The 111,261-nt window shown below is 59.8% G+C and carries 114 protein-coding genes, 1 tRNA gene and 1 pseudogene (2 of these 116 running past the window's edge); 58 read left to right on the plus strand and 58 right to left on the minus strand.

Translation table 11 applies throughout. The annotated features are described in order from the left end of the window. Window positions 1–3,183 carry the 5' portion of a hypothetical protein gene (locus tag ACK3SC_RS03735; RefSeq protein ID WP_416838774.1) on the minus strand. 231 nt of this gene lie to the left of the window's left edge, so only the first 3,183 of its 3,414 coding nucleotides appear in the window; its start codon is at window positions 3,181–3,183; its stop codon lies beyond the left edge, outside the window. A gap of 750 nt (window positions 3,184–3,933) precedes the next feature. On the opposite strand from ACK3SC_RS03735, the gene ACK3SC_RS03740 reads away from it, so the two are divergent. The 3 genes from ACK3SC_RS03740 to ACK3SC_RS03750 all read left to right on the plus strand — a co-directional run bounded on the left by ACK3SC_RS03740 (window position 3,934) and on the right by ACK3SC_RS03750 (window position 6,165). Further along, window positions 3,934–4,866 carry a DUF955 domain-containing protein gene (locus tag ACK3SC_RS03740; RefSeq protein ID WP_416838775.1) on the plus strand — a complete coding sequence of 311 codons (933 nt, stop codon included), beginning with the start codon at window positions 3,934–3,936 and terminating at the stop codon, window positions 4,864–4,866. A gap of 98 nt (window positions 4,867–4,964) precedes the next feature. After that, on the plus strand, window positions 4,965–5,657 hold the full coding sequence (locus tag ACK3SC_RS03745) for a nucleotidyltransferase domain-containing protein (protein ID WP_416838776.1): 693 nt from the start codon (window positions 4,965–4,967) through the stop codon (window positions 5,655–5,657). Then, window positions 5,650–6,165 (plus strand): DNA-binding protein, encoded by a 516-nt coding sequence (locus ACK3SC_RS03750; protein ID WP_416838777.1) that lies wholly within the window; start codon window positions 5,650–5,652, stop codon window positions 6,163–6,165. Before ACK3SC_RS03745 ends, ACK3SC_RS03750 begins: the two co-directional genes overlap by 8 nt. A gap of 698 nt (window positions 6,166–6,863) precedes the next feature. Here the strand turns inward: ACK3SC_RS03750 and ACK3SC_RS03755 are convergent. Beyond that, window positions 6,864–7,451, minus strand: coding sequence for a hypothetical protein (locus ACK3SC_RS03755; RefSeq protein WP_416838778.1), 588 nt, complete (start codon window positions 7,449–7,451; stop codon window positions 6,864–6,866). Window positions 7,452–7,649: 198 nt separating this feature from the next. On the opposite strand from ACK3SC_RS03755, the gene ACK3SC_RS03760 reads away from it, so the two are divergent. Continuing rightward, window positions 7,650–7,883 carry a hypothetical protein gene (locus ACK3SC_RS03760; RefSeq protein WP_416838779.1) on the plus strand — a complete coding sequence of 78 codons (234 nt, stop codon included), beginning with the start codon at window positions 7,650–7,652 and terminating at the stop codon, window positions 7,881–7,883. Window positions 7,884–7,976: 93 nt separating this feature from the next. Then, window positions 7,977–8,906 (plus strand): transcription initiation factor IIB, encoded by a 930-nt coding sequence (locus ACK3SC_RS03765; RefSeq protein WP_416838780.1) that lies wholly within the window; start codon window positions 7,977–7,979, stop codon window positions 8,904–8,906. 18 nt (window positions 8,907–8,924) lie between these two features. Here ACK3SC_RS03765 and ACK3SC_RS03770 read toward each other — a convergent pair whose 3' ends face one another. Together ACK3SC_RS03770 and ACK3SC_RS03775 are read right to left on the minus strand one after the other, a co-directional pair. Then, window positions 8,925–9,209 carry a DUF3006 domain-containing protein gene (locus ACK3SC_RS03770; protein WP_416838781.1) on the minus strand — a complete coding sequence of 95 codons (285 nt, stop codon included), beginning with the start codon at window positions 9,207–9,209 and terminating at the stop codon, window positions 8,925–8,927. Further along, window positions 9,206–10,597 (minus strand): lamin tail domain-containing protein, encoded by a 1,392-nt coding sequence (locus tag ACK3SC_RS03775; protein WP_416838782.1) that lies wholly within the window; start codon window positions 10,595–10,597, stop codon window positions 9,206–9,208. Before ACK3SC_RS03775 ends, ACK3SC_RS03770 begins: the two co-directional genes overlap by 4 nt. Before the next feature lie 290 nt (window positions 10,598–10,887). On the opposite strand from ACK3SC_RS03775, the gene ACK3SC_RS03780 reads away from it, so the two are divergent. Beyond that, entirely contained in the window at window positions 10,888–11,421 is a 534-nt protein-coding gene (locus ACK3SC_RS03780) for a hypothetical protein (protein ID WP_416838783.1), read from the plus strand. A gap of 208 nt (window positions 11,422–11,629) precedes the next feature. Here ACK3SC_RS03780 and ACK3SC_RS03785 read toward each other — a convergent pair whose 3' ends face one another. From ACK3SC_RS03785 to ACK3SC_RS03820, 8 genes are all read right to left on the minus strand, one after another. Next, window positions 11,630–13,561 (minus strand): VirB4 family type IV secretion system protein, encoded by a 1,932-nt coding sequence (locus ACK3SC_RS03785; RefSeq protein WP_416839934.1) that lies wholly within the window; start codon window positions 13,559–13,561, stop codon window positions 11,630–11,632. A gap of 115 nt (window positions 13,562–13,676) precedes the next feature. Then, window positions 13,677–14,780 carry a hypothetical protein gene (locus ACK3SC_RS03790; protein ID WP_416838784.1) on the minus strand — a complete coding sequence of 368 codons (1,104 nt, stop codon included), beginning with the start codon at window positions 14,778–14,780 and terminating at the stop codon, window positions 13,677–13,679. Then, on the minus strand, window positions 14,780–15,898 hold the full coding sequence (locus ACK3SC_RS03795) for a hypothetical protein (RefSeq protein ID WP_416838785.1): 1,119 nt from the start codon (window positions 15,896–15,898) through the stop codon (window positions 14,780–14,782). The genes ACK3SC_RS03790 and ACK3SC_RS03795 overlap by 1 nt, the downstream gene beginning before the upstream one ends. 102 nt (window positions 15,899–16,000) lie before the next feature. Then, the gene (locus ACK3SC_RS03800) at window positions 16,001–17,512 is read right to left on the minus strand and encodes a hypothetical protein (protein ID WP_416838786.1); all 1,512 of its coding nucleotides are present in this window, start codon (window positions 17,510–17,512) and stop codon (window positions 16,001–16,003) included. A 165-nt stretch (window positions 17,513–17,677) separates the two neighbouring features. Further along, on the minus strand, window positions 17,678–18,118 hold the full coding sequence (locus ACK3SC_RS03805; protein ID WP_416838787.1) for a hypothetical protein: 441 nt from the start codon (window positions 18,116–18,118) through the stop codon (window positions 17,678–17,680). Between the two features lie 290 nt (window positions 18,119–18,408). Next, complete coding sequence (locus tag ACK3SC_RS03810; RefSeq protein ID WP_416838788.1) at window positions 18,409–19,233, minus strand: hypothetical protein; 825 nt, start codon at window positions 19,231–19,233, stop codon at window positions 18,409–18,411. Window positions 19,234–19,361: 128 nt separating this feature from the next. After that, window positions 19,362–19,790, minus strand: coding sequence for a hypothetical protein (locus tag ACK3SC_RS03815; protein WP_416838789.1), 429 nt, complete (start codon window positions 19,788–19,790; stop codon window positions 19,362–19,364). Between the two features lie 237 nt (window positions 19,791–20,027). Beyond that, window positions 20,028–20,804: a helix-turn-helix transcriptional regulator gene (locus ACK3SC_RS03820; protein WP_416838790.1), complete on the minus strand. Its 777-nt coding sequence runs from the start codon at window positions 20,802–20,804 to the stop codon at window positions 20,028–20,030. A 225-nt stretch (window positions 20,805–21,029) separates the two neighbouring features. On the opposite strand from ACK3SC_RS03820, the gene ACK3SC_RS03825 reads away from it, so the two are divergent. From ACK3SC_RS03825 to ACK3SC_RS03845, 5 genes are all read left to right on the plus strand, one after another. Beyond that, complete coding sequence (locus tag ACK3SC_RS03825) at window positions 21,030–21,770, plus strand: ABC transporter ATP-binding protein (RefSeq protein WP_416838791.1); 741 nt, start codon at window positions 21,030–21,032, stop codon at window positions 21,768–21,770. After that, a complete protein-coding gene (locus tag ACK3SC_RS03830) occupies window positions 21,767–23,203 on the plus strand; it encodes a hypothetical protein (protein ID WP_416838792.1) in 1,437 nt (478 codons plus the stop codon). The genes ACK3SC_RS03825 and ACK3SC_RS03830 overlap by 4 nt, the downstream gene beginning before the upstream one ends. Window positions 23,204–23,265: 62 nt before the next feature. Beyond that, window positions 23,266–24,117, plus strand: a complete 852-nt coding sequence (locus ACK3SC_RS03835; protein ID WP_416838793.1) for a universal stress protein — start codon at window positions 23,266–23,268, stop codon at window positions 24,115–24,117. An 86-nt stretch (window positions 24,118–24,203) separates the two neighbouring features. Continuing rightward, window positions 24,204–25,574 carry a flavin monoamine oxidase family protein gene (locus ACK3SC_RS03840; RefSeq protein WP_416838795.1) on the plus strand — a complete coding sequence of 457 codons (1,371 nt, stop codon included), beginning with the start codon at window positions 24,204–24,206 and terminating at the stop codon, window positions 25,572–25,574. Window positions 25,575–25,594: 20 nt separating this feature from the next. Next, window positions 25,595–26,071: a hypothetical protein gene (locus ACK3SC_RS03845; protein ID WP_416838797.1), complete on the plus strand. Its 477-nt coding sequence runs from the start codon at window positions 25,595–25,597 to the stop codon at window positions 26,069–26,071. Window positions 26,072–26,091: 20 nt separating this feature from the next. Here ACK3SC_RS03845 and ACK3SC_RS03850 read toward each other — a convergent pair whose 3' ends face one another. Further along, window positions 26,092–26,982 carry a halocarboxylic acid dehydrogenase DehI family protein gene (locus ACK3SC_RS03850; RefSeq protein ID WP_416838798.1) on the minus strand — a complete coding sequence of 297 codons (891 nt, stop codon included), beginning with the start codon at window positions 26,980–26,982 and terminating at the stop codon, window positions 26,092–26,094. Window positions 26,983–26,991: 9 nt separating this feature from the next. After that, a complete protein-coding gene (locus ACK3SC_RS03855; protein ID WP_416838800.1) occupies window positions 26,992–28,245 on the minus strand; it encodes an ATP-grasp domain-containing protein in 1,254 nt (417 codons plus the stop codon). A 340-nt stretch (window positions 28,246–28,585) separates the two neighbouring features. Between ACK3SC_RS03855 and ACK3SC_RS03860 the strand changes: the two genes are divergently transcribed. Continuing rightward, window positions 28,586–28,987 carry a MoaD/ThiS family protein gene (locus ACK3SC_RS03860; protein ID WP_416838802.1) on the plus strand — a complete coding sequence of 134 codons (402 nt, stop codon included), beginning with the start codon at window positions 28,586–28,588 and terminating at the stop codon, window positions 28,985–28,987. Window positions 28,988–29,131: 144 nt separating this feature from the next. On the opposite strand, the gene ACK3SC_RS03865 is transcribed toward ACK3SC_RS03860, so the two are convergent. The 3 genes from ACK3SC_RS03865 to ACK3SC_RS03875 form a co-directional block, all read right to left on the minus strand. Continuing rightward, window positions 29,132–29,302 carry a hypothetical protein gene (locus tag ACK3SC_RS03865; RefSeq protein ID WP_411967694.1) on the minus strand — a complete coding sequence of 57 codons (171 nt, stop codon included), beginning with the start codon at window positions 29,300–29,302 and terminating at the stop codon, window positions 29,132–29,134. Between the two features lie 153 nt (window positions 29,303–29,455). Further along, on the minus strand, window positions 29,456–29,707 hold the full coding sequence (locus tag ACK3SC_RS03870) for a type II toxin-antitoxin system HicA family toxin (protein ID WP_416838804.1): 252 nt from the start codon (window positions 29,705–29,707) through the stop codon (window positions 29,456–29,458). A gap of 3 nt (window positions 29,708–29,710) precedes the next feature. Continuing rightward, complete coding sequence (locus tag ACK3SC_RS03875; protein WP_416838805.1) at window positions 29,711–29,980, minus strand: type II toxin-antitoxin system HicB family antitoxin; 270 nt, start codon at window positions 29,978–29,980, stop codon at window positions 29,711–29,713. Between the two features lie 196 nt (window positions 29,981–30,176). On the opposite strand from ACK3SC_RS03875, the pseudogene ACK3SC_RS03880 reads away from it, so the two are divergent. Further along, a pseudogene (locus tag ACK3SC_RS03880) lies at window positions 30,177–30,710 on the plus strand (zinc ribbon domain-containing protein); the annotation flags it as partial. A gap of 244 nt (window positions 30,711–30,954) precedes the next feature. After that, window positions 30,955–31,149 (plus strand): hypothetical protein, encoded by a 195-nt coding sequence (locus ACK3SC_RS03885; RefSeq protein ID WP_416838806.1) that lies wholly within the window; start codon window positions 30,955–30,957, stop codon window positions 31,147–31,149. A gap of 33 nt (window positions 31,150–31,182) precedes the next feature. Here the strand turns inward: ACK3SC_RS03885 and ACK3SC_RS03890 are convergent, their stop codons facing one another. After that, window positions 31,183–32,409, minus strand: coding sequence for an orc1/cdc6 family replication initiation protein (locus ACK3SC_RS03890; protein WP_416839935.1), 1,227 nt, complete (start codon window positions 32,407–32,409; stop codon window positions 31,183–31,185). Window positions 32,410–33,127: 718 nt separating this feature from the next. On the opposite strand from ACK3SC_RS03890, the gene ACK3SC_RS03895 reads away from it, so the two are divergent. The 4 genes from ACK3SC_RS03895 (at window position 33,128) to ACK3SC_RS03910 (ending at window position 36,571) form a co-directional block, all read left to right on the plus strand. Next, window positions 33,128–34,159: a DUF4129 domain-containing protein gene (locus ACK3SC_RS03895; protein WP_416838807.1), complete on the plus strand. Its 1,032-nt coding sequence runs from the start codon at window positions 33,128–33,130 to the stop codon at window positions 34,157–34,159. After that, window positions 34,152–34,745, plus strand: a complete 594-nt coding sequence (locus tag ACK3SC_RS03900; protein ID WP_416838808.1) for a hypothetical protein — start codon at window positions 34,152–34,154, stop codon at window positions 34,743–34,745. Before ACK3SC_RS03895 ends, ACK3SC_RS03900 begins: the two co-directional genes overlap by 8 nt. Continuing rightward, window positions 34,742–36,010 carry a DUF58 domain-containing protein gene (locus ACK3SC_RS03905; RefSeq protein ID WP_416838810.1) on the plus strand — a complete coding sequence of 423 codons (1,269 nt, stop codon included), beginning with the start codon at window positions 34,742–34,744 and terminating at the stop codon, window positions 36,008–36,010. The genes ACK3SC_RS03900 and ACK3SC_RS03905 overlap by 4 nt, the downstream gene beginning before the upstream one ends. 63 nt (window positions 36,011–36,073) lie before the next feature. Continuing rightward, a complete protein-coding gene (locus ACK3SC_RS03910) occupies window positions 36,074–36,571 on the plus strand; it encodes a hypothetical protein (protein ID WP_416838811.1) in 498 nt (165 codons plus the stop codon). A gap of 8 nt (window positions 36,572–36,579) precedes the next feature. Here ACK3SC_RS03910 and ACK3SC_RS03915 read toward each other — a convergent pair whose 3' ends face one another. Continuing rightward, entirely contained in the window at window positions 36,580–37,530 is a 951-nt protein-coding gene (locus ACK3SC_RS03915; protein WP_416838812.1) for an AAA family ATPase, read from the minus strand. Between the two features lie 140 nt (window positions 37,531–37,670). Between ACK3SC_RS03915 and ACK3SC_RS03920 the strand changes: the two genes are divergently transcribed. Beyond that, window positions 37,671–37,755 (plus strand) — tRNA-Ser (locus ACK3SC_RS03920). Window positions 37,756–38,039: 284 nt separating this feature from the next. Next, window positions 38,040–38,921, plus strand: coding sequence for an FRG domain-containing protein (locus tag ACK3SC_RS03925; RefSeq protein WP_416838813.1), 882 nt, complete (start codon window positions 38,040–38,042; stop codon window positions 38,919–38,921). Window positions 38,922–39,003: 82 nt separating this feature from the next. Here ACK3SC_RS03925 and ACK3SC_RS03930 read toward each other — a convergent pair whose 3' ends face one another. The 5 genes from ACK3SC_RS03930 to ACK3SC_RS03950 form a co-directional block, all read right to left on the minus strand. Then, entirely contained in the window at window positions 39,004–40,047 is a 1,044-nt protein-coding gene (locus ACK3SC_RS03930; RefSeq protein ID WP_416838814.1) for a Gfo/Idh/MocA family protein, read from the minus strand. Then, entirely contained in the window at window positions 40,047–41,198 is a 1,152-nt protein-coding gene (locus ACK3SC_RS03935) for an ABC transporter ATP-binding protein (protein ID WP_416838815.1), read from the minus strand. Before ACK3SC_RS03935 ends, ACK3SC_RS03930 begins: the two co-directional genes overlap by 1 nt. Before the next feature lie 106 nt (window positions 41,199–41,304). Further along, complete coding sequence (locus ACK3SC_RS03940) at window positions 41,305–42,165, minus strand: carbohydrate ABC transporter permease (protein ID WP_416838816.1); 861 nt, start codon at window positions 42,163–42,165, stop codon at window positions 41,305–41,307. A gap of 1 nt (window position 42,166) precedes the next feature. Continuing rightward, complete coding sequence (locus ACK3SC_RS03945) at window positions 42,167–43,108, minus strand: carbohydrate ABC transporter permease (RefSeq protein WP_416838817.1); 942 nt, start codon at window positions 43,106–43,108, stop codon at window positions 42,167–42,169. 100 nt (window positions 43,109–43,208) lie between these two features. Continuing rightward, window positions 43,209–44,654, minus strand: a complete 1,446-nt coding sequence (locus tag ACK3SC_RS03950) for an extracellular solute-binding protein (protein ID WP_416838818.1) — start codon at window positions 44,652–44,654, stop codon at window positions 43,209–43,211. A 165-nt stretch (window positions 44,655–44,819) separates the two neighbouring features. Between ACK3SC_RS03950 and ACK3SC_RS03955 the strand changes: the two genes are divergently transcribed. Continuing rightward, window positions 44,820–45,914, plus strand: coding sequence for a TrmB family transcriptional regulator (locus ACK3SC_RS03955; protein ID WP_416838819.1), 1,095 nt, complete (start codon window positions 44,820–44,822; stop codon window positions 45,912–45,914). A 2-nt stretch (window positions 45,915–45,916) separates the two neighbouring features. On the opposite strand, the gene ACK3SC_RS03960 is transcribed toward ACK3SC_RS03955, so the two are convergent. Beyond that, complete coding sequence (locus tag ACK3SC_RS03960) at window positions 45,917–46,246, minus strand: hypothetical protein (protein WP_416838820.1); 330 nt, start codon at window positions 46,244–46,246, stop codon at window positions 45,917–45,919. Window positions 46,247–46,457: 211 nt separating this feature from the next. On the opposite strand from ACK3SC_RS03960, the gene ACK3SC_RS03965 reads away from it, so the two are divergent. Together ACK3SC_RS03965 and ACK3SC_RS03970 are read left to right on the plus strand one after the other, a co-directional pair. Next, entirely contained in the window at window positions 46,458–47,666 is a 1,209-nt protein-coding gene (locus ACK3SC_RS03965) for a CBS domain-containing protein (protein WP_416838821.1), read from the plus strand. Window positions 47,667–48,036: 370 nt separating this feature from the next. Further along, window positions 48,037–48,699: a hypothetical protein gene (locus ACK3SC_RS03970; protein ID WP_416838822.1), complete on the plus strand. Its 663-nt coding sequence runs from the start codon at window positions 48,037–48,039 to the stop codon at window positions 48,697–48,699. A gap of 403 nt (window positions 48,700–49,102) precedes the next feature. Here the strand turns inward: ACK3SC_RS03970 and ACK3SC_RS03975 are convergent, their stop codons facing one another. After that, window positions 49,103–49,315, minus strand: a complete 213-nt coding sequence (locus ACK3SC_RS03975; RefSeq protein WP_416838823.1) for a hypothetical protein — start codon at window positions 49,313–49,315, stop codon at window positions 49,103–49,105. A 136-nt stretch (window positions 49,316–49,451) separates the two neighbouring features. Here ACK3SC_RS03975 and ACK3SC_RS03980 point away from each other — a divergent pair, with 136 nt between their 5' ends. From ACK3SC_RS03980 to ACK3SC_RS03990, 3 genes are read left to right on the plus strand one after another with little or no spacing between them, the layout of a single operon-like run. Beyond that, window positions 49,452–49,637, plus strand: coding sequence for a hypothetical protein (locus ACK3SC_RS03980; RefSeq protein WP_416838824.1), 186 nt, complete (start codon window positions 49,452–49,454; stop codon window positions 49,635–49,637). 18 nt (window positions 49,638–49,655) lie between these two features. Beyond that, complete coding sequence (locus ACK3SC_RS03985) at window positions 49,656–50,450, plus strand: HpcH/HpaI aldolase family protein (RefSeq protein ID WP_416838825.1); 795 nt, start codon at window positions 49,656–49,658, stop codon at window positions 50,448–50,450. A gap of 15 nt (window positions 50,451–50,465) precedes the next feature. After that, entirely contained in the window at window positions 50,466–51,617 is a 1,152-nt protein-coding gene (locus ACK3SC_RS03990; RefSeq protein WP_416838826.1) for a sodium:calcium antiporter, read from the plus strand. A gap of 414 nt (window positions 51,618–52,031) precedes the next feature. On the opposite strand, the gene ACK3SC_RS03995 is transcribed toward ACK3SC_RS03990, so the two are convergent. After that, the gene (locus ACK3SC_RS03995; RefSeq protein ID WP_416838827.1) at window positions 52,032–52,529 is read right to left on the minus strand and encodes an amphi-Trp domain-containing protein; all 498 of its coding nucleotides are present in this window, start codon (window positions 52,527–52,529) and stop codon (window positions 52,032–52,034) included. A 172-nt stretch (window positions 52,530–52,701) separates the two neighbouring features. On the opposite strand from ACK3SC_RS03995, the gene ACK3SC_RS04000 reads away from it, so the two are divergent. From ACK3SC_RS04000 to ACK3SC_RS04020, 5 genes are all read left to right on the plus strand, one after another. Further along, window positions 52,702–52,920 carry a DUF1328 domain-containing protein gene (locus tag ACK3SC_RS04000; RefSeq protein ID WP_416838828.1) on the plus strand — a complete coding sequence of 73 codons (219 nt, stop codon included), beginning with the start codon at window positions 52,702–52,704 and terminating at the stop codon, window positions 52,918–52,920. Between the two features lie 173 nt (window positions 52,921–53,093). Further along, window positions 53,094–54,455 carry an NAD-dependent succinate-semialdehyde dehydrogenase gene (locus ACK3SC_RS04005; RefSeq protein ID WP_416838829.1) on the plus strand — a complete coding sequence of 454 codons (1,362 nt, stop codon included), beginning with the start codon at window positions 53,094–53,096 and terminating at the stop codon, window positions 54,453–54,455. Then, the gene (locus ACK3SC_RS04010; RefSeq protein ID WP_416838830.1) at window positions 54,455–56,032 is read left to right on the plus strand and encodes an acetolactate synthase large subunit; all 1,578 of its coding nucleotides are present in this window, start codon (window positions 54,455–54,457) and stop codon (window positions 56,030–56,032) included. Before ACK3SC_RS04005 ends, ACK3SC_RS04010 begins: the two co-directional genes overlap by 1 nt. Window positions 56,033–57,116: 1,084 nt before the next feature. Further along, on the plus strand, window positions 57,117–57,422 hold the full coding sequence (locus ACK3SC_RS04015) for a hypothetical protein (protein WP_416838831.1): 306 nt from the start codon (window positions 57,117–57,119) through the stop codon (window positions 57,420–57,422). Between the two features lie 1,002 nt (window positions 57,423–58,424). Then, on the plus strand, window positions 58,425–58,760 hold the full coding sequence (locus ACK3SC_RS04020; RefSeq protein ID WP_416838832.1) for an ArsR family transcriptional regulator: 336 nt from the start codon (window positions 58,425–58,427) through the stop codon (window positions 58,758–58,760). Between the two features lie 20 nt (window positions 58,761–58,780). On the opposite strand, the gene ACK3SC_RS04025 is transcribed toward ACK3SC_RS04020, so the two are convergent. After that, on the minus strand, window positions 58,781–59,092 hold the full coding sequence (locus ACK3SC_RS04025; RefSeq protein ID WP_416838833.1) for a HalOD1 output domain-containing protein: 312 nt from the start codon (window positions 59,090–59,092) through the stop codon (window positions 58,781–58,783). A gap of 100 nt (window positions 59,093–59,192) precedes the next feature. Next, on the minus strand, window positions 59,193–59,990 hold the full coding sequence (locus ACK3SC_RS04030) for a TrmB family transcriptional regulator (protein ID WP_416838834.1): 798 nt from the start codon (window positions 59,988–59,990) through the stop codon (window positions 59,193–59,195). A 391-nt stretch (window positions 59,991–60,381) separates the two neighbouring features. Here ACK3SC_RS04030 and ACK3SC_RS04035 point away from each other — a divergent pair, with 391 nt between their 5' ends. Next, complete coding sequence (locus ACK3SC_RS04035) at window positions 60,382–61,182, plus strand: TrmB family transcriptional regulator (protein ID WP_416838835.1); 801 nt, start codon at window positions 60,382–60,384, stop codon at window positions 61,180–61,182. Between the two features lie 33 nt (window positions 61,183–61,215). On the opposite strand, the gene ACK3SC_RS04040 is transcribed toward ACK3SC_RS04035, so the two are convergent. Beyond that, the gene (locus ACK3SC_RS04040; protein ID WP_416838836.1) at window positions 61,216–61,563 is read right to left on the minus strand and encodes a HalOD1 output domain-containing protein; all 348 of its coding nucleotides are present in this window, start codon (window positions 61,561–61,563) and stop codon (window positions 61,216–61,218) included. A gap of 66 nt (window positions 61,564–61,629) precedes the next feature. Continuing rightward, window positions 61,630–61,962 carry a hypothetical protein gene (locus tag ACK3SC_RS04045; RefSeq protein ID WP_416838837.1) on the minus strand — a complete coding sequence of 111 codons (333 nt, stop codon included), beginning with the start codon at window positions 61,960–61,962 and terminating at the stop codon, window positions 61,630–61,632. A gap of 254 nt (window positions 61,963–62,216) precedes the next feature. Here ACK3SC_RS04045 and ACK3SC_RS04050 point away from each other — a divergent pair, with 254 nt between their 5' ends. Then, a complete protein-coding gene (locus ACK3SC_RS04050; protein ID WP_416838838.1) occupies window positions 62,217–62,396 on the plus strand; it encodes a hypothetical protein in 180 nt (59 codons plus the stop codon). 42 nt (window positions 62,397–62,438) lie between these two features. Here the strand turns inward: ACK3SC_RS04050 and ACK3SC_RS04055 are convergent, their stop codons facing one another. Together ACK3SC_RS04055 and ACK3SC_RS04060 are read right to left on the minus strand one after the other, a co-directional pair. After that, window positions 62,439–63,977, minus strand: coding sequence for a (R)-citramalate synthase (locus tag ACK3SC_RS04055; protein ID WP_416838839.1), 1,539 nt, complete (start codon window positions 63,975–63,977; stop codon window positions 62,439–62,441). Between the two features lie 227 nt (window positions 63,978–64,204). Further along, window positions 64,205–64,552, minus strand: a complete 348-nt coding sequence (locus tag ACK3SC_RS04060) for a DUF192 domain-containing protein (protein ID WP_416838840.1) — start codon at window positions 64,550–64,552, stop codon at window positions 64,205–64,207. Window positions 64,553–64,678: 126 nt separating this feature from the next. On the opposite strand from ACK3SC_RS04060, the gene ACK3SC_RS04065 reads away from it, so the two are divergent. The 3 genes from ACK3SC_RS04065 to ACK3SC_RS04075 all read left to right on the plus strand — a co-directional run bounded on the left by ACK3SC_RS04065 (window position 64,679) and on the right by ACK3SC_RS04075 (window position 67,907). After that, the gene (locus ACK3SC_RS04065) at window positions 64,679–65,203 is read left to right on the plus strand and encodes a hypothetical protein (RefSeq protein ID WP_416838841.1); all 525 of its coding nucleotides are present in this window, start codon (window positions 64,679–64,681) and stop codon (window positions 65,201–65,203) included. Window positions 65,204–65,293: 90 nt separating this feature from the next. Then, window positions 65,294–65,845 (plus strand): GMP synthase subunit A, encoded by a 552-nt coding sequence (locus ACK3SC_RS04070; protein ID WP_416838842.1) that lies wholly within the window; start codon window positions 65,294–65,296, stop codon window positions 65,843–65,845. A 148-nt stretch (window positions 65,846–65,993) separates the two neighbouring features. Beyond that, window positions 65,994–67,907: a DUF2070 family protein gene (locus tag ACK3SC_RS04075; protein WP_416838843.1), complete on the plus strand. Its 1,914-nt coding sequence runs from the start codon at window positions 65,994–65,996 to the stop codon at window positions 67,905–67,907. A 77-nt stretch (window positions 67,908–67,984) separates the two neighbouring features. On the opposite strand, the gene ACK3SC_RS04080 is transcribed toward ACK3SC_RS04075, so the two are convergent. Then, window positions 67,985–68,191 (minus strand): HVO_0649 family zinc finger protein, encoded by a 207-nt coding sequence (locus ACK3SC_RS04080; protein ID WP_416838844.1) that lies wholly within the window; start codon window positions 68,189–68,191, stop codon window positions 67,985–67,987. Between the two features lie 174 nt (window positions 68,192–68,365). On the opposite strand from ACK3SC_RS04080, the gene ACK3SC_RS04085 reads away from it, so the two are divergent. Next, a complete protein-coding gene (locus ACK3SC_RS04085) occupies window positions 68,366–69,211 on the plus strand; it encodes a hypothetical protein (RefSeq protein ID WP_416838845.1) in 846 nt (281 codons plus the stop codon). 127 nt (window positions 69,212–69,338) lie between these two features. Here ACK3SC_RS04085 and ACK3SC_RS04090 read toward each other — a convergent pair whose 3' ends face one another. From ACK3SC_RS04090 to ACK3SC_RS04110, 5 genes are read right to left on the minus strand one after another with little or no spacing between them, the layout of a single operon-like run. Further along, window positions 69,339–69,593: a DUF3194 domain-containing protein gene (locus tag ACK3SC_RS04090; protein WP_416838846.1), complete on the minus strand. Its 255-nt coding sequence runs from the start codon at window positions 69,591–69,593 to the stop codon at window positions 69,339–69,341. After that, a complete protein-coding gene (locus tag ACK3SC_RS04095) occupies window positions 69,594–69,977 on the minus strand; it encodes a prefoldin subunit beta (RefSeq protein ID WP_416838847.1) in 384 nt (127 codons plus the stop codon). A 43-nt stretch (window positions 69,978–70,020) separates the two neighbouring features. Continuing rightward, entirely contained in the window at window positions 70,021–70,290 is a 270-nt protein-coding gene (locus ACK3SC_RS04100; RefSeq protein WP_416838848.1) for a KEOPS complex subunit Pcc1, read from the minus strand. A gap of 1 nt (window position 70,291) precedes the next feature. Continuing rightward, window positions 70,292–70,426 carry a DNA-directed RNA polymerase subunit P gene (locus ACK3SC_RS04105; protein WP_058572543.1) on the minus strand — a complete coding sequence of 45 codons (135 nt, stop codon included), beginning with the start codon at window positions 70,424–70,426 and terminating at the stop codon, window positions 70,292–70,294. Window positions 70,427–70,457: 31 nt separating this feature from the next. After that, window positions 70,458–70,727 carry a 50S ribosomal protein L37ae gene (locus ACK3SC_RS04110; protein WP_416838849.1) on the minus strand — a complete coding sequence of 90 codons (270 nt, stop codon included), beginning with the start codon at window positions 70,725–70,727 and terminating at the stop codon, window positions 70,458–70,460. Between the two features lie 114 nt (window positions 70,728–70,841). On the opposite strand from ACK3SC_RS04110, the gene ACK3SC_RS04115 reads away from it, so the two are divergent. Both ACK3SC_RS04115 and ACK3SC_RS04120 read left to right on the plus strand, forming a co-directional pair. Continuing rightward, window positions 70,842–71,879: an NAD-dependent epimerase/dehydratase family protein gene (locus ACK3SC_RS04115; RefSeq protein ID WP_416838850.1), complete on the plus strand. Its 1,038-nt coding sequence runs from the start codon at window positions 70,842–70,844 to the stop codon at window positions 71,877–71,879. Window positions 71,880–72,044: 165 nt separating this feature from the next. Further along, window positions 72,045–72,527 carry a DUF6326 family protein gene (locus tag ACK3SC_RS04120; protein ID WP_416838851.1) on the plus strand — a complete coding sequence of 161 codons (483 nt, stop codon included), beginning with the start codon at window positions 72,045–72,047 and terminating at the stop codon, window positions 72,525–72,527. A gap of 97 nt (window positions 72,528–72,624) precedes the next feature. On the opposite strand, the gene ACK3SC_RS04125 is transcribed toward ACK3SC_RS04120, so the two are convergent. Further along, the gene (locus ACK3SC_RS04125) at window positions 72,625–73,350 is read right to left on the minus strand and encodes a DUF2103 domain-containing protein (RefSeq protein WP_416838852.1); all 726 of its coding nucleotides are present in this window, start codon (window positions 73,348–73,350) and stop codon (window positions 72,625–72,627) included. A gap of 153 nt (window positions 73,351–73,503) precedes the next feature. Here ACK3SC_RS04125 and ACK3SC_RS04130 point away from each other — a divergent pair, with 153 nt between their 5' ends. Further along, on the plus strand, window positions 73,504–74,310 hold the full coding sequence (locus tag ACK3SC_RS04130; RefSeq protein WP_416838853.1) for a hypothetical protein: 807 nt from the start codon (window positions 73,504–73,506) through the stop codon (window positions 74,308–74,310). An 84-nt stretch (window positions 74,311–74,394) separates the two neighbouring features. On the opposite strand, the gene truD is transcribed toward ACK3SC_RS04130, so the two are convergent. Together truD and pth2 are read right to left on the minus strand one after the other, a co-directional pair. Continuing rightward, complete coding sequence (gene truD / locus ACK3SC_RS04135; protein WP_416838854.1) at window positions 74,395–75,747, minus strand: tRNA pseudouridine(13) synthase TruD; 1,353 nt, start codon at window positions 75,745–75,747, stop codon at window positions 74,395–74,397. Beyond that, window positions 75,747–76,085 (minus strand): peptidyl-tRNA hydrolase Pth2, encoded by a 339-nt coding sequence (gene pth2, locus ACK3SC_RS04140; protein ID WP_416838855.1) that lies wholly within the window; start codon window positions 76,083–76,085, stop codon window positions 75,747–75,749. Before pth2 ends, truD begins: the two co-directional genes overlap by 1 nt. A gap of 99 nt (window positions 76,086–76,184) precedes the next feature. Here pth2 and ACK3SC_RS04145 point away from each other — a divergent pair, with 99 nt between their 5' ends. The 5 genes from ACK3SC_RS04145 to ACK3SC_RS04165 all read left to right on the plus strand — a co-directional run bounded on the left by ACK3SC_RS04145 (window position 76,185) and on the right by ACK3SC_RS04165 (window position 80,765). Continuing rightward, a complete protein-coding gene (locus ACK3SC_RS04145) occupies window positions 76,185–76,925 on the plus strand; it encodes a YIP1 family protein (RefSeq protein ID WP_416838856.1) in 741 nt (246 codons plus the stop codon). 53 nt (window positions 76,926–76,978) lie between these two features. Beyond that, window positions 76,979–77,572, plus strand: coding sequence for a dCTP deaminase (gene dcd / locus ACK3SC_RS04150; RefSeq protein WP_416838857.1), 594 nt, complete (start codon window positions 76,979–76,981; stop codon window positions 77,570–77,572). Then, complete coding sequence (locus ACK3SC_RS04155) at window positions 77,569–78,468, plus strand: thiamine-phosphate synthase family protein (protein ID WP_416838858.1); 900 nt, start codon at window positions 77,569–77,571, stop codon at window positions 78,466–78,468. Before dcd ends, ACK3SC_RS04155 begins: the two co-directional genes overlap by 4 nt. Next, window positions 78,465–79,172 carry a class I SAM-dependent methyltransferase gene (locus tag ACK3SC_RS04160; RefSeq protein WP_416838859.1) on the plus strand — a complete coding sequence of 236 codons (708 nt, stop codon included), beginning with the start codon at window positions 78,465–78,467 and terminating at the stop codon, window positions 79,170–79,172. The genes ACK3SC_RS04155 and ACK3SC_RS04160 overlap by 4 nt, the downstream gene beginning before the upstream one ends. A 144-nt stretch (window positions 79,173–79,316) precedes the next feature. Continuing rightward, complete coding sequence (locus ACK3SC_RS04165) at window positions 79,317–80,765, plus strand: 2-oxo acid dehydrogenase subunit E2 (RefSeq protein ID WP_416838860.1); 1,449 nt, start codon at window positions 79,317–79,319, stop codon at window positions 80,763–80,765. Between the two features lie 34 nt (window positions 80,766–80,799). Here ACK3SC_RS04165 and ACK3SC_RS04170 read toward each other — a convergent pair whose 3' ends face one another. Genes ACK3SC_RS04170 through ACK3SC_RS04180 form a run of 3 tightly spaced genes read right to left on the minus strand, consistent with a single transcriptional unit; the run spans window position 80,800 to window position 83,858 of the window. Continuing rightward, on the minus strand, window positions 80,800–81,795 hold the full coding sequence (locus tag ACK3SC_RS04170; RefSeq protein WP_416838861.1) for an NAD(+)/NADH kinase: 996 nt from the start codon (window positions 81,793–81,795) through the stop codon (window positions 80,800–80,802). Continuing rightward, window positions 81,796–82,806, minus strand: a complete 1,011-nt coding sequence (locus ACK3SC_RS04175) for an alpha-ketoacid dehydrogenase subunit beta (protein WP_416838862.1) — start codon at window positions 82,804–82,806, stop codon at window positions 81,796–81,798. Beyond that, the gene (locus ACK3SC_RS04180; protein WP_416838863.1) at window positions 82,803–83,858 is read right to left on the minus strand and encodes a thiamine pyrophosphate-dependent dehydrogenase E1 component subunit alpha; all 1,056 of its coding nucleotides are present in this window, start codon (window positions 83,856–83,858) and stop codon (window positions 82,803–82,805) included. Before ACK3SC_RS04180 ends, ACK3SC_RS04175 begins: the two co-directional genes overlap by 4 nt. Window positions 83,859–84,187: 329 nt before the next feature. On the opposite strand from ACK3SC_RS04180, the gene ACK3SC_RS04185 reads away from it, so the two are divergent. Together ACK3SC_RS04185 and ACK3SC_RS04190 are read left to right on the plus strand one after the other, a co-directional pair. Further along, on the plus strand, window positions 84,188–85,168 hold the full coding sequence (locus ACK3SC_RS04185) for a glutathione S-transferase family protein (protein ID WP_416838864.1): 981 nt from the start codon (window positions 84,188–84,190) through the stop codon (window positions 85,166–85,168). 85 nt (window positions 85,169–85,253) lie between these two features. Then, window positions 85,254–86,327, plus strand: coding sequence for a molybdopterin-dependent oxidoreductase (locus tag ACK3SC_RS04190; RefSeq protein WP_416838865.1), 1,074 nt, complete (start codon window positions 85,254–85,256; stop codon window positions 86,325–86,327). Between the two features lie 85 nt (window positions 86,328–86,412). Here ACK3SC_RS04190 and ACK3SC_RS04195 read toward each other — a convergent pair whose 3' ends face one another. The 4 genes from ACK3SC_RS04195 to ACK3SC_RS04210 all read right to left on the minus strand — a co-directional run bounded on the left by ACK3SC_RS04195 (window position 86,413) and on the right by ACK3SC_RS04210 (window position 89,118). Beyond that, window positions 86,413–86,892, minus strand: coding sequence for a hypothetical protein (locus tag ACK3SC_RS04195; RefSeq protein ID WP_416838866.1), 480 nt, complete (start codon window positions 86,890–86,892; stop codon window positions 86,413–86,415). Window positions 86,893–86,954: 62 nt separating this feature from the next. Beyond that, window positions 86,955–87,710 carry a 4-phosphopantoate--beta-alanine ligase gene (locus tag ACK3SC_RS04200; protein WP_416838867.1) on the minus strand — a complete coding sequence of 252 codons (756 nt, stop codon included), beginning with the start codon at window positions 87,708–87,710 and terminating at the stop codon, window positions 86,955–86,957. Between the two features lie 54 nt (window positions 87,711–87,764). Beyond that, window positions 87,765–88,598 (minus strand): pantoate kinase, encoded by an 834-nt coding sequence (locus ACK3SC_RS04205; RefSeq protein ID WP_416838868.1) that lies wholly within the window; start codon window positions 88,596–88,598, stop codon window positions 87,765–87,767. A gap of 82 nt (window positions 88,599–88,680) precedes the next feature. Further along, the gene (locus ACK3SC_RS04210; protein WP_416838869.1) at window positions 88,681–89,118 is read right to left on the minus strand and encodes an SHOCT domain-containing protein; all 438 of its coding nucleotides are present in this window, start codon (window positions 89,116–89,118) and stop codon (window positions 88,681–88,683) included. Window positions 89,119–89,238: 120 nt separating this feature from the next. Between ACK3SC_RS04210 and ACK3SC_RS04215 the strand changes: the two genes are divergently transcribed. Next, window positions 89,239–89,541 carry a UPF0175 family protein gene (locus ACK3SC_RS04215; RefSeq protein WP_151134327.1) on the plus strand — a complete coding sequence of 101 codons (303 nt, stop codon included), beginning with the start codon at window positions 89,239–89,241 and terminating at the stop codon, window positions 89,539–89,541. Between the two features lie 141 nt (window positions 89,542–89,682). Further along, window positions 89,683–90,066 (plus strand): hypothetical protein, encoded by a 384-nt coding sequence (locus tag ACK3SC_RS04220; RefSeq protein ID WP_416838870.1) that lies wholly within the window; start codon window positions 89,683–89,685, stop codon window positions 90,064–90,066. A gap of 179 nt (window positions 90,067–90,245) precedes the next feature. On the opposite strand, the gene aspS is transcribed toward ACK3SC_RS04220, so the two are convergent. Beyond that, entirely contained in the window at window positions 90,246–91,550 is a 1,305-nt protein-coding gene (gene aspS, locus ACK3SC_RS04225) for an aspartate--tRNA(Asn) ligase (protein WP_416838871.1), read from the minus strand. Between the two features lie 98 nt (window positions 91,551–91,648). On the opposite strand from aspS, the gene ACK3SC_RS04230 reads away from it, so the two are divergent. Both ACK3SC_RS04230 and ACK3SC_RS04235 read left to right on the plus strand, forming a co-directional pair. After that, the gene (locus ACK3SC_RS04230) at window positions 91,649–92,197 is read left to right on the plus strand and encodes a cupin domain-containing protein (protein ID WP_416838872.1); all 549 of its coding nucleotides are present in this window, start codon (window positions 91,649–91,651) and stop codon (window positions 92,195–92,197) included. A 54-nt stretch (window positions 92,198–92,251) separates the two neighbouring features. Next, a complete protein-coding gene (locus tag ACK3SC_RS04235) occupies window positions 92,252–92,983 on the plus strand; it encodes a DUF4013 domain-containing protein (RefSeq protein WP_416838873.1) in 732 nt (243 codons plus the stop codon). 41 nt (window positions 92,984–93,024) lie between these two features. Here the strand turns inward: ACK3SC_RS04235 and ACK3SC_RS04240 are convergent, their stop codons facing one another. Together ACK3SC_RS04240 and ACK3SC_RS04245 are read right to left on the minus strand one after the other, a co-directional pair. After that, window positions 93,025–93,750, minus strand: coding sequence for a phosphoglycerol geranylgeranyltransferase (locus ACK3SC_RS04240; RefSeq protein ID WP_416838874.1), 726 nt, complete (start codon window positions 93,748–93,750; stop codon window positions 93,025–93,027). Window positions 93,751–93,802: 52 nt separating this feature from the next. Beyond that, on the minus strand, window positions 93,803–96,325 hold the full coding sequence (locus ACK3SC_RS04245) for a DNA topoisomerase I (protein WP_416838875.1): 2,523 nt from the start codon (window positions 96,323–96,325) through the stop codon (window positions 93,803–93,805). 256 nt (window positions 96,326–96,581) lie between these two features. On the opposite strand from ACK3SC_RS04245, the gene ACK3SC_RS04250 reads away from it, so the two are divergent. After that, complete coding sequence (locus ACK3SC_RS04250; protein WP_416838876.1) at window positions 96,582–98,036, plus strand: MATE family efflux transporter; 1,455 nt, start codon at window positions 96,582–96,584, stop codon at window positions 98,034–98,036. Between the two features lie 62 nt (window positions 98,037–98,098). Beyond that, window positions 98,099–98,782 (plus strand): hypothetical protein, encoded by a 684-nt coding sequence (locus tag ACK3SC_RS04255; protein WP_416838877.1) that lies wholly within the window; start codon window positions 98,099–98,101, stop codon window positions 98,780–98,782. Window positions 98,783–98,821: 39 nt separating this feature from the next. Here the strand turns inward: ACK3SC_RS04255 and gatB are convergent, their stop codons facing one another. Then, on the minus strand, window positions 98,822–100,312 hold the full coding sequence (gene gatB / locus ACK3SC_RS04260) for an Asp-tRNA(Asn)/Glu-tRNA(Gln) amidotransferase subunit GatB (protein ID WP_416838878.1): 1,491 nt from the start codon (window positions 100,310–100,312) through the stop codon (window positions 98,822–98,824). Then, window positions 100,312–100,464 carry a hypothetical protein gene (locus ACK3SC_RS04265; protein ID WP_416838879.1) on the minus strand — a complete coding sequence of 51 codons (153 nt, stop codon included), beginning with the start codon at window positions 100,462–100,464 and terminating at the stop codon, window positions 100,312–100,314. Before ACK3SC_RS04265 ends, gatB begins: the two co-directional genes overlap by 1 nt. Before the next feature lie 29 nt (window positions 100,465–100,493). Between ACK3SC_RS04265 and ACK3SC_RS04270 the strand changes: the two genes are divergently transcribed. The 4 genes from ACK3SC_RS04270 (at window position 100,494) to ACK3SC_RS04285 (ending at window position 107,073) form a co-directional block, all read left to right on the plus strand. Then, complete coding sequence (locus ACK3SC_RS04270) at window positions 100,494–101,816, plus strand: amidohydrolase (protein WP_416838880.1); 1,323 nt, start codon at window positions 100,494–100,496, stop codon at window positions 101,814–101,816. A 161-nt stretch (window positions 101,817–101,977) separates the two neighbouring features. Beyond that, window positions 101,978–102,280 carry a chromosome segregation protein SMC gene (locus tag ACK3SC_RS04275; protein WP_416838881.1) on the plus strand — a complete coding sequence of 101 codons (303 nt, stop codon included), beginning with the start codon at window positions 101,978–101,980 and terminating at the stop codon, window positions 102,278–102,280. An 85-nt stretch (window positions 102,281–102,365) separates the two neighbouring features. Next, complete coding sequence (gene smc / locus ACK3SC_RS04280) at window positions 102,366–106,082, plus strand: chromosome segregation protein SMC (protein WP_416838882.1); 3,717 nt, start codon at window positions 102,366–102,368, stop codon at window positions 106,080–106,082. Next, entirely contained in the window at window positions 106,075–107,073 is a 999-nt protein-coding gene (locus ACK3SC_RS04285; protein ID WP_416838883.1) for a segregation/condensation protein A, read from the plus strand. Before smc ends, ACK3SC_RS04285 begins: the two co-directional genes overlap by 8 nt. A 63-nt stretch (window positions 107,074–107,136) precedes the next feature. Here ACK3SC_RS04285 and ACK3SC_RS04290 read toward each other — a convergent pair whose 3' ends face one another. The 3 genes from ACK3SC_RS04290 to mtnP all read right to left on the minus strand — a co-directional run bounded on the left by ACK3SC_RS04290 (window position 107,137) and on the right by mtnP (window position 109,130). Further along, the gene (locus tag ACK3SC_RS04290; protein WP_416838884.1) at window positions 107,137–107,727 is read right to left on the minus strand and encodes a DUF5518 domain-containing protein; all 591 of its coding nucleotides are present in this window, start codon (window positions 107,725–107,727) and stop codon (window positions 107,137–107,139) included. 67 nt (window positions 107,728–107,794) lie between these two features. Then, a complete protein-coding gene (locus ACK3SC_RS04295) occupies window positions 107,795–108,169 on the minus strand; it encodes a CBS domain-containing protein (RefSeq protein ID WP_416838885.1) in 375 nt (124 codons plus the stop codon). A 100-nt stretch (window positions 108,170–108,269) separates the two neighbouring features. Next, complete coding sequence (mtnP, locus tag ACK3SC_RS04300; RefSeq protein WP_416838886.1) at window positions 108,270–109,130, minus strand: S-methyl-5'-thioadenosine phosphorylase; 861 nt, start codon at window positions 109,128–109,130, stop codon at window positions 108,270–108,272. A 262-nt stretch (window positions 109,131–109,392) separates the two neighbouring features. On the opposite strand from mtnP, the gene ACK3SC_RS04305 reads away from it, so the two are divergent. Then, window positions 109,393–110,997 (plus strand): Na+/H+ antiporter NhaC family protein, encoded by a 1,605-nt coding sequence (locus ACK3SC_RS04305; protein WP_416838887.1) that lies wholly within the window; start codon window positions 109,393–109,395, stop codon window positions 110,995–110,997. 85 nt (window positions 110,998–111,082) lie between these two features. Here ACK3SC_RS04305 and ACK3SC_RS04310 read toward each other — a convergent pair whose 3' ends face one another. Beyond that, window positions 111,083–111,261: the final stretch of an AEC family transporter gene (locus tag ACK3SC_RS04310; protein ID WP_416838888.1), read on the minus strand. 796 nt of this gene lie beyond the right edge of the window; the window shows 179 of its 975 coding nt (coding positions 797–975); its start codon lies beyond the right edge, outside the window; the stop codon is at window positions 111,083–111,085.

Consider the following 111,261-nt stretch of genomic DNA (forward strand, 5'->3'; position numbering starts at 1 on the left):
GGCGAGTTCGTCGAGGTCCTCGGTTAGGTCTTCGACTTGGGCTGTCCGAATCCGTGCGGCAGTATTGATCTCGGCTATCTTATCCATCGACTCGTCTTCGGGGTTGCCAACGGTGAGTCGCTGGCCGACGACAGACTGGAAGTCGAAGAGGTCTTCGACGAACGCATCGACGCCGGCACGTTTGTCGGTAGATAGGTCGATATCGTCGTCTTCGAGAGTCGCCTGCAACGCTCTGACTGTACTCGAGAGGTTCTTGACATGGTTCAAATCGCTGCTACTCGGCGTCGCCCGTTGGATTTCGTGGATGGCGTCGCGGACGACGTTTTCGTACCGTGCAGCGATGACCGCGAGAGCGTAGCCCGTCGGCTTGAAGTCTGTCGTCGTTGCATGACTTTTGGCGTCGCGGAGGTCGTCGCGGATGGCGACGATGTTCTCCCTGTATGTCTCGATGTGTGTGGTGTCGAGGGTGACTCCCAGAACCGGACGGGTTTCGACTGCGTCGACGTCGGTTTCCGTGTCGCTGTCTGCCGCAGTGCCAGATTGACGCTCGATTTCCTTGAAGAGGCTATCAAACTCGCTCTCGAAGGATGTCGCTACGGCACCGTTCGATTCATCACCTCCCCCATCTCCCCCACCGGTGGATAAGAGACGCTGAGCTCGGGTGATGTCGTTCAGATACCCGTCGAGTGTTTGGACGTGGTCGTCGAACCTCTCCTCGGTCCCCCCAAGCGTCTCCTTGACGTACGCGGTGTCCGTGCGCGCAAGGCTCGCCGTTACCAACGCCCAGAGGACGTCATCGGTGGTATCGTCCGCCTCGGTCGGAGAGAGTGACTTGACGAACTCTCGGGCGCGGTCTGCACTCGTGTTCCCCTTGGTCGACTCCTGGTCGAATAGCCCCGAAAGAAGTGTTTCACGGTCGTACGCACTAGCCTCGATGATTTCCTCGAAGGCGTTCATGACCCGTGTCACCGCCGGGATGAGCGTGTCGGTGTCGTCCCGGCACACTCGGCGAATGTCGCGGATTGCCTTTCGGTACTCGCCCGATGCCGTGAGGTAGTTCAGGAGTTCTTTGTAGTCGAACCCACTCGTTGTTGCGATGATGTCCTCGTTCATCCCATCTCTGATGGCACCGAGCAGCCGTCCGTGAGGGTCGTCCCAGTCGGGTTCGCGCCCGAGGGCGAGGAGTCCGAGGACGGAGTGTCGACCATTGGTCGACCCGCCTCGGGGATTGAGGAACGACGTGCTCGCGAGCCCCGGGTGTGCCCAAACGTAGTGCCCGCCAGTCGTGAACTGCTGTCTATGGTTCTCCACGGATGCTGTCGCCGCCTCTCCCGCCACACGGGTCGTGAGGTGTTTGTACAACGTCTCAATCGTCGTCCGCTGCTCGCGTCGGAGGGGCGTGTCTAGCAGGGCCTCTATCTGGTCTGTAGTCGCTGTGTGAGCGTCACCAAGCTTGCTTTCGAGAAGGGCCGATAGCTGGACGACGAACGTCCACACCCGTGCGGTCGGGACGGGCACGATTGACAGTGCGCTGTGTCTTTCGAGTGCCGCGGCCACAGGGACCGAGTCGAGAACGGAGTCCACATCGACTGCATCGTCAACCAGTACCACGACAGGGTGGGTTGGGTCTGGCGACTGCTGTTCGAGTTGGGTTCGGAATGATGCCTCGGTCGGACACGCGTACACCGTCGCCGCTGCGTCGACAGACAGTTCGAGACCACCACCCTCCCACGATTCGATCAGGTCATCGGTCTGCTTGCCTGTGAGGCGAGACGGTTCGGTCGCGAGCGGTGGGTACGCCTCTTCGATTACTGACGGGAGGAGAGTCCAAGCGTGGCCGTTTTCGGCAGCGACGGTTGCGACCTTCGTATCGTAGTTCTGTTTGAACCGCGCTTTCGCATCCTCCAGTGCGTCGAACGCGATGTTCCGCGCTGGGCGGTCGGCCTCGAACGAGAGCACAAAGTCCTGGACCAGCGACAGGAACGCACGACTTTCAGAGCGGTCGTCGTGGGTACCTGTCAGCCATCCACTCGGGACGGCCCTGAGGGTGTCCGAGGGACCATCCCTCGGACCGACAGCAATGCCATCAATGACGCGTTCAGTACTCTCACGGACGATCTGGCGAGCCTCGTGCGTGGCGTCGGCTTCCTCATCCTGGGATGTGAATCTGTCCGTTTCGCGAACGATGGCATCAACAACGTCGACGAGTTCGTCGGCAGGGTACCACGTCTCGCTTTCGACGAGCCAGTCGTCGTATCCGTCTACTCCGAAGGCGACCGACGTGGCCGCGGCTTCCGGGTCCTCGATCTCACGGTGTTCCCAGACCCGCCGCACCGTGCGGAACTCGGCGGAGCGTTCGTCAGCATGGGTAGCCATCCATCGAGTGAGTGACGCCGGGTCCTCGGTGGTAACATCAATCCGATGGGCGTCTGTCACGACCTGGTGCACGTGGGCGGCCCGACCACGGGTGAGCCAGAAGGCAACTCGGTCGAGTGCCGGGTCAGTGCCGCGTTTTTCCAGCAGTCCACGGATGTTACTGATGGTCACTGGCGGGATCGACACTGAGTCTGTCCGTTTGAGGTCTGCGAACCCAACGAACTCCATCGCCGAGATCTGCCCCATCGAGATGACTGGAAAGAGTCGTCCCTGGTCGAGAAGGTTTCTCAGCGGATTATTGTCGTCAACGCCGGTCGCACTCAAGAATTCGGTGTATTTCTGTTCGACTTCGTCAACGAGGAGGATCACGCGCTCGGTCACCGTTGACGCTGGGATGCTCTCGAACCAGTCTTCCAGATTGGTCGGGCTGTCGTTCGGCAACCAGTCGACAGCGTGGAGATCTCCCTGCAGCAGTGCAGCCACCTGTTCCTGTGCTCGCTCGTCGACCCAGTCGCCGAACGATTCCACGTCGGCCCGTTCGAACTCTCTCAAGAGTTCTTTCGCTTCGACGTAGAGGGCGGGCACTCCATGCTCCCATGCGTACCCAAACGTGTGATACTGCAGGGCAGTCTTCCCCGAGCGCAGCGGGCCTCGAATCGAGGGCGGTGTGGGGTCTTCGTTGCTCGACAGCTTCTCCACTGCTTGTTCGACGGTCTGTCGTGCGGTTCGGTGGGCATTCGAGATATCCTCGAACGACTTCGCTAGAGTCGGCTTCTGACCGAGTTCCACTGGTGTGGTATCAGTCATCGAAACCTCCGTTCGACCCGATGCTGAGCGGGCTTATCGCTGGTCGGTCCCCGTAGGGGGGCGTATGTTCGGACATGATTCTATTTGCCGGAGGTTGTCGACGGATAACGACACTCCAGCACCTCAACATGGACTACTGGATATATAAACACCAGTGTACAAGGTGTCATGTTGCATATTATGACATATCTAGAAATTCGCCGTTCCTAGAGTATTTTATTCGAGAGTCAGTGGTCGATTCGTTTTGGTGGGTTCGATTGCTCTGCAGATGTTGTCACATATTGTGTGACAAAATTATGGTTGGTGCTCACCAAACGCGTAAAAATTTCGTCGAGGCAATCGTCACATATTGTGTGACAACATTCCACTCTCGGCAAACATATGTATATCAAATATATTTTGTAATTATGGGGTAGGTGCCCAAAATTTGATTATATGGGTCATTTAGACCGATTCTGGGCGATTTAACTTGTACCAGATTTTGTATATAATGTGGTCGTCAACAACGACAAGCGTGGTCGAGAGCCCCTTGTGTTTATCACGAATGTTGATGGGTACGATCCAGCGTTCTATACAACAGAATTGATCCGTGCGGCGACGAGTGTGTTGTCGCCAAGTGGGTGGACAGAAGGTCGATGTGGACGAGTGTGAGCGGAGACGAGTGAGACGACACTTGCACGATGGTGAGAACCCGGATATTCTTTCGCCCCCTGACGGGTGCGGGGCGCTCTCATTCCCCGCTGAATTCAGATGGCAACGACAGAACCAACCCACAGAGAGGCATCGTTCAGTGACCGAACTACCCGTGGCGACGAGATGCACCTTGCCGTCGAGGAGTGGTTAGAAGACCTCCTCGAAGACACGAACCGTGCACGAGACAGCGAAGCGTTCAGAGAATGGCTCGACGTCCAGAGTCGCTTCCACGACTACTCCGCTCGAAACAGCCTGCTCATCGCGTTCCAATGTCCGAACGCGACACGTGTGGCCGGTTACAGAATGTGGCAAGATGAGTTCGACAGACAGGTTACAAAGGGCGAGTCAGCAATCTGGATCTGGGCACCCATCACGGCGAAGACGTGCCCAGTCTGCGGCGAAACGAAATCAAGACACGACGATGCCTGTGGGAGCGATGGCGTCCCGTACGAAGAGTGGACGACCCAGCTGCTCAGCTTTAAACCCGTTCCTGTGTTCGACATCTCGCAGACGGAGGGTGAGCCGCTTCCAGAACTGGAGACAGAAGCCCATGGCGATGCAGATGGTCTCGTCGAGGCATTGTGTTCGGCTGCAGAATCACTTGCTCTCGATGTCAGCCTTGTCTCACCTTCGGAGTGGCGCCACGGGTCTGCGCGTGGTGTCTGTGAGTTTCCCACGGATGGCCGACCGAACATCGAGGTTCTTCAGCGGTCGAACGATGCGGATGTTGCAACAACACTGGTTCATGAGCTCGCTCACGGGTTGCTCCATGCAGACCGATTGAATCTCCCAGAACAAGCAAAGCGAGAGGTCGAAGCGGAGGCAGTTGCGTACCTCGTTGGGCGGAACTTTGGTCTCGATGTGAGTAACTCAGCATTCTACCTGGCGGCATGGAATGGAGAGGATGCAAATGCAGTTCTGGAGCGACTCAATCGGATTCGGTCGGTTGCGCAGTCGATACTCACTTCGATTACTTCGGAGTCGCTATAAATTCAGCTGGGGGCAATGAAACTCCGTGCTCTACATATATAAATAGAATACCGTTTTAGATATAAACTATAAGTGGATGGAGAAAGAGTTACTTTGCTATGGAAAGTGACTCGAATACAGACGCTGGTGGGGGAGCGAAAATACTCCTCGATATCCCTGCGAGGGACGTCAATCTCTTCAAGAGTCAGGCGGTTCACGAGGTACTTTCTTTTTTGTGCAGATATCACACCGACGAGTTCTCTATCACAGAGCTAACCGTTGCTGTAGACTACTCTCAACCAAGCATCTCCAAGGCCATTGACGTCCTGACGGCAAACGATCTTGTAACCGAACGTCGGAAAGGCAATACTCGACTGGTGCAGATCAACTCGGACAGACTGTCCCGGGGTGACGATCCAGTTCTACAGATTCCGCAGGCAGAATACCATACACCCGTTCGGACAGCAGTCGACGAGTTGGTAGGACAACTCGAGGGAGTCCTCGGTGTTGTCCTCTACGGCAGTGTCGCAAGAGGTGACGCCGACCGGCGAAGTGACATCGACCTGTGGGTCCTCGTCGAAGCAGACCGGATGGCGAATCAACGAACTGCAAATCGCGTCAGGCAGGACCTTGAAGATCAACAATTCGCAACCGGCCGATACGCATACGATATTGACGTGGAGTCTCTCCCTGCTGTTCCGAACTACACCGACGAACTCCGAGAGATACTGAGTGGTGGACTCGTCGTCCACGACACAGAGAAGTTCGAAACGGTGCGGAAGATGGTATTCCATGGTGGTCTCGATGAGTAGGTCATCTGACCCGACAGCCATCACAGAGGCACTTTCAGCTGCCACTGATGCCTTCAACGAGGAAGGATTCGGTGTCCCCACACGTGAGGACGGAATCGACCACGAGGCAGATTGGAAAACGCAGTTGACGAAGGCCTGTAAGTTGCTCGCCGCCGTCGGGCAGATATCGGAGCAAGGATTCTACATGGCCACGATTGAGTTGTGCTTCGGTGCGACTGAGCGGTCAGTCGAAGCGTTTGCGTTAGCGGAAGGTGGCGATGGCCTGGATGATTTCTACGACCACACAACCTGTTACGATCGAGCAACTGAACTCGGACTTCTCTCTGAGACAACGACACGCGAACTGCGGGATCTGTACGATACTAACCGGACAGATAGTTACTACGGCGGTCGACGGCCAACGAAACGGCAAGCAGAGACGATGTATACTCTGGCTCAAAGCGTTCACGAGTTCGTCACAAACCAAATCAGAGAGGGTGGCGTTTGTATCTGTGAGTCTGTGGACTAACTGCAGTGCCACGCGTACATCGCACACCGGAGGCTGACAACCCACGCGTGAGAGAAATTCGTCCTTGACGGCGGATTATTCGTTGACTATCGCTCAGTTATTTTCTCACCCCCCACAGGGGTGCGGGGGCACGCACGTGTACCTCTCAGAAAGCCTCATGACTGCCTCAAACGACCACGAGCGACACGTATCAACGACCGCTTCAGACCACGGCCACGACCTCGTTCGCATCACCGAATGGATACCCGGAAGCGAACCGACTGAATACGATATCGAACTCTCTGACCTCGATGGCTACCGCACGCGTTTCTGGCGCTGCCGGAAGTGTGGCCAAGAGCGGACTCGCAGAACAGAGTTCCACGAATCGTGCCCAGTCGTCGACGGCCAGACGCTCCTCAGTGACGGTGGTTACTCTATCGATGACTCACCGAAGAGATGGACGTTCGGTTTGGTGAGATTGGTCCTGTTTACGAAGTTGATTCATCAAGTGGACAGACGTACGACATCGACATTGGAGCAGGAACGTGCTCGTGTCCAGACCACCGGAAACGCGGTGTCGAGTGCAAACACATTCGACGTGTGCTGTTTGAGATCCGAACGCGAATCCTTCCGATGCCGAGTGGCCGCTTCGCAACGTGTGAGCGAGAAACGAGACAAGTAGCTCGCTACGCTAATGGAAGGCTCTGGTGATTAGCTAATCACTCCTTTAAGTTCTCCAGAATCTGGAGGAATCGGAATGCTGGTGCCCCGTGATCACTGAGATCGCCCTTAGCTTCTTCTTGGAGTTCGCGGATTCGTGCCGTGTAGTCTTGATTGATTATAAGTTCCAGATCTTCTCCTGTTTCTTCCTCGAATTTCTCTTCGAGTGCTTCGAGTCCTCTGATCAAGTCTCCACCTTTCTCCCAGCCAGATACAACCGGTGCCCAGAGTTGGTATGAATGCCTATCAGCATTTGGAAACGTATCATTGGCGTACCGGTAGTCCTCGTGGAACTTCTTCCAGAGTTTCTGTAACGAGTACTGGTATGCCTTAGTGTTCGAGTATTCAGTCCACCAACCTTCGTCTGGCGATCCCGAATACATGTTCCCCTTCATGTGAGTGACGACTTCACAGACGAAGACGCTCTGCTCACCAGTCTCTCGGTTGTTGTCTATGGCAATGACATCGGCTTCCATCTGATTACCGGGCTCCTCTGACCGGTTGTTATAGCTGACAACCTCACAGCCATTGATTCGTTTGTGATACGCCCCGACTAGTAGTTCACCCCATCCCGCATTCACTGGCATTGACTCACAATGGAGTCATCGTAATAAATAATCTCGTGTGAATTTCCAGCTTGGTTTTATTTCCACATGTTTGTTGGATATGAACTCTCTACTCAGACGGTTCTTCGGTCTTGAATTCGGGGGGTCGAGAAGACCAGCCCCGAGAGAGTTTATCGCCCCCTGAACGGGTGCGGGGTGGCAGTGCCTCGCTGATTTCGAATGAGCACAGACACAACCCAACGAGTCGGGAGCATCGTCGAGCGGACAGAACAGGGGCATGAACTCGTCGTCATCACTGAATGGCGAGCATCGACAACTGATTCACTCACAGATCTCGCGGCGTTCGACAAAGACAGACGTCGATTCTGGCGGTGTACGGAGTGTGGAGCGGAACACACGTCCAAGGATGCGTTCGATACAGCGTGTCCAACGAACAGGCTGAGCGACGAGTAAGTTCGACTCAGAAAGAACCGACCGACTGCAGTTTTATTTCCCCCCACAGGGGTGCGGGGGTGCCGATGAAGCGCCCCACGTCACACAGAACGCATGTCCCTGAGAGAAATCTACGACCGAACGTTCGACGAATCGTGCGGGAACACAATTGATGCAACTGACTGCCCTGAATGCGACGGAAGCCTCGAAACAGATGGTGGCGAAACCAGCTGCGGAGTGTGCGGACTCATCGTCGACCAGTACTACTTCGACCACACCCACGGGCCGCGAGTGTTCGACGACAACCCAGCAACTACACGACGAACTGGGAGTCCACTCACACCCGCTCGACACGACCGGGGTATCTCTGCTGAAATTGGCTTTAATAGGGATGCGAACGGGAATCGTGTCTCCTCGAGAAAACAGTGGCAACTCCATCGGCTTCGGCGTGAACACCGTCGAGCCCGCTATGGGTCGAAAGCAGAGCGAAACCTTGCCCACGCACTCCAGGAGATTTCACGAATGGGATGCGCCATGGACCTTCCACGGAGTGTGGTCGAAGAAGCAAGCCAACTCTACAGACAGGCGCAACAGCACGACCTTATCAGAGGACGCTCGCTCGAGATGATGGCAGCTGGAAGCCTGTATGCGACGTGTCGAGCACGTGGCCTTCCACGTCGGCAACATGAAATCGCAGAGGTTGCCCGATGTACTGTGAGTCAGGTTCAAACAGGATACCGTGTGCTCAACAGCGAATTGGGTATCGAAACACAGACAGTGACGGCACGGACTCATATCCCACGGCTTGCATCGGATTGCGATGTCTCATCTGGTGTGCACGCACGAGCCTACGAACTTGCAGAACTCGCTGACGATGTGGGTATTACGAACGGTCGAAATCCTGCAGGGGTTGCAGCGGCGTGTGTGTATCTCGCCGGGAAAGAGCTCAACGCTGGTCGAACACAAGCAGAATGTGCGACGGTTGCAGACGTGACAATCCCAACACTCCGAGCGAGGTATTACGAGCTACGAGAGACGGTGTAAACGACGGCGAAGCTGCTGTCACGAATCATCGTCTGGTGGTGGCCGACGCGAAAGTCGGTCAAACCGTGACTGAGCGGCGTTCGTTCGCGCGTCCGTTTCTTCGGGCTCGTATGTCCCGTTCTCGTACTCACCCTCAGCGACCGTCACTGTCAGAACGGCGTTCTGCTTTCTCGCACGCCACGGCAATTCCGAGCGATCAACGACGAGTTGGTCGATATCCTGGCCGTTCTCCTCGATGAGTAAGACTGCAAGGTCGTCTTCGAAGCGGTCGACTGTCGCCGTGTACGTCCCGTCTGGAATCATGAATACTCCTCCTCAAGTACGACGTCACCCGTAGTATTCAGTACTGTGACAGTATCTCCGTCGTTGTTCCAGATCGCTGAGCCCGAGCCCCAGTAGAGGTCTGTTGTCGTGTCGGTGCCAGTACCACTGTGGAGGGTTACGGTCGCACCTGCATCGAGCATCGTCCCATCTGGGATGGTGTAGGTTCGCCCCGAGCCATCAGAGACTGTCCACCCAGAGAGGTCGAGCGAGTCGCTTCCTGTGTTTTGGAGGACGATGTATTCGTCATTCAGGTTCTCTGTATCAGACCCTACAGCGTCAGCGTGGACCTCTGCAAGTGCCAACGTCGCCCCACCATCTGTCGCAATCGGCGTGAGTTGCGTGACATCGCCGTTGGCCATAATCTCAGTACGGAGGGATACGTCAGGTCCGGTTCCTGGTTCGATTGCAGTTCCGTCACGGAGACTCAGTGGACCGGTTGGTGCGTCCTGTTGTGTACTAATCGTCACGCGCTCACCGTCACTCGTGAAGACAATCGTGCCGTGAGTTGCGGTCCAGTACGTCGGTATCGACTGTGCGGCCAACCGAGTGAGTGTCTCCTCGTTCGGATGGCCGTACTGTGAGTCGTAGGCGCTCGAAACAACTGCAACCTTCGGCTGGGTCGCCTGAAGGAACGCCTCACTCGTACTGCCTTTGGAGCCGTGGTGGCCCGTTTTCAGGACCGTTGTTCGAAGGGCTGAGCCATACGTCTCAACCAAATAATCTTCAGCCTCGTCTTCCGCATCACCTGTGAACAAGAACCGAGTCGCCCCGTACTGCGTCATGAGAACGATACTATTCTCGTTACGGTCTTCATTCGCGAGGTACCCCTCAGGGGGAGCCAAGACCGTTGACGTCACTTGTCCCATCGAAATCTGGTCACCCGCCTGTGTTCGGTACAGGGGGACGTCGTGTTCTTCGACTGCATCGAGATATGCTGCGTAGGTCTGGGAGGTTGATGCGATCCCGGGGTCGTAGATTGCTCCGATGCCATTCGCTTCTGTTTCGAAGTACTCGATAATCGCTGCGTTCCCACCGATGTGGTCAGCGTCAGCATGTGAGGTAATGAGATAATCGAGTCGTTGGATATCGTGCGCCTGCAGATATGCGAGGACGTGTTCACCATCGTCGCGAAAGTCACCGGAGTCGATGAGCATCGTCTCTCCATTTGGCGCGATGAGGAGCGTACTCACAGACTGGCCAACGTTGATGAAGTGGACTTCGAGCGTTCCGTTGACCGACGTGGTCGTAGTTGGTGTTGCAGCCGTTGATTGACCAGGGGACGCACCCGTATCGGGTGACCCACCACCTGTACACCCCGCGAAGACGACGAGGACGATGACAACAACCGTCCGGAGAGACGCAGACATACCAGATTAGTAGACTGCTCGTGATATACCTCTAGTTGCTCACTGTGATATGCAATCTCCGTTCTGCTGAACCCCTCTTGAGATAACGGGATACAGATGTCGTACTCTGAGTCACCTCCTGTGCAACAAAATTGAAACGAGATTACGAGGGTTCGCAGTGGGAATTCACACGCAGTACCAGCGATAGAGTTCAGGGCTCGTGTTAAAGTCTCACTACGGGTTGCAGGCCGACTCTTGACAGCGTACAATACGGTTATGCTGACAGACAACCAACTAGTTGTGGAGAAACTATGTCTGGAGAACCATATTCTTCGTCATACAGCGACTACATCAGTGAAATTGGGTGGGAAATCACAACCGCGGACACTGAGTGGTACAGGGGAACGGACTCGCGAGTGACCGTTGAGATCATCCGAGACGATGACCGGATTATCCTCCTGACCGTGGAACCAGGTCACACAACCCGGCTCGACCGGGGCGACTCCAGCTTTTATTACTGGACGTTCAGGGGACTATTCCCTATCGAAAGCGACTATGTAGTCTATGGGGCCGGAGTCGGATTTCCGACAGATGGTGTCGAGTTCCCAGATGATATCCAGGGACACCTCAAGTGCAAATTCCGCATCCACGGAGACGACTTGTGGACCAAGGATAACATCGAAGGCTACGTCCGGTACGTCCGAGCAAAACACATCCCAGGGACGATCGACTCACACGTTTGGGTCGACGATCTAAATTGGACGCACGCTGGAACGTTTTCGCAGGACGCCAATCTGAGCACTGACCGTTCGGAGGGATACTCGACCTGGACCTTGCTGTACTAATCTGTATCCGAACGATTCGCTGCAGAGGGGCCTCGAACGGGCATGAATGAACGTACTTGAGACGCCCTGTATTCAGCACGCTGCTTGTATCCTCTTCAGAGGGTTTCATAGTACACAAACGACTCCGCAGCCCCGCGTGCAGGATGAAATGATGAACGATGACCGAAGGGGCGGTAACGAGACTGTGCCCCTATCTTGAGATTGGTAGCTATTCTGTGCCGTGTGTATCAATTAATGGGCTTTTGTCCTTGACGCTCGGATCAAAGTCGATTACCTCCTTCTCGTAGGGCATCGCTCGGACTTCGATGCCGCGCCAGTCACCATCGAGGCCAACGAGCGCCTGTGAGTAGCCCAATCGATCTGACCCAGGAACGGCATCCTGCACGAACCGCATCTGAGCGTGATTCAATCCAAACTCGTTCGCCCAGTGTTCGTCCATGCCGTCGAGATGGTGGAACTGCTTGATGGCACACTGGTCGAGAATCGCTTCGGACTCCGCATGCTGGAAGAATTCGTCGACGGTCTGGGTGACGAGTCGAATCGAGAGGTCGTGGTGTCGGTGATGCCGGAAGACCGTCTCGAGGAACGACAGGCTCTCTGTGTCCTGCATGATGTAGCGAGCTTCGTCGATGACGAAGACGACCTCTTTGTCCGTCTCTTTGGCACGTTCGTAGACAACTGAGATGAGCAACTGCATGAGCAGACTCGTACTCCCACCGACGGTTCCTTCCTGCTGGCCGAGGTCGAGATAGATGACGTTCTCATCACGAATCGCGAACTCTGTCTGGCGGCCGAGATTCTCATACCGACCACCTTCAGCGAATGGTCGAAGTTGGTCGATGAGCCATGCAGCATCAGATTCGAGTTTCTCCGTTTCGACGACTGTTCGGACCACAAACTCAGCAGGTGACTCAGACATCGACGTCAAGATGTCGAGTACGTCTCGCATCGTTGGGCTGTCTTTACTGTGGGTGTCGACATCGTCAGTAATCCCCTTTCGACGGTAGGCTTCAGTAATCGCGAGTTCGAGAGTTGTCCGGCGATCACCGAGATGGATATCTCGAAGCGAGAAGAAGTTGGTGAGGAAGCTCAGGACGCTGTCAATCTTCTCGTTGAACGGGCTTGCGTCCTCACCAAGCGTCTGCTGGACGCGCTCTGGAATCGGCTTGATTTCGAGCGGGTTCAACCCCATATTCCCACCGACTGTAATCCGGTGACCGTTGAGTGCCTCCGCGACGCCAGTCCAGTTATTGAGCGGTTCGAGGATGATTCCAATCCGATCTTTCGAATTCGAAATCGAGCGGATGAAGTTCTGCTTTGCACCGAATGACTTGCCAGAGCCAGGGTCACCAACAGTGAACATCGCATAGCCGTTCTCACGAGCGAACGCATCGACTACCACTGGGCTATCGTTGTGTCGGTGAATCCCGACTTCGACACCATCCGGCTCGAGAATCGTCGGATTGTGCGGTGAGGCGAGTAACGCACCTACGGCCCCACCGAGTGCGACGACATCTTGGTCAAACGGGTTCGGACCAAGTGGTGATGCTGCTTGGAGTCCTCGGTCTTGAGCACAGATTGCTGTCTTGGGTGTGAGATTCGCCGGGTGGTCTCGGAGCCGTCGTTTGACCGTTCGAACGGCAGTGCGGAGGTCATCGCGTGTCTCTGCGCGGACCGTCAGAAACGTCGCCTGTGAGAAGACATGCTGGCCTTCTTCGACCGCAGTATAGGTCGCAGTCGCTTCGTCAGCACGTGTCTGCAGATACGACCCACGGACAGTCTGTTCGAGCTTTGCATCCACTTGGAGATTGTCTGCGAGCGTCTGGAGTTCGTCACGAGCGCGAGTCTGATTCTTTGGGTGGAGCCGAACCGTGCAGTCGAACTCGATATCGGTGAGGTTGAACAACTCGTTCAGATAGCCGTCTTTAGGATAATCTGGATAGGACGCGAGATACAGCGTCGTCGTCCATTGCTCACCGACGCGAGCGGTGCGTGTGTCCCACTCGATAGCTGCTGGTGCGACAGTCTCTGCATGGACCGAATCGATCGCTTCGAGGATTGGTGTCTCGGCAGGTGCAGCGTCTAGTGTCGAAGAATCGAACACGGCAGCAGGATCGAACGACTCGTCTGGGGTGGACATGCGCACCCAGAGGCTGACAAGGATTCCACCACCAAGGAACGCAAGTGCGACACCGAGAATCACCTGTTCGAGCGGGACAGCTGTGGACGCCGAGACTCCCTGCAACGCAGCCAGGTTATGCATCGATATCCTCCCGAGCGGTGCGTCGAAGCACTGGCTCAGACCGAATGCTCTCATCTGGAGTCCCGTACTCATGGACGGCTCCGTTCCAGAACTCGACTGACAGCAGGAACTGCTCAGTCGTTGGGAGTCGACGAGCTGCCCATCCCTGTTGCTTGCCGATAAATTCTGTTTCGAGCGTTCGACAGCGCGCTTCGACCGCATCGAACAATCGAGCGCGAACCTCGGCTTCAGTGAGTCGCTCACGTCGAGTGACGAAGGGCGTGATAACGAGCCCAAGAAGTGGAATCTGGGTGAGTCGCTCAAGCGGCGTTTGCTCTTCAGAGCTCTCGTGATACACTTCGAACGGGGAGACTTCGACACCCAGATAGTAGCGAATCTCTTGTGTCCCTGCCATCTCTTCGGGCCGCGTCTCGCGATATTCTGTCAGAAGGCGCTCAAACGCAGCATTTTGTTTGACGTCTTCGTCGGTCAGTCGGTCGTCGATACGCTCGACAAGACGGTCAACGGGAAACGGTCGCGTCGTCGCGTAGAGCGTCAACGGGAAGTCGAGTTCGTTGTTGGCAAAGGTTTCAGCGATGGCCTGTCGCTGTGCCCAATCGCCGGACATTGCGAAGTCCATATTCGATGGAAGAAGTTCCACCATCCCGATCATCGTGCCATCGGTGCGTTCGAGTGCACCAGCACCGGGCCACGCGTGTGCGACGTGTGTGAGGTCCTGCGTTTGTTCAGCGGGGGTGAACGGATTGTAATCTCCGACGTGTGATGCGGAACTCTCCCCTAGCGTGGTCGAACCAAAGACGAATGCACTCGTCGTCGATGGGCGGCTGAGATAATACCGTGAAAGGTCTGACAGCCACGCAGTCGTGGTTCGATGTGAGGGGGTTGCATAGACCGTCAACAAGCCAACAACGAGGCCACCGAGGCCGAGTGGCCACAATAGCGAGTCAATGCCGACCATTCCCGCAATGAAGATTCCCACAATGGGGAAGCCAATAATCGGGTAGAGGTCTCCTTCATCGATGTTGAGGACGGGAATGCGAGCCTCTTCACCGAGCGTTTTCATGAGTCGTCGTTCTGCAGGTGTTTCGCGTGACATCAGTAGTATCCAGGGTCGTTCTCAGTTCGACGGTACGAGGGAATGCCACGCTGACCGTGGGCATCCGAGGCGATGTTGTCGTGGCTCGTCGTAGATTGATTGGCGTTTGAATCAGCACCACCCAGCCGTGTTTCGACAGTGCGGATGGCTGCGCTTCGGGCCCCAACTTTTGCAACAGTCGTCGCACCCGCTGGGCCACCAACTGCACCAGCGCCAACGACAGTGCCAACGGTCGCTGCAACACCGGCACCCCGGCGGACAACGCGAGTCGTCTTTGGCGCGACATCGGTGAAGAGTCGCCAGACGATGAACACCGAGAGGACAGGCAGTGAAACAGCAACCAGGTAGCGTGCAAACGCAGCAGTCGGGAGTAGCCCCACATCGAGCGCTGACGTGAGGACGAGTTCATATGCACCAAAGAGGAGTGCGACTGGGAGCGGAAATACGAGCAGTGGGATAAAGCGACGACACAGCGACGACGCAAGTCCAGAGGCAATGGGAATGTTTGCATACGCGACAGCGAGCCCAAACGGCATGGCGTACACGTAGCCGTAGATGAGCAGGTCGCGAATGATGAACAGCGCGTGTAAGACCCACATGCCAAGTGCGCCGATGAATCCCAATCCGAAGGCGAGAATCGGATTTGCAATCGTGACGACGAGCAAGTCGTCGATGAGCGTGCCTACAGTATCGACTGGCGGGAGGAGTGCAATCGTGAGGCCATTGACGAGTGTGAGCGATGTCGCGGCGATCCAGTACCACAAGACGATGAACGCAGCGCCAATCCATGCGGAGCGTTTGGTTGCTCTGGCAGTCAACGGACTTCCGACGTTGAAGACGCGAATGGTGGTTCTCGCTTGGACAGCAATTACCAGCACCAACAGCGCGAGAAACGTTGTCTCCCCACCAACGAGTGTCTGATGCAGCGAAACCCAGGGCTCGTTTACGGGCGTCCCAACACCGAGGGCGCTGTCGGTCGTCGGCGTCGGCGTTCCGAATGTTGCTGCGGTTAGTTGGGTGTACCCTGTTTCGATGCCCTGTTGGAACCATCCAGTGACGACGGCTAGGATATCACTGAACCACTCACTCCCGAGGTCTGAAAGTGAGTTTTTAGCCATTGTAGCTCCAGAAGTGGGTGTTCGTGTCGAGGCATCGTTGGTGACACCTGTTCGTCGGCCGGTTCTTCTTCGTGTGGGATGGGTGGTGAGTGAGTTGTACAATCATGAGAGGTAGTTGCCAAGCTGACGGACAGCAAAGAGAACAACTCCAACAGGAATCAGAAACTGAACGGCGTCCCAACTTGCTGCTGTCAGTCCGGCCGCGGTAGTGAGTGGATGCCATGCAACCGTTGCGGTAGCCGAGGTGTACGCCTGTTGTCCAGGCACCCACGCTGCTGGTGTGAAAACGGCTTCATACACACCGGGCTTGGTGACGACGGTCGTCGCACTCCCGGACGAATTGAGTGTGAGAGGTGTGCCACCAACGGTGAGTTCACCCGCACTGTCGTTCGATGCGTTTGCCCCCATGTCGAGTGGCTTTCCAGTCGTGTTGCCCCGAAGGGTGACACGGAGTGTCGCTTCAGTCACCGACTGAGACACAATCGTGATCGATAGTGCTGGCCGGTGGGCAATAGGCGGCTGGTCGGGAAGCGTGAGCGTTCTTGAGGGCCCTGCAACGACACCAGTGAGAGTTACTGCGGAGCTATCAGGGTGCCGCAGTCGGAGACGTTCCGGTCGCCGGTAGTTCGTCGGCGAAACAGTGACGTTGGAATCGACTACTGGCGGTGCCGCAATCAACTGACCAGCAACGTCTTGAACCGAAAGTGGGCCCCATCGCTCATCGACGTATGGGCGGTTGGCCGTCGGAACGGCATGAACCACAAGTGGCCGGTGTCGTGTGCGCACGTATTCTGTTGATGTTGCCGACCGAACAGCGAGGGTTTCCCACATTGGATCGCCGGCCGTGTAGAACTGCCAGACGTTCTGGGCCTGCAGGCCCTGATGATCATCAACGGTGTAGGTACTCCACGGACTGAGACCAGTGAGGAGTACTTCGTGATTATCGTCTGGATATGCGACGACCGTGGCAGTCGCCGCGGGCGTTGTGATGTGGACTGGGAGTGACTCACTGACCGTGAGATTATCCGTAAATACGTCGCTGGTTGTGTGTGTTGTATTGTTCGTCGTGGTCGTGACGGTCTTTACGAGTCGTGCCCGAACCGTGGCCTGCAACTCAAACTGCGCCCGCCCAAGGGAGTGGTTGTGATAGGTGAATTGCGGCGTCTGCGTTCGGGTCGTCTGGTCAACAACCCCATCCCTGCTCGTGAGTGTAACTGATTCAACACCGTGCGAGATCACGTGCCACGTTATCGTCGTATTCTCGTGTTTGACGGTCGTCGTATCGAGACGATAGTCGACGAACCCATACACAGTCCCGTTTGGACGAGCATAGTGGACTGTGCTCGACTCAGATCGATGCACACGCGTCGATGGCGAGACTGCAACAATCGATGCATGCGCATCACGGATCCGGCCGCTTGATTTCGTTGTCGCTGTCTTTGGAGCCACAGACGTCGTCTCATCTCCGGGTTCGATGGCCTCGATGAGTATCGCATTTTCTTGCTCGGTCGAGGGGGGAACATCGGACGTGACATCCGTACAGGTTGCGAGCAGTTCAGCAGTCGATGGAACCGCAGTGACATCGTAGTGTTCGATGTATGCGCCTGCAGACATGCAGGTATCTGCGTCATCAGACCACAACGTCGCGTTCGACTGTGGTGACGGCGAAGTTGCATTTGCTGGTGCTGTTGCTCCTGTTGTACCGGCCATCAGACAGACAGCACAGAGTACAATGAGGCCGACACCAGTGCGGTACGGGTGATGGGTCACGCCCGCGACCTACACCGGAACGAGATCAACACAGCTCGCAAGGGGGAGCCCCATTGCACCGCCAGCCACTGTATAGAGTGGACCAAGCAAGAGTAACGTCACGGTCGACTTGAGTGCGGTTCGCTTGTGTCGCTTGATCTTCTCGCGCTGATCTGGACTCAGCGTAAACATTTCCGTCAGTGAATTCGCCTGCCAGACGACGACCAACCCAACAATTCCAATGCCGGTTGTCAGTTGGAAGAAGCCCGAAATCATCGACGGGAGTCGGTCTGCCTGGCAGACAATACTCTCTTGTGCCAGTGCAGGTTCGACTGCGATGAGACTGAGGAAAATGAGGGCAACAAGCCCATGTGTGGCGATTCGGCGTGAGATTGTATCGGCAGTAACTGGCTGGAGAGGACGATGAGTTTGTTCTGTGTCCCCGTCTGCTGTTGAGGTTGTGTGCGTCATGTAACTTGGATAGATGCTGAGGCAACCGGGCGCCTCGGTCGTGATGGACCGTCCACCACAACAGTATCAGTCAAGGGGTCGTCTTGACTGAACACGAATTCTTGTACCAGATTTCTTAAGATAAGTATAGCGGAGGAATATCAAAATTGATTTCTTTGTGTGTTTAGAAATGAGAAAAGCGCACCACATTAATCGCTTTCTTGACAGCAACTTTTGAATTATCAGGTCTGATTTCTTGATGTCAGTTCTCTCATCTGATTTGACATGAAAACAAGGGAACACCCACTATTTCAGTCACGGGCCGATGACCGAATCGCAGTTGCCTCCGAAGCCTCGGTTTTACCTTCGTGATAATACTGGTACAGCCACGCTGGTATCCCCACTATCAGACCCAAAAAGACACCATCAGAGTGGCCAGCCAACATGACCCCAACGGCTCCTCCGACGACCATCACGGCAATCGTCGCAACAGTCCACATGAGTATGCTCCTAGACCGGCGTCCAACCTGAGAATACGCCTTGCCCCGGGTTACTGACTGCCCATCTTCTCGCATATCCATGAAGCTCCCTTCCAGATAGAGATACAGCTGGAAAATCGTGCCTGTGACGAATATGAACGCAAGCGTGGGAACAGACAGATACGTGAGCGAGAGCGACCCAACCCCACCAGTTCCGACAACGTTCCAGACGGTGGAGCCAGACGCAACGAGGAACCCACCGAATGCGGCGGTACTCATCGCTAATACGAGGACGAACGCGCGCCACGAGATGAACGCACCAATCATCCCGAAGAAAATCTGGACACTCGGTTCGAGTCCGAGGAGGAGGCCGAGAGCGTGGCCGAGTGCGTACCCGATTGCTAACACGAGCACTGCTTGCAGAATCAAAAATAGGACGCCCCCAATGAAGCCAGCGAGAAGGAATCCCACAATGCCACTCAGGACCGACTCTGAACTCCCGTACCCGAGCACGAATCCAACGAATCCACCGGCTACGAACCCCGAAATGAAGAGAAAGAGATAGTGAACGACGACACCGAAATACGCATACAGAAGTCCGATTGCGATGATGATAAGCGGCGCCATCTCGATGAAAAGCGGTATCACTCCCGTCATCAGGTCTGCCCTCTGTGTTCGAAATCGTGTGTCAGTTCGCAAGTCACGGACTCACAGCTGTGCTCACCTCGGCCCTCCCAAAATAACTCGACGGTTGTCATGTTGACTCACTCCTTCTCCTGGGTCTCCTACGCTGACCGGTTTTCGAGCCAGGCATCGAGCGAGACGTTCTGCCCAGATGCTGCTAAGCCAACTGAGCCTGCAATCGGGAGGTCGATTGGGACTTCGTACGTCTGCGTTTCACCAGCGCGCACCATGATGCCTCTGTGGGCAGCGTAGCTGTTCCCATTCTGAATCGTCACCTCCACCCACAGGTCAGCAGACCCGTCTTTGTCTCCTTTATTCGCCACTCGAGCAGTGACGATAACGTTGCCAAATGAGGTCACTCGCCCCGTTGCGCTCGTGATTTCGAGTGCAGGTTTCGGTTCTTGTGCACTTCCAGTACACCCTGCTGTGACCACAATCGCGGATGCGATCGACGCTCCAGAGAGCTGTTTTAAGAGCGTTCGACGGCCGACTCTCTGCTCGGTACTGAACGCTCGTTCTTCGGTTTGCATGACCCCCTCACCAACTACAGATAGACGCGCATGGCAAATCACCTCACGGAACGGGAAAATCACCGGTATACGGTAGTCCTATTTACCGCTGCCGGTTACCTCAGCTAGACTCGATATTCCACATCGTCGAGTGGTTCGATGTTGGTGCCAGAAAAACAGGCAGACAGTGATTTCGTGGGACCTCGAAACCAAACCCCGCCCAGCTGTCAGTTGACTGTGGTGCCCGAGACGTGGAACCTAGAATACCGAGATATCCACTGCGTTGTCCTTGTACGAGCTAATTTTTCGTTCAGCCCACTCCACTACGTCTGGGTTCGTACTCTCTAAGAGCGCGTAGGGCAACCCGAAGTGGTCACAGCTTCCGACTTGCACCACGTCGTCGTCGAAGATACCCAGATAATAGGGAATCGATTCAGGGTACACGGATACGGTGACGCGTCCGGTTGCTAGCATCTCATCGAACACGTCGACGAGTGGCTCCGAGTACAGTAGTGCTGCGACATCCGGGCCCACGATAACCTCGTGTTCGGCGTCATTTTCCAGGATGCTTTGGTACTTGATTTCCATCGGCTCGCGCCCGACCGATGGAAGGAGCCCGCGATACGACCGGGTCGACCGGACCGATTCTGCGTGGCTATCCCATGGCCCAAATGAGTTGTCCGCGTCAGCAATAAAAATTCGAGCATCTCGTAACGAACAGAGGTCGACGTCGAACCACTCGGGGTCCATCCACGCTAAAAATGGTGCGACTCTCGTTGTGACGTCGACCACGTCGTAGAACTCGAGGAACGACCGACCGAGGAACTGACCAACTTGGGTAAGACGATAGTTCCCAGTCTCGTACTCGATCAAGCCAAGATTTTCTAACTCACGAACCCCCCGGTCGATGGTCGAACGAGAGATCCCAACTTCGTCGACAAGTTCTCGTTTCGTCTTTGGATCGTCGAGGAGCGATTGGAGAATAAGTGCACGACGATTGAGGGTTCTCGTTACTTCTTTTGCCGTCCCACGCATGAGCGTAACCTCCCAAGAGTAGAATATACGCTACAATATAGTATAAAATTTGATAAATTTTGTCTGAGAGTAGAATATCTCGAAGTTCGACATACCGCAGTTGTCCCGAGAAGTCTCGTGGACTGGGTGACTGGGTTGGTCGTGTCCGAATCCTCCTGACACAGTCGTGAATTTCGTTGTGAGAAGGCTGTCAATTTACACTACGGGCGTTCGTTCACCACCGTAATGCCTGCACTCGAAATCGAATCCCTCCAGAAATCCTATGGCGACGTAACTGCCCTGAGTGGGCTGTCGCTCACCGTTGCGGAGGGTGAGCTCTTCGGTCTCCTTGGCCCCAACGGGGCCGGGAAGACGACGACGATGGAGATACTCACTGGACAAATCGTTCCTGACAGTGGTCGCGTCTCAGTCCTTGGTATCGACCCCGTCGCGCACCCAACGGCGGTCCGCGAACGCGTGGGAATCCTCCCAGAAAAAGAGTCACCGCCGAGTTTCATGACCCCACGAGAGTACTTCGACTTCATCGGCGCGATTCGAAATCTCTCGTCCGAACGGGTGGACGACCAGACCCAGGAGTGGGCGGAGCGATTGAACTTCGTCGAGAAACTCGACACGCTGTCGACCGATCTCTCGCGCGGTCAACAGCAGAAGGTGATGATTGCCGGGACGTTTCTCCACAACCCGGATATCGTCGTTATCGACGAACCACTGGCGAATCTCGACCCAATCATGCAAGAACGAATCAAACGATTCCTCGTTGAGTATCGAGCTGCCGGCAACACGATTCTGATTTCGACGCACAACGTAGACGTAGCGGCCGAACTGTGTTCTCGCGTCGGAATCGTCTATGATGGGTCGCTCGTTGCAGACGTGGTTCCATCGGAGCTCGGCCCAGATGAACGGCTGTTGGACTTCTTCCTCGACCGACTCGACACCGATGTGGAGCCTGGGGCAGCGTCTCTATGACTGACGGCCGAACGCGTCGGGTGTTCGTCGAAATGCTCCGCGAAGAGTGGCGACTCCATAGCCACCTGTTCAGCGGTCGCCGTTTTTCCGTCTTTCCAGTCCTGATTGCACTACTCGTTGCGGGCACCGTTGAGTTGCTCGTGCGGACTGGGACAGAATTCAGCACTGTCTTCGCCGGACTCCATGCGCTTGCACTCGTCTTTGGGATTCAAACCGGTTCGATTGGTTTCATCGGCCGTGACGCGCTCCGGAATCTTCTGGGCGACCTGACGTTGTTGCTGTTCTCTGCTCGGACGCTCCCGCTCTCACAAACCCGGTTACTCGCGGTCTTCGTCGTCAAGGATGTCGTCTACTACGCGTGTCTCTTCTTGCTCCCAATTGCGCTCGGTGTCACGCCCGCGTTACTTGGAGGAAGTGCCGGCTCTGCTGGCTCACTCGTTGCGACCATCCCACTTCTCTGGGGGACCCTGACTGGGATGTTCGTGCTCGGCATCGGACTGACTATCGGGGGCGTCGGCCTCACCAACAGGGGTATGTCCGGATTCGTCGCTCTCGCCGTCCTAGTCGTGTTGAGTTGGGTTGCGTGGCTTGGGAACCTTCCAGTGATCGCGTTCACCCCGTATGGTGTGTTTCTCTCGCCAACTCCCGTCCGAGTCGGTGGTGCACTCGGTCTCATTGGCGTGGTCTTCGTGTTCGGTACGGTCACCTACGATGTGAACACCCGGCGAGACGCTCGAACGGCTCGTTCGACGTTCCGTCAGTGGCAGCGTCGGATTCGAGACCCACTGGCGACGAAGACACTGCTCGACATCCACCGGAGTTCCGGTGGGTTCGGGAAGGTACTCTTCTCGGCAGCGATTCTCCTCGGAGTCTCTGGCTCGCTCATCGACCTCGCCGGACAAATCACCGGCGTGTCGCCGTCGGTGGGCGTCTCGTTCGGTGCGATTCTCGGACTCACAGGGTTCACCACGTATAACTGGCTCACGCAGTTCGATGACGTCGATTCGTATCTCTCACAGCCACTTGACGTGCCTGCAATCTTCCACGCGAAATTCCGTGCGTTTCTGCTCCTCGGCCCCCTCGTGGGGACGTTCTTCTATGGGGTTGCACTCCTCTGGCGAGGCGCACCCGTCCGAGACGCACTCGTTGGAGCTGTCTTGCTCGTGGGCGTCTCCTGTTACATCTTCGGCGTTACCGTCTATCTCACCGGCCTTTCGCCGAACGAGTTCCTCTTCGATACCGCCCTGTTCGTGGTGTTTGGTGTCGCGATGAGTGTCGCCCTCGTCCCGATTCTCGTCGTTGGGTTCGCCCTTGCACCACTCTCGCTGTTGGCGGCCGGTGCGCTCGGCATCGGTGGGATTGCGCTCGGCGTGATTGGTGTCGGGCTCTACCGACGTGCGCTTCCCAAGTGGACAAACCATCACCGTCGGTGAGCCTCACGGGTGACGTTGACCCACGACGTGTCTATTTCTCGGCTCGTCGCGTATCTGTAGGGATGCTCGAATCGATTCTCTTCCCGACGGACCGCAGCAGTGACACCAACGTGGTCTTCGACCACGTCTGCCACCTCGCAAGCAGACACGATGCGACACTCCACATCGTCCACGTTGCCCCGTCCCAACCGAAACGCCGTCCCAGAGCCGACGATGTCGAGACACTCCTGCAGGATGCTGTGACGCGTGCAGAGAACGCGGGCGTTGACGCAGTTTCAGCAGTCGTCAACGGCGAACCGTATCTCGAGATTCTCGACTACGCCACCACCCACGATATCTCGCTTATCGCCATGCCGACACACGGGCGACGGGGGCTCCGACGGTTGCTCCTCGGCAGTACGACAGAACGTGTCGTTCGACTCTCCGACGCTCCCGTCCTTACCATCCGACCCTCCGCGGCCGACGAACTGGCTGGCCCCTACACCACGGTCCTCGTTCCAACAGACGGGAGTGAGAGTGCGACTGCTGCACTCACGCTGGGCGCGGACATCGCTGCAATCGACGCCGCCGCCCTCCGTGTGTTGTCCGTCGTCGACACCACGTTGCTCGGCGCGGATATCACCGCAGATATCGAAGTCAACCTCATCGAACAGAAGGCCCACGACGTGGTCGACGACGCCGTCGAACTCGCCCGCGAGGCCGGTGTCGACGCTGTGACGGGGTCCGTCGAACTCGACACCTCAGTCCACCGGGCCATCATGGCTGCAATCGACGAACACGACGCCGACCTGGTCGTCCTCGGAACGCAGGGCAGAACAGGGTTCGACCGCTATCTCCTCGGCAACGTCGCAGAGAAACTCCTTCGGACGTCGCCAGTTCCCATCTTGACGGTTCGGACGCCGCAGGCCGACTGAGTACCCCACTGCAATCACGTTTCGGTTCGCCTGCTGTGACACCGACTGACCACGAATTTTTGTACCCCCTTCGCAAACCGAGTTCCATGACAACGATTCACGATGTCGTCGTCGTCGGTGGGGGCCTCGCTGGCCTCTCCGCTGGGCGGTCACTTCGGAACGCCGGCATCGACGCCGTCGTCGTCGAAGCGCGTGACCGAGTCGGTGGAAAGAGTTACACGGCTCACACCGACTACGGCGACGTCGTCGAGTACGGCGGGCAGTGGGTCGGTGCCGACCAGGAGCACGTGCTGTCGCTCATCGACGCCTTCGACATCGACACGCGACCACAGTACGACGACGGCGCTGTCGTCAGTCGCGTCGCAGGTCAGCGGTACGTCGAACCGACGTACATGGACGCGCTTCGAGCGCTCCCCGGAGAGAGCGGTTCCGAACTGCTGGCGGCGTTCGAGGAGATAGCGCGGTGCATCAAGCAGATTCCCGGAGCGCGGCCACAGAACGCCCCGCATGCAGACGAATGGGACGCGATGACGCTCCAGACGTGGATCGACCAGCAGTTCGAAACACCCGAGGCACAGGCGGCATTCGAGCGCATGATTCCGGGCATCTACACGGCTGACCCATCGGACATCTCGTTTCTCTTCTTCTGCTATTACGCCCGAACCGCCGGCGGATTCCACATGGTCGCCGGACTCGACGAGGAGGAAGATTCGCACACGGATGTCGTCGTCGACGTTCAGTCAATCGCCCAGTCGGTCGCCGACGAACTCGGAGACGCCGTCCACTGTGGACACCCAGTCACCCGTATCGAACAGGACGACGACAGCGTGCGTGTTCAGACACCCGAGCGAACGTATACTGCCAGCTACGTCGTCGTCGCGGTGCCGCCGACGCTCGCCGGCAGAATCGACTACGAGCCCGCGCTCCCAGCCGCCCGTGACGAACTCATGCAGCGGATGCCGAACGGGACAGTCGTCAAATGTCACGTCCGCTACGTCGACCCGTTCTGGCGCGACAGCGGCTTTTCTGGATTGGTCGAAGATGACGTTGGACCAGTGAATTACTTCTTCGACGACGGGCATCCAGACGGTGAGACTGGTCGCTTGGTTGGGTTCATCTGTGGCAGTAACGCACGCGAGTGGGCAGACAAATCAACTGACGAGCGCCGTGTGGCGGTCATCGACCAGTTGGTCTCGCTGTTCGACGACGACCGATTCGACACACCCATCGACTATCTCGACCAGTCGTGGCCGTCTGACCCGTACTCACGGGGTGCGTACCACGGCTACCCCACACCTGGAACGATGACGGCCTGTTGGGACGCGATTCGAGAACCTGTTGGCCGAATCCACTGGGCTGGCGCAGAGACGGCGACACGCTGGTACGGTCACATGGACGGTGCGATTCGGTCGGGACGGCGCGCCGCCGACGAGATACAGTTCAAACGCAGTGCGTGACCGGTTCGGCTCTCGTTTCCATGAACATCGACATCGAACTCGACGCTCGGTTTGAAGAGATACTCGAACGCGGTGACGTGTACGCCGATACCGGCATCCGGTACGTCGTAGACGGTACGTACCTCGACGGGAGTCCGTCGGAGTACTACGTGAGCGATTTCGTCGTCCTCCATCTGCGGCGGCTCTGTGATGCCGTCGCCACCGTGATGGACGGGGACGAGGTCGACCTCCACTATCTCGACACGACCCACCACCTCTACATCGACCCGATAGCCGACGAGACTGTCTCCTTCCGAACCTCGGACGAAGAGGCTGTAGAGGTTGACCTCAAGGACCTCGTTCGTGGTGTCGTCTTCGCTGCAGAACGACTCGCTGACGACGTCGTAGACGTGAATCCAGCACTCGAAGACGACGCAGAGGTCGAACAGTTGCGGTCGTCCAGTAATCGCCTGAAAGTGAAGTACACGGACCGATACGGGGAGATTCCAGAGGCGTAGCTGTCACACGCGAACTGGTTCTACTGGATTCCGTTTCGAGGACCACTCGCCCCGAGCACGTTCGCATAGAGCGTCACCGCCGGCAACACCGTCTCGACGGGGCCGTGACGGAACTGGTCTGCAAGCCCTTGCAGTGCCGCCACGTCGTCGTCAGTCAGGTCAATCTCTCGTAGGTCGGCCGGTGCGAGTCGGGGTGTGTAGGGAAGCGACGACACGTGCGCTTCGGCGTGTGACCACGACGAAACACACGCCGCTTCGAACGCCGTCGATTCGAGCACTGATTCGAGGTCATCCCACATCGTGTCGAGCAGTGACGGCCACTGTGCGAGACTTCGGTAGATGGTCGGGAGGCCCGAGTCGAATCCGTGGTACTCCCGAATGGCAGTCACTGTGTCGGCCAGTGAGTCAGGCACGTCCTCGAACGGAATCATCGTAACCGACCGACTCTGTTGTCGGTCGAGCGTCGGGAACGGTGCAGTTGCCGCCCACTCCTCGCTCGGGGACGACCCGATTTGTTCCCCAGAAAGGGCGGTGTCGAGGAGTTCGAAGACGAAGGCGAGTCGGGGAGCCATCGTGTCGAGTGTGGCGAGTTGTCCGTGTGCTTCGCGGAACTCTGCCGGGGAGACGCCGACGGCAGATGGTGTGTACTGTGGGAGTGCGTGGTCGTCTTCGAGGATGGACAGAACCGTATCGCGGTAGGTTACCTCGTACTGGGCGAACGCTCGCGTCTCGAAGGCTGGTTTGAGTTGGCCCCACGCGTACCGAAAAAACGCCGGTTGGTTGGCCATCAGCGTCCGGAAGAACCAGTTGACGACTGGGGCATGAAACGTCGTCTTGAGGTCGTCGTAGAGTCCCCGTTGCCACCCCGTTGCCTCCGACTCGTACACCTGCTTGCTCACGTCTATCGACATGCTAGTATCTCACACATCGGGTGGCGTGATAGTCGTTCTGTCGTCCGAAGATGACTCCGGGTCACCGTGGTCCGGAATCGACATCGTCGGGGGCGGAGCCGTCTGTTTCGACGAGGACGAAGACGAGACGTAGGTGACTGCCTCTCGTGCCATCACGAGGAGTTGTGCGACTGCTGGAAGCGGGTCCGACCGGTCGAGGATGTCGAAGGAGACGCCCGGTTCGACGAGTGGGAAGAACTCGCGGAGTGCGTCCATATCGCGTCGACTGAACAGATTGATCAAATCTCCGGGTAGCAAGTACCGACAGCGGTCTCCGGCAGGATACGTCAGCACTGGGTCCGGAGCGTCTCCCAGTGCGCACTGCACCAAGAGCCACGGAAATTCGACGCCTGACCGATACGGGAGGTGGAGTGACCCCCAGAATCGGGGATTCACTTCGAGCAGTTGTGGTGTGTCTGTCCGCGGGTCGTTTTTGAACTCGACCATCGCGACACCTTGCCAGTCCACGTCTTCGAGGAGCGCCTTCCCCGCTTCGAACAGTCGGTCGTCGTGGATGCTCTCGCGGAGCGTCGAGGCACCACCACTGGGCGGGAACTCACGGAGGCGCTGGTACTCGAATCGGGCGATTATCTCGCCGTCCCACCGGAGGAACGCCGCACCCATTCCGCGGCCCTCCTGTGGAATCTGTTCCTGGACGATTGGGTTCGGCCCCCACTGACTCGCAGTGTGGTACGCCTGACGGAGCGACGACGGGTCGTCGACGTACTGGACACCTTTCGCCCCTGCCGACGTTCGTGGTTTGACGACCACCGGAAACGTCAGGACTGCGGCGAGTTCGACCGCTTCGTCGGCGCTTTTCGGATAGACAGTCCGTGGGTGTGGGATTCCGAGCCTCGCGGCCTGTTGCATCACGAGGTCCTTCTGCACGAGCCGGTCGAACTTGTCGGCCCCAGCGACTGGGACGAGTGTGTGTTCGGCCAGTAACCCACGGTGTTTGTTGATGAGGTACGTCGATTCGTGGTCGACCGGGAGGAGCACGTCGATGTCGTGGGTCTGGAGGTACCTGAGGAGCGTGCTGATGAACGCGTCGGGGGAGACCCGAGGGTCTGGATAGACGAATCGCTCGTCGACGTGTTTCGACGCAAACGTGGTCGCCAGTCGGGTCGACTCACCACAGACGACGCGCACACCGTGACGACCCAGCGACCGAGCGATTGCGAGGGCGCTTCGAGTCTGACCGTCGGTCACGAGGACTGTCGTCATGGCCGCGTTGGCCCTTCGAATCGCTGTCTCGCTTTATCCACGTCGAGGCGTGCGAATCGGTTCACGCTACCCTCGGTTGTAATCGAGAGACGTACCCAGCGATTCGTACCCTCCGAGGTGCTTTGTCGCGGAAATATTTCTCTGCCCGGTGGCGACACCACTCTAACATGCCAATTATAGACAGCCTGACGTAATCAACCTATGTCAATATTCTTACTTTATGTGTTATATACCAGACACGACATGCTCCCAAATTCAGAAGGTAACGTGTCTGAAACACAGGAATACGCGAATATGTTCGGGTTGTCGTTGATACCGTTTGCACGCGTATCTTTCGTCTATGGATACGAAGGCTATCGACACCACGGAGCGCGCGCCACAGACGACCACGACTGTCGAGGCACGATTCACCGGTCACGTTCGGACGGCAATCGGAACACACCGACTCGAGTACACGTTCGAGGGCGACACCCTCCGTGAGTTCCTCGACGCGTTCTTCGACGAGTACGACGTTCGCAACCTGGTGATGGCGGAGCGAGAAGAAGATGCGACGACTCGCGGATGGGTCAAAGCTGACAACCTCCCCGGGACGTGGCGGAAGAACCCGGAAGGCGAACAGACGCGAAGATACGCTCGGGTGATGGTGAACGGCCACTTCAACGAGAATCTCGATGGTCTAGATACCAAACTCGAAGACGACGACCGAGTGGCACTCGTCAACCCCTTCATGTACTGTGTGTGACCGCGGTTCTCTCGTGAGGTATCTTGAGGCGTCGCTGTTGAAACCCGCAGACCGTGATAGGATTGGCGTGACACAGACAGAGGGTTGAGTTCAGCAGAAAGCGAGTTCGATATAGAGACTAGATTCGCGTGATGAACGGTTGAGTTATTCACTCTCGCCTACGAACCCTGCAACCACCCCAACCGCGCCGACGACTATTCCTAGATTGACCACCAGCTGGAAACTGCTTCCGGGCTCGACAAGCCAGTAGAATCCTCCAAATGTAACTAGCACTAATGCGAACAACTCGACGAGAATCGCCTGTTTAACATCCATTATTGGTGGAATGTGTGGTTCCCGTCTAACGGTTCCGATACTGTCACCGTTCTTTCTTATTCGATGACCGACTCGCGCGTTGTAGTCAGCACGAACAAGAAAGCAGACTCACGATTCGACAATAGCGATTAGACCCGTCTCTTTGTTGCGGGATTAGGCGTTTTCGTCTATCCACTCACAGAAGGCATCGAAATCGTGTGCTCCGGCATTCTCAGCAATGCTCCGGAGCGTCCCGGTACGGAGTTCGCTATGCAGCGGGACGGTCACCTGCCAGCGGTCTGTTTCGTTCGTCGGGTGTTCGTAGTACAGTTGGGCGTGGTCCCCAGTCGTTCGTCGCCACTCGAATCCACCGACGTTGACTAGAACCTTCACTACCTCCATTCCGGAGAACGTTCGCCGACCCATCGATTAGTCGAGGACATCCGGCGGTTCTTGGTCGCCAGTGGTGTTGTTCTCAGGGTCGATTCCCAGCGCACGAAGTTCTTCGTCCGTCGGTTCACGACCACGTTTCCCGGTATGGACTGCGACAGCGTCGTCGAGGTTGTCCAGTGCCTCCTCTCTGGATTCTCCCTGCGTGGTCACGCCCGTATCGACGTCCTTCGCGATCCACCAGCCGTCCTCTTGCCAGAGACGAATCTCGCCATCGTTGGCGTCGCCGTTCCGAGTCGAACTGGCCATCTTATCCATAGTTGCCCGATAAACTGTATAAGCATTCGGCATACTGCTCTCGCCACGAAGACGAGAACGTAATTTCTCCACCCAGATGCTCATATCGAACGGACTCGCGCTTTCTATTCAGCACGCCCCCAACAAACTCTCAGAGAATGCAGATTTCAACAGAGCCTTTTAGGCTCGTTCGAGAACTATCTCTCCCATGTCGACATCCCCTTCTGAAACACCCGGTCGAGAGCGTGGACCACACGAACTGTTCTGCCGAAACTGTGGGGCCGTCATCGACAGGGAGGCAGAGATTTGCCCATCGTGCGGCGTCCGCCAGCGCCCGCCGCCGAAGTCGTCGGTCGATTCGGCGCTCGACGACCTCTTAGAAGGTGGCAACCCGTTCGTCGCGGCCGTCCTCTCGGCGCTCTTTCCGGGACTCGGTCAGATATACAATCGCGAACTCGAGCGTGGACTCGTGTTCGTCGTCGCGACCATCTTCGCAGCCTTCTCGACACTCGTGTTCGTCGGGTTCATTCTGTTTCCAGCAGTGTGGCTCTTCGCCATCTACGACGCCTACACGCGAGCGGAACTGCGTGCGGAAGAACTTCGTTCTGAAGAACACGCACGCGAACCGTCTGTGTCGGAGAGTGTGACTATCGAAACGGCAGCACAGGACGAAGCGGGCGAGGCTGTGGAAGCAGTTGACGAAGCGGGCGAGGCTGGCGAAACAGTAGACGAAGAGAACGAGGCTGGCGAAACAGTAGACGAAGAGAACGAGGCTGGCGAAACAGTAGACGAAGAGAACGAGACTGGCGAAACAGTAGACGAAGAGAACGAGACTGGCGAAACAGTAGACGAAGAGAACGAGACTGGCGAAACAGTAGACGAAGAGAACGAGACTGACGAGACGGACGAATCGTCGTCGTCGTAAGTCGTCTCGACCGAGTTGGTGGTCCCAGCACACTCATGTATGTACGAGTACATGATTGGGTATGGATGACTCGACTGGTCCGAGTCGAACTGGGTTAATTCTGCTCTTCGTCCTCACACTCGTGGGGGCAATAAGCCAGGCAGATACCGTCTTCAGCGGTGCCCCGAGTACGGCAGCGCTCATCTTGTTCGTCGCCTTCTCTATCGCGAGCGTGCTGCTGTTGTGGCGACTCTTCCAGCAGAACCGCCCAGCCTGAGAACAACACCGCAGTGGCCCGAGGTGCCAGTGTTCAGACTGCTTTGGTCTTCCGTGCAGTCGTTCGAATCTCGTCTAAGACCGAGTCGAGTGCGAGCACGTCCGAGAGCGCTTCCATCGCACTCGAAAATGGAACGTCGAGCGCGTAACTGTAGTAGTTTCCACGCGACCCGGTTCGGTTCTCTTCGGCCGAGAGGATGCCGAGCATGCGGAGGTCCGAGAGGTGGTTGTGGACCGACCGCTGGGCCAGTGGGTCGATGCCGGCGGAGTTGCACAGTCGAAGATACTCTTGATACAGGTCACGCATCCGGCATGGCGTCTCGTCGTGGGCCGCCTTCGAGACGACTGCAAGCAGTGCGAAGTGACCGTTTTCGGTGAGTTCGCGCATCCCTTCGACCACACGTTCCTGTTCGAGTTTCTGTCGAGCGATATCGACGTGGTTCAGGGTGATTCGGTCGTCGTCGTTGTTCTCGGCGTGTTCGCCTGCCAACCGGAGTAAGTCGAGTGCCTGTCGGGCGCTTCCACTGTCGCGGGCGGCGAGTGCAGCACACAGGTTGAGGACGCCCTCCTCACACGAGTCCGCTGCGATGGCGACGTCGGCCCGCGATTCGAGGATGTTCTGGAGTTCGGGGGCCTGATACGGCGGGAAGTGAAGTTCGCGCTCACAGAGTGTGTCCTGAACGCGCGGGTCGAGTTGATCGTGGAACTTGAAGTCGTTCGAGATACCGATGAGGCCGACTTTCGCGTCGTCGAGTTTGCCGTTCGAGCGTGCCCGGGGGAGTTCGTAGAGGAGTTCGTCACGGTCCCCAATCGAATCGACTTCGTCGAGGACGATGAGGATGGTCCCACCCACGTCGTCTAACTCTTCGAATAACTTCTTGAAGACTGTCTGTTGTGGATAGCCGGTCGAACTAATCTCCGCGCCGCCCGGTCGGAGTTCGTTGACGAGTTCGACGGCGACCTGATACGAGGAGTTGAGCGTCTTGCAGTTGATAGAGATGACGCTCAAGTCGACGTCGTCGTACTGTGAGACGTCTTCGAGGAGCATCTCGAGGAGGAACTCGGTCACCGCCGTCTTTCCTACGCCTGTGTTTCCGTAGAGGAAGACGTTGTTCGGTTCCCACCCGTCGACGACTGGTTGGAGTGCGTCCATGTACTCCGAGATCTCGTCGTCGCGCTCTTCGATGCGCTCGGGTTTGTAGGATTCACCAAGGGCGTCCTTGTTGACGAAGACGTTTTGTTTTCGCTCGAACCGGCGCATTACCATCGGGTCGTTGTCCCGTCCCCGTATTTAAAACCGCGATTTCATCTGATACATGTGAATTTCTGGACTGGCTACCGAAGTCGGGGTCTTCTCTTCGACAGTGGCCGGACCAGACACTCGTACTGAATCTGGTTGTGAGTGAACAAACTCCACTTCGGACAGACACACCCCACTGTTGCAAGTGAAGCCGAGAGACGAGAGTCGCTAGAAGAACAACAGAGCGGACGTTCAACTAAAGCGCTGACATGATGGGGCAGTCGGACCCGCCGTCACACGTGATTCGAATCGACGCAATTCAACCAAATAACGTCGTTTAATCCCCGATTCACCTGCAACCGTGGTGGGTAATCGTTCCGTCTACCCCGACGTAATTCACTTGTCACAGTGGTCTCTCCGGACTCACCCCCTCCCCACCCCCGTTGTACCTCACCTGCTCTTCGCCCTCGTTGCACCTTACCCCCTCCCCCTCCTCGTTGTGCTTCACTTGCAACAGTGGTGTCTGTGGGGTGACTCAGTTCACATTTGACGCTGGAAATTTACTTGTAAACGTGGTGTGGCAGGGCTGAGTCGTCACCCCTCCACTGTGTCGTCCCGGGTGTGTGTTCACGTGCAAGAGTGGTCTGTCTCGGCGCATGTTGCAGATGCTGTCTCTGGAAACGTGTTGCGGGCGCTGTCCCTCGAAATGTCTATACCTCGGATACTGCTATGTGTTGTCGTGGACCGCTCCACTCTCGGCGCTCTCGCGTTGGCCCTCCTCGCCGTGGTGGCCTTCGCCATCGCTGCGGCAACCATCGACTCGACTGTCGTGACAGACGGCGGTTCGACAGGGTTCGGTACTGGTGACGCCGGTGGCGATGGTGTTGGCCGCACGGACGACACCGGATTCCACCCGCTCTCCGGCGACGCCGAGGGTATCAGTCTTCCAACGCCGTGTCTTCCGTGGCTTCTTTCACCGAGCGTCCTCGCTCTCGTCGCCGCCGGATTTCTCCTCCTCGGTGGCTACGCCTACTGGGAGACTCGCTCACTTCTCCCGCCTATTGCCGTCGTCTTCGCACTCGGACCGCCTGTCGTGCTCATCTTCGGATTGCTGACCGCATGCAACAGAACATTCTCGTTTTCGACGCGTGCCGCAACGGCCGCAGGGAACATCTCACTGTTCTCCCCCGGTGGCGCTGGGAGCCTCGGTTCCGGTGCGGACGGAGTACAGAGCGTCTCTCCACCGATGATACTCTTCAGTATCTTCCTCGTCGGGGCACTGGCCATCGCACTCGTGATGCTCGTCACTGGAACGAGTGATTCGCCGGACGACAGTGACCAAGAACTCGCCCCCGAATCTCGTCCGAACGTCGCGGCCGTCGGCCACGTTGCCGGTGCTGCCGCCGAGCGCATCGAATCAGGTGAGACAGACGTCGAAAACGAAGTGTATCGCGCGTGGGCAGAGATGACGGAGCTCCTGGACGTGCCGAATCGTCAGTCAGCGACGCCTGCAGAGTTCGCGACTGCTGCCGTCGATGCCGGCATGGCCCGAGACGACGTGACCGAACTCACGACGCTCTTCGAAGCGGTTCGGTACGGCGGCATCGAAGCGACGGAGGCGCGTGAGCGTCGAGCGGTCGAAGCCCTCCGAAATATCGAATCGACGTACGCGCCGACCGATGCTCGGACAGACACGCACACAGACAGAACTCGCGAAGAACGGAACACGGAGAGCGAGGAACAGAACAAGGAGACGAACATCGATGAGTAGGGCTCGCTCGCTCGCGTACCTCGTCGGCATCGTCGCCACCGCTCTCGGGCTCGCACTCGTCGCGGGTGTCTCACTCGGCCTCGAGCTCTCCGACCTGATTCTCACACTCGTGGCGGTCCTCGGCGCGATACAGGGACTCAGATACGTCCAACGCCGTCGGCGCACGCCGTTTCGGACGACGACGACCAGCGACCCAGAAGTCCGCATCGACGTTCCTGTCCCCGGTGACGACTTCGACGACGACCTCGTCGTGGCCATGTCGAACCACGCCTGGAACACTCGTGAACGACTCGTCACACGCCTCGAACAGCGCGCGAAGCGAGCGCTCGTCCTTCGGGACGGGAGAACGCCAGCGGACGCCAGCACGCTCATCGAAACCGGGGCCTGGACAGATGATGTCGTTGCGGCCCGCTTCCTCGGCGCACCTGTTTCGGTCCCGCTTCGGTTCCGTCTTCGACTGCTCGTGTCCAGACAGGCCGTTCTGGTCGCCCGCGTCGAACGAACGCTCGCGGCGATAGAGAATATCGGGTCTTCCCCCGCAAATGGTGGCGATGGCGACACCACCCCATCCGGAGCAGACCGATGACCCGCGGATTCGACACGGACCGCTGGACCGGACTGGAGGGGCTCGTCCTCATCGCCGCCGCAGTTGGTGTGTTCGTCCGCGAACCAGCACCGCTCTTACTCGCTGGCATGGGCGTCGTCTTTCTGGGGTACGTCCGCATCGCGACGGGTCCCGACGTGACGCTCTCCATCGAACGAGACCTCTCGGATACGACACCGGACTCGGACGAGGATGTCGAGGTGACGATTTCGGTCACCAACGACGGCTCGCGGACGCTCTTCGACCTTCGAATCGTCGATGGCGTTCCACCGGCGCTGGCCGTCTCAGGCGGTCCTGCGCGTCTCGGGACGGCACTCCGACCTGGTGCGACGGCGACAGTGACGTACACCGTCACGGCAGTTCGTGGCGAGCACACGTGGGCCGAAACAGTCGTCGTCGCCCGTGACCCGAGTGGTGCAGTCGAACACCGGCAAACAGTTCTCACCGAGACCACGCTCCGGTGTGAACCCGAACTGGCGGCGACAGCCGACCTGCCGCTTCGTGGACTCACCTCGAAATACGCCGGGCGCGTCGAGACCGACGTTTCGGGGTCCGGACTCGAATTCACGTCCATCCGCGAGTACCGCCACGGCGACCCGATTCGACGTATCGACTGGAATCGTCGGGCGCGAACTGGCGAACTCGCGACGGTACAGTTCCGCGAAGAACGGGCCGCGACTGTCGTCCTCGTCGTCGATACTCGCTCGGAAGCACACGTCGCTCCGGATTCCGAGGCCGAGACGGCAGTCGAACGGTGTGTCGATGCCGCGAGTGTCGCGTTTTCGGCGCTCCTCGACAGTGGTGACAGCGTCGGCATGGCCGCACTCGGCCCGAACGAGTGCTGGCTCGAACCGTCTTCGGGTGACGAGCACCGTGCCCGTGCCAGACGACTCTTCGCGACCCACGCTGCGTTCGCCCCGACGCCGCCGAAAACCGCGTTTTTCCTGTCCATCGCAGAGAAACGGCTGCGGCGGCGACTCTCCAGTGACGCACAGGTCATCTTCTGCTCGCCGCTCACGGACGACCAGGCCGTCTCCGTCGCCCGTCGACTAGAGGCGTACGGACACGCTGTCACCGTCGTCTCACCCGACCCGACGGCGACAGGAACTATCGGTCGACGACTCGCTCGCCTCGAGCGTGACTTGCGTCTCCGTGAGTTGCGACGGTCCGGAATCCGCGTCGTCGATTGGCGAGACGAACCGCTCGCCGTCGCGCTCGCGCGGGCCGAGTCGGGGTGGTCACGATGAGTATGGTCACGATGAGTATGGTCACGATGAGCACCGAACGGCGCACCGGGAGGTGCCACGACGATGAGTAAAATCACTCGCCGGCCGACTCGTACGGGGACTGCGATGGCGGTGTCGGCGGCCGGACTCGCGACGCTCGCACTCGCATTCACGACAGCGACCGCGGCGCTCGGTGGCCTCGTCGGCACGCTCGTCTTGGCCGCCGGATTAGTACAGGGGTCCCGTCGGACACTCGATGCAGCGGGTGGCATCTTCTTCCTCGCTCTGCTCTTCGCCGGTGTCGGTGGGGGTGGCACAGAGGCACTGCTTCTCACGGCCGTGGCGTCGATTCTGGCGTGGGACGTCGCAGAGAATGCACTCTCAGTCGGCGAACATCTCGGCCGAGAGACGTCGACGATTCGCCTCGAAACCGTTCACGCGGCGACGACGCTGGTCGTTCTCGTCGTCGCTGCTGGTATCGTCTACGCGCTCTGGCTGGGTGCATCGGGTGGGCAACCACTCACTGCCGTCGTGTTGCTGTTGGTCGGTGCAATCGCCCTCGTCGCGGCGGTCAGACGCTGAACTATGACTTACTCGACCGTCGGGACTTCCACTCGGTCGAGCACGTCGCGTATCACGTCCGCTTTCTGAACGTCTTCGACGCGCGCGTCCGGCGTCAGAACGAGACGGTGCGCGAGAACCGACTGGGCGACGCGTTTGATATCGTCTGGAGTGACGAACGGCCGGCCTTCGATGACTGCACGAGCACGCGAGGCTTCGAACAGCCGTTGGGTACCTCGCGGTGAGACTCCCACGCGGACACGGCGGTCGGTTCGCGTCGTCTGCGTGAGTTCGGCCATGTAGCGCAACAGGTCGTCGTCGACGCGAACCTGCTCGGGCGCGCGTCGAATCGCGACGACTGAATCACGGTCGAGCACTCGGTCGATGGTCGGACTCTGGTCTTCTCGACTGGCGCGTCGTCGGAGCAGTTCGACTTCGCCGTCGAGGTCCGGATAGCCGATTGCAGACTTCACGACGAACCGGTCGACCTGCGCTTCAGGGAGTGTGAACGTTCCTTCTTGCTCGACGGGGTTCTGGGTGGCGATGACGAAGAACGGTTTCGGAAGTTGGTGTGTCTCGCCATCGACGGTCACCTGTCCTTCTTCCATCGCTTCGAGGAGGGCCGCCTGTGTCTTCGGCGGCGCGCGGTTGATTTCGTCCGCGAGGACGACGTTGGCGAAGATTGGGCCGGGCGAGAACTCAAACGACCGGTCGCGTTCGTCGTAGATGTTGGTTCCCGTCACGTCGGCGGGGAGCAAGTCAGGGGTGAACTGCACCCGAGAAAACGAGAGCCCAAGCGCAGTCGCAACGCTCCGTGCGGTGAGCGTCTTCCCGGTTCCGGGAACGTCTTCGAGGAGGACGTGTCCGCGGGCGAGGACGCCGGTGAGGACCGTCTCGAGAAACGACCGTTCGGCGATGACCGCCTCCGAGATGGCGTCGAGAACCTGTGTACACGTCTCGCTCGCCGTATCGATGTCCATGGGACAACCCCGTTTGCGTGTGACTTAGTAACAGTGGTCGGCGACGCCGACGCGCCCCGGTTTCGTCCCTCGGTCACACCACTCGCAGCCTCGGTAAATCGAAACGGATTAAACTATCCGCGAGAGAGATGACGATGGAAGCCGAGGTAGCCTAGCCCGGCCAAGGCGGTAGATTCGAAATCTACTGTCCATTCGGACACGTGAGTTCAAATCTCACCCTCGGCGCTCTTATTTCTCGAACACCACGCTTCGAGCGGCGCGTCTCGTCGCGCCGCGACAGCGTGTCCGTGTGTGCGACGACCTGAGATTTGAACTAGGGAGCGACCGAGAGGGAGCGACTGGAGTTCAAATCTCACCCTCGGCGCTCGATCCTCTCGAACGTCACTCCGCGAGAAACCTCCGTGTCTCTCGAACCGCGCGATGTTTGTGAAACGACGACGTTCTCGGCTAGTCGGATTTCTCGGCGGTCCTGACAGACTGCTTATCCTCTCTGACAGACTCTTCATAGCATGGGTAACTCCACGTCGAACGAAGTCGTCGCCGAGGACTGGTCGGCGCTGCAGGAGGTGCTCGGCCAGCACACGTGGAACGAGCAACTCGGTCGGTATCGGTCGCCGTTCGTCTTCCGCGGGATGTCCAACGCCGACTACGTGCTCGAATCGTCCATCACGCGGTACGTCAGTGAGACTGGTCGCTGGGAACTCGAGGGGCATCTTCTCCGCAACTTCCTGAAGTACGCCCAGCAGGATATCGACGTTCCGGACTCACCGTACTACCGGCTGGCTATCGCTCAACATCACGGGCTGCCGACACGACTGATAGACTGGACGTACTCGCCGGCTGTCGCCGCGTACTTTGCAACGGGCGGACGATCCGACGCCGACGGGGTGATCTGGGCCGTCGATTACGTTCGGACACACGAGCAACTCCCGGGATTCCTTCGGGAGTCGCTCGAACGCCTGAACACCGAGATGTTCGACGCGGACCTCCTCGACGACGTCACTCACCTCCTACTGGACCGGTACACCGACGGAGGTGGTAAATCTCGGAGAGCGGGTGTGCTGGAGATGTTCGATATGCTGGAGGCAATCGAAGCGTTCGTGGCCGAACAGGCAGACGACTACGTCCTGTTCTTCGAACCACCTGCTATCGACCAGCGCATCGTCAATCAGGCGGCGTTGTTCTCGAGTCAGTCGAACCCAACGGTCGGCATGGACACGTGGCTCGAGAATCGACCAGACCTGTATCGTCGTATCATCGTCCCAGCCGACCGGAAGGCCGAGTTCCGGGACCGACTGGACCAGTTGAACGTCAATCGACGCACGCTCTTCCCCGGCCTCGACGGCATCGCTAACTGGCTGACGGAGTACTACGCGCCTAAACCGGCCTGACGGGTAGTGCGCACGATGCTGACGAAGCGCCGAAGTCGAGACACCGCCCAAAAAATCGGGGGTTCGCTCGTCTGCGACCCAGTCAGTCCTGTGACCCGACCGCGGACTCTTCGATGGTCTCGTATCCGTCGACCTGCACGACAGATTGCGTCTCGGTGGCCTCGTAGGCTGCTTCGGTCAGGGCGACGACGGTGAGTCCGAACGACCCCGGAACGGTCGGCGGGTGGTCCCCGCGAACGGCCTCGACGAAGTCAGAGAGCTTTCGCCGGAGGAGTTCTTTGAAGTCGACCGAGTCGTCGACCGGAATCTTCGTCGGGTCTCCACCACGCTCGGTGATGGTGAGTCCGGTTTCGTTGTACGTCAGTCGGCCGTCGGTACCCCAGATAACGAGTCCCTCGTAGGTGTCCGGATCCTGAACGCCGTCGCCGGTGACGACGAGACTCGCGGTGATGGGTCGCCCATCGCGTTCGAGGGTGAGTGCGAGGGCGCTGTTCACATCTACGTCGTGGTCGCGGTTGTCCATGAGCGCCGCGACAGAGACGGGTGTCGAGCCGGTCGTCCACAGGAGGGTATCGAGGAGGTGCGACCCCGAGTCGTACAACTGGCCGCCACCGGAGAGGGCGGGGTTCGTCCGCCACGCATTCGTGAACTTCCGAATCCAGTCTTGACCCATGTAGCAGTTCGCCGCGTGAATCTCGCCGAGTCGGCCGCTCTCGACGATGTCTTTGATTTGCTGGTAGACCGGGTGGTAGTGTCGCTGATACCCGACGACGAGCGTCAACTCTCGGGACCGAGCCGTCTGTACGAGGTCCGACGCATCATCGACCGAAGTGACGAGGGGCTTCTCAAGAAAGACGTGGAGGTCCCGCTCCAGACACGCCATCGCCTGTTCGTAGTGTAGCGTGTGGGGCGTCACGATGTTGACCGCGTCGAGTTCGTCGGCGTGTTCGGCGAGCATCTCCTCGTAGTCTTCGTACACCGGGGCGTCGAAGCGGGACTCGAACGTCTCTCTGCCCGACTCCGCGATGTCCGCCCCTGCGACGATTTCGACGTCGTCCATCTCGTCGTAACAGTCCAGTTCGTGCATACACAGCTGGCCGAGGCCAATCGCAGCGAGTTTCATCATCACGCCACCTCCTCGCCTGGCGTCGGCTGAACGGTCGGAATCGTCTCGTTCGTTCGCTGGCAGTTGCTGAGTGTGTCACCCGATTCTGTGTCGAAGAGGTGAATCTTGGATTCTGGGAGGTGTATCATGATGGTTGCGCCGTCGTGAATTTCGTAGGAGCCATCGACGGCCGCGGTGATCGAGGAACCGCCGACGTCGAGGTGGAGGAAGTTCTGGTCGCCCATGGGTTCGACGACCTGCACTGTTCCGGTGAACGTGTTTCGCCCGTCGGCCTCCGCGACTTCGATATCTTCGGGGCGGATTCCAAGACTCACCCGGTCGACATCGTCGACTGTCGTACGACGGTCACTCGACAGTTCGTAGCGAAGGGTGTCGTTCTCCAGTCGTGAACCGACCGGCTGGAACTCGAAGAAGTTCATCGACGGTTCGCCGATGAAGTTCGCGACGAAGAGGTTCTCCGGTTCGTAATAGCATTCGAGTGGCGTTCCGACCTGCTGGAGCTCGCCGCCATCGAGGACGGCGATGCGGTCGCCCATCGTCATCGCCTCGGTCTGGTCGTGGGTGACGTACACCGTCGTGACACCGAGTTCAGATTGGAGTTCTTGAATCTCGGTGCGCATCGTTGTCCGGAGTTTCGCGTCCAAGTTCGACAGCGGCTCGTCCATCAAGAACACCTCAGGTTCGCGGACGATGGCCCGTCCGAGTGCGACGCGCTGTTGTTGCCCGCCGGAGAGTTCCTTCGGTTTGTCGTCGAGGAGTGGTTCGATTCCGAGCATCTGGGCGCTCGCTTCGACGCGGTCGGTCCGCTCGGACTTCGAGAGGTCGGTCGTCATCTTCAGCCCGAACTCCATGTTCTCGCGGACGGTCATGTGGGGATACAGCGCGTAGTTCTGGAACACCATGGCGATGTTGCGCTCTTCGGGCGTCAGGTCTGTTACGTCCCGTTCGCCGAATTGAATCGTCCCTTCGGTCACGTCCTCCAGACCGGCGATACAGCGAAGGGTGGTCGACTTCCCGCACCCCGACGGCCCGACGAGGACGAGAAACTCGCCATCGTTGAGGTCGATGGACAGGTCGTTGACTGCGACGATGGTGCTCTCTGACTCATCTCGATACCGTTTGACGAGGTTGCTTAGTTCGAGTGTAGACATTGGATTTGTGTGTCGGTGTTGTGCTGTGTGTGGTTCGTCTCGGCTGTGCGGTCCGTGCTGGAGTGCCGTCTGTCTCGGCGGTCAGGGGTCGAGAGAAACGCAAACCTCATCCTTTGACCGCCCCCTCGACGAGTCCTTTGATGAAGTATCGCTGGAGACCGACGAACATGATGAGAAGCGGGAGCATCGCGATGACGCTCGCCGCGGCGATGACTCGCCAGTCTGTCGAGTACTGCCCCTGGAACGAGAAGAGGCCGATAGAGACCGTATAGAGGTCAGACTCACCGAGAATCGTGAACGCCATGACGAACTCCGCCCACGCGAAGACGAAGTTGAAGATGGCGACGACGGCGATTCCGGGGGCCATCGACGGCAAGAGCACGTAGATGAGCGTCTGGAGTCGAGTACACCCGTCGACGCGTGCGGCCTCGTCGAGCCCCTTCGGTATCGTGTCGAAGTAGCTCTTCAACAGCCAGATGGAGAAGGGAACCTGCAAGCCGATGTACAGCAGGATGAGACCGAGGTGTGAGTCGAGGAGGTTCAACTGCGCCATCATGTTGTACATCGGGATGACGATGACGACCGGTGAGATCATCTGGAAGAGCAACACGCCGAAGAGGACGTACTTCTTCCCGCGGAAGTCGAACCGCGAGAAGGCGTAGGCCGCGGGAACCGTCACGAAGACGATTCCCACGACTTCCAGCACGGCAATCTTCAGCGAGTTGAAAATCCAGGTGAGCATCGCCGACCCGTTGATGACGCGCTCGTACGGTTGGAAGGTGAGTTGCTGCGGGAGGAACTGAACGGGGTACGAGAGAACCTCACCCGGTTGTCGGAGACTCATCGAGAGGACCCACAACACGGGAAAGAGGAAGAACGCCCCCGCGATGAGATACGTGGCGTACGTCGCGACCGTGTACCCAGAGAAGTCGTCGAGGTACGACCCCATCTTGGATTGGACGCTCATCTCACATCTCCTCCCCGTCGATGAACAGTCGCATGTAGACGGCCGTCATCACCACGTTGACGAGGAGCATCAACACGGCGACTGCCGCCGCTTCTCCGAGGTTGAACCGCTGGAACCCTTCGAAGTACATGAACAGCGCCAGCACCTCGGTGGCGTGACCGGGGCCACCTCCAGTGAGGCTCATTATCATGTCGAAGGTGTTCAGCGTGTAGATGGTGATGAGGACGAGGTTGATGAACACGACCGGCTTGATCTGCGGCAGCGTGACGTATCGGAAACGCTGGAGCGCTTTCGCGCCGTCGACTCTCGCGGCGTCGTAGAGGTGTGTCGGAACCTGCTGGAGCCCCGCGTAGAGCATAATCATCGAGAACGCCGTCCCTCGCCACGTGTTCGCCATGATGGTCGACAGAAGCGCCATCTGCGGGTCCGAGAGGAACGAGACCACGTCGAAGCCGACCTGCAAGAGCATGTAGTTGATGACGCCGTAGTTCGTCTCGATGAGCATTATCTTCCAGAGAATCCCGATGACGATTCCCGGGATGACCCACGCAGAGAGGACGGCCACTCGCGTCGATATCGTCCCGGAGAGTTTGTGCGAGACACCGTAGTCGATGGCGAGGGCGAGAATCATCCCGAAGACGAGTTGTAAGGTGACGCTCGCGGCGACGAAGATAATCGTCACTCGCCCCATCGTCCAGAACGACGGCGACGAGACGACGCTGACGAACGACTCGAAGCCGACGTACTCGTATCCCGGTTCGATGAGGCTCATGTCGGTAAAGCTCATCCGCACCGCTTCGACGAGCGGGTAGAGCCTGAACACGAGTAAGAAGAACGCCGCTGGAGCGACCCAGGTCACCGGCGTGTTCTGGAGTCGCTCGAACGACCCACTGACCGCGGTCAGCGAACTCCACAGTCGTTGGGAGACATCGCTCGTACTCACGGACACGCCGAGTCACCCCCGTCGAGTGGCCTGTCTGTAACTGTCTCGCACACCGCGGTGAGTGCGGGTGGGTCGGGAGGCAGTTCGGAAGCCACGCTCATCACTCCGCTTCCGCGTTGACGTTCTGAATCATCGTTTCGATGGCCGCTTCCGGTGACGCCTGACCGGTGATGACTTTCCCGGCGGCAGTCTGCCACTCAGAGGAGATGGTGAGGTAAATCGGGTACCCCGGACGAGCACGTCCGTTCTTGAGCAACTGCTTGAACGTCTGCATGTACGGGTCCTCGGAGAAGTACGAGACTTCCTCGAAGACGGACTTTCGCGTCGGGAGGTAGCCACCGACCTTACAGAACTCGCCCATGTTCTCTTTGTCCGTGAAGAGGCCGGCGTAATCCGTCGCTGCGCTGCGTTTCGCGTCGTCCTGTTCGAACACGCCGACGGTCCACCCACCGGTCCCCGTCGAGGCGGTGTCGGGATCCATCTGTGGAATCTTCGACACCTGCCAGTTCTCGGCTTCCTCTTCGCTGTCGACCTGCTGTTTGATGTTCGATATCTGCCAGTTCCCGCCGAGGAACATCGCTGTCTCGTCGTTGAGCGCGGCCTGTCGGAGGAGTGCGTAGTCGTTGATGTTGGCGACGCGTTTCGGCGTAATTCCGGAGTCGATGGTCCGTTTGAGGAACTCGAAGGTGTTGCGCAGTGCCTCCTTGTTTCCGCTCTCGTCGAGGACGGGGTTCCCCTGGTCGTCGACCAGGTCGCCGCCTTGCGCCCAGAACAGTGCGAGGTTGTCGAAGGTCGTCGCCTCCCACTTCCCACCGTTGTACATGTATCCCGCCATGTCTTCGTTTTCGGTGATGGATTTCCCGACAGAGATGAGTTCGTCCCACGTCTCCGGCGGGTTGCCGTCGTTGTACTTGTCCATCATGTCCTGCCGGTAGTAGAGCGCTCGGCAGTCGGTGTTCTTCCACACCGCTTGCCATTCGCCGTCTTTGACCATCACGTCCTTGACGAACGGATACCAGTCGTCCGGGTTTTCGATGGCGTCGGTGACTGGTTGGAGGTGGTCCGTGAAGTTCGGCACCCAGAACGAGTCCACCTGTGACATCGACGGAGCGTTCCCCTTCGCGGCAGACTGGAGAAGCTTCGTCTTCATCTGTTCGAGGTTCGTCTGGTACTCGAGTTCTATCTTGGTATCCGAGTGGTTCTCCGCCCACGTTTCGAAGAACTCCTCGTACACCTTCGCGTGTTCAGGGTTGTCCTCTTGGGTGTGTGATGCCGTCGGGAGGAGCCAGTGCGTCAGCGTCGTCGATGCGTCTGCACTCCCGATTCGGTTCTTCGTCACCAGGTCACCGGACGACCCACCGGACGAGTCGCCGTCGGACCCGCCTGCGTCGTCCCCTCCACCATCGCCGCTGTCGCCTCCGGACCCCGAACCAGAATCGCCTGTACAGCCTGCGAGGGCCGCGAGGAGCGCGCTCGATGCGCCGGTAGCTCCCAGTTTGAGTGTGGTGCGCCGCGTCAGCTTCGAATCAGTCTCTCTCGTGGTCATTGCTCTCAACCATCATGTTGGTTCCATATCATAATATAAAATTGTTTTGGCCATTTAGTCACTGAGGTAGTGATTCAACTTTGTATTCATTGCAATAGTGAACGAGTTCACTCATCACTCAAGTGAAAACTGATTAAGCCAGTGAGTCAGTACGGTCTCTCAACGATGGAACGGGATACGGTCCGGGAAACGCTACAGGACGCCGGGTTCACGCAGTACGAAGCCGACGTTTACCTCGCGTTGGTGAAGCTAGGTACTGCGACGGCAATCGAAGTTGCAGAGGCGAGCGACGTTCCGAAGTCCAGGGTGTACGACGTGCTTCGTGACCTCGAAAGTGAGGGACTCGTCGAAACCTACAAACAGAAGAGCCTCCACGCGAGAGCGCTCGACCCCAACACAGTCATCGAGAACCTTCGATCACGTGCGTCGTCGTTCGAGGACACGGCGGACGAGATCGAAGAGTTGTGGGATGCACCGGACCTCGGCGAACACGACGTGACGCTCGTAAACCGACTCGAGACAGTCATCGAGCGAGCAGAACACTTCATTCGTGAGGCAGAAGACGAGATTCAAATCGCCGCGACGACAGAACAGTTCGACAGACTCCGCCCGGTTCTCCACGAAGCCAAGAGTCGAGGCGTCGTCATCAAACTTTCACTCTCGCCGGAACAGAACGGTAGCAACCCACTCGAAGAGCGATACGACTTCAGTGAAGTCGCGTCTGAAGTGAGTCTCCGCGAACTCGTCACGCCGTTCGTCGCACTCATCGACCGCTCGAAAGTGTGCTTCGCGCCGCAACCCGGGTCGGGGTACCAGTTCGGCATCGTCGCGAACAACTATCCGCTGGCGTACGTCTTCCACTGGTACTACCAGACGTCGCTGTGGGACCCGTGGGAACTCGTCTACACGGTCCACGGCAGCGAACCGCCAATCGAATACGTGAACATCAGACAGTTCATCGTCGACGCCGCACCGCTGTTCCACGAGGGAGCAGAAATCGGCGTCACGATTCGCGGCCTCGACACCTCGACCGGTGAAGAACGAGTGGTTTCGGGAACTGTGGTCGACCTCGAATACACGGGCTCGACCGTCGACAACAAGTATCCCTCGTTGTCCGAAGTCTCGGGGAAAGTGTCCATCTTCGTCGACGACGGCGACCGGATCCACAGCATCGGTGGCTGGTACGCGCAGGTCGAAGATCTCGAACTCCGACGACTCACTATCGATTCACTGGAAGTTCCAGGGTCGGCGAACGAGTAAGGTCACTCGCGACTCGTCTCGAAGTGAGACTGTTCGCGACTGTCCCCGTTCCGCAACCGTCGCCGGCGCTTGTCGTACGCGCCAGCGAGTGGTGGTTCTCGCGCTCGCCGACCGACCAGATAGGCGTCGGTGTCGCTCTCGTCGCGAGGGTCGGCGCTGCGAATCCAGACGGCGACGCCGCCGCGACTCGTCAGGCCACTCGCCCACATCTCGGCGTCATCGCGCGAGCTGAACACGTGTCGCGCCCCGCGTTTGTTGACGAGTGTTCCCACTGCACCGTTGGTCCGGCGGGCCGAGGGCTTGATGGCGACGACGAACGCGGCGTCTGTCACAGTGAGATATCGTGTCTCCGGGCCCTTGTACGGCGCGGTTGTCCGGCTCCCGGAGTCATCACGCAGCGTTCGGTAAAGAAGGTCGAGATATTCTCATGCAGGTTCAGGTAGTTCAAAATCAGGAGACAGTCACTTAGACAGGCCTGCACCGAGTGGATAGGGAGTGGAACAAGCATAACCGTCCAGCGACCCTCTGACCATAGAGTCACACATGGATATCTCTGACATCCTCTCTCCAAAATTCACGGAGTTCGACATCGGTACACCGCTCTCGAAGGTCGCCGGGGCGTTCGAGAATCAGGAACTCGATGCCGTCATCGTAACAGACGGTGACGAGTATCGCGGGGTCGTTAGCCGCCGACAGCTTGCTTCCTCGTCCAACCAACCCTCGGCAAAGGTCGGCTCACAGGTACAGCACGTCCCGACGGTCGACCGCACCGAAGATGTCCGCGAGGTCGCCCGACTCATGATCGGAAGCGACGCCAAAACGCTCCCCGTACTCCGCGATGACCGTGTCGTCGGTGTGGTGACTGGCGATGCCGTGCTCGAGGCTGTCCGTCCGTTTCTCGACGCAGCGACCGTCGAAGACGCGTATACGGCGGAATTGGTCAGTGCGACCCCTGAAACCACGATCGGGAAAGCGCTCAATCTGCTTCGAGAAGCCGGAATCGCCCATCTCCCGGTCGTCGACGAGGGCGACCTCGTGGGACTGCTGAGCCTGTACGACGTCATCGATTTCACGACGCGAGGCGGCAGCAAGAGTCAAGGTGGTTCGTCGAGCAGTTTCGGTGGCCGTGCCGGTGGTGGGCAGAACCGTGGTGGATTCGGCGCACGCGAGGGTGATGCCGACCGGATGCTCGACCTGCCAGTGCGGAACCTGATGTCCGACGCAGTCGCGACGGTCGAGCGGAGCGCGACGCTTGACGAAGTCGTCGAGACGATGTTCGAGCGGGAAGTCTCGTCGCTCGTCGTCACGGCCGAGGGAACCGGTGACCCGGTCGGTATCATCACGAAGACGGACGTCATCGAGGCGCTCACCTGGGAGCGCGACGACCGGAACGCCGTCCAGGTGTTCGGCCTCGAGCTGCTGGAGGGGATGGACTACGACGATGTCTCCGCGCTGATCGAGAGTGTCACCTCGAAGTACGGTGAGATGACCGTGATCAAGGCCAGTATCGAACTGCAGGAGCACAAGGAGCAAAATCGGGGTGTGCCGCTGGTGCTGGCACGGATTCGACTGGTCACCGACCGCGGCTACTTCACGGCCGACGGAGAAGGCTACGGCGCTACCCACGCTCTCCGACTCGCCGCGAACGCGGTCGAACGTCAACTGCTCAAGGGGAAGACCTACGGCGACTCGAAGAAGCATCCCGACACTGACGAGCAGGCACAGCTCTATGGCTGGTGGCTTGGCGGGTAACCCTATTAGGGTTTACGAAGTTTGAGGAGAAACCCCCGTGGTTTAGCGCTGTCTCTTACCCATACCTTCGTGGATCTCCGGAGTTACGTTTCAGATGCTTTCGACGGTGATCTGGAATCGAAATGACTAGGTTGAGATGCGATTCGAGCGCAGCTACTGGCAATGTGGGTGGTCGAAGAGTCTTTTCTTCGAATGTCAGTTGAGACGGATTTCGGTAGAGCCAATATTGATCCATCGTGCTTGACCAGTTCAGGGACGAACGTGTCAACGCCAACGGTGGAGGAAGCCAAGTCACTCAGTTAATCAAAAACGTCTCGGTCAGTAAATTGTTGTCACTTTAGACATTTGGGGAACGGTTGTCGGGTGTCTGATGAAGCTACGTAACGTACTTGCATCCCCCGATGACGAATCCCCCGATGACGAACTCAGCTTTGCGATCGAAGACCGGCGACGGCCGTCCCCGGACCGGGCGCAGTCCGATACGGAACCCGACGGGCGTGCCACCGTCGGAGACTTCTCGCTCGACACGACGTTCGAGATACTGATGAACAGGCGTCGGCGCGACACGCTGGAGTACCTGCTCGCTCACGGTGGGCGGTCCACGCTGAGCGACCTCGCCGAGCACATCGCCGCCCTGGAGAACGGCATCGACGTGGACCAGCTCTCCTCGAGCCAGCGCAAGCGGGTCTACATCGGGCTCTACCAGTGTCACCTCCCCCGGATGGACCGGGCCGACGTCGTCGACTTCGACAAGAACCGCGGAACGGTCGTCCTCCGCGACGAGGCCGAACAGCTCGTCGAGTTCCTCCACCACGGGCGGGTCCACGGCGACGACTCGGCGACCGACGCGGAACTGGTGCGCGGAACGTCCGTCTCGGCCGCCATCGCCGCCGTGGTGGGCGCCGTCGGTCTGCCGCTGTTCGCCCTGGTCGGCGGCCTCTCCGTGGAGAGTGTCACGGCACTCGTCATCGGGGCCACGCTCGTCGTCGCGGTGGTCGGCGCCCGCGCGACGACCCTCGGCCGAATCCCGTGAGCGAGGAGGTGCGTGGACCGTGACGGAACGCGGTTCTCGTCGGCCGAGAACCAAGTCAACGATATCGGACACTCCCCGCCACTCGTGCCGGACTCTGAAAAGGTCGGCCACGTTGTGCTGTGCCTCTCCTGCTGGCGCCGATTCCCCGATATGCGCGAATACATGGACCATACCTGCGGCCGAGAACACGGCTCGGTTGCGCTCAAATACACGTCTCTCACCTTCGTTTCTCGCTTCCTATCTTGTACCCGGCTGTGTTCCGTGGCAAGTGAGGCAGACGCCTCGGACTCCGAATGTTTGGCACACACGGCGGCTCACAGCCGCTACGGAACGGACGCACGGACAGACGAACCCCACCCCGGATACGGGGGTGGTCGGCGTGACACTCCGCGAGGGAGCCTTCCTAGTGGCGGCACTCGGCATGGTCGCGCTCCTGCTCGTCGGGACGGTGTCGGCCGCAGCGCCCGGCCTCGACTTCTCCGACGACCGGGCCCCGAACCCCACGGTCGTCGAGAGCGAACTCGTCGTCGCCGAGCACGACCGCGCCGAGATGGACAGCCCACTCGACTACTACGACGACGACGACGACGACGGGTTGTACCGATCGCGATTCCATGACAGATTCTCTGTGGACGTAAGGCCGATCCACTCAGCGGTCGTCCGACTATCACCTGTCTCTCGATTAATCACAATTAAGTGTGCTATGAAAATGTGGCCTGTATTAGTCGAGTGTCCCGAATGCTCTACTTACGATGAGCAACGAAAAGAAAGACCGATTCAAGCGCGCCGATAAGGCGATTGACCAGGTGCGCAAGGAGTTGGACGAGGTTATTGACGAGTCGAAAGAGGCGGGTGGTGAGGCCCGCGAGGAGGTTCGAGAGGCGATCGACGACGTCCAGGCCCGAATCGACAAGCTCCGAAAACGTACCGAAGAGTAATACCTCGTCCACTAGTTTATGAAGGCTTCACAGCCCGCCAACAACCTCGCCGCAACCCTGAAGGACGGAGGTGTCGCTCTCGGCGTCCTCGACAATACGTACAGCCCGACGCTCGTGGAGTTCTACGGTGAACTCGGCGTCGATTTCGTCTGGGTGGATCTCGAACACGGTGGACCGGACCCGTGGGATGCACGTCAGTTGGAAGACCTGCTCCGCGCAGCCGAACGGACGGACGTGGAAGTACTTCTCCGACTTCCCGATACAGATCCAACGCTCGTCCGAAAAGCGCTGGACCTCGGTGTGAGAAACGTGTTCCTCCCCCGCGTGGAAACCGCCGACGAAGTCCGCGATGCGGTTCGATCCGCACGGTTCCGTTACGACGATGGTCCCGGTGATCGAGGACTGGCCTCGCCACGGGCGTCTCGCTGGGGTCTCGCTGACGATTACATTGCGACCGAAGACAGAGAAACCCTCGTCGGTGTGACCATCGAGACCGAGGCGTCCATCGAGAACCTGGACGACATCCTGGCCGTCCCGGACCTGGGATTCGTCTTCATCGGCCCGTTCGACCTCTCGGTGTCGCTCGGTCACCCCGGTGAGATAGATCATCCGATGGTGCAGGAAGCCGTCGAGACGGTTCGATCGAAGGCTGTCGATGCGGGTGTCCCTATCGCAGGTCTCGGATTCGGGATGGATGATGTCAACGAAAAAGCGACGAAGGGCTACCAGATGCTGAACCTCGGGAGTACGACCGGGGCGCTCGAGCAGACCGTCACTGGCTGGTTCGATGCCTACGAACAGAACGACGACTGAATTGAACACACCTCTATGTTTCAATCGTTCGAAATATTTTCGATTCCGCTGCTGAACCTCGGGCTACTCCTCGGCGCGTTTGTATTACTCCTCGGTGGCGCGGAGATCTTCACGAATTCAGTCGAGTGGTTCGGATATCACCTCGGCGTGAGCGAGAGCGCGACCGGAAGCATCCTGGCCGCAGTCGGGACGGCGTTACCCGAGACGATGATCCCCATGATTGCCATCGTTTCGGTCCTCCTCGGTCGAGGGGACCAGGCCGCCGCCGATGCGATCGGTGTGGGGGCCATCCTCGGTGCGCCGTTTATGCTTGCGACTATTGCGATGACTCTGATCGGCGCGAGCGTGCTCTATTTCGGCAGTCGTCGAGACGCCGGCCCAATTTTCGAAGCCGACGTGCCGGCCCTCCGACGTGACCTCTCGTTTTTCCTCGTCGGATACACGTTCGCGGTGGTGGCCGCGTTCGTTCCATCCCGCGGGCTCCGTATCGGTATTGCCCTCGGGCTCGTCGCCCTGTATGCCGTGTACGTCAAGCAAACACTCGCAGCCGGCCAGCTTATCGTCGGGGAAGAACTCGATCGGCTGCACCTCAGGGGATTGCTAACCGAGGGCCAGCGACCGTTCCCGGCGTTCGGATCGGCCATCGTCCCCATCGACGAACCACCCCTGTGGATGGTGGTCACGCAGACCGTGTGTGCGCTGCTCGTGATCATCGCTGGTGCCCATCTGTTCGTGACCGAGGTTGAGTTCTTCTCGACGGAGGTGCTGGACGTTCCCGCTGCGCTGATTGCCCTCCTGTTAGCACCGCTGGCCACTGAACTCCCCGAGAAATTCAATTCCGTCATCTGGATCGGTGAGAGTAAAGATACCCTCGCAATTGGGAATATCACGGGCGCGATGGTGTTCCAGGGAACGCTCCCTGCCACGCTCGGTATCCTGTTTACTTCGTGGGACCTCGGTGTCTCGTGGGGGACGATTGGATTCCTGAACACGCTTTCAGCGGTTCTCGCGCTTATTGGTGGTGCGATGGTCTTGCTCCGGACCCAGTTCACATCCACGAATCGAATGCGTCCAGCCCCGTTCCTCGTTGCCGGGCTTCTCTACGTGGTGTTCATTACCGTTGTCATCTACCATGTCGTCATCCTCGGCGTCGCCGCCGGTCACTGAACAATCTGATAAGAGATGTCATCGCGCACAAACGGCGAGATATCTCTTACCGGGACGATATACGATGAGAACCATTGAACGAAGTCACGGTCTCCCGACCGACACTGACGTCCGAAGCGACAGATAGCGATGGCAAATCACACCGTCCCTGAGGGGTAGTGTCGTCAGTCTATGCGACGCGATCGACGGCAATGTCGCACGTAGAGCACGTGCGTTTGTCGGTGGCAACATAGACTCGATCACACGATCGGCACTCATACAGATGCGGTGGTGAGACGGTGTCAGAACCGCCCGTGGTGGTTTCGTCCTCCGTCCCGCCATCCTCGCTGACCAACGTTCGACCAAGTGGCCAGGCGTCAGCGACCCCGTCGGTGGACCTCGTATTCAGTCGATCAAGTATGATCTTAACTATCTCTAACATGTCTCTTCACTTATTGCTGCGTCTGCCGAATTCGCTATCACACTCCGGAGGCCCTTCAGGGCATTGTGTTTGCGGGTGTACCCCTCGCCACTGCTCGCAATGATGTTCCCGTTTTGATGACGGAGTCGCCAGCGCCATTCCGCATCTCGAGCCCGGTAGACTTCGAATCGAGCCAGTGATTGTGCTCCATCAGTGGCTCCCAAAAGCTCGACCTCCTCGTCCTCACCCTCGGGAGTAACGTCGAGGGACGAAACAGGAGACGCTTCACTCGATACGGTCCACTCCAACTCCAGTTCCAGACTTATCTCGTCGTCTTCGGTTTCGAGTTCGATTTCCAGCGTGAGTTCGTCTGGCGTATCGACAGTCACGGCATCCGGGCTATCGCCTAACCGAACGGCTCCTGTGCGAATTCCCTCCGCCACACCGCTTAGTATGGATGCAATCTCCCCCCGACCGGCTGACAGTTCCGCTTCGTAGTCGTCTCGGGACACGGTACAATCCAATACGGCTGGCGACAGAATAGTAGCCCCGAATTTCCCAACGAGAATGTATTCTGATTAACTGAGTGAATCACGCCCACCCTATGGAGTTACTCGATTACTCAAAAACAAGATGAGGGTGAATACGTTGCGGGTTGAAATGGTCAGAAGACGTAGGTGCGCTATGGTAGCATCACGCGGAGTTCTGGATAGTGCCGTCTCATTGCAAGCGGTGCCGTTGCAGTTCGGGGGTAATTTCCTCGAGCTTGCAGTCCTCTTTTTGATTCTCGCGATCGTCGCAGCGGTGCTCGGTGCCCGGGGTGTCGCTGGACTCAGTATGGATATCGCAAAGTGGCTCGTCATCATCTTCGTCGTCCTCGCTATCGTCACGTTCGTTCTGTAGCCTCACCCCGACTGCTCTCGGTGGTACACGCAACCCTCAACCCGGCTACTTGGAAACGGCGAAACAGATGGCGGTCGCGTTCACGACCGAGTCCGTCGCCAGCGTGCAATCTCCGCCGCGCCGCCGACGGGACCCCTGTGAGTTAACCTCTTGCACACCGAATTCGTATGGGCATGGACGTAGTCGACCCGTCGACTGGCGAGCGAGTCGAATCGTACGCGGACCACACCCAGTCGGAGATCGAAGCAGCGCTCGACCGGGCGAATGCAGCGTTCGAAGACTGGCGCCTCCGGCCGATTCGGGAACGCGAAGAGCTGCTTGCAGCTGCCGGCGAGGTCCTACGCGAGAACAAACGCAAGTACGCCGAAACGATGACTCGCGAGATGGGAAAACCGGTCTCGCAAGCTATCGCAGAGGTCGAAAAGTGCGCGTGGGGCTGTGATCACTACGCAGAACATGCGAGCGCGTACCTGGAACCCGAGGGACACCCCAGTCCACCGGGAGCGGCGGTCGAGACCGTCTACGAACCACTGGGACCGGTCCTTGCAGTAATGCCGTGGAACTTCCCGTTCTGGCAGGTGTTCAGGTTCGCCGCCCCCTCGCTGACGGCGGGCAACGTCGGGTTGCTGAAACACGCCTCCAACGTCCCCGGCTGTTCGATGGCAATCGAGGAGGTCTTTCGCGAGGCTGGATACCCCGAAGGCGTCTTTCAGTCACTGTTGATTCCGTCGGGTTCCGTCGACGGAATCCTCGCGGACGACCGCGTTCGGGCCGCGACACTGACCGGAAGTGGACCGGCTGGGAGGGCCGTCGCGTCGACAGCGGGCGAGCACCTCAAGAAGACAGTGCTGGAACTCGGCGGAAGCGATCCGTTCATCGTTCTCGACGACGCCGATGTTTCGGCCGCCGCGGAGACCGGCGCGTGGGCGCGAAACCAGAACGGTGGGCAGTCTTGTATCGCAGCCAAGCGATTCATCGTTCACACAGACGTGTACCAGGCGTTCCTCGACAAGTTCACCGAAGCGGTCTCGTCACTCACGGTTGGCGATCCGATGGACGAGGAGACCGACGTCGGTCCACAGGCCCGTCAAGACCTCCTGGAGTCCCTCCACGAACAGGTAGAGGCGAGCGTCGAGGCGGGCGCACGGGTCGTCACAGGTGGTGAACCCCTCGACCGGCAGGGCGCGTACTACCCCCCGACAATCCTGGCCGATGTCCCTGAGGGCTGTCCGGTCGACAGCGAGGAGACGTTCGGGCCCGTCGCCGCCGTCTATGAAGTCTCAGACGAGGACGCGGCGATCGAGAAAGCCAACGATACCGAGTTCGGTCTGGGTGCGAGCATCTGGACCGAAGACCGTGAGCGCGGCGAGCGCCTCGCTCGACAGATCGACGCCGGTAACGTGTACGTGAATCAGCTGGTGAAGTCCGATCCGCGGGTCCCGTTCGGCGGGGTCAAGGAGTCTGGCTACGGCCGAGAACTCTCGAATGCGGGCATCATGGAGTTCGTCAATCGCAAGACCGTCTGGGTGGAATAATGAAGGCGTCCGACCTCCTCGTCAGATGCCTCGAAACAGAGGGTGTCGAGTACGTGTTCGGGCTCCCCGGAGAGGAACTCGAAGCCCTGCTGTTCTCTCTTCGAGATTCAGACATCCAGTTCATCCCAGTGCGACACGAACAGGGTGCGGCGTTCATGGCCGACGTCCACGGTCGGTTGACAGGCGAAGCCGGTGTCTGCCTCTCCACGTTGGGGCCGGGTGCCACGAATCTTCTCACGGGCGTCGCGGACGCCCATCTGGACAAGTCCCCACTCGTCGCGATTACGGGACAAGGGGGGCTCGAGCGCCTCCATCAGGAGAGCCACCAGGCCCTCGACATCGTCCACATGTTCGAGCCGGTCGTGAAGTGGAACACACAGATCACCGATGCCGAGATCATCCCGGAGTCAGTACGCAAGGCGTTCAAGCTCGCCGAGTACGAGAAACCCGGTGCGACCCACCTCGAGTTCCCCGAGGACGTTGCAGCACAAGAACTCGACGCAGAGCCTCTTCCAACTCGGCCACGTGTGCGACGGGCTGCCCCCGACGAACAGTCACTCGATCACGCCGTCGAACTCCTCGAGAACGCAGACACCCCGCTGGTGTTAGCCGGTAACGGTGCCGTTCGAACGTCAACATCGAACCGGTTGCGCGAACTTGTCGACCACGCTGGGATGCCCGTCGTCGCGACGTACATGGGAAAGGGAGCGGTCTCGGATCGTCTCGAGAATTCACTGATGACACTCGGTTCTGGACCGCAGTCCGAGGCCTCAACGGCGATTTCCCAGGCCGACTGTGTACTCGCAGTCGGCTACGACATCGCTGAGCATGACCCTCGCTCGTGGAACGCCGACCTCGATAAGGCCATCATCCACGTCGATCACGAACCTGCTGAAGTATACCGACACTACAATCCTGACGTGGAAATTGTCGCGGACATCTCGACGGTCCTCCGAGAGCTACGGATGCATCTTGAATCAGCGCCTGGGCCGGAGTGGTGTCAGGACCTGCGCGAGCGAATCGTCGCGGACGTGCACCGAAAACCCGAGTCAGACGACCCGTTCTCGGTGAAACGGACGTTACCGTTCCTCCGAGAGGTGATGGCTGACGAAGACATTCTCATCTCTGACGTTGGGAGTCACAAGATGGCAATCGCACAGAACTTTCCCACCTACGAACCCAACACGTGCATCATCTCGAACGGGTTGGCAAGTATGGGAATTGCCGTCCCCGGCGGAATTGCTGCCGATCTCGCGACCGATGCGAACGTCGTCGTCGCGACCGGCGACGGTGGGTTTCTGATGAATGCAGCCGAGATCGAGACGGCCACCCGGCTCGACCTCGGGTATACGATTGTCGTGTTCAACGACGACAACTACGGCCTCATCTCGGAGAACCAAGTCGCACACACTGGTGAACACTTCGGAACCGAACTGACGAACCCCAACTTCGAGCGATTCGCCGAGAGCTTCGGGATCGAAAGCTACCGGCCAGAGACGTGGTCCGAGGTTGAGACCGTCCTCGAACGTGTCGTTCCTGCAAACGAGATGTCCCTGGTCGAAATCACGATTGGGTAACACGGAGATATATTCTGCTCCCTCCCTCTCGACGGCTATGACGAGAGAGCGGGAGAGATTCGGCAACCGGACGAGGATGCCCGAGGCGAACTACGCGCAGAATACACCGACGAGCAGTGGTGTACGACAGTCAGACTGGCTGTTTCCTTGGAATGACTGTTCGAAGCCGCTCTTTCTCACGTTCGTGCTCCGCCGTGAACCCTCGTACATCCCCGTCGGAATCTCACCATCTCCGTTCCCTCGAAGACAGCAAGTGTCCGATGGGTTACGCGTCTCCCTCAGACTGATACGGTTCCCCGACCGCTTTCCGTGGAAGTACGTTGTGGAGTGCGGACTCAATATCAGCAGCCGATTCGAACGACTCAAGTGACGTCTCAGAAACCAATTTGCCCAGGTTTGTATCACCGTCGGCCAATATCAACCTGACATCAGAGAGTTCCTCCGATGCTGTAGACCGTCCGATGGGATACTCGATTTCATCGAGCACGGTCGAAATATCAGTGAACTTAATTTCGCGAGCCATACTCGCAGCTACGTCCGGAAAGGAGATAAGTGCCGTACTGGTGTGACGAACATTCTCCGGTGATTGAGATTCTCGGCAGTGCTTCTGGTCAGTGAAATCTCCGTTATCGACCGATTCTATCGAGCTTCCGGTTATGTTCGATAGAGAACGGTGTTCCACGGAAATTTCACAGGCCATGCACACAGGAAGCGTGGAAGGCCACACGTAGTTTCCCACAAACGGACGAGTGGGGCCGGGACAATTTTCTGCAGAGACGAGTTTTTGAGTACTCGGCTGACATCGGCCATCAGGGGAGGCGGTTCGTCTACATTCACTCGTCTAATAAAAAGTGACTATCGACGCAGTCTCGAGTGTCACTCACATAATCAAAATCTTCTCACGTGTGAAATTCGCTGCAATTGATGCACCTCTGTAGAGAGGGACGTCGTATGACGAACGACAGTCTCGACGCGTGTCTCCGCCAACGCCGTGGCTCGTACAGTCTCTCAGTTAATCAAAAAACGTCTCGGCTGTAAATTCGTGTCAGGTTAGGTGGCTGGAGAACGATTCTGCAGACATCTGATGAAGATACGTACCGTACTCGAATCCCTCGAAGACGAATTCAGCTTTCCGATCGATCACGGCTCGGTCATCGAGCAGATTGGTGACACCGAACTCGAGGCACCGGACGCACAGGAAACCGAGACGATTTCGACGATACTCGGTCACGTCGGCCAGGAGACGTACGCCTCGGCCGACGAGTTGTACACGACCATCATCGGTAACGTGAGCGACGAGTATATTGGCCGCAAATACTACGATGACCGTGGTGCGAACCCCTCCGCAGCGGCGGTCGGGCCTACGGACGAAGCCGACCTTTCGTTCTGACACGACTGTCGGTGCTCCTGACACGCGTCGTCACCGGTGGCACGCCGACCGACCACGAACCGTGGTGTGACGGTTGATGGTGACGCCACCGGTACTCCCGAGTGGTGACCATTTGTGAGACGGTTGAACGGCATATCGAACGGACAGCACACGGCTGAGTGTCGGCTTCACCTTCGGGCTCAAACCCTGAGGCACTCGCCTTGACTATCGGGTGTTCCGAACGCGCGCACCGCTAATCGTGCGGGACAGTACTGTCTACCAACCATCCACCACAATGGGGACAGGTGTTTGTGTCGTCGGGGTCTTCGATGCCGTCTCCACAGTCACGGCAGACGTAGAGTGTTGGTGTCGAACCGGTGGTATGTCTTGTTGTCATTTTTTAGTGAGTGGGACCGTACTGCACGTCAGAGATCCATCGGAAGCAAGCGCTCGTCGGCGTCACGAAGTATCTCGTGACGCATGTCCATCGACGAGTGCGGTGACTGATAGACAGCCACGGCAGCCGTAGAGATTGTCCTCGTTGTCCCCGAAGACGCGGGCAAATTGTGGCGTTACGAACGTACCGCAGTCGTTGCATTCTGGCATCGTTCAGTGGCTTAGGAGGGCCTAGCAGGGACGTCTCTGTGGTCGATCGTTATCGGTGCCATCTACGTTCTTTGCGGTCCTGATGTCGTTCGTTCGGCTGTGGGACAACTTCGGGTTCGTATCATCTGTAATCTATCCGCTGGTGAGCGGACACCGGGACTAACGCACTTCGACTGCATCAAGTGACGATATTTTACCAATCAGATGGTTTTTGAGTAACCGGGTGACGTGGGCTTGAGGGACTACAACAACCAAGTGACTATTACAACCAAGTGACTATTACAACCAAGTGACTATTACAACCAAGTGACTATCGACGCAGAAATATACAGACATCGGTCGTCACTCACATAATCAAAACCCGCTCACGTGTGAAAATAGTCATAATTGATGCACTTCTGTAGAGAGGGACGTAGTATGACGAACGACAGTCTCGACGCGTGTCTCCACCTTGTCGCCGACCAGCACCGACGACGAATCATCCACCACTTGCGCCACGAGGCTGACGAGACCACGACGATTGACGAGATCGTTGACCAGTTCCACAGTAGTGGTTCTGACTCCAAGAACGACCCACTGCAGGACCGGAAAAATCTCTTCATTCAACTACACCACGTCCACCTGCCGAAGTTAGCAGAGTACGGCGTCGTCGAGTTCGAACACAGAAGCGGAGCCGTCCGGTACCACCCCAACGAACAGGTCGAGACAGTGCTCGACTCGCTCTCTGGGGCAGTGTCGCTGCCGAATCCCTGATGTTACTCCGATTCGTGTCGCTAGTCGGCCGGTTGGACGACGACGATCCCATTGCTCTGAACAGTTACACCATGGCCAGCGAACTCGAACGAGATGGTAGTGAACCTGTCAGTCGAGTGACTCCCACTGGAATCAAAGAGCACATCGAGGGCGTCTGGGTCGACCGTATTGTATAGTGATTCGAGTGCTGCGGGCTCACGATTTGCCGCGATTGCGACGGTCTCGATAACTGCTGTACTCGGGGCCTGCGTCGACCAGTCGTACTCGGCTCGAATGACACCGTCCGCATCGGTACCGGGGCTGTGATCGTCTCTACTATCGAAGCCAGTCATGAGTGATACCGCCAGTACGTCGGTGCAGGCGTCTGGCCATGCAGATTACGGTAGTACAGATTCATGCCGTGGATGGTCGAGTTGTTGTTAGTGAATGCAGTCAATTTGGATTCTCCGCGTCGAGTCGCCAGGTGAAGATAGCCTTCAGAACCACGACCAGACTGTTCGTGTCACCCTCGCCCCAGATGGCGGTCTCCGACCGCGGGTCAGACGGACTCGCGTCCTCACCGTTGACGAGCGCGCTCACGAGAGTTTTTCGCCCGTCGACCATCATGAGTCGTCCCGCCGACGTGTCCGACCAGACCCACAGCGATTCGAACATCGTCGCGCCGGGAATCTCCTCTTGAATGTATTCTTGGACCTCCGCCGACACCCCGGCGAGATGAATCGAAACACCCCGCTTTGCGGCCTCGCCCAACCCGCCGATTAACTCGTCCGTGAGGAGGTCCTCGACGGTCATGTAGACGATTTCCTCTTCCGCGCTCGCGATGAACTCCAGAACTCGCTCCGTGACCGCCATCTGCCCGTCTACCGTCCAGACGCCCCGTTGTTCGGCCCGTCGTTCGGTGGGTTTGAGTTCACTGAGCGCCGTCTGGAGGAGTTCCGCGCGGTGTTCTAGCTCGTGGACGAACGTCCGACTCGCAGTTTCGGCGGAGATTGCCCAGAACTGCTTGGGCGACGATTGGAGGATATCGACGAGTCCCCAGTCGTGTAACTCGTCGATCGCGTCGTATACTCGAGTGCGTGGTACCTCAGACACTTGGCTGACGTCTCTGGCTGTCCCCGTGCCGAGGCTGGCAAGCGCGACAAATGTCCGCGCGGCGTAAGCACTCAACCCGAACCGTTCGAGTTGCTGAATCGCGACGGACTGTGGGTCCTCGTCTGGATTGTTACTCATCGGTCAGGCGGATGTGGGTCATTGTGAGCCCAGCCACGGAGTGTGGCCGGGCCGGCACGCAGAAGTACGGTGGTTGGGACACAGAACTGGACCGCGTACAGGTACAATGGTTGGCCTTCACTCGGTATATCTCTTTTGTGATTAAACGGGTGACACTCTATCCTCTCGTGTATTCATGCTTCGATGCTGAGAAACCCAGATCCGCCTCTTGTCACTAATATACTCACAAAACGGTTTGCTGAATCCGCATATGAAGCGGTTCCAGACGCTTACACCTCCCATCTCACGACTCATCCACATTCTCTGTCCAGAACTGAGTGACAATACTAATCCGTGTCGGGAGCAAACTAATTAGAGAATCACTGGGGAACCCCCCGTGAGGTTGGGACACATGACTACTACTGACAGTTTGGAGGACGCAATCGAAGTCCTCCAGCAACTTGGCTTGAAAGAATACGAGGCGCGATGTTTCGTCGGCGTGTCCCGTCTCCACACGGGAACAGCAAAGCAATTGAGTGAGATGACGGAGGTTCCCCGAACGCGGGTGTACGATGCGATTAGAGTGCTGGAGGCGCAAGGCCTGGTCGAGATCCAGCACTCGAGCCCGCAGCGGTTCCGGGCGGTTCCGCTCGATGAGGCGACCGAGACACTGCGCGACCAGTACGAAGACCGAGTCGATAGACTCCACAATGCGCTGGACTCGGTCGAAATCATCGACGGAGACGACGAGAGAGCCGTCCAGCAGGTGTGGGCGATGTCCGGGCGCACCGCGATTGAAAATCGGACGGACCAACTCATCGAGAAAGCGTCCGAGGAGATTGTGCTGGTACTGGGCGATGAGTCACTGCTGACCGAGGATCTCGTTGCCAGACTCAACGACGCCGTTGCCGACGTCGATCTTCTCATCGGCGCGCTGACGGAGTCGCTTCAAGACCAGATCCAAACGGCGGTGCCGGACGCCACGACGTTCATCTCTGGCCTAGAGTGGCTACACGGCGAGAACGCTTCCGAAGACGAGACGGCAATCGGCCGACTCCTCCTGACTGACCGCTCGACGATCCTCGTGAGTTCTATCATGCCCGGCAGCAAAGAGGAACAAGCAATCTTCGGCGAAGGGTTCGGGAATGGTCTCGTCGTAATCTCCCGACGGCTCATGGCTCAAGGGTTGTTGACCGCTCGTGACCCAAAGTAGTGGTCTAGCGACGAGCGGCTACTGACCAATCCTTCAGCGGACGCAACTGTCGGTCAGTTCTGGAACACGTTCACTGCAGAAACGGTCATCGAGCATTTGAAGAGTGAGATACTCACCGTTGTCAATCGTGATGTGACAACCGTTGTAGACGGATGAGAGGCGTCCACCTGTCCGAGGCGTCCCGTCGTACCGTGGGCCGAACAACGCATCTAACGCGGTTGGATCAACGACGTTCCCCAGCGGTCGGAGCGAACTGGGTTCACGACCGTCGACTGCGCTCACCGCGCGTACAACGGCCGTGCTGACCAATTCGTCGGCACCGATTTCATACTCCACAATACTAGGTGGTACCGGACTACCAAAGCCTCTGATATTTTTCACCCGTTTTATCAAAACAGAATTCAGAGAGTGGTGGAGAACTGGACGTATGCAATCTACACTCCAGGGTTAGCGATGTATCAATCCCAGTAATCGGCTTCGAACGTCATCGGCGGAGTCGTACGTTTGGTTATCGGTTGGAGCAAGCACTTCTTCGAGGGATTCCGTCCCACCCTGGGTTTCTATATCGTAGTCGCCATAGGCCTCGACCAATTCATCCGTCGTGATTGGATAGTCCTGGGCTTCGAGTACCGCATCAAGGCCACCAAGGCGCCCATCAGGATCGCCGCTTTTCGCTCGGTCTTCACGAGCGCGGTCACGTACTTCTTCTCGCTTCCGCTCTGGCTGTTGTCGCTGTTCGTCCTCTGGGTTCTCGTCTCGGCCACGTTTGTCGTCTGACATCTTTAGCAATAGGCGCTCGATTCGGATGATTGTTTCGAGCAGATTGGTTCGCGCATCTATGTGATTGACGTGCCACGGAGTGTATATGAGCCAACCCTCTGAGCTGAGTCGGTGGTCACGAACGCTCCTCTATCCCGGGACGACCTCATCTCGAGGAACTATGCGATTCATTGACTCACCCTGCCGCAGTCTACCGATTACACTTTCACTCCACTAGGATTCGATACATATTCCCTCCATCCGTTTGCAGATGTATGAGTGCGAATGCGGCGAACACGAACACGAGCGAAGACGGTGGGACGCGCCGAATAGACGTCACGACGGTCCGAACTGGCCGCGTCGCCGACTACGCGGAGTCGACACTCGGTGACGATGCGATCGGATTCGAACGCCGAGGTGGGTGGACCTACCTCGTCGCGAAAGAGAACCGCTGAACGCGGCGTGAACGTCGAATCTGAGACGACGACCTCGTCGTTTTAGTCGTCTGCAGACGTGCGTTCCAGCGTCGTCTGTTTTGTTTCGAGCAGTCGGTCGAGCGCGTCCACCATCGCCTGGACACTCGCTCGCGTGATGTCTGCATCCGATGCAGCGACGGTGACACTTCGGTCGCCGAGCGACATGGTCACTTCGACGGTGACGACGGCGTCGGTGCCGCCGGTAATCGCGTCGACGTGATATTCGTCGAGTTGGGCGTCAGCGTCTGGGCCGAGTGCTTTTCGCACCGCTTTCACTGCGGCGTCGACCGGACCGGACCCGATTCCTGAGGCGACGCGCTCTTCGCCATCGACGTTGAGTCGGACGCTCGCTGTCGGTGTTCCACCACCGGATGCGGCCGTCAAGTCGAGGAGTTCGACAGTCCGGTCACGCTCGCGCCCCTGGACGTCTTCTGCGAAGGCGAGGAGGTCAGCGTCGGTGACGCGTTTCCCTCGGTCGCCGAGTTCCTTCACGCGACTGACGACTGCCGCGACTTCGTCGTCTGTCGCATCGACGCCGTGTTCGTCGAGGGCGGCTTTGACGCCGGCGCGTCCGGCGTGTTTCCCGAGGACGAGACGACGCTCACGTCCCACCGTCTCCGGCGAGTACGGTTCGTACATGGCGTCGTCTTTGAGCGTTCCGTCGGTGTGGATGCCGCTCTCGTGTGTGAAGGCATTCTGACCGACGACTGCCTTGTTCGGTGGCAGCTCGATGGCCGTCGCGTGGGCGACCTTCTGCGCCAGTGCGTAGAGTTCGTCGAGTTTCACCGTCTCGATGTTGTAACAGTGATGGAGCGCAATTGCGACCTCTTCGAGCGCGACGTTGCCGGCGCGTTCGCCGATTCCGTTGACCGTGGTGTGGACGAGGTCTGCACCCGCGGCGAGGCTCGCGTGGACGTTCGCCATCGCGAGGCCGAGGTCGTCGTGGGTGTGGGTCGACGTGGGGCCGTACTCTGCGAGGCGGGAGACGACTTCGTACGTGTGTTCGGGACTCGTGTGGCCGACCGTATCGGCGAAGCAGAACCGGTCTGCACCTGCGGCGTGGGAGACCTGTGCCAGTTCGTCCAAGAACTCTGTCGACGCCCGCGAGCCATCTTCTCCGATGACTTCGACCCACAGGTCGTGGTCTTTGGCGTAGGCGACGAGTTCGTCCGTCGTCTGAATGACGCCGTCGCGGGTCGTTCCGACCTTCGACTCGATGTGGCGCTCGCTCGCCGGGACGACGAGCGTGATGCCACCGACGTCGCAGTCGAGTGCGAGGTCGATGTCGTTCTGGACGCCCCGTGCGAAACTCGTCACCGTCGCGTCGAGACCGAGTGACGTGACGCGTTTGATGGTCTCGCGTTCTCCGGGGCCCGTACAGGCACTCCCCGCTTCGATGTAATCCACCTCGGCGCGGTCGAGTGCCAGCGCGATGTCTGCCTTCTCGTCCGGTGTCAGTGAGACACCGGGCGCTTGCTCGCCATCGCGGAGCGTAGTATCTAACAGCTGTATCGCCTCAGAAGTGCGTAGCTCGGGGGTCTTCCCGAATCGTTCGTTCACGGTAGAATCGTGTCCTTGTAAGTTAGAACCGTTGAATTTCACAGCCAGCCGTCTCGCGACGACTTACTCTATCCTCCGTCGGTGTGGTATCTCCCGACATAGTAATTGAACACATCTGTTGTAAGATGTATAAAAGAGATGGTTCCGACAGTTATTGGTGTCTCGTTGCGGGGAGGGCTGTCCGGTCGTGCAGAATGGCTCGTCAGAGAGCCGAGAACAGCCTCCGATTATTCGGAAAGTTGCACCAGGTCGCCGGGCTCGACGTCTTCGGCGGCCCCTGCGGGGAGTTCGATGATGGTGTCGGCCATCCCGAATCCGATACCAGTCCACGCGGAGAGTCGCTTTTTCTGTTTGACTTCGTCGCCGATGAGCCAGAGGGCATCGATGTCGAACGGAACGAACACCATGTGGAGACTGTGGTGGTCGGCGTCGTCGAACCTGAAGACGAGTGCGTAGTCGTCGGGGACCGACCCTCGAAACATTAGCCCACGGGCTTTCGAGAGGAACGAATCGGCCGTCTCGACGTTCGATGCGAGCGTCGACTGGTCCCCGTTCTGGCGGTGTACGAGCCTCACTGATATTTTTTGGACCGTGGACATGATGAAACCTCCGCTGAGTTCTGTCTCCCCCAACTCAGTCGCTTCTGTCGGCACTCCCCGACTGAAAGCAACGTTTACACCGGTGCTGGCCGCACCTCGACTATGGAACAGACGCCGATTGGCACGCCCGTCGGTGTAGACGACCCCTACGACCACGCCGGCCGGTGTGACCACCTCACGGGCGACGGGAAGTGCCGACTCGCCCGCGAGTACGCCGACCGCAACCCCGAGTTCGCTCGCGAGCGCGCACGCTTCGACTACGAATGCGTCGCCGCCGACGAAGACTGCGAGTTTCGCGACTGCCCACACTACGCCTCCACGACGAACGGCCGCGAGTGTACTCGGTGCGGCATCGAAGAAGTCCGCATGGCCCACGACTCGTCGGCCCGCCCACTGCTCGAAGAACATCACCTCTCGTACGGCAACCGCGACGGCGACGACCCCTCACACGAGATTACCGTCGCACTCTGCCGGTGGTGCCACACGAAAGTCCACAAGTCGTTCGCGCGTATCGACGACGACGCCGCACCCGACCCGGAGGCCATCGCTGCACGTGAAGCGCGGCGGACGAAAGAGCTCGAAGAGATGGGGTTTCAGTCGGCACGCGAACGCGCGGACGACGAGTGACCACCGACAAACGTGCCAAACTAATGCACGGACACGCGCATCTCGACCGTTCTTCGAACCACTTTTAGGCACGCTAGTCCAACCCGAGATATGACCCGCATCGTCGTCATCGACAACCACGGGCAGTTTACCCACCTCGAACGGCGCGCACTCCGTGACCTCGGCGTCGACACCGAACTCGTCGACAACGACACGGCCCCAGAAGCTATCGACGCAGACGGCATCGTCCTCTCCGGCGGCCCGGATATGGACCGCATCGGCCGCTGTGCCGACTACCTCGACCTCGACGTTCCGATTCTCGGTATCTGTCTCGGCATGCAGATTCTCGCCGAAGAACTCGGCGGCCGCGTTGGCTCCGGTGAGTACGGTGGCTACGCCGACGTCGACGTCGAAATTCTCGACGACACCGACCCACTCATTGGCTCTCTCGCACCGGAAACGCGCGTGTGGGCGAGTCACGCCGACGAAGTGAAAGAAGTTCCCGAAGGATTCACCCACACCGCCACGAGCGACGTGTGTACGATCGAAGCCATGAGCGACACCGACCGCGACCTCTACGGCGTCCAGTGGCACCCCGAAGTGGCACACACCGACGAGGGCGAGGAAGTCTTCGAGAACTTCATCGCGATCTGCGAACAGTAAGCCCGGCTTGTCGGGGCCGCATCTCGTCGCCTCGTTCGCACAATCGAGGCGAAAAACCCGCCCCCTCGCGGCCATCTTCTATCTCCCATCCGTTTCTGGCCGGAATAATACGAGGGATTTACCCTACTCGAATCAGTCTGTTCCGAAAATGACCTCCACGCAGAGCGACCTCGCCGGGTTGTCGCGGTTCATCTTCCGCGCGCCCAACTGGTATACGAGCCTCGGGTTCGCCTTGCTCGTCGCCGCGATGGCCGGTATCGCGGCGTTCGACTCGGGTGACCTCGAAAGCTCGTGGCGAGGCATCTTCTTCCTCGGTCGAGACGCCTGGGAAGGCATCTTCTTTATCGGCATTCCGACGGTCGTCGCAGCGTTCGGGACGACTGGCGTCGACCGATTCGTCGGCGGCAAACTGACGCACAACCGCTCGTCGCTCCTCGCACTGGCGGGCGAAGTCATCATCGTCACCTTCGTCACGGTGGCGGCAATCGTTTCGGTGTTCACCGGACTCGGCCAGCGCTTCGTCTTCGACGCACTCGTCGTCGCCCTCGCGTCAGTCTTCGCGTTCCGACTGCTCATCGTCATGGCAGTCTCTCGGTCGTCGCTTCTCATCGCGGCGGTTCCGGCGAGTATCCAGACGCTCACGGCCGCAGCACTGCTCTTCATCTACAGCGGGACGCTGGCCTTCTTCGAGGTCGGTGGCCCCATCCTCGACGCGTATCTGCTGCCGTATCTGGCCCGCCCAGACCGTGCACCACCCGAACTCTCGGCTATCGCACTCAGCCACTTCCAACTGCTCGCCATCATGTGTGTCGTCTACTCGCTCGGTGTCTACGCCTTCCTGCAGGTTGTGGACCGACCGTGGCGACGCAGTCTCGGCGTGTCGGTGCTCGACTTCATCCGTGGATTCATCGGCCACGTCGCCGAGGGAACCCGAGAACTGGAAGACTTCTTCGAACAACTTGGGCAGGAAGCAATCGTTCCCGTGACGGTTCTGTCGTTCCGCCGTGACGACGGGACCGAGAAAGCGCGGTTCGTCTTGCCGATGATTCATCCGGGACCGATGGGTGAAATCGGCGGCGGCAACTTCCCCGAACGAGTCGCACGACGCTCCGAAGGCCTCGCGTTCCCGCCGCACGCGACTGCCGGCCACGACTTCAACCTCGTGACCGAACGCGAAGTCGACGTGGTTCTCGACGCCGCGGACGTCGCGTACGAGAACATCGAGTACACCGACGAGGCCACAGAGAGCGTCCGTGTCGCGTCCGGCGACGCGAAGATGCTCGGCCAGCGATTCGGCGACGACGCCGTCCTCGTCTCGACGTACGCCCCACTCTTTGCAGACGACGTGGAGTACGCTGTCGGCCTCTCGGCGTCTGCCGAGGCCCGAACGACTGGGCTCGATGACGTTCTCCTCGTAGACGCGCACAACTGTAACAACGGACTGCAGGGGCCGGACCTCGGCCACGTCACTCCCGGAAGCAAGCGCTCGTTCGATATGATTTCCGCGGCGGCCAACTCGGGCAACGAACTGTCCGAGTTGCCGACGGGGACGCTCGAACTCGGAACGGCGTGGGACCAGACGAAGTGGGTTCCACGAGACGGAATCGGTCCGCTCGGTATCCGCGTGGCAGTGACGGACGTGAACGACCAGGTGACGGCGTACGTCCTCATCGACGGGAACAACATGGAACCCGGCCTCCGAGACTACATCGTCGATGCACTCACCGAGGGGCCGGCTGCACCGGCAGACGTCGCCGAAGTCATGACGACGGACACGCACATCGTCAACACCGTCGAAGCAGAAAATCAGGTCGGCGCGGCAATCGACCACGACGAACTGCTGGCGACTATCGAGAACCTCGTCGAGGAGGCACGCTCGGACCGCGAATCTGTCACGGCAGGGATGGCAACCGAGCGTGCCGAAGTGACCATCTTCGGCAACGACCGGACTGAGACGCTCGCGAGTCACGCCAACGCCGTCGTCTCGATGGGCGGGGCGCTGGCGCTCGCCGTCATCCTCGCGTCGATGGCCGTCAGTCTCCTCGTGTTCCTGTTGGCGTAGGAGGAACCACCGATTTCTTTGCTTCGTTGGCACTCATCGATGTAAATTCGAACGACGAGAGGATTTGCCTCGCCGCACTACTTCAACGAGAGTGTCCGCGTCTCGATGTTCCCACAACTCGGACAGATATGTCGATAGAAGACGCTCGACCCAGTCGTCTTGGCAGACCACTCCCCCTCTTCGTCGTCGTATCCACACTTCGAACAGACGCGTTCGACATCCGTGTAGCGCTCTCGAAGTCTGTCTAACGCGGTCGTCCCTCTCGGAGTACGCCTGATTGACATGGGGTAACATACACCATGGGGATTGATAATTGTACCGGGTGATTTGACCGTTTTCACCGATGTATTCGGCAAAATCGCCCAAATCGAGTGGAATTACTTCACTGGTTGGCTCTTTTGGGTATCTCTCAAAACATCATTCAAAAACACTTTATAAATTGATACGTTCTCCCTACTATGGGAGCCCTCCAAGCCTTCGGAACAGCAAGTAAGACGCTACGACGCAACCCGATTTTGTTCGTCGTGACCGCAGCAATCAGTCTCTTTCAACTTCCCGGACTGGTCGCGCAGTCTATCGACCCGCTCCTTGGGAGTCTCATCTCGCTCGTGTTTAGCGGGCTACTGCTATTCGTCATGCCGTTTTTCATCGGCGGCGTCATCGGCATGGCGAACGAGGCGACGAGTGGCCGGACGACTGTCGAGACGTTCGTGAGCGAGGGGAAAGCGCACTACGTCTCGATACTGGCGGTGTACTTCGGATTGCTCATCCTCTATTTCGTGTTGGGGTTCATTGGCTTCTTCGCACTCGGCGTCGGTGGTGCACTCCTGTTTGCGAGCGGGTCGCAACCGGGCCTCGCCCTTCTGGCAGTCCTCGCGGTAATCAGCTTGGCTACCCTGTTCGTCTATTTTGCCGTCCTGTTCGTCTCGCAGTTCTTCGGGCATGCGATCGTCATCGACAATCTGGGGGCCATCGACGGCCTCAAACGGAGCCTGTGGTGTGTCCGGCACAACATCGTGTCCGTACTCGGGTACACCATCATCGTCACCGTCGGTGGTGCTGTGCTTGGCGTCTTCGGCGCGCTGTACTCCCTGCTCACCAGACCCTCGTTTTCGGCACCGCGTCCCGGGATGACAGAAGTAGGTACCTCGCCCGCTGTAACTCCACAACTACTCGACGTCCCATCGGTCGGCATCGCTGGAATGGTCGGACTCGTGGTCGTCTTACTCCTCGTCAGTAGTCTCTTCGGTGGGTTCTTCGCAGCGTACTCGACGGCGTTTTACCGTTCGATTCGGCCAGCATAGTCGAACTGACGGAGCAGGCCTTCTTCTCCCCAGACGACACGGACGCACAGCTCTCCATCGTCTTCCCAGACGACACAGACGCATCGCTCACCGTGGTGTGAGACGCGGGGGGTGCCCGCAGAAAACCCTACTCTTCGTCGGCGGCCGCGAACAGTTCGTCCACGGCTTCCTGTGCCGTTCGGGCCGCCTCGTCGGCGACTGTTTCGGCGTCGTCGGCGTCGTCGGGCGCGTTGATGTACACGTCCACGTCGAGCACGCCGTCTTCGAACGTCACAGTCACGTCGAAGTCAGTGACGCGCGACTGCTTGAACCGGGCGAAGATGAGGCCCTCTGCCGCTTCGGCGGCGGTCTGGACCACTTCTTCGTCCGTTGGCTGTGGCATTTATGCGCCGCCGGGGCCCATCGGGCCGGCACCGCCTGCACCGCCCTGCAGCATCTGCTGGAGTTCTTCCTGCAGACTCTCGAACTTCTCTTGGACGCGCTCTTCTTGCTTCGTCAGCTGTTCGACGCGAACTTCGAGGCTGTCGACTTTCTCTTCGAGGTCTTCCTGGGCGGACTCGTAGTCCGTCTCGATGAGGAGCTCGCCGACTTCGCGGTACATCTTCGAGTCAGCATCGACGCTTTCGAGCGTGGTGAGTGCGGTCTGTGCTTCGTTGAGTGCCGTCTCGGAGGACTGCTTCTGCTCGGAGACGTTCTGTGCGGTCTCCTGAAGGTTCTGCAGCTCTTCGAGTTTCTCCTGCGCTTCCGGCGGCAGACTTCCCTGCATACCCGAACCGACGGGACGCCGGCCCTAAAACACCCGCGGTCTGCTACGCAGTCTGTGAACGATTCTCGCTCGCGGCAGAAACGGCCTCTGCGGTCTCTACGAGGCGTATCCACGTATTTACGCCGGCACGAAGGGCGACGATGTCGTCGGCGTCGACGGTGACGACGACGGTCCGCCCATCGCGGTGGACGCGCGCACGTGACCGCGCATCGTCTATCTCACCGACTTCGACGGCGACACTCTGTTCGACGATGCGTGCGCGCCGCTCGTCGGGGTAGTCGAACTCGAGAGAAGCGCTGTGCGCGGGGCGCACGTTACTCGACGTTGACTTCTTTCACGTTGGGGGACCGCTCCTTCAGCAGGACGCGGTGCCCACAGTACGGGCAACGAACGCCACCGAACTCGTCCAGTTCGACGTCGCGCTTGCACCGGGAACACTTGTAGCTCATTGTGAGATGTGAGGAATCGAGGGTAACTCGGTTATTCGGACTCGCTGGTGAGTGCGGCGCGGATGGAACGGCGGACCTGCTTCCCGGCCGGGGTCTGGGGGCGGTAGGTACCGCCGGTGAAGACTTCGCCAGTCTTGTCGTTCTTCCAGATTCCGGTTCCAACGCGGGTGACGTTGTCGCCGTCGACTTTTGCGCTTCGCATCTCTGCTTCGATTTCCTTGACGCGGCGGCGGGCGACACGGCCGTACCGAGCACCGAAGCGCCCGGCACTTCCAACGGATCGTGCCTTCTTGTCGGCCATAGTAGGGCAATCTACCTCGGCGGTATGGATAAACCCTACGAGTCACGCCGGCGAGTTGCCCCCGAGACACCGCACCCTAGACACCGCTATGCCGACGCTGCGCGTATGAGTGGTATGACGACACACGTCGTGGTCGGAGCGGGCCCAGTCGGACTCGCAGTCGCAGAACACCTCCGAGAACGCGGTGACGACGTCGCGGTGGTGGCGCGACACCTCACCGACAAACTCCCCGACGGTGCCGAGCATCGACGTATCGACGTGACCGACGCAGCCCTCGCGAAATCGGCGTTCGAAGACGCCGACGTAGTCTATCACTGCGCACAACCGCCGTACGACCTGTGGCCAGAACTCTTCCCCGACCTGACGCGCGGTATCGTCGAGGGTGTCGAAGCCACCGGCGCACGGTTGGTCGTCGCCGAGAACCTCTACATGTACGGCGACGTTGACGACAGAATCACCGAAGACCTGCCGTACGCAGCAACCGGCCCGAACGGAAGAACTCGCGCGAGATGTGCTCGATTGGTCCTCGACGCCCACGACGAGGGACGAATCGAAGCGACCATCGGCCGTGCGAGCGACTTCTTCGGACCGCGTGTCCGCAACTCCGCCGTCGGCGAGCGAGTGTTCGGCGAAGCGGTCGAGGGAAAGCGCGCACAGGTCCTCGGGAAACCAAAACTCCCACACACGTACTCCTACGTCCCCGACTTCGCACGCGCCCTCGTGTTCCTCGGAGCGCAAGACGAGGCGCTGGGCGAAGCGTGGCACGTTCCGAACCCCGAAACTGTCTCGACGCGCCGATTCGTCGACCTCGTCTACGACGCCGCAGGCTTCGACCCCGACGCCCCCCGCATCCTCTCCCTTTCTGGCCCGCTACTGACGCTCGGCGGGGTCGTGAGTTCGTCACTCGATGGGTTGGTGAACTCACCACCCCTGAAGGAGTTCATCGAACAGCGCTACGCGTTCGAAGCACCGTACATCGTCGACGACTCCAAATTCCGAAGTACGTTCGACGACGCGGTGCCGCCGACGCCGCTCGAAACGGCTATCGAAGCGACTGTCGCGTGGTATCGCGACCAGCGGCCGGCGACTGGGCCGATTCACATCGAAACAGGAGAAGAACAGCCGTTCGAAGCGTCTTCGTCTTCCCAGTGAGTAGGGTTTCTGAGGTTGTCGGAATCTCAGGTAATCGGTAGTCGTGACCGTGCTGAATCCAGGGCACGTGTTTTGCAGGGTACCCCACAGGTTCGGTTTCGACGGAAACTCCCGAGATTTGGGAAATCCGCCTAGCTATTTGCTGTTAGCGAGAGAACAGTATTCATGGAGAGCAGTGGAAACGTCGGTCGACGACTGGAAGACACCAAGATAGATATAAAACTGAAGCTCTCAGCGTTGTGGATCTCGGTACTCTTTCTCTACATTTATGTCGACATTTTCAGCATCTACGAACCGGGTACTGTCGAAGGTATTCTAGTGGGAAGAGTCTGGGAGTTCGAGATAACTCCTCTCTGGATCATGGGCTCGCTCTTGTTGATGACTGTCCCCATTCTCATGGTGTTTCTCTCGGTGGTGTTACCGGCGAGGGTGAATCGATGGGTGAATCTCGTCGCCGCCATCGTGTATATCGTCGTCTCGTTGGGGAATACGCTCGGTGAGTCGTGGATGTATCTGTACGTCGGCGCGATCGTGGAAGCCGTCCTTCTCGGACTTATCGTCTGGTTCTCGTGGAAATGGCCTCGCATAGACCACGAGGATTCGAGCAAGCAAACAGAGTTCGTACAGATGGGGGATTCGGACGTCTAGTCGTTCTTTGCAGAGTCCACTCTCTGTATTCCGTACACGACTCCTCTCGATTTCTGCGGACATCACTAGAACCGCTTCGCTCACCCAGTCGGCGGCGTCACTCGTCCTGTAACTCGTCTTCGCGGAGTGCTTCGTTCAAATCGTCGCGGACGCGTTCGCCCATCTCGCGGTTCATCGCCGTCGTGACGATGCGATTCTCCTGCACGCTCGACCCGTCGCGTAGGAGGAGTCTGACGTTTCCATTGTCGTCGGCACGGGTGACTTTCGCCCGGAGTCCCGTCCGCGACCCAGTTCCACTGGCGTCGATGGGGCCGGGGATGACTTTCTTGACGTGTGGGTGGCCGGCGACGACGCCAATCGCCCGCCTGCCTTTTCGCCCGCCGATGAGCGTCGAGTGACTGCCGCCGAGTTTCTCTACCGGGGGGATATCGACGACTTCCAGTGCTCGCTCGTCGCGTCGGGTGAGAACCGCTTCGACCGGGTCCGTCTCGGACACTCGATAGAATTCGTAGTGAAGTTGCGCGCGCGTCTCGCGAAGTGGGTCACGTTCGCCAGCTGCATAGACCGTCTCCGGTCGTTTTCGGCGAATCTCGTCGGCGACGAGTCCCGCGAAGTTCCGCAGTTGGACGATTTTGCTGTCGCCGTCCGTCTCGGGGATGGTCGTCACCGTCGTCTCACCGACGATGTCGTCTTCGTCGAGAAACGTCAGCGTCGCGCGGTCCGTGTCGAAGGCGACGACGACGGCGTCACAGTTGGCGGTGTTGCAGGTCAGACAGTAGTCCGCTGGTTTCTCTAACGGATTTCCACACCGCCGGCATTGCATACCAGTCGGTTCAGGTGTGCGCGTACAAAAGACCGTTTATGTCGGTAGTCTGTGGGCGGTCGAGTCGATACTTTGAATGCGACCACTCACTGTGTTCGGCCGACGACGGTCCCGTGGCGAAAACTATTGGTGCCGTGTCCGTGAGTCCTGGGTATGCGCCGTCGCGCCCTTCTTGCGTCTCTCTCTCCGCTCGCTCTCGCCGGATTCGTCGGGCTGGTCGCCCTCGCACTCGACCCGGAGACGACCGTTCGTCTCGCAACCGAACTGGGTCGGTCGATCGTCGACACTGGCCGTGGAATCGCGTCGTATCTCCGACGGGCAGCACCCATCTCGACAGCCCTGTTCGCCGTCTTCGCGTGGCTTTCCGCGGGCTCGTTCCGCGCCTTTTTCGTCCACAAGGACCCCGTAGAGACCCGGTCTACCGCCGAACTCGTCTTCGCGCTCGTCGCCTCTGCAAGCATCCCGCTCGTCGCTGTCTTCGCTCGCGACAGGCCCCTCGTCGTCGTCGGGACGGGTGTCGTTTTCCTCGCCGCTGCCGGCGCAATCTTCGCCGGTCGGTCGAATACTGATGGCGTCGTCACGGGGTCGCTGTACGCCATGGCACCAGTCGCTCTTGGCGGAGCCGTGGCCTACGCACTCGTGGGTCCGAACGTCGCTCGCACGTCGGCACTCGCGCTTCCACTCGCAGTTGGCTATGCGCTTGGCGTTGCGAGCGCACACGGACGACACCGCCTCGGCGCAGCAGTCTCGACGGTGGCCTTCGCGATTCCTGTCTGGATGTACTTCCCACCGGCTGCCGAAGCGTCGGGATTCGAACTCTGGACCGTCGCGCTCGCTATCGGATTTGCGCTCGTTGCGACGGCCCTCTCGCTCCCCTTCGCCGCAATTGGCTATGCAGCGACCCGCAACGGAGTGGCGAACCAATCAGCCCCGGGCGACGCTCGAACAGCAGACCAGTAAGAGAGTAGCGTGAGACGCATACCGAGAGAGTGAGTCGCGGACCGAGAGAGTGAGTCGCGGACCGGGCGCGCTAACACTCGTCCGTTAGAGGTCCAGCGGGCCGGCTTTGAGATACTCTCGCATCACGGCCGTCGCGTACGACCCGTGTGGGAGTGCGAAATCGATACTGTATCCGTCCTCGTCCTCGTCGATAGAGAGGTCGGTTCGCACGAGAATCGCCCGTCGGGTTCCGGCCGAACTGAAATTCCCGGGGAGGTCGAAGTCGCCCTGCTCGAGGTCGAGGTCGTCGAGCACGTCGCGCTCGATTTCTCCCTGTTCTCCGTCTGCGAGTTCCGTCTCGGTTCCGACGAGTGGGGCGGTGACGAACGCGCGGCCACGTTCGATGTGACGGCTCATCACGTCGACGCGGCGACCGGTTGCAGACTGAAGACGGCTCACGTCGGGGAGTTCGAGCCCCTCGGGAGCGTCTCGGTCGGCGAAGCAGACCACGTCGCCTTCGATGGGTTCGTCGAACGGGAGACCACGGGTGAGTCGTTCTGAGAGGACTCGGTTGAAGACGTACGACTGGGCGGCGTTGACGAACAGGCGCTGGAGGTTCGACGGAACCGATTCGAGTGCGTTGCGCCAGTCCTCGTCGGTCTCTGCCCCGTCTTCGGCGAGTCGGTGGAGCATGCCGCGTTCGTAGCCGAGATAGCCCGGAATCGCGTCGAGTGCGCGATGCCAGTCTGGGTCGTCGGAGTCGGCTTCTTCGTCGACGATTTCTCGTCCTTCTTGCGTCTCTGGGGGTTCGTCTTCGGTCGGGCCGCCGCAGTACGCGAGGACGGCCTCGCGCCACTCGCCGCGGACGACGTGCAGGCCGACCGTGTGCGTGATGGGGCGGATGCTCCCGAAGCGCTGGTGGCCGAAGAAGTTGGGGACGCCCACCATATCTTCTCGGCCGCCGAACTCGCGGAGCGCGTCGGTGATAGTCGACGTGTTCTCTGGGTGGTCCGGGTCGCGGACGCGGATTCGGAAACCGTTCCCAGCGAGGTCACCGAAATCGAGTGTACGGCCGAGTCGGCCGACGACTTCGATGTCGGCGTTCGGAATCTCCGGAACGGTGGCAGCGTCGCCGCCGTGGACGGTGAACAACTGCGTCGTCACGGCGTGTTTGTCCTTCGTTCCGGCCCAGGAGACGCGCTCTCTGCTCGCGCCGAGTTCGTCGGAGAGGCGACCGGCGAAGTCGTTCGTGTCCCATCCGCGCAGGGTGACGCGGAGGACGAGGTTCGGAAAGTCACCGGTGTGTGCGTCTGCTGGTCTGATGTTGAGCGAGTCGAGTTCGAGTTCGCGAACCCGGAAGTCTTCGGGCGCGACGCGAAGCGTCCCCCCGGTTCCGTCTGCGTCACTCACGTAGTAGTCGATGCCGACCGTGCGTTCGAGCGGGTGTGCCTCGCGCATCAGTATAGCGAGAGGTCGCCCGTCACGCGGTCGATTTCGTCGTCGTCACCGGGGCCGATTGCGAGCGCCGTCACCGTGCCGGGGTCGACTTGCGTGTGTCCGGCGTCGCGGATGATGGCGGTCGGCAGGCCGGCGCGTTCGGCCTTGTCCGCGAGCTGGAACAAAGCCGACTCGCCGTTCACCTTCAGGACGACTTTCTTCTGTCCACTCCCTTTCCACTGCTTTCGCGTCTGTGTGTCCGTATCTTCGTAGGCGGACAGCGAGGCGTGGGCGACCTGCGCGGCGAGTTTCCCTCGACCCATGCCGAGGTCCGCTCGGGCGACGATGGCCTGTTTCATGGCGTGTTCTCCCCACCGACGGGGTAAATGTCCTCCCATCGTGGGCGTCGTTCTCCGTGAGCCAGAAAAAATTTAGTTGACAGTTTCGACGTTCGAATGATGGCTGGTCCCCGAACGCCCCTCTTCAAGCCTCGCGCATACTTCGAATCGAAGACCCCTCCGTTCGAGTTCGGTCGCGTCGTCGTCATTGTCGCACTCATCACCGTGATTGTCGCCGCCGGTGTGGGCGGTATCCTCTGGACGTTCACGAACCAACTCGACCAACAGGTGGCTGTCGACAACCCCGACCACAACCCCGAGTGGTCGTGCGAACAGTACCAAGAAGGTGGTGCATTCGAAGAGATGCCCGCCCCCAGTGGGTGTGACCCATCGGTCCCCGAGCAGGTCGACAGACGACTCGGTGACCTCGTCTGGCAGGAACTCTCGTGGGTTCCGTGGGCGATGCTGGTGTTCGTCCCGGTGACGTGGGTCGTCCAGGGCGTCTTGTTACACGTCGGAACGTCGCTCCTCGACGGGACTGGCCGCTTCACCGACACGCTCACCGTCGCCGGGTGGGGCATGGTCCCGAGCGCACTCCGCCTGCTCGTCGTCGGGACGTTCCTGGTCTACAAACTCGGTCGCATCTCGCTTCCGTCGGACCCTTCGGCGGCCGTCTCAGTTATGGAGTCGGCGCTTTCGGGACTCGGGCTCGTCACCGGTCTCGTGACGCTCGTCGTCGTCGCGTGGGCGACGTACGTCCGAACCTACGGCATCGCTCGCGGGCGTGACCTCGACCTCGCCGATGCGGCCATCGTCACGGTGGGACTGAGTCTCGTCGGCTTCGTCTTCGAACTGCTGTGACCCGCTCGCGTGAGAAGGTGGATTTACGTTGTCTGCTCGCACTCGTTTCCACAATGATACTCTCGGACGCAGATATCCTCGCGCGCCTCGAACGCGGTGACCTCGTGGTCGACCCAATCGACGACATCGACATGCAAGTGCAACCTGCGAGCGTCGACCTCCGACTGGGCACGGAGTTCCTCGAGTTCCAGCGAACCAACATCTCGTGTATCCATCCGAACCGCGAAGACGAAGTGACGAAGTACGTCCGCGAGACGCACGTCGACGAAGGTGACGACTTCATCCTCCATCCGGGTGACTTCGTCCTCGGAACGACCAAAGAGCGCGTCGAGATCCCGCCGGACCTCTTGGCGACGGTCGAAGGTCGCTCGTCGCTCGGTCGACTCGCAGTCGTCATCCACGCCACGGCCGGTATCGTCGACCCGGGCTACGAAGGACAGATTACGCTCGAACTGTCGAACCTCGGCACTGCACCCGTCGCCCTCCAACCCGGAATGCGTATCTCACAACTCGTCTTCACCGAGATGAAGTCGCCCGCAGAGCGCCCATACGGCGCAGAACGCGGGTCGAAATATCAGGGTCAGCGTGGGCCGCAGGCCTCTCGCATCGGCGACGACCCAGAGTTCACCAACCCATCTGACGAATGAGATTCATCGAGGAGATAGTCGTCGACGCGTTCCTCCCGACGTTTCGAGCGTTGCTCGCCGAGGACCTTCGCGACCGTGGCTTCACACAGGCGGAAGTCGCCGACGCACTCGGCATCAGCCAGAGCGCCGTCTCGAAGTACGCCCACGGCGAAGTCAGCATGAACGACCGCATCGCCGACGACCCACGTATCCACGACCTGGTCACGCGCGTCGGTGCGGGACTCGCCAGCGGCGACATGACGCCCGTGCAGGCGCTCGTCGAGTCGGAAGTCCTCATCCGCCAACTCGAAGAGGGCGACCTGCTGGCTGACCTCCACGAAGAGGCGATGCCAGAACTCTCCTCGTACGATGGATTTCACAGCATCCACGACCCAGAGGGGCACCTGCGTTCGGTCGAACAGGTCCGGGCGTCGGTTCGGCGTGGCCTGCGGATACTCACCAACACGTCCGGGTTCGCCGGACTCATCCCCAACGTCGGGTCGAACCTCGTCGAAGCCCTCCCGAACTCGACCAACATCGACGACGTGGCCGCGATTCCCGGCCGTATCTTCGACGTGAAAGGGAAGGCGACGGTCCCCGGAGAACCGGAGTTCGGCGTCAGTGAGCACGTCGCCAGTGTGTTGTTGTCTGCTCGCGCCGCCGGTGCCGACGTGAACGCAGCGCTCAACGTCGTCTACGACGCGGGCGTCGTCAGTGACCTCGAAGCGGCGGGCTACGAGTGCATCGAGTTCGACCCGGACGCGCCGACAGACCCCGTTCGTGCCACGCTCGAAGACCGTGACCTGCCCGAGACGTTCGTCGTCTACCAGACTGGCGGCTACGGTATCGAACCAATCACGTACATTCTCGGCCCAGATGCACCGACTGTTGCCGACGTCGTCCGAATCCTGCTGTGAAACCTTCAACGTCCACCACACCGTCGTCGCCTCAGTCTCCATCGTCAGTCGCGCAGTCGTTCTACACCCGCTGGGCGACACTCTACGACGCCATCGCCCGCCAGACACCGGGTGTCGGGTCCGTCCGAACGTCGGCGGCCGACGCCCTCGGACTCGACACAGGTGACACAGTCATCGAGATGGGGTGCGGAACGGGTGCGAATCTCCCGTATCTCGCCGACCGTGTGGGCCCCGACGGAACTGTCGTCGGCATCGACTTCTCGCCCGGCGTGCTCGACGTTGCGCGAGAGCGAGTCAGCGACTATCCACACGTCCATCTCGTCCGCGCCGACGCGACTCGCCCCCCGGTGGTCGACGCCGACGCCGTCCTCGCGACGTTCGTCTCAGGAATGTTTGGCGACCCCGGCGCGGTGGTCTCGTCGTGGGCGGACCTCGTTGGGTCGGGCGGACGACTCTGTCTCGTGGACCTCGCACGGACGACGCATCCGACGTGGCAGGTTCTCAACCCACTGTTTCGAGCGCTCGTCCGAGTGACCGCGCCTCCGAGGACGCGGACGATGCGACGCTCACCGACCGAGATGCTCGACGAACGTCTGGTTTCGGCCCACCGAGCGCTCGAAACACGGTGCGAGGACGTTGTCGCGACGACACACGCGCTCGGATTCGCCCGGATTCGAGTCGGAACCGTCACAGCCCAGGAGTAGACGAGCAGCGTCGATGAGCGGCCGATTGTGACAAATCTGGAATTTTCCGCACCGGAACTCACGGCCGAATCGATTCAACGCGCTATCATTTGAAGCTCGTCTGTTGACGAACTTATATCGTGGTTAATCGTGTACGTTTGTACCATGGCTTACATTGTCAAGATGCCCAAGCTCGGCTTGGAGATGAAGTCCGGTGAACTCTCTGCTTGGCTTGTCGAGGAAGGTGGGGACGTGTCCGAAGGCGAGCCAATCGCTGAAATCGAGTCTGAGAAGACGACTGCAGAGATTTCGGCGAAAGAAGATGGTGTGCTTCGACGGGTGTTCCTCTCCGAAGGCGACTCGACAAAACCTGGTGGAGTGGTCGCAATCGTCGCCGGTGCAGACGAAGACATCAGTTCGCTGGAAGCAGAGGCAGGGGGTGCCGCAGAATCGGCGGCGGACGAAGACGCAGCCGAAGAAGAGGCGACCGAAACTGCAACTGCTGCGGCGTCAAGTGCTGGCCAGTCAGATGCCACTGCGCAGAAGTCCGAATCGAAACAGGACGCCAGCGACGTCCGTGCATCGCCACGCGCGAAACAACTCGCAGCGGACCTCGGTGTCGACCTGACGACCGTCGAAGGGACTGGCTTCCAGGGCTCGATCACCGAGTCAGATGTCGAGGACGCGGCTGAGTCGGCAGCCAGCGATTCGGCAGCGGCAGAAGCAGACGTGGAAGACAGCGAAGAGAGTGCAGACAAGCGGGTGTTCGCCCCTCCCAGTGCTCGCCGTCTCGCTCGAGAACTCGGCGTGGATATCTCACGGGTCTCCGGGTCGGGCAAGAACGGCCGTATCACCGAATCAGACGTGCAGGCAGCGGCCGGGGCAGGTGGTGAACCAACCGCTGCGAAGACAGAACCAGTCGAGATGGAACGGCCACTGTCGGGGATGCGTCGAACCATCGCAAATCGCCTGGGACAGAGCTACCGCGAATCCGTCCACGTGACGGTCAACCGAAGCGCAGATGCGGAAGAACTCCTCGCGGCCGCAGACGCGGCGGACGACGCACTCGGTGTCGACGTGTCGATTTCCGACGTGCTCATCCTCGCCGTCTCAGCGGCGCTCGACGAGTACCCAGCGTTCAACGCCACGTTCGAAGAGAACGTCCACAAACTCCACGAGTCGCACAACATCTGCATGGCAGTCGACATCGACGAGGGCCTCATCGCGCCCGTCGTCCGCGACGTCGACTCGCTCTCGCTCGCCGAACTCGCCGAAGAACGTGCAGCGACCACCCAACGAGCGCTCTCCGGTGACTACACGATGGACGACTTGACCGGTGGGACGTTCACCATCTCGAACCTCGGCGTCCTCGGCGTCGAGTCGTTCGACCCGATTATCAACCCGCCACAGGTCGCCATTCTCGGCGTCAACACGATTCGCAAGCAGGTCGTTCCGACCGACGACGGAGACGTGGCAGTCCGCCGTGTCATCTCGTTCTCACTGTCGTTCGACCACCGAATCGTCGATGGTGCCGACGCAGCACGGTTCCTCGGAGCTCTCGTCGAACACGTCGAAAATCCGTGGTCACTCGTCATCGCCGCAGGTGGGAACTAGACGCGAGTCGCGCAGTCGGGCGAAAAAAGTGAACTCAGTCTCGGAAGTAGCCTTCGTGGGCTGCTCGTTCGAGAACTGCTTCTATCTGGACGAGCCGTGGGCCATCCGAAACCGGTCGGAGGCTGACGACGCCGTCTTTCACTTCGTGTTCGCGCTCGCCGTCGACGCTGACGACGCCGCGAGGCACCTCGAAGATGTAGGCTTCACCGTCGCCGAGAACCTGATAATCCGCGACGCGAACGTCCGAGAGCGTCCCGGGGACGGTAATCCCACGAACGTGCGTTCCGGACGAGTCCTCACGGGCGAGTCGGAAGCCCACGCCACCGGGTTCGTCTGGCCGGTGCGTGACGAGTCCACCGGCGATACCGGAGATGCCGATTTCGGCCGGTGAGGCGCGCGAGACGACACCACCGACGATGTCGTCCGGTTCGAGAATCGCGCGCGTTCCGATGAACGCACGGTCGAGAATCCCGACTGTCGCGAGTCCCTGAATCGTACTCGTGCCGGAGTCTCTCTCTACCTCGACCTCGATAGTTCCGTGGCGAATCGTGGCTTCGTCTGCCGACACGAGTCCGGTTGCGACGAGGCACGCGGCTTCACCCGCGACGGTCCCGTCGATTGGCGTGGGAACGACGTTGTTCGTCCCCGTCGAGATACTCACGACTGGAACGTCGCCGATGCTGTGGGCAACGTCTCTGGTGGTTCCGTCGCCACCGAGGACGACCACCGCGTCTGCGTGTTCTTCGAAGTGTGCCGCGGCAGTGCGACTGTCCTGGCCGGATGCAGTCACCGGCATCTCGACGAAGTCAACGTCGAGTTCCGACGGTGCATCGTCGACGATGCGGTCTGCAAGCCCGGAGCTATCCGGCATGACGAGCACTTCGATGTCGTCACATAGCGTCAGCCCTGCGAGGACACACCCCGCTGTACGCCGTTTCGCGTAGTTGTTACTGACGCTGGCACCGCCGGTGAGCCGACGAATGTCGCGGCCGGCGGCCGGGTTGACGACGAGTCCGACTGTCGTCGTCACTTATACGATGCGGTTGATTGCGGCTTCCACGTCGGAGCCGTCCGGGAGGACTTCCTGTTCGAGCGCTGGGCTGAACGGGATGTGCACGTCTGCGACGCCGACGCGCTGGACTGGCGCGTCGAGGCTAAAGAACGCGTTCTCCATGACGCGCGTCGCAACTTCTGCGTGCGTCCCGTACGACAGCGGACTCTCGTCGGCGACGACGAGCCGCCCGGTCTTCTTCACACTCTCGGCGAGTGTGTCGGTGTCGAGTGGGTACAGCGACCGGAGGTCGATGACTTCGACGCTCGTCTGCCCCTCGAGTTGGTCGGCCAGTTCGAGTGACTCGCCGACCATGCGCTGGGTGGCGACGACGGTGACGTCTTCACCCTCGCGTTCGACGCTCGCTTGCCCGATTGGGATGGTGAAGTCCTCGTCGAGTGGGACGTCGCCCTTCTGTTCGTATATCATCTTGTTCTCGAAGACGATGACCGGGTCGTCCGACCGGATAGCCGACTTCAAGAGCCCTTTTGCGGCCGCAGGCGTCCCGGGAGCGACAGCCAAGATTCCGGGGAAGTGGGCGAACCACGTGTGGAGCGTTCCGGAGTGCTGACTCGCAGCACCCATGCCGCCACCTTCGGTGGTGCGGATGGTGACCGGCATCTCGGTCTTGCCACCAAACATGTAGCGGTTCTTCGCCATCTGATTGATAATCTGCTCGGAGCAGACACCGATGAAGTCGGCGAACATGATTTCGACGACCGGTCGTGTCCCAGTCGCCGCCGCCCCGACTGCTGCGCCCATGAAGCCCGCTTCGCTGATGGGTGTGTCGCGGACGCGTGTCTCACCGAAGTCTTCGACGAGGTCGCCGGTGACTTCGAACACACCGCCGAACTTGCCGACGTCTTCGCCCATCAAGAAGACGTCATCGTCTCGGTTCATCTCCTCGCGGAGGGCGAGTCGAATCGCCTCACGGACGGTCATCTCCTTGGTGTCCGACGGCCCTGAGCCTGTAGACGTCTCAGTGCTCATCGCTCTTCACCTCCGTCGGTCCGCCCGCGTCCACCGTCGGCCCGCATCTGTCTCGAGAACTCACTAATCTCCGGCACTGTCGCGTTGAACATGTCTTCGTAGGCTTCGCTTGGGTCTGGATACGGTGCCTCCTTCGCCTCGGCGACCGCGTCCTCGATCTGCTGGTCGATTTCGGCTTTCATCTCGTCGAACTCGGCTTCGGTGATGACGCCGGCCTCGATGAGTCGTCGTTTGAACGTCTCGATGGCGTCGCGGTCTTTCCAGATATCGACGTCCTCTTTCGTCCGGTACGGTTGCTGGTCGCCTTCGAAGTGACCGTGGTACCGATAGGTCTCGGCTTCGATAAACGTCGGTCCCTCACCGTTCGCGGCGCGCTTTCGAGCCTCTTTCACCGCTTCGTAGACGGCGGTGATGTCCATCCCATCGACGGTGAACCCGGGGATGTTGTACGCCTCTGCGGTCTCGCTGAGGTTCTGGACGTTGTGTTGTTTTTCGACCGGTGTCGCCTCGCCGTACTGGTTGTTCTCGACGACGAAGATGGCCGGAAGGTCCCACGTCGCGGCGATGTTGATAGCCTCGTGAACCTGTCCCTGCGCAACTGCGCCGTCACCGAAGAACGCGAGCGCGACTGTCTCTTCACCTTTCAGGTGCGATGTGAGTGCCGCACCTGTCGCAAGCGGTGGTCCCGCGCCGACGATCCCGTTCGCGCCGAGCATCCCGGCGTCGACGTCAGCGATGTGCATTGACCCACCTTTCCCATTGCAATACCCACCGGCTTTTCCGTACAGTTCGGCCATCATCACGTTCGGGTCGAGTCCCTTCGCGATACAGTGTCCGTGGCCTCTGTGGGTACTGGTGATGTAGTCGTTGTCTTCGAGCGCAGAGCACGCGCCGACGCCGACTGCCTCTTCTCCAACGTAGAGGTGAACGAATCCTGGAAGCTCTCCGTCCGCAAACAGATCGCCTGCCTTCGAATCGAAGGACCGAATCGTCAGCATCCGACGAAGGGCCTCTCGCTGTCCACCTTCTGTCTCTATGTCAATTACCACCATGTGGTATCACAACGATTGTCATCATTGTTTATCATAGTTTCCCAAATTGACAGAATGTTGTGTATAATTGATTGATAATTACCTCCTTATTTTGACTTCCCTCGCCTCTTTATGTGTCATTGGGTGGTTTTTTCACACAATTGTTGTTATTCATCCAGTTGCGGTGATTCGCACAGTTTGGGTGAGTTACGCTTTTTCGGGCGAATTGTACCGTGACTGCGTTGCATTCGTCGCTGCCGCCTCGGTCCCGGTTACACTCGTGTTGCCTGCCTGCTTTTATTCGTGAGTCCCTAACCACGGCCAATGCCAACATCGGAGGTCGTGAGCGCATGAACATGCTCTACGAAGGCGAGTGGACGACAGAGAAGTTCGTCGCGAACAACGAAGACGGCGAGTTCGAACGGCAGACGACGACGTTCCGCAACTGGGTCGGCGAAGACGACCGGTTCCCCGTCGAAGCGGGACGGTACCACCTGTACATCTGCCGGGCGTGTCCGTGGGCACACCGAACCGCGATGACGCGCGCGCTGAAGGGACTCGAAGACGTGGTCTCGCTCTCGCTCGTCGAACCGGTCCGTATCGACGACGGGTGGGAGTTTTCCGAAACCCATCCTGACCCACTCTACGGCGAGGAGTTCCTCCGCGACATCTACCTTCGCGCCGACGACGAGTTCACCGGACGCGTCACCGTCCCGGTCCTCTGGGACAAAGAACGCGAGACCATCGTGAACAACGAGTCGCGCGAAATCATGCGGATGCTGAACGAAGCGTTCGACTCCCTGGCCGAGAACGACGTGGACCTCAACCCCGACGGCTACGAAGACGAGGTCGATCGACTCATCGACGAAATTTACGAACCGATCAACAACGGTGTCTACCGGTCTGGGTTCGCGACGACGCAGGAGGCGTACGAAGACGCTGTCACCGAACTCTTCGACGCGCTCGACCACTGGGAAGACGTTCTCGACGACCAGCGATTCCTCGCTGGCGACGTGTTCACCGAAGCGGATATCGCCATGTTCGTGACGCTGGTTCGCTTCGACCACGTCTACCACACGCACTTCAAGTGTAACAAGAAGGCAATCCACGAGTACGAGAACCTCTGGAACTACACGAAGGATATCTACCAACTGCCGGGCGTCGAAAAGACGGTCAATATGGACCACATCGTCCGCCACTACTTCGTCAGTCACGGCGACATCAACCCGAAACGAATCTACGGCGTCGGTCCGGACCTCGACTTCACCGAACCGCACGACAGAGACCGATTCGAGGCCGAACTACCGACCGCCCTCGCCGCAGACGACTGAAGACGCCACCGTCTCGACGTCTCGCGGTTGGACTCTCGCGTGTCTCCACGACGGATACTTCTTCTCGGGATTGCTAGAACGTACCATGGCGAGTCGTTTCGTTCGCGCAGTCAGGCGACTCGAACCACCACCCAGAGCAGTCGATTGGTCCATCCTCGTGATCGTGGTGTTCGAAGCGCTGTCGGGCGTCCTCAGTCTCGGTGCGGGTCACCCTGCCCACAGCGTGCTGTTTCTCCTCCACGGCGTCGTCGGCCTCACACTCGTCGCACTCGTCGGGTTCAAACTGTACCGTGTCCGCCACCGCGTGCTCGACTCGCGACTCCACGACCGGCACACGTTCACGTCTATCGTTCTCGCCGTCGTCGCACTCGCCGCGCTGGCAACCGGCATCGCGTGGGTCGCCGGTGTGACGGTTCGAATCGGTTTCTGGACGCTCCTCAACGTCCACATCGGGTTCGGCCTCCTCGTCGTGCCGATTCTGCTCGTCCACCTCAGTTCGCGATTTCACACACCTCGCCGTGTCGATTTCGCCGGCCGCCGCCGGGCACTTCAGTACGGCGCACTCCTCGTCTTCGGTGCGGTCGCGTATCGGGCAACAGAGACAGTCGGGTCGCTCCAGCGCATCGAACGTCGGTTTACCGGGTCTCGGCCGCTTCCCCCCGGCGATGGAAACGCAGCGTTCCCCGTGACGAGTTGGGTCGCCGACGACCCGGACCCGATAGACACCGACTCGTGGCGACTCTCTCTCGACGGACTCGTCTCCACCCCGTTTTCTCTTGGTGTCACTGACCTCAACCCGGACAGAACCGAGTCGGCGCTTCTCGACTGTACGAGTGGCTGGTACACGGAACAAGACTGGACCGGCGTCAGACTCGGTGAACTCCTCGAAACCGCCGGTGTTCACTCGTCAGCACGGTGGGTCACCGTCAGGTCGGTGACGGGCTTTCGGTGGTCGTTCCCTCTCGACGAAGCGAGTGAGATGCTCCTCGCGACACACGTCGGCGGCGAGCCGATTTCCCACGGCCACGGTGCACCGCTTCGACTTGTCGCACCGAACCGGCGTGGCTTCCAGTGGGTAAAGTGGATAGATACAATCGAGATTCGCCGATACCGCGACCCGGCGCAGTGGCTCGCGGTTCTCGTCAGTGGATTCTGGTGAAGATGGCGGTGGTCGCACGTTGGTTCGGGCGGTGTCGTCGATGTTCTCCCGGTTCAGGCGCTGTCGTCGGGTCCCTTCCGAATCGTTACGTCTGTAACAACGTTCCTGTCGACCGGTCGTGTGCAGTCGCCGACTGCTGATGTAACCGCCATCCGACGACGCCCGCGCCGAGGAGGAAGAGACCCCCGGCGACGAGCAAAAACGGTTCAGCCCCGAGGATGAGGCGCGTCGTCGTCCCATCGTACTTCTGAACTTGCGTGTAGAGGCCCGGGTCCTGAACGTAGTGGAGGACGGCCCGAATCGAGTATCCGAGTTCGACACCGCCGATGACCAGCGGAACGACTGCGGCGTACTTCCAGCGGAGTGTGACTAGCGTTCCGACGACACCGACGCCCGCAAGTTGTGCCAGTAGTCGTTCCTCGTGATTGATTCGTCCGCCCCACCCAGTCTCTATCGTTCCCTCGTACCCGGGTGCGACGTGGAGCAACTCCTGTTGAATTCCGACGACGATGGCGGCGAACCCGACGACTGCCAGGGCGACTGCGAGGATTCGCTGACGGTCCATATCGACCTCTATCGTGTCAAATTTATAAACTTACTGTCGCGAGTCTGCCTCTCTGTGGGTCCTCACTTGCCTTCGTCACTCCCTGCTCGAATCGCACGTTCCGCGGCGTCGAGTGCGGCGTCGGCGTCGAATTCGGCCACGATTGCTTCGAGTTCGTCGCGAGAGGCGTCTTTCAGGTCACGTGCGTGGGCGGTGATGTTCGGCACGGCACGCACGATGTTGTCGACGATTGGGACCGTCGCAACCTGCGCGGACCGCGACATCGGGTTGAGGTCCACCACGATTTCGATTTTGCCCATCGCGCCGAGCGCCGCTGCTCTGTCGCCGTCTTCGAGTGGGACGACGACGACGTCGGCGCTCCCGATACCGTCCGCATCGACTTTGGCGCGTTTGTGGTCGATACCCGGAATTTGGCCGTCTGCGGTCAGCCCTTTCACCTCGTCGGCACCGTGTTCTCGGAGGTGGTCAACGATTGCCTGCATGCGCTCGTCGGTGCGGTTGAACAGGTTCACCTCGATGTCGGCGTCGACCGTGTCCGCGAGTTCGACGATTTCGTCGGGACAGAGAGCGGCGACGTTGCCGTTGACGGAGATGACGGGATGCTCGGCGAGGAGAAGATGTGCCGCAGCGACACGCGCGGCGTCGTCTGCACTCGGAATCGTCCGTTCACCGAGGAGGTAGTCGAACGCCTCGCCGCGACCCTGTGCGATGAGGCCCTGTTTACTCGTGATACCCTTCTCGACGCCCGCTTCGATTCGATGGCGGGTGAGCAGCGATTGGTATCGCGGGTGACTCTCCGGAATCTCGATGTCGCTCATTACTGGTGAATCCACACTCCTGGAGTAACACGCTTTCTCATTGCCGACGCCAGCTTACTCGGACTCGACCATCGCACCGGCGGGGTGAACGCGGCACCGCTTGGGTTCGTAGCCAGCGTCTGAGAGGCCAGTTCCAACGGCGAAGACCGTCTCGCCGAGCATCGCCATCGCCGCGTCGCCCCCTGCGGCGTGCACGTCTTCGATTGCTGTTTCGACCCGGTCGGTGAGCAGATTCGCGTCGCGTGCAAACTGTCGTGATTCACTGAGGAATCGGTCTACCGTCGGTCTCTCCATGAGTGCGTCGAGCGCGGTTTCACCGGCGGCGGTGAGCGTGGTGGTGTCCCCACCGAGGATGTCGGCCGTCGAGAGGCCGCCGAACGTGACGTACTCGATGTGGGGGCGCGCAGGGATGCCGTCCATCCGGTTGTGCCCCGGCGCACCGGGGTCGATACGGATGGGCAGTCCTCCGCGGGCCTGTGCTACGACATCGCCCAGACCGGTCCCAGCCTCGACCTCCGATTCGTGGGCGACCGTGACGAGTTCGTTTTCAGAGCGCTCGCACGAGAAGACTGTGTTGGCCGCGAGCGCGGTTCCGAGCGACATCGCCCCGGAGAGGCCGAAGCCAGACCCGAGCGGAAGCTCACTTTCTGCGTGGACGGACGCGGTCACGCCGAGTCGCTGGAGGACGCTCGAGACGGGTTCCATCTCGAGTGTCTCGCCACCGAGGGTGACGACGGTTTCGGCTGCTGGTTCGACTGTCACGGTGACGCCATGCGAGAGCGTCACGCCTGCCCCGCGCGACCCGGCGATTGCTGGGTCGTCGTCGGGATGGGCGCTGAAAAAGCCCGTAATGTGACCGGGAACGAAAGCCGTCGCGTCGTCGCTCATCGGTCATTCTACGACGGGGGTTGGTTAACGATGTTGCGTTTCGTCTCGGCCGGTCGTGCCCCGTGGTATCCGGTGTCTCGATTTACGAACGGTCGGATTCGATGTCGTCGTTTCGCTCCCGCTCGCGTTCTCGTTCTCGACGTGTGGACACCGTCTGTCGAGCGTCTCCGAGTGTCTCTGTCTCCAGTAGTCGCTCGACTTTCTCTTCGAACTCCGCTTCTGTGAGTTCGCCCGATGCGTACCGTCTGCGAAGCGTCTCCAGTGCGTCTTCGGTCTCGGAGCCTGCCTCATCGCTGTCGTCGCGTCGGCGGGATTCGTAGAGTCTGACGAGGCCGATTGCGGCGGGAAGAACACCGGCGAACCCGACTGGGAAGACGATCCAGAACCACCAGTAGCCGAGCGCGAGAAGACCGAACCCGACGAGAAAGGTGAGCGCCATGACCGACCCTGCGACTATCTGTTCGAGTGGTGTATCGTCGTCTTCGACGACGTCGCTGGCGACTCGACTCGCGTCGCTCACTGTACTCGACCCCAGCGGCGGCGTTCGTTCATACTCTCTTCACGTGTCGGAGAGATAACGACTGTTTCGCTGACAGTGCGTAAGTTCAAATACGAATACGATGTAGTACAATGTATACAGATGCCGTCTATCAGTGCCCGCATCCCCGACGACGAACGAGACGAACTGGAGGACGTTGCGGAACTGCTGGGTGAAGACCGAAGTACGGTGATTCGGAAAGCACTCGGAGAAGGACTCCGCGAACTACGAATTCGCGTTGCTATCGAACGATACCAATCTGGCGATGTTTCACTCAATCAAGCAGCACGCCTCGCGGGTGTGAGTTTGGGAGAGTGGTTCGAAATCGCCCGAGACCGAAACCTCACCTCGCAGTTGTCGCCTGAGGAAGTAGAGCGCGAAGCAGACGCGGCGCTCGATTTGTAGATGGATATCTACGTGGATGCTTCGACGTTGATAGCGCTGGGGACGGTTGGGGAACTGAATCTGTTGTTGCATTTTGACGGTGATATCGTAGTCCCCACAGAGGTACTCGAAGAGGTGAATACTGAGCCCGCGTGGACGAATGTGTCATCTCTACTAGAACGAGATGGCGCGTACCGTGCCGGTGACCGCGCTGTATTCACCCAGTACCGACCACAAGCCAAGCAGGCCCTCAACGAGGACGAAGTAAACGGCGATGTCGCACTTATCGGAACGGTTCTTTGGGCTCGGAACCACGACCAAGACATCGCCATCGTCTCCGACGACCGCCGCGTCCGAACCGTTGCCGAAGGACTCGGAGCGACCGTCACAGGAACCGTCGGTGTCGTCGTCCGCGCCGTTCACGAGGGGATGGACCCCGAAGAGGCGAAAGACCTCGTCCGCCGAATCGACTCTCGTGGGTTGCACATGACTGGCGAACTTCGAGAGACAGCCTATCGACTCATCGACGAGGCAGCGAAAGAATAGTCGAGTCTGCGTTTGGTCGTCTACGGCGACAGACGCTGGCGGTCCGGCGAGACTCACTTCGTTCGTCTCGCTGGCTCTCCAAGTCTTCGCCCTTACGGGCTCAGACGTTGGCGATCTCGCGGGAACTCGGTCGCAAATCGAAGATTTGCTCCCGGCTCCCAAGAGACCCCGATTTCGCCCTACGGGCTCAATCTCTGACGGTCTCTTGGGAACAGAACAGCCTCGCGGATGTTCTCAAGCCCGAGCATCGTCATGATGAGACGCTCGCCACCGAGGCCGAAGCCTGCGTGCGGAGGCATACCGTACTTGAACATCTTCGTGTAGTACTCGAACGCGTCGGGGTCGAGACCCTGCTGTTCGAAGCCTGCGACGAGCTGGTCGTAACGGTGTTCACGCTGGCCACCCGAGACGAGTTCCATGTTCGGGTGCATCATGTCGAAGCCCGTCGAGAGCGTCTCGTCGTCGTCGTGGTCCTTGATGTAGAACGGCTTGATTTCGCTGGGCCAGTCGGTGATGAAGTAGTGTTCGCCGACGTCTTCGCCGAGCGCTTTCTCGCCTTCGGTCGGCAGGTCGTCGCCCCAGACGAGTTGCTCGTCGAGTGCGCCCGTCGCGTTGATGCGCTGGATGGCTTCCTCGTAGGTGAGGCGTGGGAACTCGCCGGACGGCGCTTCGAACTCCTCGGCGAGGTCGAGCGCTTCGAGCTGGTCCTGACAGTTCTCGTCGACTGCCTCGTAGGCTGCTTTGACGACTGCCTCACAGACGTCCATCGCTTCCGTGTGGTCGATGAAGGCCGACTCGAAGTCGATGGAGGTCGCCTCGTTGAGGTGGCGCGGCGTGTTGTGCTCTTCGGCGCGGAAGATCGGGCCGACTTCGAAGACGCGTTCGAGACCGGAGCCGACCATCAGCTGCTTGAACAGCTGCGGCGACTGGTTCATGAACGCTTCTTTGCCGAAGTACGTGATGGGGAAGAGTTCGGTGCCGCCTTCGGTCCCCGTGGCGACGATTTTCGGCGTGTTGATTTCGGTCGCGCGGAGGTCACGGAACTTTTCGCGGACGGCGCGCTGGACTTCGGCGCGAATCTCGAAGATTGCCTTCACTTCGTCCTTGCGGAGGTCGAGCGTGCGGTTGTCGAGACGCGTCGAGAGTTCTGCGTCGACCTTCCCGGAGGGGTCGAGGGGGAGCTGCGCCTCGGCTTCCGCGATGACTTCGACGGTCTCGGGCGTGACTTCGACGCCCGTCGGTGCGCGGGGTTCTTCTGCGACGTCACCGGTGACGGTGATGACGCTCTCGCGGTGGACGCCGAGGCCCGTCTCGACGAGTTCCTCGTCCATGTCGTCTTTCTCGAACTTGACCTGAATCTTGCCCGTCGTATCGCGGAGAATCAGGAACGCGATACCGCCGAGGTCACGAATCTCGTGAACCCAGCCGGCGACGGTGACCGTGTCGCCGGGTTCGGCGTCGGCCGTGTACGTTCGGTTTCGCATACGACGTGTTTGCCGACCGTTCCTGATAAATACGGTCGTTTCGACTTCGAGCGTCACTCAGTACCATGTTACTTTGTCTGGTGGGCCAACTATCCGCTATGGAATCCGACCCGACACCGACAGACGGCGGTGCTTCCGCCCCTCGTGCCGCCCGCGAACAGGACCTCGACTGGACCGAGTCCGAACGCGGCGCTCGATTTGCCTTCCGACGAAAGCAACTCGGTGCGGCCGCTGGCGGCCGGGATATCGGCTGTTCGCTCTACGAAGTCCCACCCGGAAAGCGTCCGTGGCCGACGCATTACCACGAAGGAAACGAAGAAGCACTCTTCGTCCTCTCGGGCAGTGGGACGCTCCACACTCGCGACGACGCGGCGGACATCGACCTCCGCCCCGACACGTACGTTGCACTCCCGTCCGGCGGCGAGTACGTGCGACAGGTCGAAAACGACGGCGACGGCCCGCTTCGGTATCTCGCGCTCTCGACGATGAACCACCCGGACGTGACCGTCTATCCCGACTCGGGCAAAGTCGGTGTCTTCTGTGGGTCCGCACCCGGTGGCGACTCGAATACGCGAACGCTTCACGACTACTTCCCACGGGACGCCGCCGTCGGCTACTGGGAGGACGAACCGACTGACGACCCGTAGTCTCGACTCGGGGCGGAGATTTATATACGAACCCGGGGCCACTCCGCCCCAGACATGGACAGTTCAGATTTCGAAGCCGCGTTTGCACTCCCGTTCGCCCGCGAAACGTCGTTCGACACCGTCGCCGTCGGCATTCTCGTGACGCTTGCCTCGTTCACGACGCCGCTGGCGGGTGTGCTCCTCGTCGGCTACGTCGTCCGACTCGTTCGCGCTGGTGCCGGGGGCGCGACTGCACTCCCGACGTTCGACGACGTGTTCGACATGGTAGTCGAAGGAGGGCGTCTCTCGGCAGTCATCGTCGCAGTACAACTTCCTGCACTCGCGCTCGTGGCTATCGTGCTCACCGCGTCAGATGCACCATTCGCCGTCGCCACCGCAGTCTCCGACCCTCGAATGCTCCAGTATCTCGACGGTTCGGTGTTCACCGTGCTCGGATTCGCCATCGCTGGGATTGCTGCACTCGGTGGAACGTATCTCGGCGTCGCGGCGACTGTTGCATTCGCCGCTGAAGGCTCTGTCGTCGCCTCGATTCCGCTGATTCGCTCTCTCGCGTCCGACACCTCGTTCGCGTCGGTCGCTTCGGCAGCGGCGTTCGTCGTCTTCGGCGGCCGACTGCTTGGGTTCCTCGGTGGCGCGATTCCTCTCGTCGGGATCGTGTTCACCGCGTGCGTGTCGTTTCTGACGCTCGTCGCGGCCGCGGCGCTCCTCGGTCGAGGAGTCGGCTGTTCAGAAATCGAGACGCAGATAGACCAGCAACCGGCGTTCAGTGGTGTCGAGTCGGTGTAGTCGAGAAGAGAGACTGAGACTGTGCTCGTCTCCGAGCGGGGTTACTCTGCGCCGACGAGTTCGGTAGATGCGTCTTTCGCGCCTTCGACGGTCTCACGGACCGCATCGACGCCCTTGTCGTGCAGGAGGTTGCCGACGACGACGACGTCGGCGTTCTGGCCCATCTCGTAGGCCGTGTCGTAGTCGTGAATGCCGCCGCCGTAGAAGAGCGTCGCCTCCTCGAGGGCGTCGTGGGCCGCGCCGACCTTCTTCGGGTCGCCGTACGTGCCGGAGTACTCGATGTAGACGATTTTCTGGCCGAACATCTTCTCGGCGACGCGAGCGAATGAGGCCACGTCTTCGGCAGACTGGTCCGTGTCGGCGTCGGTGTACTCGGCCACAGACGAGTCGGGGTTCATCACGATGTACGCCTCGGTGTGGGTGCGGTCCCAATCGAGGCCGTCTTCGATGCGGACCCACTCTTTGTGTGCGCCAGTAATCCAGAAGGAGTCACTGGCGTTGAACACGGTCGGAATGAGATAGCCATCGAGGCCCGGGTCGTCGATGACGACACCGGGGTTGGACGGCTCCTGATAGATGGGCACGTCGTACTTCGCGGTTGCCTGAATGACGCGCTCCATCTTCTCCTCGGTGATGTCGAGCGTGCCGCCGATTTCGAGGGCGTCGGTGCCGGTCTGGCACACGTCTTCGAACGTCTCTCCATCGGCCAGATCTTTGTCTGGGTCGATTTTCGTGATATGATCCCAGTCTTCCCACGGATAACTCATTGGTCGGTCTATACCGGAGGGGGCCTAAAAAGCGTGCGGATGAATTTTCCGATTAGTCAGCCGCAGACTGCCACTTCCGAACCGTATCCGCGCCGATGCCGTCTACTTTCGCGGCAACATCGTCCGGTTCGGCCGCTTTGAGGGTCTTGACGTCGTCGAACCCGGCATCTTTCAGTTTCTCGGCGGTCTTCGCGCCGATGCCTTTGATGCTCTCTAACTCGGACCCGCCTTCGCTGTTCTGCTGGGCTTGGTACTCCCGGAAGTTGCAGATGGGACAGCCGAGTTCCCACGGTTCGCGCTCACCGTCGTAGGTGATGCGCAGTTCCGGCAACTCGTGTTCCTCACACGAATCCTCTGTCACTTCGATGTCGCCACGACGCGGGAGTGGGAGCGAGTAGTCACAGTCGGGGTAGCGGGTACATCCGACGAGACGAGACCCGGAGCGGAGACGCTTGATGGCGAGTTCGCCGCCGTGTTCTTCGCCGCAGTCCGGGCACGTCCCGATGACCATGTCCTCTTCTTCGTCTGCCTCTTCGGCCTTACAGAGCGGACAGCCGTGGACGAACGTCTTGCGCCCGGCGAGCATCTTGATGTGGTGTAAGTCGTGTTCTTCACACGTCTCTTCCATGATGAGCGGCTTGCCCGTCGATGGGAGCGGCAGCGTGTACGTACAGTCGGGATACGAATCACACCCGATGAAGTACGACCCGCGACGGCTCTTTCTGACGACGAGGTCACCACCGCAGTCGGGACACGGACCGACGGTTTTGTCGGCCTTCAGTGAATCCTGGAGTTGCTTGCCGAGTTCCTCGCGGGACTCCATCAGGCCCTCGAACACGTCTTGCAGAATCTCTTTGGACTCTTCGGTGACGTCCTCCAGCGTGGCCTCACCGCGGGCGATGGCCATCATGTCGGATTCGAGTTGCGAGGTCATCTCCTCGCTGACGATGAGTTTCGCGAAGTCCTCGGATGCCTCCACGACGGCGCGGGCGAGACGGGTTGGACGCGGCGGGTCGCTCTCGATGTAGCCACGGTCGTAGAGTTTCTGAATCACGTCGTGACGGGTCGCTTTCGTCCCGATACCCATCTGTTCCATCGTCTCGATGAGACGCGACTGCCCGTAGCGACGGGGTGGTTGGGTCTGCTTCGCGTCGAGGTGGGTGTCGGCGACCGCGAGCGACTCGCCTTCTTCGACGTCGGGGACGAACGACTCGGTCGAGTTGAAGTACGGGTAGACCTCGTGGTATCCCGATTCGAGCAGACGCTTGCCGTTTGCCTTCATCGACAGCCCGGCGGCCTCGGCGACGACGCGGAGGTGCTCCCACACGGCGTCTTCTGCGACGGTCGCGAAGAAGCGCCGAACCACGAGTTCGTACACGTCCCACTCGTCTTCGGAGAGGTCAGACGCCGACGGAAGTTCGCCCGTCGGGTGAATTGGCGGGTGGTCGGTCGTCTCGTTGTCGCCTTCGGTCGGTTCGATTTCCTCCTGTTCGAGGAGTGACTCCGCGTCGTCCTTGAAGCGGCGGTCTCCCTCGAACGCGCCGAGGAGTTCGCGCGGGTCCAAGTCGTCGGGGTAGACCGTGTTGTCCGTCCGTGGGTACGTGATGTACCCGGCGGTGTAGAGGTCTTCTGCGATGCTCATCGCCCGCTGGGCGGAGTAGCCAATCGACCCGGCGGCGCGGATGAACTGCGTCGTGTTGAACGGCGCGGGTGGCGTGTCGGTTCGAGTGCGTCGCTTGACTGCCGTGACTTCGGCAGCGTCGACGCCGAGGAGCGTCTCGTAAGCCGACTCCGCAGCCTCCTCGTCCCAGATGCGCTCTGCTTCGGTTCCGTCGTCGTCGAGGTAGAAGTACTGGGCTTCGAAGGATTCGGCGGCCCCGTTGGCGTCCTTCGTCAGATTGGTAAACAGTTCCCAGTAGTCTTCGGGGTCGAACGCATCGATTTCGCGTTCTCGGTCGACGATGAGTTTCAGCGTCGGCCCCTGCACTCGGCCAACGGAGATGAAGTCGTTGCCGAGCTGGCGGGCAGAAAGCGAGAGGAATCGCGTGAGGGCGGCCCCCCACACGAGGTCGATAATCTGTCGTGCCTCACCGGCGGCGGCGAGATTGAAGTCGAGGTCGTCGGGATTCTCGAACGCCTCGGTCACTTCGCGTTTCGTAATCGAGGAGAACCGAACCCGGTCGACGGGCACGTCTTCGTTCACCTCGCGGACGAGTTCGTACGCCTCCTTGCCGATGAGTTCACCCTCGCGGTCGTAGTCTGTCGCGATGGTGACGCTGCCGGCACGGCGGGCAAGTCGTCGGAGGGCGGCGACGATGTTCTCCTGAGTGGGGTGTTTTTCGACGGGAGCGCTGATGAGTTCGACCGGTTCGACGTCACGCCAGTCGTTGTACTCCGGTGGGAAGTCAACACCGACGACGTGACCGGACAGGCCGATACAGCGCTTACCGCCCCACTTGTAGACGTTCACGCCGTTCATTCGCTCTGCGGAGGCCGTCTCGCCGCTCAAGATGTCGGCGATACGCCTCGCGGCGTTGTCCTTTTCTGTGATGATGAGGTCGGGGCCACGACTCATTGGCCGGCGATATGTCGGGGGGCGCCCTAAACCTTTCGTGCCCGAATTCGGCCCACAGAAGCCTCAATGCGTGCGTATACGGGCCTGTGCGAGTGGGAGCGCGCGCTTCGCGCGCGTGAGAGGTGTGTGGTATCGCTGCTGAGATGGACAGCGTGGTCTCTGTGTCGCGACGAACACCGTGCTCTGTGCTCGCGCACTCGCCTGCGACGAATTCCGCGACCCACATTCTTAACGCGGTTCCGACGAACCACAAACCGTGTCGAGCGAATCGCGCATCGATATGACCGACGGGGCGATTGCGCCCAAACTCCTCACGCTCTCGTGGCCGCTGGTCGCCGGAAACCTCCTCCAGACGCTCTACAATCTTGCAGACGTGTTCTGGGTTGGCCGTGTCGGAGCGGACGCCGTCGCCGCCGTCTCGCTCATGTTCCCCATGAGTTGGATGTTCGTCTCGACAGCGATGGGGATCACGGCGGCGACCATCGCACTCGTCTCGCAGCATATCGGCGCTGGCGAAGACAGAGCGGCAGACCACGTCGTCGGGCAGACGATTCTCCTCACGATTGCCGTCTCTGTCACCCTCGCAACACTCGGCTTCCTCTTCAGACACCCGTTGTTGTCCCTCATCGGCGCAGAAGGAGCGGTGTTCACCGAAGCACTCGCGTACATCGAGATTATCTTCCTGTCGCTCCCGCTCACGTTCCTCTTCTTCGCGTTTCGGGCCGCCTTACAGGGCGCAGGCGACACCAAGACGGCGATGTGGCTCATGGTCGTCTCGGCGGGGTTGAACGTCGTCCTCGACCCGGTTCTCATCCTCGGGTTCGGCCCGATTTCTGTCTTCGGCGTGAACCTGTCTGTCGCCGGGATGGGGACGCGCGGCGCGGCCATCGCGACGCTTATCGCCCGCCTGTTCGCCACCGGCGTCGGCGTCTACATCCTCCTGCGCGGTGACTGGGGTGTCAAACTCCACCTCGAAGACCTGCGACCCGACCCGGAGCGCCTGAAGAAACTCGTCGATATTGGCTCGCCAGCGACGCTCGACGGGTGGGCACGGAGCTTTTCCGCCGTCGTCATGGCAGGGTTCGTCGCCCGGTTCGGGCCGATCCCCACTGCGGCGTACGGCATCGGCCTTCGACTGATGTCTGTCTCGTGGTCGGTTTCGGGTGCTGTCGGGCAGGCAACCGCGACCGGTGTCGGGCAGAACCTCGGTGCACGAACGCCTGACAGGGCGGCGACAGTCACGTGGACTGCGGTGGCAGCAACGATGGGATTCCTCTTCGCTGCCGCTGGACTCGTCGTCGCGTTCCCTGCCGAGGCGATGCGCCTGTTCATCGACGACCAGGCCGTCGTCGACGCGGGAATCACGTTCCTCCGTATCATCGCGCCGTCGTGGGCGTTCTTCGGCGGCGTCATGGTCATTCAGGGTGCGTTCCGCGGGGCCGGAATCACGAAGGCGTCGATGGCGCTGTCGTTCCTCTCGCGATGGATTTTCCGCGTCCCCGTCGCCATCGCCGTCGCGTTTACGTGGACCGTCACGATTCCCGGTCTGGGCTCCATCTCCAGTCTCGCGTGGGGTGTCGAGGGACTCTGGTGGGCGTACGTCGCCGGTGCAGTCGGGTCGTTCGTCGTCGCAGTCGTGTGGTTCCGCGCCGGAACGTGGCGTGAAGGCGTGTTGGACCACGACGCGGTTCCCGCGGCGGGCGACGACTGAGAGAACCCTTCCCTGGACCTGACAGCCGAAACGATTTTTCAGAGTGCGTGTGGCAATACTGTATGCGACTGCCCTCCCCTCGAATGCGCCGCCTCATTCTCGGCTTTCTTCTCGTCACGAACCCGTTTTGGGGGCCGGCACTCGGGGTGACCGGCACCGACTACGTCTACGAGTCGACCGAGATAACGGTCGAAGAGAATCGCCTGGAGGTTTCCGACAGGCGTGCATCAATCGAGATGTATCACGGTATCTCCGGATTCGACTGTACGTGGGGGACGGCAGACACACGATACTGCACGCTGGAGGCGCTGACGCTGAACGAGACCGTGAGAGTCGACCACCCCACCATCACGTCGAGTTCGCCGGGATATCTCCACACCGACGAGGAGTACCTCGCGTACAGTGACGGCCGCGTCTACGCCTACAACTCGACGTGGGAAGATGGTCAGTTCGTCCTCTCGACGGAACGGATATCCGCGACCACCGCCCTCGACGATGTCGCGCAGTCGCTCTCGACATATCCGGACTCGGCCGCCGAACGAGCGATTCGACAGGGACGGATACGGACTGACGAACCGCTCTGGGCAGACGAAGGTGAAGGACGCGTGTTCGAGCTCGATGGTGAGTACTACGCCGTCTACCAGTCAGGGAGCACCAGTGCACTTGCCTCGAACCCGACGGCCGAAGCAATTCTGTCGTTCTTCGCCGTCGTCTACGGGGCGGTCGTACTCATCCAGCGAGACTAACAGCGAGGAAAAGACTGGGGCCCGCAGGTCGCAGTCGCGTTACTCGTCGAGTTTCTCGCGGAGCAGTTGGTTGACCGTTCCGGGGTCGGCGCTCCCCTTGGACTTCTGCATGACCTGTCCGACGAGGAAGTTCAGGGCACCGCCTTCACCCTCGTGGTAGTCGGAGACAGCGTCTGGGTTCTCGTCGATGGCTTCCTGCACGAAGCCGCCGATTTCGTCGTCGTCGGCCTTGCCGAGGCCTTCTTCCTCGACGATGGTGTCGGGGTCGGTTCCCTCGTCGAGCATCTTGCGGAGGACGATTTCTTCGGCGTTCTTCGTCGTCACCTCGTCGGCGTCGACGAGTTCGATGAGACGGGTGAACTCGTCGAGGCGGTCCGACACGTCGGTGATGAGCATGTCACGGTAGTTGAGTTCGCCCAGCAGGTTGTCGGCGACCCACGTCGCGGCGAGGTCGGCGTCGAACTCGGCGGCGACGTCCTCGAAGAAGTCAGCGACTTCCTTCGTGGAGGTGAGTTTCGAGGCGGACTCTTCGTCGAGGCCGTACTCGGTCTGGAACCGCTCGCGGCGGGCGTCCGGGAGTTCCGGAATCGGAATCTCTTCTTTCCAGTGGGCCACCTGAAGCGGCGGCAGGTCGGCTTCCTGGAAGTAGCGGTAATCTTTCTCCTCTTCTTTCGAGCGCATCGAGACGGTGATGCCGCGGGATTCGTCCCAGTGGCGAGTCTCCTGTTCGATGGCGCGGCCACGCTTGACGGCGTTCTTCTGGCGGGTGACCTCGTAGGCGAGCGCTTTCTCTGCGCCTTTGTGACTCGAGATGTTCTTGACCTCCGTCCGGTTCGCGGCTTCGAGCGTCTCGTCGGAGATAGACCCGTCGTCTGCGACTTCGTCGGCAGGGACGAGCGAGATGTTGGCGTCGATACGGAGCGACCCGTCGCGGGTGGCGTCGAAGACGCCGAGATATTCGAGCACTTCTTCTAACTTGGCGAGGAACGCGCGGGTCTCTTGCGGACTCCGGAAGTCGGGTTCCGTGACGATTTCCATCAGCGGCGTGCCGGCGCGGTTGTAGTTGACGAGCGTGTAGTCCGCGGTGTCGATGCTGCCGCCTTTGTGCTGGAGACTGCCGGGGTCCTCTTCGAGGTGGGCGCGCGTGATGCCGATTTTGCGGCGCTTGCCTTCGACGGAGACTTCGAGCGTCCCGTCGGCACAGATCGGGGCGTCGTACTGGGTGATCTGGAAGTTCTTCGGCAGGTCGGGGTAGTAGTAGTTCTTCCGGTGGAACCGGGTGTCTTCGGCGATCGTGGCGTTGAGCGCCTTGCCGATTTTGACCGCCGACTCGACGGCGTTCTCGTTGAGTACCGGGAGCGCACCCGGGAGTCCCAGACAGACCGGGCAGACGCGAGTGTTCGGCGCTTCGTCTTCGGCAGGCTCGGTCGAACAGCCACAGAAAATCTTCGTGGACGTCTCGAGTTGAACGTGGACTTCCAACCCGATGACGACCGCGAGTTCGCGCTGTTCGAGCGCTTGCGCAGTCATTAGGCGCGCTTCGACGGCGGTGGGCTAAAGACTAACGGGACGGGCGCGAGCGGACGGTCTGTCGGTGTCGGTTCGAATCGATTGCTGTCTCGGCGTTGGCTCGAACCGAACGCGCTCTTCCGTCGTTCACCCGCGGCGGTTCCACTTATCATGGCGCGCCTCCTCTCGGGACGTAATTCAAATGACCGAGGAACTCAAAGCCCGCGTCTGCGACGCCATCGACGCCCGCGCAGACGACATCGTCGCCTTCGCAAAAGACGTGCAGTCCGAGCCCGAACTCGGCTACAAGGAAGTCGAGACGACGAAAAAAGTCGTCTCGCTGTTCGAAGACCTCGACCTCGATGTCGAGACGGAACTCGCGATTACCGGTGCCCGCGCTCGCGCCGGGTCTGGAGAGTTCGTCGCGGCCGTGCTCGGCGAACTCGACGCACTCGTCAACCCCGACCACCCACTGGCAGACCCCGACACTGGCGCGGTTCACGCCTGCGGTCACAACGCGCAACTCGCCCACCTCGTCGGCTCTGCTATCGGTCTCGTCGGAAGCGGTGTCGTCGACGACCTCGACGGCGCAGTCGAGTTCGTGGCCGTTCCCGCCGAAGAGTATCTCGACCTCGACTACCGACGCCAACTCCTCGACGCGGGCGACATCGAGTTCTTCGGCGGCAAGCAGGAACTCATCCGTCGCGGCTACGTCGACGACTGGGACGCCGCCGCGATGATGCACGCCGGCAGCAACACGCCGGAGCGGACGATTACGAGTAGTTTTTCCACGAACGGATTCGTCGGAAAGTTCGTCACCTATCGCGGGGTAGAAGCCCACGCGGGTGCGGCCCCCGAAGAAGGTGTCAACGCCCTCAACGCCGCGATGCTCGGCATGAACGCAGTGCACGCCCAGCGAGAGACCTTCCGCGACGAAGACCACGTCCGCGTCCACCCCATCATTACGCGCGGTGGCGACGGGGTGAACGTCGTTCCGGCCGAAGTGACCATGGAATCATACGTCCGCGCGGCCGCTATCGACGCTGTTGCGGAGACGAACCAGTCGGTCAACCGCGCGCTCGCGTCCGGTGCGATGGCCGTCGGTGGCGACGTCGAAATCGAAGACTACCCCGGGTACATGCCGTTGCAGACGAACGAGACGCTCGCATCTGTCTACGACGAGAACGCCCGCGACATCGTCGGCCCGAACGCCGTCACCGAGGGCCAACCGCACCTCTCTGGGTCGACCGACATGGGCGACGTCACGCAACTCGTCCCCGGTATCCACCCGTGGACTGGCGGTTTCGAGGGTGCGGTCCACGCCCGCGACTTCCGCGTCGTCGACGAAGAGATGGCGTACGTCATCCCGGCGAAACTCACGGCGTGCATGCTCGTCGACGTGCTTACCGACCCCGACGCGATGGCTGCTCTTCGTGACGCGAAATCACAAAAGCGGTCGCGTGAAGACTACCTCGATGCGGTTCGAGCGTTCCGTGCGACGACGACTGAATCGTACCGCGAGTAACATCCTGAATCGAGGAGTCTGTGTGCGTTCGGGTCTCCGGACCCAACTGTCACTCGATTCGTGAGGCGAGCGAAGCAGGGGGTAGTCCGTTCACACACGTATCACATTATCGGTGATTGTCTGACGCACTTTTATGTCTCACGCGCGGGGCTATATTACTCATGAGTAATCGGGTGGAGGAACTCGAATCTAAGGTTGCAGAGCTGCAGGCCGCAGTGAACGGACTCACTGAGGAACTCGTCGAATCCAAAGAGCGACTTCGACAACTGGAAGACGCGAACGACGTGGAAGTGCCATCGCGTGCCCCACGACGTCGCGGCGACTGGACGCCTGCCGAAGAAGGAGCGCCTGAAAACGCCCCCGAGGCGGATGCGGCCGACGGCGATGAGACTAAAACAGATGAGGCCGACGTTGGTGACGAAGAAGAAAGTCAGACTCCCGAAGACGACATCATCGTCGCCTGATCGGGCGCGCTGACACACATACGACGCGCCCCTGTGTCCATGCGGCGCGTTCCCTTGCGGGCGTCGCCCGCGTGAACACCAACACATGCACATCAAAGAGCTCGTCCTTGACGGTTTCAAGAGCTTCGGGCGGCCGACCCGTATCCCGTTCTACGAGGATTTCACGGTCGTTACGGGCCCGAACGGTTCTGGAAAGTCGAACATCATCGATGGCGTCCTGTTCGCCCTCGGCCTCGCCCGCACTCGCGGGATCCGCGCCGAGAAACTGACAGACCTCATCTACAACCCCGGCCACGCCGACGGGAGTGACGAGGCGGTGGCGCAACCCAAGGAAGCGAGCGTCACGGTCGTTCTCGACAACTCCGAAGGCACGCTCGACCGGTCGCAGGTCGTCAACGCCGCAGGCACGGACAAAATCGGCGACGTCGACGAAATCACCATCAAGCGCCGCGTCAAGGAGACGCCGGACAACTACTACTCGTACTACTATCTCAACGAGCGGTCGGTCAACCTCTCGGACATCAAAGACCTCCTGGCACAGGCCGGTATCACGCCGGAGGGGTACAACGTCGTCATGCAGGGCGACGTGACCGAGATTATCAACATGACGCCCTACCAGCGCCGGGGCATCATCGACGAAATCGCAGGCGTCGCCGAGTTCGACGCGAAGAAAGACGCCGCCTTCGAGGAGTTAGAGGCGGTCCAAGAACACGTCGACGAGGCCGGCCTGCGTATCGAAGAGAAGGAAGGGCGTCTCGACCAACTCGCCGACGAACGCGAGACGGCGCTTCAGTACAAGAACCTCCGCGACGAGAAAGAAGAGTACGAAGGTTATCTGAAGGCGGCGGAACTCGAAGACAAGCGCGACGACCTCTCGCGCACCGAATCGCGCATCGAGTCGACCGAATCCAAACTCGAAGGCCTACAGGCAGAACTCGACGAGAAACAGGGCAAAGTCACCCGTCTCGAAGAGGACCTCGAAGACCTCACCCACGAAATCGAGCGTAAGGGCGAGGACGAACAACTCCGCATCAAATCCGAGATGGAGGAGATAAAAGGCGACATCGCACGCCTCGAAAACTCCATCGAAGCGGCCGAAGAGAAGCGACAAGACGCCGAAGCCGAACGCCGGAAAGCGTTCGTCGATATCGACCGCAAACAGGAGAAGATAGACGACCTGTCTGGCGATATTCGCGAAATCAAGGTCGAGAAAGCGTCGGTCAAAAGCGACATCCAGTCCAAGCAGGTCGAACTCTCCGAAGTGCAGGCCGAAATCGACTCGGTCGACACCGAGTTCGACGAACTGAAGTCCGAACTCACGGAGAAAAAAGAGACGCTCGACGAGTTCAAAGACGAGAAGAACGACCGACAGCGTGCCAAAGACCGCCTCCTCGACGACGCACGCCGGCGTTCGAACGAAATCTCTGAGACGCAGACGGAAATCGACGAGGCGCACGAGCGTATTCCAGAGCTGAAGGCGACGCTCTCAGACCTGCACAGCGAACTCGACACCGCCGAGAAGAACAAGGCGAAGATAGACGGGATTATCGAGGACTTGCAGGCCGAGAAGGCCGAGTTGAAAGACGACCTCTCGGAGGTCAACGACGAACTCCAGACCAAACAGTCCGAGTACGCCCGTCTCGAAGCGCGTGCTGGGTCTGACGGGGACAACTCGTGGCCACGGGCGGTCACGACGATTCTCAACGCCGGCATCTCGGGCGTTCACGGCGCAGTGGGCCAACTCGGGTCGGTCGATGGTGAGTTCGCCAAAGCCTGTGAGACGGCCGCCGGTGGCCGCCTCGCCAACGTCGTCGTCGACGACGACGGGGTTGGGTCGTCCTGTATCGACCACCTGAAGTCCCGAAACGCGGGTCGAGCGACGTTCCTTCCCATCTCGAAGATGGACAACCGTGGCCTGCCGAGCAAGCCGAATCACCCCGGCGTCGTGGACTTCGCGCGCAACCTCGTCGACTACGACAGTCAGTACGAGACCATCTTCTCGTACGTTCTCGGGTCGACGCTCGTCGTCGAAGACATGCAGACCGCTCGCGCGCTGATGGGCGACTACCGGATGGTCACCCTCGACGGTGACCTGGTCGAACGCTCCGGTGCGATGACCGGTGGGTCCGGCGGTGGCTCTCGATACTCCTTTTCGAAGTCGGGCGAAGGCCGGCTCGAACGCATCGCCAAGGAAATCACGAAACTCGAAGACCGCCGTCGGTCGCTCAACGGCGAAATCCGCGACATCGACGACGACCTGGAGGACGCCCGTGGACGAGCCTCTGACGCGGCAGACCGAGTTCGTGCAATCGAGCGCGAAATCGAAGACGCACAGGAGGATATCGACGACGCGGAAGCAGAAATCGAGGAGTTGAACGACCGACTCGACGACCTGCAGTCCGAACGTGAATCCGTCGACGAACAGATGTCGGCGCTCGACGACGAGATCGCCGAGTTCGACGAGGAGATTTCGGCGGTCGAAGCCGACATCGCCGACATCGAACAGGAACTCGCGGACTCAGAGATTCCGAAACTCACCGCGAAAGCCGACGAGATTCGCGCCGATATCGACGAACTCGAAGACCGGATGGGGACGCTCGATAGCCGTCTCAACGAGATACAACTCGAAAAACAGTACGCCGAAGACGCGGTCGACGACCTCCACGACACGGTCGAGACCGCACAGAACCGCAAGGCAGAAGCACGCGAGACCGTCGCAGACGCCGAGTCGAAGATCGAAGACCGCGAAGACGACCTCGACGCGAAGCGCGAGGCAGTCGCGGAACTCGAAGAAGAACTGGTCGACCTCAAAGAAGACCGCCGCGAACTCCAAGAGGAACTGCGCGACGCGCGGTCTGCTCGCGACGAGAAGAAAGACCGGGTGAACGCGGTCGAATCCAAACTGGAGAGCCTCGAGTCTGCGGCCGAGCGACTCGAGTGGGAAATCGACGAACTCCAGTCGCAGGTCGGCGACTACGACCCCGAAGAGATTCCCGACCACAGCACGGTCGAAGCCGAAATCGAGCGCCTGACCGAGGAGATGGAGGCGCTCGAACCCGTCAACATGCTCGCGATCGACGAGTACGACGACGTGAAGGCTGACCTCGAAGACCTCCAAGAGCGTCGCGACGTCCTCGTCGAAGAGCGTGACGCCATCAGTGAGCGTATCGACCAGTACGAGTCGCAGAAGAAACAGACGTTCATGGAGTCGTTCGACGCCATCGCAGAGAACTTCACCGACATCTTCGAACGACTCTCCAACGGGACGGGCCACCTGCACCTCGAGAACCCCGAAGACCCATTCGAAGAGGGGCTGACGATGAAAGCCCAGCCGGGTGACAAACCGATTCAGCGCCTCGACGCGATGTCCGGTGGTGAGAAGTCGTTGACGGCACTCGCGTTCATCTTCGCGATTCAGCGCCACAACCCCGCGCCGTTCTACGCCCTGGACGAGGTGGACGCGTTCCTCGACGCCGCGAACGCCGAACGCGTCGGCCAGATGGTCGACGACCTGGCGGGCGACGCGCAGTTCGTCGTCGTCTCGCACCGCTCTGCCCTGCTCGAACGCGCCGAACGCGCAATCGGTGTGACGATGCAAGGCGACAACGTCAGCGCCGTCACCGGCATCCAGTTCGGCGGGAACGAAGCAAGCGACGGGAGCGTCGATGCCGACGGCGATGACGGCGGAGACGACGCCGATGGCAACGATGCCAGCGGCGACGACGATACTACCGATGGCGATGGCCACGGTGGTGACGGCGACGACGAAACGACGGAACCGGAGGTCCCGGCGGATGACTGACGACATCCCGAAACTGAACCTCTCGCGAGACCGTGGCGAGTCCGATGACAGCGAGACGTTCTCGTTTTCGGGTGATTCGGACCTCGAGACGGACCAGCAAGGCGACGCTGTCGACGACGTGCTTCCGGACGACGTCTCCGAGTCGGACGACGACGAAGTCGAGCCAGTCGAACTCCTCGTGCAACTCGCCAAAGAGGGGCAAATCGACCCGTGGGATATCGACATCGTCGACGTGACGGACGCGTTCCTCGAACGACTCGATGCGATGGACCTCCGGACGACTGGGCGGGCGCTGTTCTACGCGAGCGTCCTCTTGCGGATGAAATCCGACGAACTCCTCGCACCCGACGAACCCGCCGAGGAAGAACTCGAACCGTGGGAACTCGCCTTACAGGGTGGCGGCGACGACGGACATCCCGGCGACGACGTGTCCGGATTCGACCCCATCAACGCGCTCGAAGACGAGATGGACCGACGCCTCGAGCGCAAACACGCTCGTGGATCGCCCGAGACGCTGGACGAACTCGTCCACGAACTCCGTGAAGCAGAACGCGGGTCGTGGTGGAAACGCCGCCGCGAGTACGACACGTCCGAATCGCCGCGCGGGTTTTCCCGTGGGACGCAGACGCTCGACTACCACGCCGCCGGCGACATGCGCGGTGCCGGCGAACCGACCGAAGACGACGTGACGGGAACCGCCCACAACGAAGACATCGAGGCAATCGTCGAGGAAGTGGGTGACGTGCTTTCGACCCACTACGAGAAGGGTCGCGACGAGGTGTTGTTCGCCGAGATTCGACACGTCGCCGACACCGTGATGACGACGTATCTCGCGCTGCTGTTTCTGTCTCACCGGAGCGTCGTCCGCCTCCAGCAGGACGAGATATTCGGTGACCTCTGGATTCGAAACCCCGACGCGTTCGACGACGCTGAACGGAGCGAACGACATCCCGACGGCGAACAAGAAGTCGAAGCGGTTGTCAGCGACTGACGACGGTATTCTCCTGAGGTTCGCTCTTCAGTAGCCGATGCGGTGTCGATATCGGCACCCAGGTTAGTTCTCCTCGTCTGTCGTGGTCGAGGATTCGTCGTCGTCGGCAGCTGTTTCGTCGTCGTCGATGGCTGTCGAATCGTCTTCAACAGGCGCTGACTCGGCGTCGTCGGTGGATACGGTTTCGTCGGAAGTCTCGTCCGCGTGGGAATCGAGTGTTGCGTTCGCGGCCAGTTTTTCGGCCCTCGATTCGGCGTACGACGCACCGAGGTAGCCGCCGGCAGCACTGAGGCCGACGGTGTACAACGCGACCAGTACGAAGCCGATTCCGACCAGCACGATGACGAACACGGGGCCGGCGACTTCACCGGTTACGACCGACCCGATCGACATGACAGTAAACAGGAGGAGGAATATCGCGACCAGCGGGAGCGAAGCGATCAGTCCAGACACTGCACCGACTCGTATCCCGCGGTCTGTCCCTTCGGCGTGGAGGTAGCCCGCAACGGCCCCGCCGAGGATGGGTGAAAACGGGATGATGGCCGTGAAGAAGGTGACGACGGCACCCAACAGCGCGTGAAGGTAGAAGTTCTCTCCACGAGTGGCGAGTTCTGTCGAGTCGGCCGTGAGTTGGGTGGTTGTCTCTGGAGTCATACCACTAGTTGGCTTCGAGAAACGAAATACTGCGCGAGCAGCCCGCTCGCTTGGTTGTGCGACGTGGTTACGACAGGTGTGCAGTCACGTCAGTCGAAGAAATCATCCCGACGTAGTCGTCGTCTACGACTGGCAGGTGTTTGATGCCGTAGGTCGTCATCATCGCCGCAACCTCCTCCATGTAGAGGTCCGGGGTGGCGGTTTCGACGTCGGTCGTCATCACGTCAGCCACCGACAGTTTCGTGACGTCTTTGCCGTCTGCGACGGCATTGAGAACGTCCGTACTGCTGATAATCGACCGTGGTGTCGTCCGGACGACCAGTGCGCTGATGTCCATGTCGCGCATCTTCTGTGCGGCATCCATGACGGTCGCATCCTTCGAAATAGTCTCGAGCGGTGTTGACATGACGTCTTTGACTTTCACTCTGTCTGTAGAACTCATGGCATACAGAACGGAGTTGAAAGGTTATGAAAGTTTACTCGGTGGGTGATACCACTTGTCGGAGGGGGGACAGTCACTCGGAGACGAGACGGCGGAGAGATTACTCGACGTAGGCTCCGATGAGGGGAGCGAGTTTCTCTTTCGTCTCTGCGGGGATCGCCTCGTCCGGCGTGTTGATGGTTCCTTCGAGGGCAGAGTGGCTGTCCGTTTCGTGGCCATCGGGAATCTTGCGGATTGCAGCCTCGACAGTCTCTTTGATGGACTCCTCGTTGGCGGCGGCGTTCTTCAACACCTCGTCGAGGGTGACTTCGCTGTCTTCTTTCCACACGTCGTAGTCGGTGACGCCGGTGATAGTCGCGTAGGCGATTTCGGCCTCACGGGCGAGTTTCGCTTCGGGGATGGTGGTCATGCCGACGATGTCCCACCCCTGTGCGCGGTAGTGTTCGCTCTCGGCTTTCGTGGAGTACGACGGGCCTTCGATGCAGACGTAGGTGCCGCCTTCTTGAACGTTGGCGTCGGTGGCTTCTTCAGCGGCTTCAGTGAGGATGGAGACGAGTTCTTCGTCGTACGGCATCGCGAACGGCTGGTGGACGACGAGTCCCTCGTCGAAGAACGTCAGCGGGCGGTGTTTCGTGCGGTCGTAAATCTGGTCTGGGACGACGAGCGTCTGCGGCGGCAGGTCTTCTTTCAGACTGCCGACGGCGTTACTGGCGAGGATGTGGGTGACGCCCAGTTTCTTCAGCGCGAAGATGTTCGCGCGATACGGGAGCGTCGTCGGGGAGTGCTGGTGGTCGGGGCCGTGTCGAGGCAGGAAGACGACTTCGCGGCCGGTGTCGCCGAACTCACCGACGATTGGCGTCGTCGAGGGTTCGCCGAACGGTGTCTCGACCGGTTCCTCACGGGTGTTTTCGAGGGGCAGTGCCTCGTAGATTCCGCTGCCGCCGATAAATCCGATTTTCATATTCGAACGAGGTGGAGGGTGCACAAAATCGTGGCGAAACCGTGTCTCGTGGCGAATCTGTGGCTCGACCATGACGCCTGTGTCGAGGAGGAAGATGAGAACCGCGAATCGGGCCACAGGAAAATGGTGTCGCGGAGATGGCGTCGATACCTACTCGTGGTGTACCGCTTGAGACCAGCAGTCCTGCCCGGGCAACTCGGCCAAATAGTGACAATTCATTGGCAATAAAATATATAAGGAATGTTCTATGTAACCAATTAGCATGGCGTCAGAATTTGGCGTGTTGTCGCTCGTACCACCATTGTTGGCAATCGTGCTGGCAGTTGCAACCCGGAGGGCGATGCTGTCGCTCTTCATCGGCGTTTGGGTTGGGGGAATCATCTATACCGGTGGTACAGGTGTCGCACAGTTGTACGATTGGATCGTCACGTCTATCGGTGGAAGTACGTTCAACGCGAAGATTCTGGTGTTCACACTCCAGATCGGGGCCGGGATTGCACTCATCTGGCGGTTAGGGGGTGCAATCGCTATCACCAACTTCGCGACGAAACGAATCGACTCACACAGGAAAATCGGGATTGCGACGTGGTTACTCGGTATCCTGTGGAACTTCGACGACTACGCGAACAACGCGATCGTCGGGAGTTCGATGAAGAACCTCGCCGACGAACTCAAGATGTCGCGCGAGAAGTTGGCGTATCTGCTCGACTCGACTGCCGCGCCGGTGGCGACGATTGGTATCTCGAGTTGGGTCGCCTTCGAAATCGGTCTCATCGCCAACCAGTACGAAGAACTCGGTATTCAGGCTGAAACGCCCTCTGCTGCCGCGACGTTCATCCAGAGCATCCCGTTCAACGTGTACGCGATTCTCGCGATTGCGATGGTCGGTATCATCGTCGTCACCCAACGGGACTTCGGCGAGATGCTCGACGCCGAAACGCGCGCCCAGCGGACGGGGAACGTCATCCGAGAGGACGCACAACCGCTCCAGAACATCAAGGACGAACTGGGTGAACCACTCTCCGATGATGCGCCACTGCGCGTGTTCTTCCTGCCAGTCATCGCGCTCGTTTCCGTCGTCATTGGCGGTGCAGCGATGATGGGCTACGCACCCGGCCGAACGCCCGTCGAGATGGTCAGTAACACCGACGTCGCGACGGCGCTCGTCTGGGGGTCGTTCGCGATGGTGACGATGGCCATCGTCGTCGGATTGAGCGAGAACATCATGTCGCTCAATCAGGCGATGGAGACGGTTCTCGACGGGTTCGGGACGATGCTCCCGGCGGTCAGTATCCTCGTCCTGGCGTGGTCGATCGGTGCCGTCGCGAGTGCGTTGGGAACCGGCGCATACGTCACGCAGTACGCGACGGGTGTCGTCTCGCCCATGATGGTTCCCGTCGTCGTCTTCATCACCTCGGCGTTCATCTCGTTCGCTATCGGGACGTCGTGGGGGACGATGTCCATCATGACGCCGATCGTCATCCCGTTGGCGTGGGCGATTGGTGGGAACGACCCGAGCTTCATCGCCGTCGCCATCGGTGCGATGTTCAGCGGTGCCATCTTCGGCGACAACTGTTCGCCGATTTCGGACACGACCGTCCTCGCGTCGACGTTCGCAGGAGCGGACCACATCGACCACGTCCGGACACAGATGTACTACGCGTTCACCGTCCTGCTCGCCACCATCGTGGTGTACTTCCTGTACGGTGCAACGAATGCCAGTCCGCTCGTGCTGCTCCCGTTCGGGATTCTGACGCTCGTCGGCCTCGTCTACGGATTCTCCGAACTGGACGCCCGACGCAAGGATCTCTCGGCGAAACCCGCCTCGTCGAAGGCAGCCGCGAGAAACCTGAGCAGCGACGACTGAGATCGCGTTCAACTCACATTTTCATTTTTCGTCGATTACAGTCCACTCGCGAGAGGACAGTGCGGACGCTGTGGCGAATCCGTGCCTAGACGATGAGGCCTGCGTCGAGGAGGAAGATGAGAATCGAGAGTATCGGCACGCTCAACAGCGTCGTCGCGAAGACGGCCGCAGACACGAACTCGGCGACTGAGACGGTCGACCCCGACGTATCCCCGAACTCGCCGACGAGGATGAGCGGCGTCACCGCAGCAGGCATCGCGGATT

The organism is Haloferax sp. DFSO52 (genome assembly GCF_048158745.1).
Taxonomy (GTDB): domain Archaea; phylum Halobacteriota; class Halobacteria; order Halobacteriales; family Haloferacaceae; genus Haloferax.

Excerpts from the sequence above, each read along its gene's own strand:
- ACK3SC_RS03740 (WP_416838775.1), top strand. The coding sequence starts at position 3,934 with ATGGCAACGACAGAACCAACCCACAGAGAGGCATCGTTCAGTGACCGA.
- ACK3SC_RS03745 (WP_416838776.1), top strand. The coding sequence starts at position 4,965 with ATGGAAAGTGACTCGAATACAGACGCTGGTGGGGGAGCGAAAATACTC.
- ACK3SC_RS03750 (WP_416838777.1), top strand. The coding sequence starts at position 5,650 with ATGAGTAGGTCATCTGACCCGACAGCCATCACAGAGGCACTTTCAGCT.
- ACK3SC_RS03755 (WP_416838778.1), bottom strand. The coding sequence starts at position 7,451 with ATGCCAGTGAATGCGGGATGGGGTGAACTACTAGTCGGGGCGTATCAC.
- ACK3SC_RS03760 (WP_416838779.1), top strand. The coding sequence starts at position 7,650 with ATGAGCACAGACACAACCCAACGAGTCGGGAGCATCGTCGAGCGGACA.
- ACK3SC_RS03765 (WP_416838780.1), top strand. The coding sequence starts at position 7,977 with ATGTCCCTGAGAGAAATCTACGACCGAACGTTCGACGAATCGTGCGGG.
- ACK3SC_RS03770 (WP_416838781.1), bottom strand. The coding sequence starts at position 9,209 with ATGATTCCAGACGGGACGTACACGGCGACAGTCGACCGCTTCGAAGAC.
- ACK3SC_RS03775 (WP_416838782.1), bottom strand. The coding sequence starts at position 10,597 with ATGTCTGCGTCTCTCCGGACGGTTGTTGTCATCGTCCTCGTCGTCTTC.
- ACK3SC_RS03780 (WP_416838783.1), top strand. The coding sequence starts at position 10,888 with ATGTCTGGAGAACCATATTCTTCGTCATACAGCGACTACATCAGTGAA.
- ACK3SC_RS03785 (WP_416839934.1), bottom strand. The coding sequence starts at position 13,561 with ATGTCCACCCCAGACGAGTCGTTCGATCCTGCTGCCGTGTTCGATTCT.
- ACK3SC_RS03790 (WP_416838784.1), bottom strand. The coding sequence starts at position 14,780 with ATGTCACGCGAAACACCTGCAGAACGACGACTCATGAAAACGCTCGGT.
- ACK3SC_RS03795 (WP_416838785.1), bottom strand. The coding sequence starts at position 15,898 with ATGGCTAAAAACTCACTTTCAGACCTCGGGAGTGAGTGGTTCAGTGAT.
- ACK3SC_RS03800 (WP_416838786.1), bottom strand. The coding sequence starts at position 17,512 with ATGTCTGCAGGCGCATACATCGAACACTACGATGTCACTGCGGTTCCA.
- ACK3SC_RS03805 (WP_416838787.1), bottom strand. The coding sequence starts at position 18,118 with ATGACGCACACAACCTCAACAGCAGACGGGGACACAGAACAAACTCAT.
- ACK3SC_RS03810 (WP_416838788.1), bottom strand. The coding sequence starts at position 19,233 with ATGACGGGAGTGATACCGCTTTTCATCGAGATGGCGCCGCTTATCATC.
- ACK3SC_RS03815 (WP_416838789.1), bottom strand. The coding sequence starts at position 19,790 with ATGCAAACCGAAGAACGAGCGTTCAGTACCGAGCAGAGAGTCGGCCGT.
- ACK3SC_RS03820 (WP_416838790.1), bottom strand. The coding sequence starts at position 20,804 with ATGCGTGGGACGGCAAAAGAAGTAACGAGAACCCTCAATCGTCGTGCA.
- ACK3SC_RS03825 (WP_416838791.1), top strand. The coding sequence starts at position 21,030 with ATGCCTGCACTCGAAATCGAATCCCTCCAGAAATCCTATGGCGACGTA.
- ACK3SC_RS03830 (WP_416838792.1), top strand. The coding sequence starts at position 21,767 with ATGACTGACGGCCGAACGCGTCGGGTGTTCGTCGAAATGCTCCGCGAA.
- ACK3SC_RS03835 (WP_416838793.1), top strand. The coding sequence starts at position 23,266 with ATGCTCGAATCGATTCTCTTCCCGACGGACCGCAGCAGTGACACCAAC.
- ACK3SC_RS03840 (WP_416838795.1), top strand. The coding sequence starts at position 24,204 with ATGACAACGATTCACGATGTCGTCGTCGTCGGTGGGGGCCTCGCTGGC.
- ACK3SC_RS03845 (WP_416838797.1), top strand. The coding sequence starts at position 25,595 with ATGAACATCGACATCGAACTCGACGCTCGGTTTGAAGAGATACTCGAA.
- ACK3SC_RS03850 (WP_416838798.1), bottom strand. The coding sequence starts at position 26,982 with ATGTCGATAGACGTGAGCAAGCAGGTGTACGAGTCGGAGGCAACGGGG.
- ACK3SC_RS03855 (WP_416838800.1), bottom strand. The coding sequence starts at position 28,245 with ATGACGACAGTCCTCGTGACCGACGGTCAGACTCGAAGCGCCCTCGCA.
- ACK3SC_RS03860 (WP_416838802.1), top strand. The coding sequence starts at position 28,586 with ATGGATACGAAGGCTATCGACACCACGGAGCGCGCGCCACAGACGACC.
- ACK3SC_RS03865 (WP_411967694.1), bottom strand. The coding sequence starts at position 29,302 with ATGGATGTTAAACAGGCGATTCTCGTCGAGTTGTTCGCATTAGTGCTA.
- ACK3SC_RS03870 (WP_416838804.1), bottom strand. The coding sequence starts at position 29,707 with ATGGGTCGGCGAACGTTCTCCGGAATGGAGGTAGTGAAGGTTCTAGTC.
- ACK3SC_RS03875 (WP_416838805.1), bottom strand. The coding sequence starts at position 29,980 with ATGGCCAGTTCGACTCGGAACGGCGACGCCAACGATGGCGAGATTCGT.
- ACK3SC_RS03885 (WP_416838806.1), top strand. The coding sequence starts at position 30,955 with ATGGATGACTCGACTGGTCCGAGTCGAACTGGGTTAATTCTGCTCTTC.
- ACK3SC_RS03890 (WP_416839935.1), bottom strand. The coding sequence starts at position 32,409 with ATGCGCCGGTTCGAGCGAAAACAAAACGTCTTCGTCAACAAGGACGCC.
- ACK3SC_RS03900 (WP_416838808.1), top strand. The coding sequence starts at position 34,152 with ATGAGTAGGGCTCGCTCGCTCGCGTACCTCGTCGGCATCGTCGCCACC.
- ACK3SC_RS03905 (WP_416838810.1), top strand. The coding sequence starts at position 34,742 with ATGACCCGCGGATTCGACACGGACCGCTGGACCGGACTGGAGGGGCTC.
- ACK3SC_RS03910 (WP_416838811.1), top strand. The coding sequence starts at position 36,074 with ATGAGTAAAATCACTCGCCGGCCGACTCGTACGGGGACTGCGATGGCG.
- ACK3SC_RS03915 (WP_416838812.1), bottom strand. The coding sequence starts at position 37,530 with ATGGACATCGATACGGCGAGCGAGACGTGTACACAGGTTCTCGACGCC.
- ACK3SC_RS03925 (WP_416838813.1), top strand. The coding sequence starts at position 38,040 with ATGGGTAACTCCACGTCGAACGAAGTCGTCGCCGAGGACTGGTCGGCG.
- ACK3SC_RS03930 (WP_416838814.1), bottom strand. The coding sequence starts at position 40,047 with ATGATGAAACTCGCTGCGATTGGCCTCGGCCAGCTGTGTATGCACGAA.
- ACK3SC_RS03935 (WP_416838815.1), bottom strand. The coding sequence starts at position 41,198 with ATGTCTACACTCGAACTAAGCAACCTCGTCAAACGGTATCGAGATGAG.
- ACK3SC_RS03940 (WP_416838816.1), bottom strand. The coding sequence starts at position 42,165 with ATGAGCGTCCAATCCAAGATGGGGTCGTACCTCGACGACTTCTCTGGG.
- ACK3SC_RS03950 (WP_416838818.1), bottom strand. The coding sequence starts at position 44,654 with ATGACCACGAGAGAGACTGATTCGAAGCTGACGCGGCGCACCACACTC.
- ACK3SC_RS03955 (WP_416838819.1), top strand. The coding sequence starts at position 44,820 with ATGGAACGGGATACGGTCCGGGAAACGCTACAGGACGCCGGGTTCACG.
- ACK3SC_RS03965 (WP_416838821.1), top strand. The coding sequence starts at position 46,458 with ATGGATATCTCTGACATCCTCTCTCCAAAATTCACGGAGTTCGACATC.
- ACK3SC_RS03970 (WP_416838822.1), top strand. The coding sequence starts at position 48,037 with ATGAAGCTACGTAACGTACTTGCATCCCCCGATGACGAATCCCCCGAT.
- ACK3SC_RS03975 (WP_416838823.1), bottom strand. The coding sequence starts at position 49,315 with ATGGAATCGCGATCGGTACAACCCGTCGTCGTCGTCGTCGTCGTAGTA.
- ACK3SC_RS03980 (WP_416838824.1), top strand. The coding sequence starts at position 49,452 with ATGAGCAACGAAAAGAAAGACCGATTCAAGCGCGCCGATAAGGCGATT.
- ACK3SC_RS03985 (WP_416838825.1), top strand. The coding sequence starts at position 49,656 with ATGAAGGCTTCACAGCCCGCCAACAACCTCGCCGCAACCCTGAAGGAC.
- ACK3SC_RS03990 (WP_416838826.1), top strand. The coding sequence starts at position 50,466 with ATGTTTCAATCGTTCGAAATATTTTCGATTCCGCTGCTGAACCTCGGG.
- ACK3SC_RS04000 (WP_416838828.1), top strand. The coding sequence starts at position 52,702 with ATGGTAGCATCACGCGGAGTTCTGGATAGTGCCGTCTCATTGCAAGCG.
- ACK3SC_RS04005 (WP_416838829.1), top strand. The coding sequence starts at position 53,094 with ATGGACGTAGTCGACCCGTCGACTGGCGAGCGAGTCGAATCGTACGCG.
- ACK3SC_RS04010 (WP_416838830.1), top strand. The coding sequence starts at position 54,455 with ATGAAGGCGTCCGACCTCCTCGTCAGATGCCTCGAAACAGAGGGTGTC.
- ACK3SC_RS04015 (WP_416838831.1), top strand. The coding sequence starts at position 57,117 with ATGAAGATACGTACCGTACTCGAATCCCTCGAAGACGAATTCAGCTTT.
- ACK3SC_RS04020 (WP_416838832.1), top strand. The coding sequence starts at position 58,425 with ATGACGAACGACAGTCTCGACGCGTGTCTCCACCTTGTCGCCGACCAG.
- ACK3SC_RS04025 (WP_416838833.1), bottom strand. The coding sequence starts at position 59,092 with ATGACTGGCTTCGATAGTAGAGACGATCACAGCCCCGGTACCGATGCG.
- ACK3SC_RS04030 (WP_416838834.1), bottom strand. The coding sequence starts at position 59,990 with ATGAGTAACAATCCAGACGAGGACCCACAGTCCGTCGCGATTCAGCAA.
- ACK3SC_RS04035 (WP_416838835.1), top strand. The coding sequence starts at position 60,382 with ATGACTACTACTGACAGTTTGGAGGACGCAATCGAAGTCCTCCAGCAA.
- ACK3SC_RS04045 (WP_416838837.1), bottom strand. The coding sequence starts at position 61,962 with ATGTCAGACGACAAACGTGGCCGAGACGAGAACCCAGAGGACGAACAG.
- ACK3SC_RS04050 (WP_416838838.1), top strand. The coding sequence starts at position 62,217 with ATGAGTGCGAATGCGGCGAACACGAACACGAGCGAAGACGGTGGGACG.
- ACK3SC_RS04065 (WP_416838841.1), top strand. The coding sequence starts at position 64,679 with ATGGAACAGACGCCGATTGGCACGCCCGTCGGTGTAGACGACCCCTAC.
- ACK3SC_RS04070 (WP_416838842.1), top strand. The coding sequence starts at position 65,294 with ATGACCCGCATCGTCGTCATCGACAACCACGGGCAGTTTACCCACCTC.
- ACK3SC_RS04075 (WP_416838843.1), top strand. The coding sequence starts at position 65,994 with ATGACCTCCACGCAGAGCGACCTCGCCGGGTTGTCGCGGTTCATCTTC.
- ACK3SC_RS04080 (WP_416838844.1), bottom strand. The coding sequence starts at position 68,191 with ATGTCAATCAGGCGTACTCCGAGAGGGACGACCGCGTTAGACAGACTT.
- ACK3SC_RS04085 (WP_416838845.1), top strand. The coding sequence starts at position 68,366 with ATGGGAGCCCTCCAAGCCTTCGGAACAGCAAGTAAGACGCTACGACGC.
- ACK3SC_RS04090 (WP_416838846.1), bottom strand. The coding sequence starts at position 69,593 with ATGCCACAGCCAACGGACGAAGAAGTGGTCCAGACCGCCGCCGAAGCG.
- ACK3SC_RS04095 (WP_416838847.1), bottom strand. The coding sequence starts at position 69,977 with ATGCAGGGAAGTCTGCCGCCGGAAGCGCAGGAGAAACTCGAAGAGCTG.
- ACK3SC_RS04105 (WP_058572543.1), bottom strand. The coding sequence starts at position 70,426 with ATGAGCTACAAGTGTTCCCGGTGCAAGCGCGACGTCGAACTGGACGAG.
- ACK3SC_RS04110 (WP_416838849.1), bottom strand. The coding sequence starts at position 70,727 with ATGGCCGACAAGAAGGCACGATCCGTTGGAAGTGCCGGGCGCTTCGGT.
- ACK3SC_RS04115 (WP_416838850.1), top strand. The coding sequence starts at position 70,842 with ATGACGACACACGTCGTGGTCGGAGCGGGCCCAGTCGGACTCGCAGTC.
- ACK3SC_RS04120 (WP_416838851.1), top strand. The coding sequence starts at position 72,045 with ATGGAGAGCAGTGGAAACGTCGGTCGACGACTGGAAGACACCAAGATA.
- ACK3SC_RS04125 (WP_416838852.1), bottom strand. The coding sequence starts at position 73,350 with ATGCAATGCCGGCGGTGTGGAAATCCGTTAGAGAAACCAGCGGACTAC.
- ACK3SC_RS04130 (WP_416838853.1), top strand. The coding sequence starts at position 73,504 with ATGCGCCGTCGCGCCCTTCTTGCGTCTCTCTCTCCGCTCGCTCTCGCC.
- truD (WP_416838854.1), bottom strand. The coding sequence starts at position 75,747 with ATGCGCGAGGCACACCCGCTCGAACGCACGGTCGGCATCGACTACTAC.
- pth2 (WP_416838855.1), bottom strand. The coding sequence starts at position 76,085 with ATGAAACAGGCCATCGTCGCCCGAGCGGACCTCGGCATGGGTCGAGGG.
- ACK3SC_RS04145 (WP_416838856.1), top strand. The coding sequence starts at position 76,185 with ATGGCTGGTCCCCGAACGCCCCTCTTCAAGCCTCGCGCATACTTCGAA.
- dcd (WP_416838857.1), top strand. The coding sequence starts at position 76,979 with ATGATACTCTCGGACGCAGATATCCTCGCGCGCCTCGAACGCGGTGAC.
- ACK3SC_RS04155 (WP_416838858.1), top strand. The coding sequence starts at position 77,569 with ATGAGATTCATCGAGGAGATAGTCGTCGACGCGTTCCTCCCGACGTTT.
- ACK3SC_RS04165 (WP_416838860.1), top strand. The coding sequence starts at position 79,317 with ATGGCTTACATTGTCAAGATGCCCAAGCTCGGCTTGGAGATGAAGTCC.
- ACK3SC_RS04175 (WP_416838862.1), bottom strand. The coding sequence starts at position 82,806 with ATGAGCACTGAGACGTCTACAGGCTCAGGGCCGTCGGACACCAAGGAG.
- ACK3SC_RS04180 (WP_416838863.1), bottom strand. The coding sequence starts at position 83,858 with ATGGTGGTAATTGACATAGAGACAGAAGGTGGACAGCGAGAGGCCCTT.
- ACK3SC_RS04185 (WP_416838864.1), top strand. The coding sequence starts at position 84,188 with ATGAACATGCTCTACGAAGGCGAGTGGACGACAGAGAAGTTCGTCGCG.
- ACK3SC_RS04190 (WP_416838865.1), top strand. The coding sequence starts at position 85,254 with ATGGCGAGTCGTTTCGTTCGCGCAGTCAGGCGACTCGAACCACCACCC.
- ACK3SC_RS04195 (WP_416838866.1), bottom strand. The coding sequence starts at position 86,892 with ATGGACCGTCAGCGAATCCTCGCAGTCGCCCTGGCAGTCGTCGGGTTC.
- ACK3SC_RS04200 (WP_416838867.1), bottom strand. The coding sequence starts at position 87,710 with ATGAGCGACATCGAGATTCCGGAGAGTCACCCGCGATACCAATCGCTG.
- ACK3SC_RS04205 (WP_416838868.1), bottom strand. The coding sequence starts at position 88,598 with ATGAGCGACGACGCGACGGCTTTCGTTCCCGGTCACATTACGGGCTTT.
- ACK3SC_RS04215 (WP_151134327.1), top strand. The coding sequence starts at position 89,239 with ATGCCGTCTATCAGTGCCCGCATCCCCGACGACGAACGAGACGAACTG.
- aspS (WP_416838871.1), bottom strand. The coding sequence starts at position 91,550 with ATGCGAAACCGAACGTACACGGCCGACGCCGAACCCGGCGACACGGTC.
- ACK3SC_RS04230 (WP_416838872.1), top strand. The coding sequence starts at position 91,649 with ATGGAATCCGACCCGACACCGACAGACGGCGGTGCTTCCGCCCCTCGT.
- ACK3SC_RS04235 (WP_416838873.1), top strand. The coding sequence starts at position 92,252 with ATGGACAGTTCAGATTTCGAAGCCGCGTTTGCACTCCCGTTCGCCCGC.
- ACK3SC_RS04240 (WP_416838874.1), bottom strand. The coding sequence starts at position 93,750 with ATGAGTTATCCGTGGGAAGACTGGGATCATATCACGAAAATCGACCCA.
- ACK3SC_RS04245 (WP_416838875.1), bottom strand. The coding sequence starts at position 96,325 with ATGAGTCGTGGCCCCGACCTCATCATCACAGAAAAGGACAACGCCGCG.
- ACK3SC_RS04255 (WP_416838877.1), top strand. The coding sequence starts at position 98,099 with ATGCGACTGCCCTCCCCTCGAATGCGCCGCCTCATTCTCGGCTTTCTT.
- gatB (WP_416838878.1), bottom strand. The coding sequence starts at position 100,312 with ATGACTGCGCAAGCGCTCGAACAGCGCGAACTCGCGGTCGTCATCGGG.
- ACK3SC_RS04265 (WP_416838879.1), bottom strand. The coding sequence starts at position 100,464 with ATGATAAGTGGAACCGCCGCGGGTGAACGACGGAAGAGCGCGTTCGGT.
- ACK3SC_RS04270 (WP_416838880.1), top strand. The coding sequence starts at position 100,494 with ATGACCGAGGAACTCAAAGCCCGCGTCTGCGACGCCATCGACGCCCGC.
- ACK3SC_RS04275 (WP_416838881.1), top strand. The coding sequence starts at position 101,978 with ATGAGTAATCGGGTGGAGGAACTCGAATCTAAGGTTGCAGAGCTGCAG.
- smc (WP_416838882.1), top strand. The coding sequence starts at position 102,366 with ATGCACATCAAAGAGCTCGTCCTTGACGGTTTCAAGAGCTTCGGGCGG.
- ACK3SC_RS04285 (WP_416838883.1), top strand. The coding sequence starts at position 106,075 with ATGACTGACGACATCCCGAAACTGAACCTCTCGCGAGACCGTGGCGAG.
- ACK3SC_RS04290 (WP_416838884.1), bottom strand. The coding sequence starts at position 107,727 with ATGACTCCAGAGACAACCACCCAACTCACGGCCGACTCGACAGAACTC.
- ACK3SC_RS04295 (WP_416838885.1), bottom strand. The coding sequence starts at position 108,169 with ATGAGTTCTACAGACAGAGTGAAAGTCAAAGACGTCATGTCAACACCG.
- mtnP (WP_416838886.1), bottom strand. The coding sequence starts at position 109,130 with ATGAAAATCGGATTTATCGGCGGCAGCGGAATCTACGAGGCACTGCCC.
- ACK3SC_RS04305 (WP_416838887.1), top strand. The coding sequence starts at position 109,393 with ATGGCGTCAGAATTTGGCGTGTTGTCGCTCGTACCACCATTGTTGGCA.